The 115,343-nt window shown below is 67.9% G+C and carries 96 protein-coding genes, 1 tRNA gene, 3 pseudogenes and 1 riboswitch (1 of these 101 running past the window's edge); of the genes and pseudogenes, 52 read left to right on the forward strand and 48 right to left on the reverse strand.

The window, feature by feature from the left end; translation table 11 throughout:
* From GOAMR_RS13245 to GOAMR_RS13260, 4 genes are all read right to left on the reverse strand, one after another.
* Window positions 1–819: (2Fe-2S)-binding protein (locus GOAMR_RS13245; protein WP_005188458.1), on the reverse strand; the 819-nt coding region annotated here is incomplete at its 3' end.
* Between the two features lie 186 nt (window positions 820–1,005).
* On the reverse strand, window positions 1,006–1,815 hold the full coding sequence (locus tag GOAMR_RS13250; RefSeq protein WP_005188460.1) for an FAD binding domain-containing protein: 810 nt from the start codon (window positions 1,813–1,815) through the stop codon (window positions 1,006–1,008).
* Complete coding sequence (locus GOAMR_RS13255; protein ID WP_005188465.1) at window positions 1,815–3,191, reverse strand: 8-oxoguanine deaminase; 1,377 nt, start codon at window positions 3,189–3,191, stop codon at window positions 1,815–1,817. Before GOAMR_RS13255 ends, GOAMR_RS13250 begins: the two co-directional genes overlap by 1 nt.
* 256 nt (window positions 3,192–3,447) lie before the next feature.
* Entirely contained in the window at window positions 3,448–4,884 is a 1,437-nt protein-coding gene (locus GOAMR_RS13260; protein ID WP_040515266.1) for a short-chain fatty acyl-CoA regulator family protein, read from the reverse strand.
* A 119-nt stretch (window positions 4,885–5,003) separates the two neighbouring features.
* Between GOAMR_RS13260 and prpD the strand changes: the two genes are divergently transcribed.
* The 5 genes from prpD to GOAMR_RS13285 all read left to right on the forward strand — a co-directional run bounded on the left by prpD (window position 5,004) and on the right by GOAMR_RS13285 (window position 13,521).
* Complete coding sequence (gene prpD / locus GOAMR_RS13265; protein ID WP_005188471.1) at window positions 5,004–6,515, forward strand: 2-methylcitrate dehydratase PrpD; 1,512 nt, start codon at window positions 5,004–5,006, stop codon at window positions 6,513–6,515.
* Entirely contained in the window at window positions 6,515–7,426 is a 912-nt protein-coding gene (gene prpB, locus GOAMR_RS13270; protein ID WP_005188473.1) for a methylisocitrate lyase, read from the forward strand. Before prpD ends, prpB begins: the two co-directional genes overlap by 1 nt.
* A gap of 102 nt (window positions 7,427–7,528) precedes the next feature.
* Window positions 7,529–8,662 carry a bifunctional 2-methylcitrate synthase/citrate synthase gene (locus GOAMR_RS13275; protein ID WP_005188476.1) on the forward strand — a complete coding sequence of 378 codons (1,134 nt, stop codon included), beginning with the start codon at window positions 7,529–7,531 and terminating at the stop codon, window positions 8,660–8,662.
* A 146-nt stretch (window positions 8,663–8,808) separates the two neighbouring features.
* Window positions 8,809–12,198, forward strand: a complete 3,390-nt coding sequence (locus GOAMR_RS13280) for a pyruvate carboxylase (protein ID WP_040515247.1) — start codon at window positions 8,809–8,811, stop codon at window positions 12,196–12,198.
* 357 nt (window positions 12,199–12,555) lie between these two features.
* The gene (locus GOAMR_RS13285; protein WP_040515267.1) at window positions 12,556–13,521 is read left to right on the forward strand and encodes an isopenicillin N synthase family dioxygenase; all 966 of its coding nucleotides are present in this window, start codon (window positions 12,556–12,558) and stop codon (window positions 13,519–13,521) included.
* Between the two features lie 131 nt (window positions 13,522–13,652).
* On the opposite strand, the gene metE is transcribed toward GOAMR_RS13285, so the two are convergent.
* From metE to uraD (GOAMR_RS13305), 4 genes are all read right to left on the reverse strand, one after another.
* Window positions 13,653–15,929, reverse strand: a complete 2,277-nt coding sequence (gene metE / locus GOAMR_RS13290) for a 5-methyltetrahydropteroyltriglutamate--homocysteine S-methyltransferase (protein ID WP_005188484.1) — start codon at window positions 15,927–15,929, stop codon at window positions 13,653–13,655.
* Window positions 15,930–16,091: 162 nt separating this feature from the next.
* A riboswitch (cobalamin riboswitch) is annotated at window positions 16,092–16,294 on the reverse strand.
* A gap of 107 nt (window positions 16,295–16,401) precedes the next feature.
* Window positions 16,402–16,728 (reverse strand): hydroxyisourate hydrolase, encoded by a 327-nt coding sequence (gene uraH / locus GOAMR_RS13295; protein ID WP_005188486.1) that lies wholly within the window; start codon window positions 16,726–16,728, stop codon window positions 16,402–16,404.
* Window positions 16,725–17,258, reverse strand: a complete 534-nt coding sequence (gene uraD, locus GOAMR_RS13300) for a 2-oxo-4-hydroxy-4-carboxy-5-ureidoimidazoline decarboxylase (protein WP_040515248.1) — start codon at window positions 17,256–17,258, stop codon at window positions 16,725–16,727. The genes uraH and uraD (GOAMR_RS13300) overlap by 4 nt, the downstream gene beginning before the upstream one ends.
* Before the next feature lie 120 nt (window positions 17,259–17,378).
* The gene (gene uraD / locus GOAMR_RS13305; protein WP_005188490.1) at window positions 17,379–19,376 is read right to left on the reverse strand and encodes a 2-oxo-4-hydroxy-4-carboxy-5-ureidoimidazoline decarboxylase; all 1,998 of its coding nucleotides are present in this window, start codon (window positions 19,374–19,376) and stop codon (window positions 17,379–17,381) included.
* 235 nt (window positions 19,377–19,611) lie between these two features.
* Here uraD (GOAMR_RS13305) and GOAMR_RS13310 point away from each other — a divergent pair, with 235 nt between their 5' ends.
* Window positions 19,612–20,178 (forward strand): nucleotidyltransferase family protein, encoded by a 567-nt coding sequence (locus GOAMR_RS13310; protein ID WP_005188493.1) that lies wholly within the window; start codon window positions 19,612–19,614, stop codon window positions 20,176–20,178.
* Here the strand turns inward: GOAMR_RS13310 and GOAMR_RS13315 are convergent.
* The 8 genes from GOAMR_RS13315 to GOAMR_RS13350 form a co-directional block, all read right to left on the reverse strand.
* A complete protein-coding gene (locus GOAMR_RS13315) occupies window positions 20,165–20,503 on the reverse strand; it encodes a hypothetical protein (RefSeq protein WP_005188496.1) in 339 nt (112 codons plus the stop codon). The two genes, GOAMR_RS13310 and GOAMR_RS13315, sit on opposite strands and share 14 nt — an antisense overlap.
* A gap of 1 nt (window position 20,504) precedes the next feature.
* Window positions 20,505–22,310 (reverse strand): acetyl-CoA carboxylase biotin carboxylase subunit, encoded by a 1,806-nt coding sequence (locus GOAMR_RS13320; protein ID WP_005188499.1) that lies wholly within the window; start codon window positions 22,308–22,310, stop codon window positions 20,505–20,507.
* A gap of 180 nt (window positions 22,311–22,490) precedes the next feature.
* Window positions 22,491–23,987, reverse strand: coding sequence for a condensation domain-containing protein (locus GOAMR_RS13325; protein WP_005188502.1), 1,497 nt, complete (start codon window positions 23,985–23,987; stop codon window positions 22,491–22,493).
* A 16-nt stretch (window positions 23,988–24,003) separates the two neighbouring features.
* Entirely contained in the window at window positions 24,004–24,423 is a 420-nt protein-coding gene (locus GOAMR_RS13330) for a SufE family protein (protein WP_005188505.1), read from the reverse strand.
* A complete protein-coding gene (locus GOAMR_RS13335; protein WP_005188509.1) occupies window positions 24,420–25,310 on the reverse strand; it encodes a sulfurtransferase in 891 nt (296 codons plus the stop codon). Before GOAMR_RS13335 ends, GOAMR_RS13330 begins: the two co-directional genes overlap by 4 nt.
* Before the next feature lie 172 nt (window positions 25,311–25,482).
* Entirely contained in the window at window positions 25,483–26,124 is a 642-nt protein-coding gene (locus GOAMR_RS13340; RefSeq protein WP_005188512.1) for a Maf family protein, read from the reverse strand.
* Between the two features lie 37 nt (window positions 26,125–26,161).
* Complete coding sequence (locus tag GOAMR_RS13345) at window positions 26,162–26,407, reverse strand: acyl-CoA carboxylase subunit epsilon (RefSeq protein ID WP_005188515.1); 246 nt, start codon at window positions 26,405–26,407, stop codon at window positions 26,162–26,164.
* On the reverse strand, window positions 26,404–28,026 hold the full coding sequence (locus GOAMR_RS13350) for an acyl-CoA carboxylase subunit beta (protein ID WP_005188519.1): 1,623 nt from the start codon (window positions 28,024–28,026) through the stop codon (window positions 26,404–26,406). The genes GOAMR_RS13345 and GOAMR_RS13350 overlap by 4 nt, the downstream gene beginning before the upstream one ends.
* Window positions 28,027–28,157: 131 nt before the next feature.
* Here GOAMR_RS13350 and GOAMR_RS13355 point away from each other — a divergent pair, with 131 nt between their 5' ends.
* From GOAMR_RS13355 to GOAMR_RS13375, 5 genes are all read left to right on the forward strand, one after another.
* On the forward strand, window positions 28,158–28,952 hold the full coding sequence (locus GOAMR_RS13355) for a biotin--[acetyl-CoA-carboxylase] ligase (RefSeq protein WP_005188522.1): 795 nt from the start codon (window positions 28,158–28,160) through the stop codon (window positions 28,950–28,952).
* A 121-nt stretch (window positions 28,953–29,073) separates the two neighbouring features.
* Entirely contained in the window at window positions 29,074–29,346 is a 273-nt protein-coding gene (locus GOAMR_RS13360; protein ID WP_138943723.1) for a hypothetical protein, read from the forward strand.
* A gap of 645 nt (window positions 29,347–29,991) precedes the next feature.
* Entirely contained in the window at window positions 29,992–30,858 is an 867-nt protein-coding gene (locus GOAMR_RS13365; RefSeq protein ID WP_244427408.1) for an ABC transporter permease, read from the forward strand.
* Between the two features lie 32 nt (window positions 30,859–30,890).
* Window positions 30,891–31,946: a taurine ABC transporter substrate-binding protein gene (locus tag GOAMR_RS13370; protein ID WP_244427409.1), complete on the forward strand. Its 1,056-nt coding sequence runs from the start codon at window positions 30,891–30,893 to the stop codon at window positions 31,944–31,946.
* Window positions 31,943–32,740: an ABC transporter ATP-binding protein gene (locus GOAMR_RS13375; RefSeq protein ID WP_005188535.1), complete on the forward strand. Its 798-nt coding sequence runs from the start codon at window positions 31,943–31,945 to the stop codon at window positions 32,738–32,740. Before GOAMR_RS13370 ends, GOAMR_RS13375 begins: the two co-directional genes overlap by 4 nt.
* Before the next feature lie 87 nt (window positions 32,741–32,827).
* On the opposite strand, the pseudogene GOAMR_RS13380 reads toward GOAMR_RS13375, so the two are convergent.
* Window positions 32,828–33,457, reverse strand: a pseudogene (locus tag GOAMR_RS13380) (hypothetical protein); the annotation flags it as partial.
* A gap of 360 nt (window positions 33,458–33,817) precedes the next feature.
* Here GOAMR_RS13380 and GOAMR_RS13385 point away from each other — a divergent pair.
* The 3 genes from GOAMR_RS13385 to GOAMR_RS13395 are packed head-to-tail and all read left to right on the forward strand — an operon-like array spanning window position 33,818 to window position 36,486.
* Window positions 33,818–34,339, forward strand: a complete 522-nt coding sequence (locus GOAMR_RS13385; protein WP_005188541.1) for a PH domain-containing protein — start codon at window positions 33,818–33,820, stop codon at window positions 34,337–34,339.
* Window positions 34,336–35,019 (forward strand): response regulator transcription factor, encoded by a 684-nt coding sequence (locus GOAMR_RS13390; RefSeq protein WP_005188543.1) that lies wholly within the window; start codon window positions 34,336–34,338, stop codon window positions 35,017–35,019. The genes GOAMR_RS13385 and GOAMR_RS13390 overlap by 4 nt, the downstream gene beginning before the upstream one ends.
* A gap of 51 nt (window positions 35,020–35,070) precedes the next feature.
* Window positions 35,071–36,486 (forward strand): sensor histidine kinase, encoded by a 1,416-nt coding sequence (locus GOAMR_RS13395; protein ID WP_005188546.1) that lies wholly within the window; start codon window positions 35,071–35,073, stop codon window positions 36,484–36,486.
* On the opposite strand, the gene GOAMR_RS13400 is transcribed toward GOAMR_RS13395, so the two are convergent.
* The gene (locus GOAMR_RS13400) at window positions 36,458–37,054 is read right to left on the reverse strand and encodes a GtrA family protein (protein WP_005188548.1); all 597 of its coding nucleotides are present in this window, start codon (window positions 37,052–37,054) and stop codon (window positions 36,458–36,460) included. The genes GOAMR_RS13395 and GOAMR_RS13400 overlap by 29 nt on opposite strands.
* Window positions 37,055–37,134: 80 nt before the next feature.
* On the opposite strand from GOAMR_RS13400, the gene GOAMR_RS13405 reads away from it, so the two are divergent.
* Complete coding sequence (locus tag GOAMR_RS13405) at window positions 37,135–38,400, forward strand: 5-(carboxyamino)imidazole ribonucleotide synthase (protein ID WP_050942718.1); 1,266 nt, start codon at window positions 37,135–37,137, stop codon at window positions 38,398–38,400.
* Complete coding sequence (purE, locus tag GOAMR_RS13410) at window positions 38,382–38,975, forward strand: 5-(carboxyamino)imidazole ribonucleotide mutase (RefSeq protein WP_170319158.1); 594 nt, start codon at window positions 38,382–38,384, stop codon at window positions 38,973–38,975. The genes GOAMR_RS13405 and purE overlap by 19 nt, the downstream gene beginning before the upstream one ends.
* Before the next feature lie 27 nt (window positions 38,976–39,002).
* On the opposite strand, the gene GOAMR_RS13415 is transcribed toward purE, so the two are convergent.
* Complete coding sequence (locus GOAMR_RS13415) at window positions 39,003–39,737, reverse strand: TIGR03089 family protein (protein WP_005188566.1); 735 nt, start codon at window positions 39,735–39,737, stop codon at window positions 39,003–39,005.
* Between the two features lie 59 nt (window positions 39,738–39,796).
* Complete coding sequence (locus GOAMR_RS13420) at window positions 39,797–41,998, reverse strand: LCP family protein (RefSeq protein WP_083836952.1); 2,202 nt, start codon at window positions 41,996–41,998, stop codon at window positions 39,797–39,799.
* A 372-nt stretch (window positions 41,999–42,370) separates the two neighbouring features.
* On the opposite strand from GOAMR_RS13420, the gene rfbD reads away from it, so the two are divergent.
* From rfbD to manB, 3 genes are all read left to right on the forward strand, one after another.
* Window positions 42,371–43,291 (forward strand): dTDP-4-dehydrorhamnose reductase, encoded by a 921-nt coding sequence (rfbD, locus tag GOAMR_RS13430; protein WP_005188574.1) that lies wholly within the window; start codon window positions 42,371–42,373, stop codon window positions 43,289–43,291.
* Window positions 43,292–43,365: 74 nt separating this feature from the next.
* Window positions 43,366–44,259 carry a glycosyltransferase family 2 protein gene (locus tag GOAMR_RS13435; RefSeq protein WP_005188576.1) on the forward strand — a complete coding sequence of 298 codons (894 nt, stop codon included), beginning with the start codon at window positions 43,366–43,368 and terminating at the stop codon, window positions 44,257–44,259.
* A complete protein-coding gene (manB, locus tag GOAMR_RS13440; RefSeq protein ID WP_005188578.1) occupies window positions 44,256–45,386 on the forward strand; it encodes a mannose-1-phosphate guanylyltransferase in 1,131 nt (376 codons plus the stop codon). The genes GOAMR_RS13435 and manB overlap by 4 nt, the downstream gene beginning before the upstream one ends.
* Before the next feature lie 64 nt (window positions 45,387–45,450).
* Here manB and GOAMR_RS13445 read toward each other — a convergent pair whose 3' ends face one another.
* The gene (locus tag GOAMR_RS13445) at window positions 45,451–46,119 is read right to left on the reverse strand and encodes an O-methyltransferase (RefSeq protein ID WP_005188580.1); all 669 of its coding nucleotides are present in this window, start codon (window positions 46,117–46,119) and stop codon (window positions 45,451–45,453) included.
* 292 nt (window positions 46,120–46,411) lie between these two features.
* Between GOAMR_RS13445 and sigE the strand changes: the two genes are divergently transcribed.
* From sigE to tatB, 4 genes and pseudogenes are all read left to right on the forward strand, one after another.
* On the forward strand, window positions 46,412–47,041 hold the full coding sequence (sigE, locus tag GOAMR_RS13450; RefSeq protein WP_005188582.1) for an RNA polymerase sigma factor SigE: 630 nt from the start codon (window positions 46,412–46,414) through the stop codon (window positions 47,039–47,041).
* A gap of 241 nt (window positions 47,042–47,282) precedes the next feature.
* Window positions 47,283–47,561: pseudogene (locus GOAMR_RS25605) on the forward strand (hypothetical protein); the annotation flags it as partial.
* A gap of 1 nt (window position 47,562) precedes the next feature.
* Window positions 47,563–48,456, forward strand: a pseudogene (locus GOAMR_RS13455) (S1C family serine protease); the annotation flags it as partial.
* Window positions 48,457–48,536: 80 nt separating this feature from the next.
* On the forward strand, window positions 48,537–48,986 hold the full coding sequence (tatB, locus tag GOAMR_RS24205; protein ID WP_005188589.1) for a Sec-independent protein translocase protein TatB: 450 nt from the start codon (window positions 48,537–48,539) through the stop codon (window positions 48,984–48,986).
* Between the two features lie 52 nt (window positions 48,987–49,038).
* On the opposite strand, the gene GOAMR_RS13465 is transcribed toward tatB, so the two are convergent.
* From GOAMR_RS13465 to GOAMR_RS13480, 4 genes are all read right to left on the reverse strand, one after another.
* The gene (locus GOAMR_RS13465) at window positions 49,039–50,205 is read right to left on the reverse strand and encodes an Mrp/NBP35 family ATP-binding protein (RefSeq protein ID WP_005188591.1); all 1,167 of its coding nucleotides are present in this window, start codon (window positions 50,203–50,205) and stop codon (window positions 49,039–49,041) included.
* Window positions 50,206–50,266: 61 nt separating this feature from the next.
* Window positions 50,267–51,592, reverse strand: a complete 1,326-nt coding sequence (locus GOAMR_RS13470) for a lytic transglycosylase domain-containing protein (RefSeq protein WP_083836954.1) — start codon at window positions 51,590–51,592, stop codon at window positions 50,267–50,269.
* Between the two features lie 410 nt (window positions 51,593–52,002).
* Window positions 52,003–52,545: a DUF1003 domain-containing protein gene (locus tag GOAMR_RS13475; RefSeq protein ID WP_005188595.1), complete on the reverse strand. Its 543-nt coding sequence runs from the start codon at window positions 52,543–52,545 to the stop codon at window positions 52,003–52,005.
* A complete protein-coding gene (locus GOAMR_RS13480; protein WP_005188598.1) occupies window positions 52,542–53,861 on the reverse strand; it encodes a magnesium transporter MgtE N-terminal domain-containing protein in 1,320 nt (439 codons plus the stop codon). Before GOAMR_RS13480 ends, GOAMR_RS13475 begins: the two co-directional genes overlap by 4 nt.
* Before the next feature lie 42 nt (window positions 53,862–53,903).
* Between GOAMR_RS13480 and GOAMR_RS13485 the strand changes: the two genes are divergently transcribed.
* From GOAMR_RS13485 to GOAMR_RS13505, 5 genes are all read left to right on the forward strand, one after another.
* Complete coding sequence (locus GOAMR_RS13485) at window positions 53,904–54,389, forward strand: YflT domain-containing protein (RefSeq protein WP_005188601.1); 486 nt, start codon at window positions 53,904–53,906, stop codon at window positions 54,387–54,389.
* Window positions 54,390–54,631: 242 nt separating this feature from the next.
* Entirely contained in the window at window positions 54,632–56,023 is a 1,392-nt protein-coding gene (locus GOAMR_RS13490) for an ABC transporter substrate-binding protein (protein WP_138943728.1), read from the forward strand.
* Window positions 56,020–57,213 carry a carbohydrate ABC transporter permease gene (locus GOAMR_RS13495; protein WP_005188608.1) on the forward strand — a complete coding sequence of 398 codons (1,194 nt, stop codon included), beginning with the start codon at window positions 56,020–56,022 and terminating at the stop codon, window positions 57,211–57,213. The genes GOAMR_RS13490 and GOAMR_RS13495 overlap by 4 nt, the downstream gene beginning before the upstream one ends.
* A 4-nt stretch (window positions 57,214–57,217) precedes the next feature.
* A complete protein-coding gene (locus GOAMR_RS13500) occupies window positions 57,218–58,048 on the forward strand; it encodes a carbohydrate ABC transporter permease (protein WP_005188610.1) in 831 nt (276 codons plus the stop codon).
* A 4-nt stretch (window positions 58,049–58,052) separates the two neighbouring features.
* Window positions 58,053–59,192, forward strand: coding sequence for an ABC transporter ATP-binding protein (locus GOAMR_RS13505; RefSeq protein ID WP_005188612.1), 1,140 nt, complete (start codon window positions 58,053–58,055; stop codon window positions 59,190–59,192).
* A gap of 27 nt (window positions 59,193–59,219) precedes the next feature.
* Here the strand turns inward: GOAMR_RS13505 and GOAMR_RS13510 are convergent, their stop codons facing one another.
* Both GOAMR_RS13510 and GOAMR_RS13515 read right to left on the reverse strand, forming a co-directional pair.
* Window positions 59,220–60,077 carry a hypothetical protein gene (locus GOAMR_RS13510; RefSeq protein WP_005188616.1) on the reverse strand — a complete coding sequence of 286 codons (858 nt, stop codon included), beginning with the start codon at window positions 60,075–60,077 and terminating at the stop codon, window positions 59,220–59,222.
* A complete protein-coding gene (locus GOAMR_RS13515; RefSeq protein ID WP_040515252.1) occupies window positions 60,067–60,753 on the reverse strand; it encodes a metallophosphoesterase family protein in 687 nt (228 codons plus the stop codon). Before GOAMR_RS13515 ends, GOAMR_RS13510 begins: the two co-directional genes overlap by 11 nt.
* 85 nt (window positions 60,754–60,838) lie before the next feature.
* Here GOAMR_RS13515 and GOAMR_RS13520 point away from each other — a divergent pair, with 85 nt between their 5' ends.
* Window positions 60,839–61,411: a suppressor of fused domain protein gene (locus GOAMR_RS13520; protein ID WP_040515253.1), complete on the forward strand. Its 573-nt coding sequence runs from the start codon at window positions 60,839–60,841 to the stop codon at window positions 61,409–61,411.
* Between the two features lie 163 nt (window positions 61,412–61,574).
* On the opposite strand, the gene GOAMR_RS13525 is transcribed toward GOAMR_RS13520, so the two are convergent.
* Window positions 61,575–62,642, reverse strand: coding sequence for a magnesium and cobalt transport protein CorA (locus tag GOAMR_RS13525; protein WP_005188624.1), 1,068 nt, complete (start codon window positions 62,640–62,642; stop codon window positions 61,575–61,577).
* Between the two features lie 110 nt (window positions 62,643–62,752).
* Here GOAMR_RS13525 and GOAMR_RS13530 point away from each other — a divergent pair, with 110 nt between their 5' ends.
* The gene (locus GOAMR_RS13530; RefSeq protein WP_244427411.1) at window positions 62,753–63,331 is read left to right on the forward strand and encodes a type 2 periplasmic-binding domain-containing protein; all 579 of its coding nucleotides are present in this window, start codon (window positions 62,753–62,755) and stop codon (window positions 63,329–63,331) included.
* 3 nt (window positions 63,332–63,334) lie between these two features.
* Here GOAMR_RS13530 and GOAMR_RS13535 read toward each other — a convergent pair whose 3' ends face one another.
* Entirely contained in the window at window positions 63,335–64,165 is an 831-nt protein-coding gene (locus tag GOAMR_RS13535; protein ID WP_005188634.1) for an SDR family NAD(P)-dependent oxidoreductase, read from the reverse strand.
* 125 nt (window positions 64,166–64,290) lie between these two features.
* Complete coding sequence (locus tag GOAMR_RS13540) at window positions 64,291–65,787, reverse strand: flavin-containing monooxygenase (protein WP_050942719.1); 1,497 nt, start codon at window positions 65,785–65,787, stop codon at window positions 64,291–64,293.
* Between the two features lie 191 nt (window positions 65,788–65,978).
* On the opposite strand from GOAMR_RS13540, the gene GOAMR_RS13545 reads away from it, so the two are divergent.
* Entirely contained in the window at window positions 65,979–66,614 is a 636-nt protein-coding gene (locus tag GOAMR_RS13545; RefSeq protein ID WP_005188640.1) for a TetR/AcrR family transcriptional regulator, read from the forward strand.
* 97 nt (window positions 66,615–66,711) lie between these two features.
* On the opposite strand, the gene GOAMR_RS13550 is transcribed toward GOAMR_RS13545, so the two are convergent.
* Window positions 66,712–67,290, reverse strand: coding sequence for a hypothetical protein (locus GOAMR_RS13550; protein WP_005188644.1), 579 nt, complete (start codon window positions 67,288–67,290; stop codon window positions 66,712–66,714).
* Window positions 67,290–68,450 carry an AAA family ATPase gene (locus GOAMR_RS13555; RefSeq protein WP_005188645.1) on the reverse strand — a complete coding sequence of 387 codons (1,161 nt, stop codon included), beginning with the start codon at window positions 68,448–68,450 and terminating at the stop codon, window positions 67,290–67,292. The genes GOAMR_RS13550 and GOAMR_RS13555 overlap by 1 nt, the downstream gene beginning before the upstream one ends.
* A gap of 287 nt (window positions 68,451–68,737) precedes the next feature.
* Between GOAMR_RS13555 and GOAMR_RS24825 the strand changes: the two genes are divergently transcribed.
* Window positions 68,738–69,016, forward strand: a complete 279-nt coding sequence (locus GOAMR_RS24825) for a hypothetical protein (RefSeq protein ID WP_005188648.1) — start codon at window positions 68,738–68,740, stop codon at window positions 69,014–69,016.
* Entirely contained in the window at window positions 69,013–70,407 is a 1,395-nt protein-coding gene (locus GOAMR_RS13565) for an MFS transporter (protein ID WP_005188651.1), read from the forward strand. The genes GOAMR_RS24825 and GOAMR_RS13565 overlap by 4 nt, the downstream gene beginning before the upstream one ends.
* Here GOAMR_RS13565 and GOAMR_RS13570 read toward each other — a convergent pair.
* Window positions 70,393–71,289 carry a DUF7847 domain-containing protein gene (locus GOAMR_RS13570; RefSeq protein WP_138943725.1) on the reverse strand — a complete coding sequence of 299 codons (897 nt, stop codon included), beginning with the start codon at window positions 71,287–71,289 and terminating at the stop codon, window positions 70,393–70,395. The two genes, GOAMR_RS13565 and GOAMR_RS13570, sit on opposite strands and share 15 nt — an antisense overlap.
* 176 nt (window positions 71,290–71,465) lie before the next feature.
* A complete protein-coding gene (locus tag GOAMR_RS13575) occupies window positions 71,466–72,419 on the reverse strand; it encodes an HNH endonuclease (RefSeq protein WP_005188657.1) in 954 nt (317 codons plus the stop codon).
* 283 nt (window positions 72,420–72,702) lie between these two features.
* Here GOAMR_RS13575 and GOAMR_RS23665 point away from each other — a divergent pair, with 283 nt between their 5' ends.
* Window positions 72,703–73,560, forward strand: a complete 858-nt coding sequence (locus GOAMR_RS23665; RefSeq protein WP_005188662.1) for a DUF1707 SHOCT-like domain-containing protein — start codon at window positions 72,703–72,705, stop codon at window positions 73,558–73,560.
* A gap of 64 nt (window positions 73,561–73,624) precedes the next feature.
* Here GOAMR_RS23665 and GOAMR_RS13585 read toward each other — a convergent pair whose 3' ends face one another.
* Together GOAMR_RS13585 and GOAMR_RS13590 are read right to left on the reverse strand one after the other, a co-directional pair.
* On the reverse strand, window positions 73,625–74,275 hold the full coding sequence (locus tag GOAMR_RS13585; RefSeq protein ID WP_005188666.1) for an NAD(P)-dependent oxidoreductase: 651 nt from the start codon (window positions 74,273–74,275) through the stop codon (window positions 73,625–73,627).
* Window positions 74,276–74,320: 45 nt separating this feature from the next.
* Window positions 74,321–75,442, reverse strand: coding sequence for a CaiB/BaiF CoA transferase family protein (locus tag GOAMR_RS13590; RefSeq protein ID WP_005188673.1), 1,122 nt, complete (start codon window positions 75,440–75,442; stop codon window positions 74,321–74,323).
* A 169-nt stretch (window positions 75,443–75,611) separates the two neighbouring features.
* On the opposite strand from GOAMR_RS13590, the gene GOAMR_RS13595 reads away from it, so the two are divergent.
* Window positions 75,612–77,273, forward strand: coding sequence for a flavin monoamine oxidase family protein (locus GOAMR_RS13595; RefSeq protein ID WP_005188674.1), 1,662 nt, complete (start codon window positions 75,612–75,614; stop codon window positions 77,271–77,273).
* Window positions 77,270–78,121 carry a carbon-nitrogen hydrolase family protein gene (locus GOAMR_RS13600; RefSeq protein ID WP_040515256.1) on the forward strand — a complete coding sequence of 284 codons (852 nt, stop codon included), beginning with the start codon at window positions 77,270–77,272 and terminating at the stop codon, window positions 78,119–78,121. Before GOAMR_RS13595 ends, GOAMR_RS13600 begins: the two co-directional genes overlap by 4 nt.
* A 60-nt stretch (window positions 78,122–78,181) precedes the next feature.
* Here GOAMR_RS13600 and GOAMR_RS13605 read toward each other — a convergent pair whose 3' ends face one another.
* The 7 genes from GOAMR_RS13605 to GOAMR_RS23670 are packed head-to-tail and all read right to left on the reverse strand — an operon-like array spanning window position 78,182 to window position 85,131.
* Complete coding sequence (locus tag GOAMR_RS13605) at window positions 78,182–79,696, reverse strand: serine hydrolase domain-containing protein (RefSeq protein WP_005188677.1); 1,515 nt, start codon at window positions 79,694–79,696, stop codon at window positions 78,182–78,184.
* Window positions 79,693–80,391, reverse strand: coding sequence for a type 1 glutamine amidotransferase (locus GOAMR_RS13610; RefSeq protein ID WP_005188680.1), 699 nt, complete (start codon window positions 80,389–80,391; stop codon window positions 79,693–79,695). Before GOAMR_RS13610 ends, GOAMR_RS13605 begins: the two co-directional genes overlap by 4 nt.
* 2 nt (window positions 80,392–80,393) lie before the next feature.
* A complete protein-coding gene (locus GOAMR_RS13615) occupies window positions 80,394–81,542 on the reverse strand; it encodes a dipeptidase (RefSeq protein WP_005188683.1) in 1,149 nt (382 codons plus the stop codon).
* Window positions 81,543–81,550: 8 nt separating this feature from the next.
* Complete coding sequence (locus GOAMR_RS13620) at window positions 81,551–82,435, reverse strand: aminotransferase class IV (protein ID WP_005188687.1); 885 nt, start codon at window positions 82,433–82,435, stop codon at window positions 81,551–81,553.
* 34 nt (window positions 82,436–82,469) lie between these two features.
* Window positions 82,470–83,597 (reverse strand): o-succinylbenzoate synthase, encoded by a 1,128-nt coding sequence (gene menC / locus GOAMR_RS13625; RefSeq protein WP_005188688.1) that lies wholly within the window; start codon window positions 83,595–83,597, stop codon window positions 82,470–82,472.
* Window positions 83,594–84,322 carry a MurR/RpiR family transcriptional regulator gene (locus GOAMR_RS13630; RefSeq protein ID WP_005188691.1) on the reverse strand — a complete coding sequence of 243 codons (729 nt, stop codon included), beginning with the start codon at window positions 84,320–84,322 and terminating at the stop codon, window positions 83,594–83,596. Before GOAMR_RS13630 ends, menC begins: the two co-directional genes overlap by 4 nt.
* Window positions 84,319–85,131 (reverse strand): hypothetical protein, encoded by an 813-nt coding sequence (locus GOAMR_RS23670; RefSeq protein WP_005188695.1) that lies wholly within the window; start codon window positions 85,129–85,131, stop codon window positions 84,319–84,321. Before GOAMR_RS23670 ends, GOAMR_RS13630 begins: the two co-directional genes overlap by 4 nt.
* A gap of 136 nt (window positions 85,132–85,267) precedes the next feature.
* Between GOAMR_RS23670 and GOAMR_RS13640 the strand changes: the two genes are divergently transcribed.
* The 8 genes from GOAMR_RS13640 to GOAMR_RS13680 all read left to right on the forward strand — a co-directional run bounded on the left by GOAMR_RS13640 (window position 85,268) and on the right by GOAMR_RS13680 (window position 95,919).
* Entirely contained in the window at window positions 85,268–86,404 is a 1,137-nt protein-coding gene (locus tag GOAMR_RS13640; protein WP_005188698.1) for a M20/M25/M40 family metallo-hydrolase, read from the forward strand.
* A 292-nt stretch (window positions 86,405–86,696) separates the two neighbouring features.
* Complete coding sequence (locus GOAMR_RS13645; RefSeq protein WP_005188701.1) at window positions 86,697–88,502, forward strand: ABC transporter substrate-binding protein; 1,806 nt, start codon at window positions 86,697–86,699, stop codon at window positions 88,500–88,502.
* A 19-nt stretch (window positions 88,503–88,521) separates the two neighbouring features.
* A complete protein-coding gene (locus tag GOAMR_RS13650; protein WP_005188704.1) occupies window positions 88,522–89,571 on the forward strand; it encodes an ABC transporter permease in 1,050 nt (349 codons plus the stop codon).
* Window positions 89,571–90,506, forward strand: a complete 936-nt coding sequence (locus GOAMR_RS13655) for an ABC transporter permease (RefSeq protein WP_005188706.1) — start codon at window positions 89,571–89,573, stop codon at window positions 90,504–90,506. Before GOAMR_RS13650 ends, GOAMR_RS13655 begins: the two co-directional genes overlap by 1 nt.
* 4 nt (window positions 90,507–90,510) lie before the next feature.
* Complete coding sequence (locus tag GOAMR_RS13660) at window positions 90,511–92,166, forward strand: ABC transporter ATP-binding protein (RefSeq protein ID WP_005188709.1); 1,656 nt, start codon at window positions 90,511–90,513, stop codon at window positions 92,164–92,166.
* Window positions 92,167–92,192: 26 nt separating this feature from the next.
* Window positions 92,193–94,004: a serine hydrolase gene (locus GOAMR_RS25370; protein WP_211599623.1), complete on the forward strand. Its 1,812-nt coding sequence runs from the start codon at window positions 92,193–92,195 to the stop codon at window positions 94,002–94,004.
* A gap of 17 nt (window positions 94,005–94,021) precedes the next feature.
* Window positions 94,022–95,107, forward strand: coding sequence for a C45 family autoproteolytic acyltransferase/hydrolase (locus GOAMR_RS13675; RefSeq protein ID WP_211599624.1), 1,086 nt, complete (start codon window positions 94,022–94,024; stop codon window positions 95,105–95,107).
* The gene (locus GOAMR_RS13680; protein WP_005188716.1) at window positions 95,104–95,919 is read left to right on the forward strand and encodes a serine hydrolase; all 816 of its coding nucleotides are present in this window, start codon (window positions 95,104–95,106) and stop codon (window positions 95,917–95,919) included. The genes GOAMR_RS13675 and GOAMR_RS13680 overlap by 4 nt, the downstream gene beginning before the upstream one ends.
* Before the next feature lie 246 nt (window positions 95,920–96,165).
* On the opposite strand, the gene GOAMR_RS13685 is transcribed toward GOAMR_RS13680, so the two are convergent.
* The 4 genes from GOAMR_RS13685 to GOAMR_RS13700 form a co-directional block, all read right to left on the reverse strand.
* Complete coding sequence (locus tag GOAMR_RS13685; RefSeq protein WP_005188718.1) at window positions 96,166–99,966, reverse strand: multifunctional oxoglutarate decarboxylase/oxoglutarate dehydrogenase thiamine pyrophosphate-binding subunit/dihydrolipoyllysine-residue succinyltransferase subunit; 3,801 nt, start codon at window positions 99,964–99,966, stop codon at window positions 96,166–96,168.
* 187 nt (window positions 99,967–100,153) lie between these two features.
* Entirely contained in the window at window positions 100,154–103,870 is a 3,717-nt protein-coding gene (locus GOAMR_RS13690) for an ABC transporter ATP-binding protein (RefSeq protein WP_005188721.1), read from the reverse strand.
* Complete coding sequence (locus GOAMR_RS13695) at window positions 103,867–104,679, reverse strand: hypothetical protein (protein ID WP_005188722.1); 813 nt, start codon at window positions 104,677–104,679, stop codon at window positions 103,867–103,869. Before GOAMR_RS13695 ends, GOAMR_RS13690 begins: the two co-directional genes overlap by 4 nt.
* Window positions 104,676–105,740, reverse strand: coding sequence for a glutathione S-transferase family protein (locus GOAMR_RS13700; protein WP_244427413.1), 1,065 nt, complete (start codon window positions 105,738–105,740; stop codon window positions 104,676–104,678). Before GOAMR_RS13700 ends, GOAMR_RS13695 begins: the two co-directional genes overlap by 4 nt.
* Before the next feature lie 283 nt (window positions 105,741–106,023).
* Between GOAMR_RS13700 and GOAMR_RS13705 the strand changes: the two genes are divergently transcribed.
* The 4 genes from GOAMR_RS13705 to GOAMR_RS13720 all read left to right on the forward strand — a co-directional run bounded on the left by GOAMR_RS13705 (window position 106,024) and on the right by GOAMR_RS13720 (window position 111,957).
* Complete coding sequence (locus tag GOAMR_RS13705) at window positions 106,024–107,547, forward strand: MFS transporter (RefSeq protein ID WP_040515259.1); 1,524 nt, start codon at window positions 106,024–106,026, stop codon at window positions 107,545–107,547.
* Between the two features lie 172 nt (window positions 107,548–107,719).
* Window positions 107,720–109,120: a metallophosphoesterase family protein gene (locus GOAMR_RS13710; RefSeq protein WP_005188732.1), complete on the forward strand. Its 1,401-nt coding sequence runs from the start codon at window positions 107,720–107,722 to the stop codon at window positions 109,118–109,120.
* The gene (locus GOAMR_RS13715; protein WP_005188738.1) at window positions 109,117–111,753 is read left to right on the forward strand and encodes an AAA family ATPase; all 2,637 of its coding nucleotides are present in this window, start codon (window positions 109,117–109,119) and stop codon (window positions 111,751–111,753) included. The genes GOAMR_RS13710 and GOAMR_RS13715 overlap by 4 nt, the downstream gene beginning before the upstream one ends.
* 131 nt (window positions 111,754–111,884) lie before the next feature.
* Window positions 111,885–111,957 (forward strand) — tRNA-Arg (locus GOAMR_RS13720).
* 44 nt (window positions 111,958–112,001) lie between these two features.
* Here the strand turns inward: GOAMR_RS13720 and GOAMR_RS13725 are convergent.
* Window positions 112,002–112,370, reverse strand: coding sequence for a VOC family protein (locus GOAMR_RS13725; RefSeq protein ID WP_005188740.1), 369 nt, complete (start codon window positions 112,368–112,370; stop codon window positions 112,002–112,004).
* Window positions 112,371–112,563: 193 nt separating this feature from the next.
* Here GOAMR_RS13725 and GOAMR_RS13730 point away from each other — a divergent pair, with 193 nt between their 5' ends.
* The 4 genes from GOAMR_RS13730 to lysA all read left to right on the forward strand — a co-directional run.
* Entirely contained in the window at window positions 112,564–112,815 is a 252-nt protein-coding gene (locus GOAMR_RS13730) for a helix-turn-helix transcriptional regulator (protein ID WP_005188743.1), read from the forward strand.
* Window positions 112,816–112,884: 69 nt separating this feature from the next.
* Window positions 112,885–113,358, forward strand: coding sequence for a HipA N-terminal domain-containing protein (locus GOAMR_RS13735; protein WP_005188746.1), 474 nt, complete (start codon window positions 112,885–112,887; stop codon window positions 113,356–113,358).
* Window positions 113,359–113,469: 111 nt separating this feature from the next.
* Window positions 113,470–115,122 carry an arginine--tRNA ligase gene (argS, locus tag GOAMR_RS13740; RefSeq protein ID WP_005188749.1) on the forward strand — a complete coding sequence of 551 codons (1,653 nt, stop codon included), beginning with the start codon at window positions 113,470–113,472 and terminating at the stop codon, window positions 115,120–115,122.
* A protein-coding gene (gene lysA, locus GOAMR_RS13745) for a diaminopimelate decarboxylase (RefSeq protein ID WP_005188751.1) crosses the window boundary here: on the forward strand, window positions 115,119–115,343 show its beginning. 1,200 nt of this gene lie beyond the right edge of the window; the window shows 225 of its 1,425 coding nt (coding positions 1–225); it begins with the start codon at window positions 115,119–115,121; its stop codon lies beyond the right edge, outside the window. The genes argS and lysA overlap by 4 nt, the downstream gene beginning before the upstream one ends.

Below are 115,343 nucleotides of genomic sequence, written 5' to 3' on the forward strand. Positions count from 1 at the left end.
GTGGCGTCCGGTGGAAAACCTTCTGGTGGAGACATTCTCGTGGGTGAATACGGCGACGACGCCGTCCATCACCTCGGCGGCGGAGGTGTCGACCGTCAGGATCTTGGCGTGCGCGTGCGGGGAGGTCGCCACCCGGATGACGTGCATCGGTGTGCCGAACGAGTCCGGGTCGACGTCGAAGGTGTACGGCTCGGTACCGGTGACGACGCGGCGCGCGGCGGGCGGGGTGACCGAGGTGCCGACGGTTCCCGGTGCGGGCGCCCAGTTCTGGGGCGGCGCGATCTGTGCGGGTGGGCAGTGCCGGCCGGTGTCGCCGCCGGCCGCGGCATCGCCTGATGTGGGATTGATGACGTGCGGTGCGCACGCGTAGCCGCACGAATCCGCTTGTCCTGTCACCGCATTGCTGATCGCGGTCCGGATCGAGCGGTAACCCGTGCAGCGGCACAGATTGCCCTTCATCTTGCGGGGCAGGTGTTCGATGTCGTCGGGTGCGAGGGTGGAGGCGGTGACGATCATCCCGGCCGTGCAGAAGCCGCACTGGAAACCGAAATGCTCGACGAAGGACTGCTGCACCGGGTGTAGATCGTCGGGGGTACCCAGTCCGGAAACCGTTGTCACCGATAGTCCGTCGATGCGCTGGGCGGGAAAGATGCACGAATGCACCGGGTTTCCGTCCACCAGGACTGAGCAGGCGCCGCAGTCACCGGCGTCGCAGCCTTTCTTGACCTCCATATGCCCGTTGTCGCGCAGGAAGGTCCGCAGGCACTGGCCGGGGGCCGGGTCGGCCTCGATGGGTTGGTCGTTGACGATGAATTTCATGGAAGCCTCCACATCGTGGTGACTGATTCGCCCCTGGCCAATACCGCTGGTTGAGGTGCGAGGAGCGCAAGCGACGAGCCTCGAAACCTCGTGAGATGGCATTGTCGGCTCACGAGGTTTCGAGGCTCATCGCCTAGCGGCTCTTCGCACCTCAACCAGCGTGGGGGAGAGGGAGTGCGCTGTCGATCAGACATCGGCCAACTCGGTTCGGATCTGTTCGGCGAGAACGGCGCTGACGCCACGGCGCCAGTCTGCGGAGCCGAGGGGGTCGGTGTAATAGCCGTCGGCCGATTCGATGTCGCGGAGCAGAGTGCCGGCGTCGGGAATGGCGGGATAGCGCAGGACGGTGGGCCGCAGGGTGGCGGCGGTGATGCCCGTGACGAAACAGCCGTCGGAATCGACGCGGGCGGTGACCACCGCACCCGAGCGGCCGAGTTCGGCCAGCGCGATCTTGCGGAAGCCGGTCCGGGACTGCAGGGCGTGCGCGGGGATGTCCATGGCGCGCAACACCTCCCCGGGGGCGAGGGTGTTGGTGCCGTTGCCGGTGACGAATGTTTCGACCGGCTCGCGGCGGTCGGTGCCGTCGGGACACCAGATGTGCGCCACCGCATCGAGCCCCGCCATCAGTGACACCATCGACGCCGCCGCGAACGACCGGCACACATTGCCGCCGACCGTGGCCACGTGCTGGATCTTGAACGAGGCGAGCAGGGCGTCGGCGCACTGGGCGAACAGCCGTTGCGCGGGCCATTCCGGGCGCAGAGGGAGCGTGGCCAGCGACGAGATGGTGGCGGTGGCCGCCACCCGCAGACCGCCGTCGGGCAGTTCTTCATAAGCGGGCCAGTCGATCCCGGAGATGTCGACAATGCCCGTCGAGGCGACCTGGGGCTCGCTGAAAAACCACGTGCCGCCGGCCACGAAGGACTCGCCGCGGGCGAGAATCAACTCGTCGCGGGTGCGGGCATGCCGGTAGCCGGTGATGGTGTTCAGGTCCATCAGCGGCCCGCCTTCTCCAGGAGCCTGCGGTGTTCGGCTCGCGTCTTCTCCGCCACGGTGGCGGCGTTCACCGTCAGTATCGTCGCATTGTCGACGACGCGCCGCCCGTTGATCCACGACCCGCGGATCGGTGGCTGGGCGCCCAAGACCAGGGCGGCCACCGGATCGTCGATGTCGCTGTGCGCGACCGTGGTCAGGTCCCACAGCACCAGGTCTGCGAGCTTGCCGGGTTCGACGGATCCGATCTCGTCCTGCCGGCCGAGGACCCGGGCACCGCCGAGGGTGGCGAGGTCGATGGCGGTGCGGGTGGTGAGCGCGGTCGGTCCGCCCTTGGCCCGGGCCATGAGCACCGCCTGGTGGGCCTCCTCCAGCAGCCGGCACGACTCGTTGGACGCCGCGCCGTCGACACCGAGGCCGACCGGCACGCCGGCGGTCACCAGGTCGCGGGTGCGGCAGATCCGGTTGCCCAGCCGGGCGTTGGAGGTGGGACAGTGCGCCACACCGGTGGAAGTGGCTGCCAGCCGGTGGATCTCGGGGTCGGAGAACTCGATGCCGTGGGCGAACCAGACGTCGTCGCCCACCCAGCCGACGGACTCCATGTACTCCAGCGGGGTGGCGCCGAAATGCTCAGCGCAGTAAGTGTTCTCGTCCGGGGACTCGGCCAGGTGCGTGTGCATCCGGACGCCGAGTTGACGTGCGAGCGTGGCTGATTCGCGCAGCAGGTCGGTGGTGACGGAGAACGGGGAGCACGGGGCGAGCCCGATGCGCAGCATCGAGTCGGTGGCCGGATCGTGCCAGCGGTCCACCGCATCCGTACTGGCGGTGAGGATTTCGTCGATGGTTTGCACCACGGAATCCGGCGGCAGGCCGCCGTCCTTCTCCGACAGATCCATCGACCCGCGCGTCGGATGAAAACGCACCCCGACGGTCTGCGCGGCCAGGATCTCGGCGGCCAGCAGATCCCCGCCCTCTTTCGGGAAGACGTAGTGATGATCGGTGGTGGTGGTGCACCCCGACAGCATCAGGTGGGTGAGTCCGCCCACCGCCGCGACGTTGACGGCCTGCTCGTCGATGCCCGCCCACACCGGGTACAGGGTGGTCAGCCACTCGAAGAGCGTGTGGTCGGCGGCCAGGCCGCGGGTGATCCACTGGTACAGGTGGTGGTGGGTGTTGATCAGGCCCGGGGTCAGCACACAGCCGGTGCCGTCTACCCGGATGACGTCGTCGCCGAGGCCGGTGATCGCGGGATCGTCGGAGTCGGCGCCGACGGCGGTGATGGTGGTGCCGTCGACCAGTACCCAGCCACTGGGCAGTTCGCGGCGGTGTGCGTCGACGGTGACGATCGCGCACCCGGCGATCAGTGTTCGGGTACTCACCCGCGTGACGCTACGACTGGCGGGTTACAGCCATATTTCGGTTGTTTGTCGACGGTGGTGGTGCGGTCATGCGATTGTCTCGCCGGACCCTTCGAGACGCTCGCTCGTTCCTCGCGTCGCCCTCAGGGATCAAGAAGGGGCCGGCGTGGGGTGGTTGCGGATCCGGTGAGACGACGGTGTCGGTGAACCTTCGCCGGTTGAGGTGCGAGCTTGCGAGCCTCGAAACCCGGTGAGACGACGGTGTCGGTGAGTGGGGTCATGCCGGATCCGGGCGGTAGGGGATGGAGTCGGCGATGGCGGCGTCGACGTGGATGGAGCGGCCGAGCTGGGGGAAGGCGCGTTGGGGGCAGGCGGGGCGGTCGCACACCTTGCAGCCGGCGCCGATGGGGACGGTGGTGCGGGCGTCGGTGAGGTCGACGCCGGTGGAGTAGACGAGCTTGTGGGCGTGGGCGATGTCGCAGCCGAGGCCGATGGCGAAACTCTTGCGCGGGGTGAGGTGGCCGACGCCTTCGTCGGTGGTGCGGGCCAGCCAGAAATAGGAGCGGCCGTCGGGCATCTGCGAGGTCTGGGTGACGATGCGGCCCGGGGTGGTGAAGGCATCATGGACCACCCACAGCGGGCAGTTGCCGCCGACGCGGGAGAAGTGAAAGGCGGTGGCGCTCTGCCGTTTCGAGATGTTCCCGGCCCGGTCGGTGCGGACGAAGATGAACGGGATGCCACGGTTGGACGGGCGCTGCAGCGTCGACAGCCGGTGACACACGGTCTCGAAGCCCACCTGAAAGCCCAGACTCAGTAGCTCGATGTCGTAGGAGTTGGCCTCGGCGGCCCGCAGGAACCGGCCGTACGGCAGCACCAGTGCACCGGCGAAATAGTTGGCCAGGCCGATCCGGGCGACGGGAACCGACTCGGCACTGAGGTTTTCGGCGTCGGCGAGAATGTCGTCGACGGTGCCGGACCGGGTGAGGAAGGCGAGCTGGGTGGCCAGCTGGAAGGCGCGCTGGCCTGCGGTGAGCCTGCCCGCCAGATACACGGTGTTGGTGGCGGTGTCGAAGCGTCGTTTGGGGGTGATGCCCGCGGTGATCGGATCGGGGTCGTGGGTGATCGACACCCCGATGCCGAACTCGTCGGCCAGCACCCGGGCGAGCTGAAGGTCAAGACCGCCGATGGACAGGCCGTGCGAGTCGAAGAACTGCTCGGCGGCCACGTCGAGGACGTCGATGTAGTTCTTGCGGTCGTAGAAGAAGTCGCGCACCTCCTCGAACGGCATCGGGGTGCGCGGTCCGGCGGCTTCGGCCGGGAGGCCGGCGAACTCGGTCCGATAGGACTCGACCTCGGCGGTCAGTGTGGTCAACCTGCGGTGCAGCGCGACGAGCGTCTGGCCCACGGTCGGCATCCGGGACACCAGTTCGGTGATCTCCGAACGGGACACATCGCCGGATTCCGAATGTGCGGTCAGGGCGTCCGACAGATCGGCGACGAGCCGGGCATCGGGGTCGGCGGCGAAGTAGTCGGCGCCCAGATCGAACTCGCGGGTGAGAGTGAGCAGGACCGGGACGGTGATGGGCCGCTGGTCGTTCTCCAGCTGATTGACATAGCTCGTGGACAGCTCGATTTGCCGGGCCAGGGCCGCCTGGGAGAGGCCGCGTTCGTCCCGCAGACGACGAAGACGCGCACCCACGAACAGCTTGGCCATGGGAGTGAGCATAACCATTCCGCTGTCCACAATCTTCGCAAGATGAGGCGTAGGTATCCACAAAAATACGCATTGTCCAGGTCTTTTCTATTTGAGATCCCGGTGCGTACGGTGTGGACATGATCACTCACACCGTCACCTCGCACCGCAGTTCGGACGAGTTTCCCAAGTCGGAACATCTCGCAAGCAAGATCGCGGCCATCGCCGTCGACCCCGTCGAGGTGCCCGCCGACACCGAGGCGATGATCATCAACCGCATCATCGACAACGCCTCGGTGAGCGCGGCGTCGGTGATCCGCCGGCCGGTCACCACCGCCCGCACCCAGGCCGTCGCCCACCCGGCCACCGCGGCCGGTGCCGGCGCGGGGGTGTTCGGTGTCGGTGGCACCTACTCGCCGGAGTGGGCGGCCTACGCCAACGGGGTGGCCGTGCGGGAGCTCGACTTCCACGACACCTTCCTGGCCGCCGAGTACTCGCATCCCGGCGACAACATCCCTGCCCTGGTGGCCGTCGGCCAGCACGTCGGCGCCTCGGGCGCCGACCTGATCCGTGGCCTGGCCACCGCCTACGAGGTGCAGATCGACCTGGTCAAGGGCATCTGCCTACACGAGCACAAGATCGACCACGTCGCCCACCTCGGGCCGTCGGTGGCCGCCGGCCTGGGTACCATGCTGGGCCTCGATCAGGAGACCATCTACCAGGCCATCGGGCAGGCGCTGCACCTGACCACCGCCACCCGGCAGTCACGTAAGGGCCTGATCTCCAGCTGGAAGGCCTACGCCCCGGCGTGGGCGGGCAAGGTGGCCGTCGAGGCCGTCGACCGGGCGATGCGTGGTGAGGGGTCACCGTCGCCGATCTGGGAGGGCGAGGACGGTGTGATCGCGTGGCTGCTCAGCGGCCCCGACGCCCGGTACACGGTGCCGCTGCCCGGCCCCGGCGAGGCCAAGCGCGCCATCCTCGACAGCTACACCAAGGAACACTCGGCCGAATACCAGAGCCAGGCACCCATCGACCTCGCCCGCCGGATGCGGGAGAAGATCTCCGACTTCTCCACAATCGCGTCGATCGTCCTGCACACCAGCCACCACACCCATGTGGTCATCGGCAGCGGTTCGGGCGACCCGCAGAAGTTCGATCCCGACGCCAGCCGCGAAACGCTCGACCACTCGGTGCCCTACATCTTCGCCGTCGCGCTGCAGGACGGCACCTGGGATTCGGAACTTTCCTACGCCCCCGAGCGCGCGCACCGGCCCGACACCGTCGAACTGTGGCACAAGATCTCGACCGTCGAGGATCCGGAGTGGACCCGCCGCTACCACTCGAATGACCCGGCCGAGAAGGCATTCGGCGCCCGCGCCGTCATCACGATGGACGATGGCGAGGTGATCACCGACGAACTGGCCGTCGCCGACGCCCACCCGCTGGGTGCCCGCCCGTTCAGCCGCCCTCAGTACGTGGAGAAATTCACCGAGCTCGCCGACGGCGTCATCGAATCGGCCGAGCAGGACCGTTTCCTGTCGTTCGTCACCGACCTCGCCGCCAAGCCGGCCCGATCGCTCGGTGAGCTGAACATCGTTGTGCCGCAGACGTACCTGGACAAAGCACCCGCCATCGGCAAGGGGATCTTCTGATGTCGCTGTTCTCCTCCGGCGTCTCCGACACCGCCAAACGCACGGCGCTGCGCGCTGGTCTGACCTCGGGTGAACTGCAACGCTGGCCCGGGGCGTTCTCGCCGCTGGCGGCAAAGCTGATCGCCGACATCGGTTTCGACGGCGTGTACGTCTCCGGCGCGGTGCTCGCCGCCGATCTGGGCCTGCCCGACATCGGTCTCACCACGCTCAGTGAGGTCACTACGCGGGCCGGATCCATCGCCCGGGCAACGGATCTGCCGACGCTGGCCGATGCCGACACCGGCTTCGGGGAACCGATGAGCGCGGCCCGGACCGTCGCGGCGCTCGAGGACGCGGGTCTGGCGGGCCTGCACCTGGAGGATCAGGTCAACCCCAAACGCTGCGGCCACCTCGACGGCAAGGACGTGGTGCCCACCGAGGTGATGCTCAAGCGGCTGCGGGCAGCGGTAGCGGCCAGGCGGGACCCGGACTTCGTGATCTGTGCCCGCACCGACGCGCGCGGCATCGAAGGATTCGATGCCGCGGTCGATCGGGCCAAGGCCTACGCCGATGCCGGTGCGGACCTGATCTTCACCGAGGCCCTCACCGACCTCGGTGAATTCGAGAAGTTCCGCAAGGCTGTGGATGTGCCGCTGCTGGCGAACATGACCGAGTTCGGCAAATCCGAACTCATCACCGCCGGCCAGTTGCGGGACGTGGGGTACAACGTCGTGATCTACCCGGTGACCACCCTGCGGATCGCGATGGGGGCGGTCGAGTCGGGGCTGCGGGAAATCCTCACGGAGGGAACGCAGGCCGGCCTGCTCGACGGAATGCAGCACCGCAGTCGGCTGTACGAGCTGCTGCGGTACGCCGAGTACAACGATTTCGATTCCGAACTGTTCAATTTCACGCTCGCCGATGGGGCTTAGTACGTAATACAAGCGGTCCACCGCACCTCACACCTCAACCGACTGGGGTGGGCGACTTCCCCGCTGGAACGGGAAACGACATCACATTTCAAGGAGGTAATCATGAGTGCACCCACCACCGATCAACCGACCATCTACAAGGGGCTCGCGGGGGTGGTCGTCGACAAGACGGCCATCTCCAAGGTTGTGCCCGAGACCAATTCGCTGACCTACCGCGGGTACGCGGTGCAGGAGCTGGCGCAGCACTGCTCGTTCGAGCAGGTGGCCTACCTGCTGTGGAACGGGGAGCTGCCCACCGACGTGCAGCTCGCCGACTTCAGCCGGCGGGAACGCGCCAATCGCCGGCTCGACCGCACGGCGGCGTCGATCCTGGCGAAGGTTCCCGAGACCTGCCACCCGATGGACGTGGTGCGTACCGCGATCTCGTTCCTCGGTGCGGAGGACCCGGCCGCCGAGGACCCGAGCCCGCAGGCCACTCAGGCGAAGGCGTTGCGGATGCTCGCGGTGCTGCCGACCATCGTCGCCGCCGACATGCGGCGGCGGCGCGGGCTCGACCCGATTGCCCCGCATCACGGGCTCGGTTACTCGGAGAACTTCCTCACCATGGTGTTCGGGGAGGTTCCCGATCCGGTGATCGTGAAAGCATTCGAGAAGTCGATGGTGCTGTACGCCGAACACAGCTTCAACGCCTCGACGTTCGCGGCGCGGGTGGTCACCTCGACGCAGTCGGATATGTACAGCGCGGTCACCGCTGCGATCGGTGCCCTCAAGGGCAGTCTGCACGGCGGCGCCAACGAGGCCGTGATGCACGACATGATCGACATCGACCGCCCCGAACGTGCCCGCGACTGGCTGACCGCCAAGCTCGACGCCAAGGAGAAGGTGATGGGCTTCGGGCATCGCGTCTACAAGAACGGCGATTCGCGGGTGCCCACGATGCGCCAGGCATTGCAAGAGGTGTCGGCGCACGTGGGTGAGGACAAGTGGATGACGATCTACGCCGAGCTCGAGGACGAGATGTTCACCCGCACCGGGATCAAGCCGAACCTCGATTTCCCGACCGGCCCGGCGTACTTCCTGATGGGCTTCGACATCCCCGCGTTCACGCCGGTCTTCGTGATGAGCCGCATCACCGGATGGACTGCGCACATCGCCGAACAGGCCGCCTCCAACGCCCTCATCCGGCCCCTCAGCGCATACGACGGTCCTGCTCAACGGCCGATTCTTGTGCGGTAGGTCACGATATACTGACGCGGCCATCGGCGGTGCGTACCGTATTGCGCGCAACGTCAGCCCGGTGAGTTCCCAGGGCCTCACAACTGCATGAAAATGGTTGTGAGGACTTGTTTCTCACGTCTTAATGACAAACAGAGAGTGTGCTCATGTTCGACAAGGTATTGGTGGCCAACCGCGGTGAGATCGCGATCCGCGCATTACGCGCGGGGTACGAGTTGGGGGCCCGGACCGTCGCGGTCTTCCCCTACGAGGACCGCAATTCGCTGCACCGCTTCAAGGCCGACGAGGCCTATCAGATCGGGATACCCGGCCACCCGGTCAGGGCTTACCTGTCGATCGAGGAGATCGTCGGCGCGGCGGTGCGCTGCGGCGCCGACGCAATATACCCCGGCTACGGCTTCCTGTCGGAGAATCCGGGTCTGGCGGCGGCGTGTGCCGAGGCCGGAATCACCTTCATCGGCCCGCCCACCTCCGTGCTGGAGCTGACCGGCAACAAGGCGACGGCCGTCGCCGCGGCCAAGGCCGCAGGGCTGCCGGTGCTGTCGAGTTCGGAGCCCAGCGCCGACGTCGAGGAGTTGCTGGCGGCGGCCGCCGATATGCAGTTTCCGGTGTTCGTCAAGGCCGTTGCCGGCGGTGGCGGGCGTGGCATGCGCCGCGTCGAGACCATCGACGAACTCGCCGACGCGATCGCTGCGGCCTCGCGTGAGGCCGACACCGCGTTCGGTGATCCGACGGTGTTCCTGGAGCAAGCCGTGGTCAACCCACGGCACATCGAGGTGCAGATCCTCGCCGACACCCACGGCAACGTCATCCACCTCTACGAACGCGACTGCAGCATGCAGCGCCGCCACCAGAAGGTGGTCGAGCTAGCGCCGGCGCCCAACCTCGACCCGGAGATCCGGGACCGGATCTGCGCCGACGCCGTCGCGTTCGCCCGCCAGATCGGGTACTCGTGCGCCGGTACCGTCGAGTTCCTCCTCGATGAGCAGGGCCGGCACGTGTTCATCGAGATGAACCCGCGCATCCAGGTGGAGCACACGGTCACCGAGGAGATCACCGACGTCGACCTGGTGGGTGCGCAGGTGCGCATCGCGGCGGGGGAGACCCTGGCAGATCTCGGCCTGTCGCAGGAGTCCATCAAGATCCGCGGCGCCGCGCTGCAGTGCCGCATCACCACCGAGAACCCGGCGGAGGGTTTCCGGCCCGACGTCGGCCGCATCACCGCCTACCGTTCGCCGGGTGGTGCCGGTGTCCGGCTCGACGGCGGCACCAACCTCGGTGCCGAGGTGGCCGGTCACTTCGACTCGATGCTGGTCAAACTCACCTGCCGGGGTCGGGATTTCGAGACCGCCGTGGCCCGGGCCCGGCGCGCGGTCACCGAGTTCCGCATCCGTGGCGTCGCCACCAACATCCCGTTCCTGCAGGCCGTCCTCGACGACCCCGACTTCCGGGCCGGCCGGGTCACCACCTCCTTCATCGACGACCGGCCGTGGCTGCAGATGTCCAAGGGCTCGGCCGACCGCGGCAGCAAGATCCTGTCGTACCTGGCCGACGTCACCGTCAACAAGCCGCATGGTGAGCGGCCCACCAAGGTGTACCCGCGCGACAAGCTGCCCGCCGTCGACCACCATCTGCTGACTTCGCCACCGGACGGTTCGCGGCAGCGCCTGCTGCAGCTGGGGCCGGAGGGCTTCGCGGCCGACCTGCTGGCGAGCAAACGGCTCGGCGTCACCGACACCACCTTCCGCGACGCGCATCAGTCGCTGCTGGCGACCCGCATCCGCACCAGCGGCCTGATCGCGATCGCGCCGTACATCGCCGCACTCACGCCCGAGCTGCTGTCCGTCGAATGCTGGGGTGGCGCGACATACGATGTGGCCCTGCGCTTCTTGAAGGAAGATCCGTGGGATCGGTTGGCGCAGTTGCGAGAAGCCATGCCCAACATCTGTCTGCAGATGCTGCTGCGCGGTGCCAACACCGTCGGCTACACGCCGTACCCCACCAAGGTGACCACCGCGTTCGTCGCGGAGGCCACCGAGGTGGGTATCGACATCTTCCGGATCTTCGACGCGCTCAACAACATCGAGCAGATGCGTCCGGCGATCGACGCGGTCCGCGAGACCGGCACCGCCGTCGCCGAGGTGGCGATGAGCTACACCGGCGACCTGTCCAACCCGAACGAGGAGCTCTACACCCTCGACTACTATCTGCGTCTGGCCGAGCAGATCGTCGACGCGGGTGCGCACATCATCGCGATCAAGGACATGGCCGGTCTGCTGCGCGCACCGGCCGCCACCACGCTGGTGTCGGCGCTGCGCAAGGAATTCGACCTGCCGGTGCACGTGCACACCCACGACACCCCGGGCGGTCAGCTCGCCACTTACCTCGCCGCGTGGCAGGCCGGTGCCAGCGCCGTCGACGGTGCCAGCGCGGCCCTGGCCGGCACGACGAGCCAGCCGGCACTGTCGGCGATCGTCGCGGCGGCCGCCCACACCGACCGCGACACCGGACTCGACCTGGGGGCGGTGTGCGATCTCGAACCGTACTGGGAGGCCGTGCGCAAGGTCTACGCGCCGTTCGAGTCGGGCCTGCCCGCACCCACCGGCCGCGTCTACACCCACGAGATCCCCGGCGGTCAGCTGTCCAACCTGCGGCAGCAGGCCATCGCCCTCGGTCTGGGCAACCGGTTCGAGGCCGTCGAGGAGGCGTACGCGGCCGCCGACCGGATGCTGGGCCGACTCATCAAGGTGACACCGTCGTCGAAGGTCGTCGGTGACCTGGCGCTGGCGCTGGTGGGCCGCGGCATCACCGCGTCCGAGTTCGCCGCCGACCCGTCGTCGTACGACATCCCGGATTCGGTGATCGGGTTCCTGCGCGGCGAACTGGGTGATCCGGCCGGTGGCTGGCCCGAGCCGCTGCGCACCATCGCCCTCGAGGGCCGTGCCGCCGCACCGGCTCCCAAGGACCTGTCCGAGGAGGATTCGGCGGCGCTCGACGAGCCGGGCCGCAAGCGGCAGGAAACGCTGAACCGGTTGCTGTTCCCCGGCCCGACCCGCGAGTTCGAGGACCATCAGGAACAGTTCGGCGACACCTCGACGCTCTCGGCCAACCAGTTCTTCTACGGCCTGCGCTACGGCGAGGAACACCGGGTGGAACTGGAGAAGGGCCACGAACTGATCATCGGACTCGAAGCGGTCAGCGATCCCGACGAGAAGGGCATGCGCACCGTGATGTGCGTGCTCAACGGCCAGTTGCGGCCGGTCGCCGTGCGCGACCGGTCCGTCGACGCCGAGGTGCCGTCCGCGGAGAAAGCCGACCGTGGCAACCCCAACCACATCGCCGCCCCGTTCGCCGGCGTGGTGTCGCTGTCGGTGGGTGTCGGTGACGTGGTGGCCGCCGGTGCGGCGATCGGCACCATCGAGGCGATGAAGATGGAGGCCACCATCACCTCGCCCGTCGAGGGGAAGGTGACCAGAGTCGCCATCGGCGAGGTGGCGCAGGTGGCGCCGGGTGACCTGCTGATCGTGCTCGGCTGACACGCAGAGCCTCCGTAGTCCGGTCATGTAAACAGTCCGGTCAGGTAAACGGGCCGTGGCACTCTCCCGCGAATGCGCCGGGGAATGCCACGGTCCGTTCCATTTTCAGGGCCTTCGCCTCACGGTTTACGCCGGTGTAATGCCGATTAGCAGCCGCGCAATGTGCGGCGGGTCTACTGGTCCCCGCGAATACCGATTGCACGAATCGAGGGTCCGCCCCTTGCGGGGTGCGGCGGGGTTGCGGTGGTGGAGCGCACGGCCGGAGGCGGCCGGGTGTTCACGCTGTCCGAAAAGACGTGTGGTCATCGCGTTGTGGCAGCTCAACCCCGAAAGGACACGACAGTGACCTCCTACGACATGACCGAATTGAACCGCGAATCCCAGATGGGCGCGGTCGGCACCGAGACCACCGACCGCGAGGTGCGCCGCATCTCCATCGCTGACTTCGAGGAGCGCTTCGACGAGATCGCCGACGAACTATGGGCCGCGGCCACCGACATCGGCTTCTTCCAGGTCGTCGACCACGGCATCCCGCAGGACATCGTCGACGGTGTGTTCGCGATGGCCAACAAGTTCTTCCACCTGCCCACCGAGGTCAAGGAGCAGTTTCCGCTCAAGAAGGGCACCAACGCCGGCTGGGAGTTCGCATCCCAGGTGCGCCCGTCCACGGGCACCGCCGACCAGAAGGAGTCCTACCAGTACACCAAGCCGCGCATGGACGGACTGTGGCCCAGCGAGGACGAACTGGCCGGATTCCGGTCCACCGTCGAGGATTTCGAGGCCCGCTGCTGGAAGATCGCGATGGACCTGCTCGGCTGCTTCGCGGTGAAACTCGGGCTGGACCGGGACTTCTTCACCAAGGCCCACGACCCGTCGTCGGACACCTACCAGAGCACCCTGCGGCTGCTGTACTACTACGCCTTCCCCGAGGAGATGCTCGGCGACCACAGCATCTGGCGGGCCGGCGCGCACACCGACTTCGACGCCCTCACCCTGCTGTTCCAGCGCGACGGTCAAGGTGGCCTGCAGGTGCTGCCCGGTGCGGAGATGGCGGGGCAGGAATGGACGCCTGTCACCCCGTCCGACGACGCCATCACCTGCAACATCGGCGACATGCTGATGCGCTGGTCCGACGACAAGCTGCCGTCGAACTTCCACCGGGTGCGTCCGCCGCGCGAAGGGGAGTCGCTCGATGCCCGGCAGTCGATCGCGTTCTTCGCCCAGGCCAACACCGACGTCCTCATCGAGAGCCCGGAGGGCAAGTACCCGCCGCTCACCGCCGCCGAGTACCTGGCGCAGCGGCTCAAGGCCAACAACGTGTAGTCCTCACGCCAATTGAGGTGCGAGGTTGCCCAGCGACCGAGCCTCGAAACCTGGTGAGACGACAATGTCATCTTGCGGGGTTTCGAGGCTCGTCGCTTGCGCTCCTCACACCTCAACCAGCGGGGGTCCTGCTACAGACCGGCGCGGACCTGCTGCGTCGCCTCGACGAGGTTGGTCAGGGATGCCACCACCTCGTCGGCGCCGCGGGTCTTCAGGCCGCAGTCGGGGTTGACCCACAGGCGTTTCGGATCAATGGCTTTGATTGCCGCCGAAAGTGATTCGGCGATCTCCGCGGTGCAGGGAACGCGCGGGGAGTGGATGTCGTAGACACCAGGACCAACACCGTTGGCGAAGCCGGCGGCGTTGAGGTCGTCGAGCACCTCCATCTTCGACCGGGCCGCCTCGATGGAGGTGACGTCGGCGTCCAGAGCCGCGATCGCGCCGATGACCTCACCAAACTCCGAGTAGCACAGATGGGTGTGGATCTGCGTGTCGTCGGCGACACCGGAAGTGGACAGCCGGAACGCCCGCACCGCCCAGTTCAGGTACGCCGGTTTGTCGGCGTCCCGCAGCGGCAGCAGCTCGCGCAGGGCGGGCTCGTCCACCTGGATGATGGCCGCACCGGAGCGCTCCAGATCCACCGTCTCATCGCGGATGGCCAGCGCGATCTGGTTCGCCGAGTCGGCGAGCGACTGGTCGTTGCGGACGAACGACCAGGCCAGAATCGTCACCGGACCGGTGAGCATGCCCTTGACCGGCTTCCCGGTCAGCGACTGTGCGTAGCTGATCCACTCAACCGTCATGGCTTGCGGCCGAACGACATCGCCGTACAGGATCGGCGGCCGCACGCAGCGGGTGCCGTACGACTGCACCCAGCCGTTGGCGGTGGCGACGAAACCGTCGAGTTGCTCGGCGAAGTATTGCACCATGTCGTTGCGTTCGGGTTCGCCGTGCACCAGCACGTCCAGGCCGATTTTCTCCTGCAGCGCGATCACGTCGGCGATCTCGGCGCGCATCTTCTCCACGTAGGCGGCCTCGTCGATCTCGCCCTTGCGTAGCGCGGCCCGCGCGATCCGGATGGCCGAGGTCTGCGGGTAGGAGCCGATCGTGGTGGTCGGCAGCGCGGGCAGGCCCAGCTTCGCCTGCTGGCGGTCCAGCCGGGTGCTCGCCTCGCCGCGGGTCACATCGGCGTCGGTGATCGCGGCCAGCCGGGACCGGACCTCTTCGTTGTGCAAGCGGGGGTCCGTGACCCGGGTCGCCAGGGCGGCACGGCTCGCGTCGAAGGCCGCGGCCCGCGATTCGCGGCCGTCGCGCAGCGCCTTTGCCAGGACCGATACCTCGGTGTACTTCTCGTCGGCGAAGGCCAGCCAGCCGCGCAGATTGTCGTCGAGGCCGGTCTCGGGTTCGAGGCTGTACGGCACGTGCAGCGTCGAGCAGGAGGTGGACACGGCCAGCGAACCGGCGGACCCGAGGAGGGTGGCCAGGGTCCCGAGTGCGTGGTCGAGATCGGTGCGCCAGATATTGCGGCCGTCGACCACGCCCGCCACCACCAGCTTGTTCGCCAGTTCCGGAACCGCGGCGACGGCGGCTACGTCGCCCTCGACCAGGTCGACGGCGATACCTTCGACGCCGGTGCGGGCCAGCGCACCGAGCGCGGAACCGGGATCACCGAAGTAGGTGGCCACCAGCAGCGCCGGGCGGCGGGTGACCGCCGATAGCCGCCCGTAGACGGCCTCGGCCAGCTCGGGGAGGCCGTTGATCGCGTCGGTGACCAGCGACGGCTCATCGAACTGCACCCATTCGACGCCGGCGTCGACGAGGTGGTCGAGCAACTCGAAGTAGGCGGGCAGCACGTCATCGATGCGGGTGATCGGTGCCGCCGCGCCGTCGACGGCCTTGGCGAGGGTCAGGAAGGTGATCGGGCCGACCACGACGGGACGCGCCGGGATGCCGAGCGCGTGCGCCTGTGCGACCTCGGCGAGGATCTTCTCCGGGCGCAACGTGAAGACGGTGTCCGGGCCGATCTCCGGGACCAGGTAGTGGTAGTTGGTGTCGAACCACTTCGTCATCTCCAGCGGAGTGACATCGGCGTTGCCGCGGGCGGCGGCGAAGTAGCGGTCCAGCGGATCGGCGATGGCCGCGACCCGGGCGGGGAGCGCGTCGAGCATGACCGCGGTGTCGAGGACCTGGTCGTAGAACGAGAAGGTGTTGACCGGAATGGAGTCGAATCCGTTGTCTTTCAAGCGGGTCCAGGTGTCGCGACGCAGCCCGGCGGCCGTTTCGGCCAGTTCGGCGGCCGCTACCCGTCCGGCCCAGTAGCCCTCGACGGCGCGCTTGAGTTCGCGGTTCGGCCCGATCCGGGGTGTCCCGAGCACGGTAGTGGTGAACGGCCGGTAGTTGTTCGGCATGAGTAGTGTTCTCCTGCAATGCAAGTGGATGACCACCGCCCTTGCGGAGAGAAGTCTCGGGGCCCCGTCGGCGCCGCCCGGGAAAGGGCACGCCGAAACGCCTGTCGACCACTCGCCCTTATCCACGAGGCGGTGAGTCACCGGACGCGGCGCGCCCGGTACAACAGGCAGGTCTTCGGACTTACCGGCGTGCGCTTGCTGCGCTCCTACTGGCCGTCGCTTCCCGGGCTCTCACCCAGTGCTGATAGACGGCGGTCGTTCCGGCATACCGCTGCGGGACAGTTCCGGATTCACACCGGATTCCCTCTTGTCGTCGCCGATCGGGGCGCAGGGGCTCCATAGTTGCTCCGGTCGGCGAACCAGTTGCGCCGTCCACCATAGCGATGGTGATGCCACCGGCCAACCCTGAGGTGTCCGGACACACAGACGCCCATACGCCACCGGCGCATGGGCATCTAAGGGTGAGGAGCGGTCAGCTGCCGCGATAGGTGGAATAGGCGAACGGGCTCAGCAGCACCGGAACGTGGTAGTGGCGGCCGGGATCATCGACCTCGAAACAGATGTCGACCTCCGGGTAGAAGGCTTTGATGTCGTTCTCGGAGAACCAGCTTCCGGTGTCGAACACCAGATGGTAGATACCGGCCACCAGTGCAGCGGTGTTGATCTGGGAGATACGTCCGTCGGCGTCGGTGGTGCCGGAACTCAGTTCGGTGCCGGAGGCGTCTTGCAGTGACACCGCCACACCTGTTGCGGGAGCGCCGGTTACGGCGTCGAGTACGTGGGTGGACAGTCCGGTCATGATGCGGCTCCCTCTTCGTTGAGACCTCCGGCGGGGGTGAGCATGCGGATCAGCCTGCTGCGGTTGATCTTTGCCAGCTCCGCACGCATCACCCGGCGTTCGGTGGCCGGGTCGTTGCGGATGCGTTCCTTGAGGATCGCCAGCAGTTCGGCGGCCGGCCTGCCGTTGGCGAACACCAGGTAGACGTGGCCGAAGCGGTCCTCGTAGGCGGCGTTGAGTTCTTTGAGTTCGGCCAGTACCGCCGCATCGGCACCGGTGACGCCCGACTGCTCACGCGCCGACGACGGATTGTCGGCGCGGTCGCCGATCCGGGGGTGGCCCGACAGCGCCTCGTCGAGGTCGCCCTCGCTCAGCTCGGCCAGGATCAGGTCGGCATACTCCAGCAGCGCCTCGTCGTCGGAAAAGGGACGCGCCGCCGCCACGCGGATCGCCCAGATCGTCGAGCTGCAGCACGCGTAAAGCGTGCTGATCGCCTGCCTTTCGGTGAGTTCGTTGAAACTGGGCAAACCTCGCCAATCAACCCTTCGCACGGGTCCTACCTTAGGGGGATATCCGGCGCGGGGCGCGCCGGGACTGTGACTTGTTGCTTGTCGCGGGGTCCCGGCTCCCGGTGGCGGTGCGGACCACCACCGGGAGCCGGGACACACCTTCTAGAGTTCGGGTTGCCTGTTGAATCGCGCCGAGGTGATCGGGTTGGCGTCGGCCACCAGGTCGTCGAACCGGTAGTTGGCGATCTTCGCGATCTCGATGAGCGCGAACGACTTCTCACTCGTCTCCGAATTGTCCATGCGGGCCCAGCCGTTGCGCAGCACCCGGTCGTAGCGTTCGGTCTCCCGGGCGCAGATGACCAGCGGAAAGCCGAAATGCTCACGATAGGCGGCCGACAGATTGACCACGTTCTCGTGTTCGTTCTCCTCGAGCTGCGACAGGCCCTTGTGATCGACGGCCACCATCTCGCCGGTCTCCTCGTCCTCGGCCCCGAGGTCGGGGAACGACCGGATGAGCTGCATCTGCTCCTCGTCGCTGCCGGTGAGCATGGCCTCCTGGAAGGCGCTGCGCAGATCGTGCACGTCCTCGAACGGGCGCTGATCGTAGGCGCGGTCGACCACCCAGCCGACGTCCTGGACGACCGTGCCGAAGGTGTCGTGGAAGCGTTCGGGGGTCATCTTGTTGACCTCGTCGAGGGTGATGGCACCGCCACCGGCCACCTTCGGCCCGCGGGCACCGACATGGAAGAACAACAGGTTCAGCAGGATCGCGGTGATCGCACCCATCGTGATGCCCGTCGAGAACGGGATCTGCAGAAGGATGTTGGGCATCGCCTCATCGACGCCGGGAATGGCGCTGATGTCGACGACCTCTCCCGCCTTGTTGATCACCTGCGACGGTGCCGAGGACTGCGACTCCTCCACGTACAGCGCCACGGCCAGCGAGGTGGCGGCGATGATCAGGTTGCGGTGATCGGTGAAGTCGACCTTGGTGAGCGTCTGAATACCGACGATCGCGACCGTGGCGAACATGATGAGGGCCGCACCGCCGAGGATCGGCGCGGGGATCGACTCGACCACCTTGGCCATCTTCGGGAACAGGCCGAGCAGCATCATGATGACGCCGGCGGCGGCCACCACCCAGCGGCTCTTGACGCCGGTCATGCGGACCAGGCCGACGTTCTCCGAGAACGCGGTGTAGGGGAACGAGTTGAACGAACCGCCGATCACGGTGGCCAGGCCGTCGGCGCGGATCGCGGCGGCCACGTCCTCCTTCTTGATGCGTTTGCCGACGATCTCGCCGGTTGCGAAGATCGAGCCGGTCGACTCGACGGCCACCACCAGCAGCACCACGATCATCGACACGATGGCCACGACATCCCAGCGGGGTGCGCCGAACGCGAACGGCGGCGTGAAGCCGAGCCAGTCGGCTTCGCCCACCCGGTCGAACGTCGCATCGCCGAGCAGCCAGGCCACGAACGTTGCCACGACCAGGCCGAGCAGGATCGCGATCGTCGACAGGAAGCCCTTGAGGAAGCGCTGCATCAGCACGATCAGGATGATGGTGCCGAGCGCGTACAGCACCCAGCGCGGGTTGGCCGAGTCGTGCAGGTGCTTGGCCGGATCGCTGACCGCGTCACCTGCGCCGACCGGGATCAGGCACACGCCGATGATGGTGATCAGTGTGCCGGTGACCACCGGCGGCAGGAAGCGGATCAGCTTGGCGAAGTACGGCGCGATCAGGAAGGTGAAGATGCCCGCCGCGATCACCGCACCGTAGACGGTCTGCAGGCCCACGCGGGCGGCGTGCTCGCCCTCACCCGCGTGATCGTTGGCGATCTTGATGACCGGCGCCAGGGTGGCGAAGGTGATGCCCTGCAGCAAGGGCAGCCGCACACCGATCTTCCAGATGCCGACGGCCTGCAGCAGTGAGGCGATGCCGCAGGTGAACAGGTCGGCGGTGATCAGCATCGTCAGGGCTTCGTCGTCGAGACCGATCGCGCGCGCGATGAGCAGGGGGACGAGCACGGCTCCGGCGTAGAACGCCACGACGTGCTGGACGCCGAGGGCGACGAGTTTGCCGGGCGGTGGCACCTGGTCTACTTCGTGGACCCGTTTACGCTTCGGGGCTGCCTTTCCGGCAGCGGAGTCTGTGGCCATCGATGTCGCACCTTCCACTGGTGGAGATTCGCCCGCCTCCCGGCGGGTGGGGTCCGCTATGCCACATTCGGTCCGCTGACGGACAGTGGCAGGTGTAAATAGTGGACCTAAGTCGCACGCGGCGCTGGGCGAGATCGCCGTGTTTCTTCCGGGTAAAACGGTGCGAAACGGGCCATCAGGGAGCGGCGTGTGAATGGCGGCGGGCGGGCTGTGCGGTACCGGGTGAGGAGCGACGATGGGTGATGCGATGGTGCTGGGCGCGGTGCTCGCCGCGGGTGCTGGGACGCGCTATGGATCACCGAAAATCCTTGCACACCAAGGTGACTGGCTGAGGTTTGCGGTCGGCGCACTGCTGGATGGCGGCTGCGACGAGGCGGTGGTCGCGATGGGAGCCGCAGTGGTGGAACCCCCGCCGGGCGCCGGGGTGCTCCTCGTCAGAAAGTGGGCCTCGGGCCTGTCGGCGACGGTGCGCGCGGTGCTCGAACGGGCGCTCGCGACCGCCGATTGCGCCGGAGTGGTTTTACATGTTGTTGACACGCCCGATGTGGGCGGCAGGGCCGTTCGGCGCGTGCTGAGCGAAAGCCGGCGAGCGCCGTCGGCGCTGGTGCGCGCGGTGTACGACGACAGGCCCGGTCATCCGGTCTACCTCGGGCGCGATCACCTCCCCGGGGTGCTGGCCACGGTGCACGGTGATACCGGTGCGGGGGCCTATCTGGCGGCGCGGGGGCGCGACGTGGTGACAGTGGAATGCGGCGACCTGGCCACTGGCCGCGACATCGACACACCGCTCAGCCGATGGTGAGTCCGAGCATGCCTTCGGTGAAGCGTCCCACCGGATCGAGGGCGGCGGCCAGGGCGTCGTCGTAGCCGTCGCGGGCCCAGCCCTCCCGTACGGCGGCGTCGCCGGACGGGGTGACGGTGACCAGGGCGACGAGTTCGCCGGTGGTGGGGATGCATACGGCCCAGGTGAACAGGGTCTCGGTGGTCCAGCCGTCGGCGGCGCGGGTCACGCAGCCGGCCGGGTCATCGACCCCGAGATCGGCCAACGCCGGGACGTCGGAAACCCGTGTGTCCGCACGAAGCGCACGCAGGTACCACGTCCCGGCGTTGATCTCGACTGGTTCCAAACTATTTGATTTCCAGCAGCACGGTGCCCTGGGTGACGGCCGCACCGGCCTCCACCGACAGGCCCGTGACGGTGCCGGCCTTGTGCGCGGTCACCGGGTTTTCCATCTTCATGGCCTCGAGCACCACCACGAGCTCGCCCTCGGCGACCTCCTGGCCCTCCTCGACGGCCACCTTGACGACGGTGCCCTGCATCGGCGCGGTCACCGAGTCGCCCGAAGCCGCGGCGCCGCCGCCCTTCTTCTTGGTGCGGGCCTTCGGCTTCTTGCGGATGACGCCGGCGCCGGCTCCGCCACCGTTGCCGCCCAGGGCCAGATCGCCCGGCAGCGACACCTCGACGCGGCGTCCGCCGATCTCGACGACGACCTTCTGGCGGGGAGCGGCGTCGTCGTCCTCGATGGGCTGGCCGCCGGTGTACGGCTCGATCGGGTTGACCCAGTCGGTCTCGATCCACTTGGTGTAGACGTCGAACTTCTCGCCGTCGCCGATGAAAGCCGGGTTGGAGACGATGTGCCGGTGGAACGGCAGCACCGTGGCCAGGCCCTCCACCTGGAACTCGTCGAGGGCGCGGCGGGCGCGCTCGAGTGCCTGCTCGCGGGTCTCGCCGGTGACGATCAGCTTGGCCAGCATCGAGTCGAACTGGCCGCCGATCACGTCGCCCTGGACCACGCCGGAGTCGACACGCACACCCGGGCCCGAGGGCTCGGAGTAGACGCTGATGGGGCCGGGGGCGGGCAGGAAGCCGCGGCCGGCGTCCTCGCCGTTGATGCGGAACTCGAAGGCGTGGCCGCGCGGGGCCGGGTCCTCGGAGAACTCCAGTTTCTCGCCGTTGGCGATGCGGAACTGCTGGCGGACCAGGTCGATGCCCGCGGTCTCCTCGGTGACCGGGTGCTCGACCTGCAGGCGGGTGTTGACCTCCAGGAAGGAGACCAGACCGTCGTTGCCCACCAGGAACTCGACGGTACCGGCGCCGTAGTAGCCGGCCTCGCGGCAGATGGCCTTGGCGGACTCGTGGATCTTGGTGCGCTGCTCGTCGGTCAGGAACGGCGCGGGGGCCTCCTCGACGAGCTTCTGGAAACGGCGCTGCAGCGAGCAGTCACGGGTGCCGGCGACCACCACGTTGCCGTGCTGGTCGGCGATGACCTGAGCCTCGACGTGGCGGGCCTTGTCGAGGTAGCGCTCGACGAAGCACTCGCCGCGGCCGAAGGCGGCGATGGCCTCACGGGTGGCCGACTCGAACAGGTGCGGGATCTCATCGATGGTGTAGGCGACCTTCATGCCGCGGCCACCACCGCCGAAGGCGGCCTTGATGGCCACCGGAACGCCGTGTTCCTGGGCGAAGGCGACGACCTCGTCGGCATTGGCGACCGGATCCTTGGTCCCCGGCGCCATCGGAGCATTCGCCTTGAGTGCGATGTGGCGGGCGGTGACCTTGTCACCGAGGTCGCGGATCGAGCTGGGCGACGGACCGATCCAGATCAGCCCGGCGTCGATGACGGCCTGGGCGAAGTCGGCGTTCTCCGACAGGAAGCCGTACCCGGGGTGGATGGCGTTGGCGCCGGACTTGGCGGCGGCGTCGAGGATCTTGTCGAAGACGAGATACGACTCGGCGGAGGTCTGGCCGCCGAGGGCGAACGCCTCGTCGGCGAGCTTCACGAAGAGGGCTTCGGCGTCCGGCTCGGCGTACACGGCGACGCTGGGAATACCGGCATCACGGGCCGCACGGATCACGCGTACGGCGATCTCGCCGCGGTTGGCGATGAGGACCTTGCTGATGCCTTGGGATGTGTTCGCAGAGGGAGTGGGCACTGGTTCTCCTGGGCTGCCGCACCGTCTATGGTGAGGCGCTTCTCGTGTTGCTCGGACGGGTGGATCGCGTCGTCCGTCTCATGGATGGCGAAGCGTGACCGACGACACTTCAGTGTAAGTGTCGTCGGTTCCGCGACTTACCCTAGCGCACCGAACGATTGCTCGGTAGCAGGGTCGGCGTTACCCGTCGGTAGCGAAAGTGCTGCGGTCGCCGGTGCTTCGGAGCAGGTCGGCGAACCGGTGGATGAACGTGCCCACCAGGTCGCCCGTCGACGGGTCGGTGGCGTCGGCGGCCGGGTAGCGGGCCGAGACCCGCAGGCCACCGGGAGTCCGGTTGATCCAGATGAACACCTCCTCCGGCGCGTAGCTGTGGCTGCGCAGCACCCGGGCCCGGCCGGCGTCGGCGTCGGCCGCACCAGGCGCGTACCGGGTGTCGATGAACGACAGCGCGAAGCGGGGCTCACCGGCCACCACGTCGGGGTGGGCGCCCCCGATCAGCTCGGCGACCCGCAGATACGGCAGCGTGGACCCGACCCGGCCGTGCTTGAGCTCGGCGGTGGCGCGCACGATCAACTGACCGAACGTCGGCGAGTCGGACATGTCCAGGCAGACCGGGGCCAGGCCCACGAACCAGCCGAGCGAGGTGAGCCACTCGGGACTGTCGCGGGTGTGCCGGGGCATGACGGTCCGGAACTCCGTGTCGCCGGTCATGTCGTGGTAGACGATCGCCATCGCCGCCAGCACCCCGGCGAACAGCGAGCCCCCGGCCTCGGAGCAGACCGCGGTGAAGCGGTTGGTCTGCTCGTCGTCGAGAAGCAGTTCGGTGAGCGACTCCTGCGGCGGTCCGGACTCGGGTTCGGGTTCGGGGGCAGCGGTGGCGTCGGCCGGGTGGGACACCGGGGGCAGGCTGCGTTCGGCGGCGGCGAAGCGTGGCATCTGTCCGTGTCCCGTCCGCAGGAATGTCGTCCACGCCTCGATCGCGGGATGGTCCGGTCCCGTCTCGTCGGCGAGCCTGCGTTCGTGGGCGCTGAAGTCGACGTAGCTGCCCGCGTCGGGAAGGGCTGGGGTGACATGGTCGCGGGCGGCACGGTAGAGGGTCACCAATTCGTTCTGCGCGACGATGAGCGAGTAGCCGTCCAGCAGCGAATGGTCGCCCGCGAACAGCAGCGTGAACGAGTGTTCGCGGGCGACGGTGGAGAACATGTACGCGGGCCAGTGCAGGGGAGCGGTGGCCCGGTCGAAGGAGCCCGCGATCTGATCCATCATCGGCGCCGGATCCGAGTACCAGCCCACCTTGCCCATGCGCAGGTGCACCGTTCCCGGTCCGGTGGTCAGCCGCACCAGACCGGGCGCGCCGTCCTGGGGCCGGATGCCTTTGAGGACCACATGACTGCGCAGCACCTCGTGCCGGTCGATCCAGGTCAGCAGCGCCGAACGCAGCGCCGGGATCGACAACGGCTCGTCGAACTCGATCGCCAGACCCAGCCACGATTCGCGGCCGCCCTCGCGACGCGTGCGCAGCCGGTACGCGAACGCCGACCGCAGATGCTGTTCATGGTTGTGGGAGGTGGGCCGCGAGTCGGTGCTCCACTCGCCGAGCCCACCGGGCACGAACGGGGTCCACTCCACCAGCCCGCCCGGCGCGATGGGCTCCTCGAGAATCTGGACGAACTTCATGCCGGACGTCCGTTCGTCAGATCTGGCGGCGCACAGCCGCTTTGATCCGGCCGAGGATGCCGGCCATGCCGCGCAGGCGCAACGGGCTCACCGACTTGTCCAGGCCCAGATCGTGGTAGAAGTCGCCGGGAACCCCGAGGATCTCCTCGGCCGATGCCCCGTCGAGTCCCTGGAACAGGATCGACGCGAAGCCGCGGGTGGTCGGGGCCTCCGGCGGTGCGCTGAAGTAGAGCCGCACATGCTCGGGTTCGGAGGCGTCCACCGACAGGAACACCGGCGACTGACACTCCGGTACAGGTTCCATCGCCTCGGTGCGCAGCTGGTCGGGCAGGTCGGGAAGCTCCCCGGCGAACTCCAGCAGCAATCGCACCTTGTCGGGATCGGAGAGCGCCGCGAAGTCGTCGACGATCTCGGCGAGCGCCTCCGGGACGCTCACGCCGGTGCCGCGCCGGGTTCGTCACCCATGACGATGGGTGCCCGCACCGTGTTGCCCCACTCGGTCCACGAGCCGTCGTAGTTCTTGACGTCGTCGAAACCGAGCAGGTACGTCAGGACGAACCAGGTGTGGCTCGACCGCTCGCCGATGCGGCAGTAGGCGATGGTGGGGGTGTGCGGATCCAGGCCCGCGTACACGTCATCGAGTTCGGCGCGACTGCGGAACCGGCTGTCGGGGGCGGCGGCCTTGGCCCACGGGATGGACACCGCTGTGGGGATGTGGCCGCCGCGCAGCGCACCCTCCTGCGGGTAGTCGGGCATGTGGGTGCGTTCGCCCGTGTACTCCTGCGGCGAGCGCACGTCCACCAGTGGCACGGTGCCCAGCGCGGCCCGCACGTCGGCGGCGAAGGCGCGGATCTTGCTGTCGTCGCGTTCGATGACCGGATAGTCCGAGCGCGGGAACTCGGGGACGTCGAACGAGGTGTCGCGGTCCTCGGCGAGCCAGGCGTCGCGGCCGCCGTCGAGCAGGCGCACATCGGGATGGCCGAACAGGGTGAACACCCACATCGCGTACGCGGCCCACCAGTTGCTCTTGTCGCCGTAGATGACGACGGTGTCGTCGCGGCTGATGCCCTTGCTGCGCATCAGCTCGGCGAATTGTTCGCCATTGATGTAGTCGCGGGTCACCGGATCGTTCAGGTGCAGGTGCCAGTCGATCTTCTGCGCGGTCGGGATGTGGCCGATGTCGTAGAGCAGCACATCCTCGTCGGATTCGACGATCTTCAGACCCGGGGTGCCGATATGCGCGGACAGCCACTGAGCGGACACGAGCCGCTCGGGGTGGGCATAGCCGGCGAATGCGGGATTCGGGTCGGTTTCGACGCTCACGTGCGGGTTCCCTTTCTGGGGGTGGACATCCGGTCCCGGCCGCGACGCCCGCGGAACCGGGAACGGTGGGACACCGGGTGTGGACACGCCGGGTGGGCTGCCCGGCGCCGGAGAACTGCGTATCCGAGAGTCGAGAGTACCTACTACCCGCTGTCGGCGTGCGGGCAGCGGCCTACGTTGTGGGCCCGGCGTGTCGCCACAACGCGGTGACGTCCACGCCCACCGCCGCGAGGAGCTCGCGGACCGTCGGCAGACCGATACCGACGACCGACGACGGGTCGCCGTCGATGCGGTCGACGAACCAGCCGCCGAGGCTGTCGAGGGTGAACGCACCGGCCACGGACAGGGGTTCGCCGGTGGCGACGTAAGCGTCGATGGTGGCGTCGTCGATCTCGGAGAAATGGATGGTCGTCGACGCGGTCCGGGACGCCTGACCGGCGAGGGCACCGCCGGTGATGCGGGTGACATGATGACCGGTCAGCAACTCGCCGGTGCCGCCGCGCATGCGTCGCCACTGGGCGCGCGCCACGTCGGCGGTGTGCGGCTTGCCGCTGAGTTCACCCTCGAGCAGCAGCATCGAGTCACAGGTCAGTACCACGGTGTCGGTGGTCGACGAGTCGTCGCGGCCGACGATCGTGGCGCAGACCTCGGCGGCCTTGGCCGCGGCCAGGCGTACCACCACCTCGGCGGGTTCGGCACCGGCGAGTTCGGCGAGAATCGCGTCCTCGTCGACGTAGGAGACCACGACCTCGGGGTCGAGGCCGGCATCCCGCAGCACCTTCAGGCGTGCGGGAGAGGCCGACCCCAACACCACATGAGCGCCGTGTCCCGAGAGATTTTCTGCCACCCCGTCAGCGGCGCAGGTGGGTGAAGCTCGTCGGCATCCCCCACGGCCCGCGCAGCCGCTCCTCGTAGTTACCCCAGTCGTTGCGGGCCTCGGGTTCGGGTGTACCGCCGCCGTTACCGGCCGCCGCGGCCAGCACCACGGTCAGCGCCGCGGTCTCCTCGTCGGTCGGGTTACCTTTGACGACCTGCAGGAACGGGCGTTCGGGCTGCTGAGTCCCGTCCTGGGCGTTCTGCTCGTTGTTGTCGCTCACAGGGGAATGTTCCCATGCTTCTTCGGCGGCAGGTTGACCACCTTGCGTTCGAGCAGGCGCAGCGCCGTCGCGATCTGGCCGCGGGTGTGGCTCGGCGGGATCACCGCGTCGACGTACCCGCGCTCGGCGGCCACGTACGGATTGACGAGGGTGTCCTCGTACTCCTGCTGCAGTTCCAGCCGGAGGTCGTCGACGTTCTCGCCGTTCGCGGCGGCCTCCTTGAGGCGGTTGCGGTAGACGAACCCGACCGCGCCGGAGGCGCCCATGACCGCGATCTGGGCGGTCGGCCACGCCAGGTTGACGTCGGCGCCCATGTGCTTGGAGCCCATGACGTCGTACGCGCCGCCGTAGGCCTTGCGGGTGATGACGGTGATCTTGCCGACGGTGGCCTCGCCGTAGGCGTACAGCAGCTTGGCGCCGCGGCGGATGATGCCGTTGTACTCCTGGTCGGTGCCGGGCAGGAAGCCGGGAACGTCGACCAGGGTGATGATCGGGATGTTGAACGCGTCGCAGGTGCGCACGAAGCGGGCGGCCTTCTCTGAGGCGTTGATGTCGAGGCAACCGGCGAACTGGGTGGGCTGGTTGGCGACGATGCCGACGCTGCGCCCGTCGACGCGGCCGAAGCCGACGATGATGTTGGTGGCGTACTCGGCCTGAACCTCGAGGAACTCGTCGTCGTCGAGGATGCGCCGGATGACCTCGTGCATGTCGTACGGCTGGTTCGGCGAGTCGGGGATCAGGGTGTCGAGTTCGAGGTCCTCCTCATTCAGGGAGTCCTCGATGGAGCCGACCGGCTGCGGTGCCGCGGTGCGCGGCGGCTCGCTGCGGTTGTTGCTCGGCAGGTACGACAGCAGTTCACGCACGTAGTCGAGCGCGTCCTCCTCGTCGGAGCCGACGTAGCTGGCGGTGCCCGACTTGGACATGTGCGTGTGCGCACCGCCGAGCTCCTCCATCGTCACCTCCTCGCCGGTGACCGTCTTGATCACGTCGGGGCCGGTGATGAACATCTGGCTGGTCTGGTCGACCATCACCACGAAGTCGGTGAGGGCGGGGGAGTACACGTGACCACCGGCGGCGGCGCCCATGATCAGTGAGATCTGCGGGATGACACCCGAGGCGCGCACGTTGCGGTGGAAGATCTCGCCGTAGAGGCCGAGCGAGACCACGCCCTCCTGGATGCGGGCGCCCGCGCCGTCGTTGATGCCGATCAGCGGCCGGCCTGTCTTGACCGCGAGATCCATGACCTTGACGATCTTCTCGCCGTAGACCTCACCGAGGCTGCCGCCGAGGACAGTGGAGTCCTGGCTGAAGATGCACACCTCGCGGCCGTCGATGGTGCCGTAGCCGGACACCACGCCGTCGCCGACAGGGCGGCGGTCGCCGAGGCCGAAGTTGGTGCTGCGGTGGCGGGCCAGCGCGTCCAGCTCGACGAACGAACCCTCGTCGAGCAGGTGGGTGATGCGCTCACGCGCGGTGAGCTTGCCCCTCTCATGCACCTTGGTGACGGCGCCCTCGCCGACGGGGTGCAGGGTCTCGTCGAGCCGGTTACGCAGATCGGCGAGTTTCCCCGCTGTGGTGTGGATGTCAGGCGTGCCGCCTTGGGATTGCGCAGAGGTCATGAACAACGATGCTAACGACATCGCTGTGACGTACGTCAACTACTCCCAATGTGAGATTTTCCTCATGTTCCCGAGCGCTCGGTCGGGACGGTGATCTGGCTGCCTTTTCGGGCCGGTAGGCTCTGCAGATCATGAGCCCGACACCCGATGCCCAGGACCTCGCCGACAGACTCTCCGACACGCGATGGCACAGCATCGAGGTGGTCGGGTCGACGGCGTCGACCAACGCCGACCTGCTCGCGCGCGCCGCCGCCGAGGGCACTTCGGAGGTCGCCGGTTCGGTGCTGATCACGACGGACCAGACCGGTGGCCGCGGCCGTCACGGACGCACCTGGACCGCACCCTCCGGGTCGTCGGTGGCCATCTCCGCCGCGGTCGCGGTCGGCTCGCACGCGGACCGACTCGGCTGGATGTCGCTGCTCGCGGGTGTCGCGGTGGCGCGGGCCATCGACTCGATGGGGGTCAAGGCCGTGCTGAAATGGCCCAACGACGTCCTCGTCGACGGCGCCAAGGTCTGCGGCATCCTCTCCGAATACGCACCCGCCGCCGACGGTGGGATCGCGATCATCGGTATCGGCATCAACACCGACATGACCCCCGACCAGCTCCCGGTCCCCACGGCCACCTCGCTCGGCATCGCCACCGGTGCCCCCGTCGACGTCCAGACCCTCACCGGTGACGTTCTCGCGCAACTCGACGCGGTGCTCTACGGCTGGCCCGACGACCTCATCGCTCTCGCCGCCGCCTACCGCGACCGCTGCGACACCATCGGCCGCCGCGTCCGCCTCATCGCCCCCGGCGACCAGGACGTCATCGGCACGGCCGTCGACGTCGACTCCGACGGCCGCGTGATCCTGGAGACGGCCGCGGGTGAGCGCATCGGCGCCACCGCAGGCGACGTCACGCACCTGCGCGTCGCCGACTGACCAGCACGAGAGGGCCGGCCGAGGGGTGTGGTTCGTTCGTACGAATCCCGCCCTCGGGGTTGCCCCGGCCGGGGTGCGGTGCGAGCGTCGGTAGAGGACAAATTTCGCTTTGGAGGTTCTCATGACGATTGTCCGAAACTCGATTATCGCCGGTGCCGTCGGCCTCGGTCTCGCGTTATCGCCGGTCATGGCCGATTCCCCCGCATCGGCGGAGCCGGTAGTGAATGGCGGCGAGGGGTGCGTAGCCCCGATATTCACTGATCCGACCGCTGCTTGCTATGAAGATCCGCTCTATTTCTTCGGCTCCATACTCTCCAGCGCGGCGAGCGGCAGTGCGAGCGGGAAGCTACCGGACTTCACGTTTTCTTTCGACAACCTGAAGTTCGAATCCTGACCGGCGTCGCGGTGTGATCTGGCGCGTGGGTCGGCGCTGGGCGTGACCCGAGGCTGTGAGCGGCGCGTCCGCGAACGGCCAGGTTGTCAACGGTCCGGTCGTGGAATCCTGAGATATCGATTCGTCTCCCGAAGTAACGATTCGGGGGTGTCGTGCTGACGTCGGGCGCCGCAGGTGGCAAGGTATGGATGGTCAAGGCCGCTACTGAGTGAGGAATCATGAAGAACGTTCGTCGACTTGTCCGCGGCGCCGCGATCTCGATCGCCATCGCGGTACCGGCAGTGCTGGGCGCTGCTCCCGCGAGTGCGGTGCCGCCGCGGCCGCACCCACCGGTGTATTACCCCGTGACCCCACCCTGTCTGCCGAATACTCCGCCGCCCGTCGGTTCGTCAGTGCATCCGTGCACACCGTACTGGCTGATGTCCATCCTCGACGCGATGTCGATGGGCAGCACCGAAGGGCCCGGTAGCAGCGTCGGTAGCAGCACCGGCAGCTGAGCCTGCCCGCTGTGCTCTGAGCGCCGCGTGGGGATTTCGTGGGCCGTGAGTCCACGGAATCCTCGTTGGCGCACGCCGAGGGCCCCCTTTCATTCAGCCTGATCGGATCACTGTCGTCATCATCCCCGCCCGGGAATGATCGTCGCTCGTGAGTGTGATTGCCGATCAGGCGAGTTGGCCGCAATTTCTGCGGCTACCAAGGAGTTATCCGCCCTTTGTCCGTTCCGTATCGATCCGGCTCGGAGCCCTTGTCGTATTTCTTCTGGTGTGGTGGCTGATCACCGCGGCCAAATGGGTGGATCCGCTGTTCCTGCCCACACCCAGGACGGTCTGGGATGCCTTTTACCGGGCGAACACCTGGCACCAGGTGGCGCCGGGTGTGCCACGTGAGGTGCTCGGCGAACAGAACTACTTTCTCTGGGAACATCTGATCGCGAGCCTGCAGCGCATCGTCGCCGGCGTTGGTCTGGCGATTGTCGTGGGTCCGCCGCTCGGTTTTCTGATGGGCACAGTCCGCCCGATCGCGGTGGCGATCGAGCCGTACCTGAATTTCCTTCGCGCGCTGCCACCGCTCGGCTATATCGGCCTGTTGATCGTCTGGTTCGGCATCGGCGACGCCTCCAAGATCTGGCTGCTGTTTCTCGCAGCGTTCCCGGCGATCACCATCGCCACCCTCAGCGGCGTCCAGGACGTCAAGGAGGCACAGGTCAATGCCGCACGCGCACTGGGTGCTTCGCGAGTGCACGTGGTCTCGCACGTCATTCTTCCGGCGTCCTTACCGGCCGTGATCAACGGTATCCGGCTGGCCGTCGGATTCGCCTGGACCACGGTCGTGGCGGCCGAACTCAACAACGGAATCCCCGGTATCGGCGGCCTCGCCTATTACGCGGGCCAGCAGACCAATACGGCGCTGACGATCGCCTGCATCATCGTCATCGGAATCACCGCGCTGATCCTCGATCTGCTCATCAAATACGTGGGCGCATGGGCGACGCCGTGGCAGGGGAAGGCGTGATGACACACAACCGACGTAACACACTGGGCGCGGTGCTGGTCCTTCTTGTGATCGCCCTGACCACCTCCGGTTGCATTGTGGAATCGGGCCGTTCGGAGCAAAGCCGCGCCATCGGCGAAAAGGTCTCCTGCCCGGTCAAGCCGGATCCGGGAATCCGGACGACGGCCAGGATCGGTTATCAGGAAGTGACCAACGGTGACCTGATCGTCAAGGACACCTCACTGCTGCAGGCGTGCATGCCGAATGCGAAGATCACCTGGAGCAAATTTTCCTCGGGCGGCGATGTTCTGCAGGGCTTCAAAGCCCGCAGTCTTGACATCGCTCTGCTCGGTTCGGCACCCGCCGCCCGGGCACTGTCGGCGCCGCTCGACATCGACATGAAGGTCGTGTGGATTCAGGACGTCATCGGCAAGGCTGAGTCGCTGGTGGTGCACGATCCCGCGATCCGGACAATGGATCAGTTGCGCGGCAAGAAGATTGCCGTCCCGTTCGCCAGCACCTCGCACTTTTCGCTGCTGACCGCGCTGAATCGGGCTGGCATCACCGATCAGGTCACGCTGATGAATACCCAGCCCGACGCGATGCTCGCCGCCTGGGGCAACGGAATCGACGCGGCCTGGGTGTGGGATCCGGTGCTGTCCAAGCTCAAGGCGAACGGACACGTCATCGACGATTCCGGGGTGACCGCCGAACAGGGGGCTCCCACCTTCGATCTCGAAGGTGCCCGTAGCGATTTCGTCGCGCAGAACGGACCGTTCCTCAAGTACTGGACCGTCGCGCAGAACTGGGCGGTCAACCTGCTCAACACCGATAAACAGAAGGCGGCGATCCACATCGCATCGCAACTGAGCATCTCGCCCGACCAGGTGACCCCGCAACTGGCCGGCTACAAGTACCTCACCGCCCGCGATCAGCTCGACGGCAAGTACTTCGGATCGCAGGGAGCCGAGTCCGGACTGAGCACGGCATTGACGAGCACCGCGACATTCCTGCACACGACCCCCGACGGGGGTGTCAGCACGGTGTCGGCGCCGCAGGTGTACCGGGACGGGCTGTTCACCGACGCATTGAAAGAGGTTGCCCAGTGAGCGCACCAACCACCGTCGCCGAGCCGATCGTGCTCGACGGCGTGTCCAAGACGTACCCGTCGTCGGACGGGGAGGTCATCGCACTGTCCCCGACATCGCTGACCATCGAGCCGGGGGAGTTCGTCGCGGTCGTCGGCCCGTCGGGCTGCGGCAAGACCACACTGCTGCAGATCCTCGCGGGCTTCGTCACCCCGACCGCCGGGTCGGCCACCGTGGGCGGCACCCCCGTCGACGGGCCGGACCCCGACCGCGGTGTGGTTTTCCAGGCGCCGACGCTGTACCCGTGGCTCAGCGTGCGCGGCAATGTCGAGTTCGGGCCGCGGGCCCGTGGCGAGAGCCGGGCCGACCGCGGGGAGCGGGCGTTGCAGGCGCTGGATCTGGTGGGGCTCAAGGACTTCGCCGACAAGCGGCCCTACGAGTTGTCCGGCGGCATGCAGCAGCGCGCGCAGATCGCGCGGGTGTTCGTCAACAATCCGGGCATTGTGCTGATGGACGAACCCTACAGCGCGCTCGACCCGTTCACCCGGGAACAACTGCAGGTGCAGTTGCTCGACCTGTGGCACCGCGAGCGCAAGACCATCGTCTTCGTCACCCATTCGGTGGAGGAGGCGCTGTTCCTGGCGACTCGCGTCATCGTGATGAGTGCCCGTCCGGGCCGGGTGATCGCCGACCGGGCGGTGGTGCTGCCCGGCGACGACCAGCCCGGCGTGCGTTCGCTCGACGTGCTCGGCACCCCGGAACTGGCCGCGAAGAAGGCCGAACTCGCCCGGCTCATTCTCGAAGCGCACGGCTGACGGTTCCCGCGCATCCGTTTCCTTCAGCACTGAACGGATCCGATCGGTGCTGAAGGAAACGATTGCGCGGGAAGCTTGGGTCAGCGGTCAGCGGCGGAGGCTTTTTTGGCCCATCGCCGGGATGAGGGCGAGGATCGGCAGGCCGATGATCAGGTGCAGGATCGCGGTGGCGATGCCGACGGAGATCTCGGCAGACAGCAGCAGCGGGATGAGTACCGCGGCCACGATCAGCAGGATCACGATCCAGCGGAAGAACGCATCCGGTGAGGGCGTGACCAGCTGGAGGACGTACCAGAGGGCGCCGGCGGCAAGCGCGCACAGAAACGCCACGACGGCGAACCAGTATTCGTCGCGGGCGAGCGGGTTCCACACCCCGAGCTTGCCGGAGTCGTTGACCTTTTCGACGATGATCCGGGCGACCCATGCGGCCAGCCAGGCGGCCAGACCGGTGACGATGCCGGTCATCACCACACCACCGACGAACAATCCCGGATTGATGTCGGGGCCGACCTGCTTGCGCTCACGCGCGGGAGCCCCGTAGGCGCCGCGCGGCGACCGGTCCCCACGCGGACTCTGCCGCGCGGCAGGCTGGGGTTGCTCGTACGGGTACGGCTGCTCGTACTGGGGCGGTGCGTCGTACGGTTGCCCGTATTGCTGAGGGGCCCCGTATTGCTGGCCGTACGGCCGGGCGGACTGGTAGTCGCGCGGATTGTCGTACTGGTTGGGTGCGTAGTACTCCTGGTCGCGATAGACGGGTCCGCCGTGCGAGCGTTCGTCGTAGTATTGGCCGGGATCGCGGTCGTTGCCGGGATCGCCGTAGGGGCCGGGGTCTGCGGGGCGGGGTGGCTGCGGATACGCCCGCGTCGGGGGAACGGAGTCCGCCGGATTGCGCCGGTTGCGGTCGACCGGGTCGTGATAGCTCATGCGTGTGCCTCCTGACCTGTCATAGGCCCTCCAGTCTACGCAAGCCGCCCTTCGGTTCAGCCGCAGGCGACGGCGTCGGCGTGGCTCACGGATCGACGTCCCGCCGAACGACTCCACGGTGAATTCCGGGTCACGCGCACTAAGCTGGCCCGCATGGGCATTCCGAAGGAGAATCTCGCACAGGGCGAACGCGTGATCCTGGAGCGGCACCCGCATTGGAAGTGCCTTGTGGCACCGTTGCTGATCTTCATCGTCACCACGGGCGTGGCCGGTGTCCTCGGCGGCCTGGTCAACGACCGGCTCGACGGTACCGCGCGCACCTGGATCCTGGGCATCATCCTCGTGATCTGGCTGGCAGTGGCCGGGTGGTACCTGGTGCGGCCGCTGGTGTCGTGGAAGACCACGCACTTCGTCGTCACCAACCGGCGGGTGATCTTCCGCAACGGCATCATCACCCGGTCCGGCAACGACATCCCGCTCCAGCGAATCAACACGGTCGAGTTCGAGCACGGGCTGATCGACCGCCTGCTGAACACCGGCTCGCTGGTCATCGAATCGGCGTCCGACGAACCGCTTACCTTCAACAACATCCCGCAGGTCGAACGCGTCCACGCCCTGCTGTACCAGGAGGTCCTCGACGACGACAACGATCCCGACAGCGAGCCGCGCCGATGACCGACGTACTGCTGGCCGAGGATGACGTGGCGATCGCCGAACCTCTGGCACGGGCGCTGGGCCGTGAGGGTTACGGCTGCCAGGTGGTCACCGACGGAGCCCAGGCACTCGAATACGCGCAGGACAGCAGGTACGAACTACTGATCCTCGATCTCGGACTGCCCGAGATCGACGGCCTGGAGGTGTGCAGGAGAATCCGGACGACGCGGCCGGGTCTGGCCGTGCTGATGCTCACCGCCCGCACCGACGAGGTCGACTTCGTCGTCGGTCTCGACGCCGGCGCCGACGACTACGTGGGCAAACCGTTCCGGCTCGCTGAACTTCTTGCCCGGGTCCGGGCGCTGTTGCGCCGGCGCAACTCGGAGGAGGACTCCGAATCTGTCCTCGACGGCGGCGACATCCGGCTTGATCCGCGCGGACGCCGCGTCCTCGTCGACGGCAAGGACCTGGTGCTGGCGAACCGGGAGTTCGATCTGCTGCGGTTCCTGATGGAGCGGTCGGGGCAGGTGATCGGCCGCGACGAGATCCTCACCGAGGTGTGGGGGTCGGCGGATCTGCGCTCTTCGAAGACACTCGACATGCACATCTCGTGGTTGCGCCGCAAGATCGGCGACGACCGGCGCGACCGTCCCCGGCACATTGTCACCGTGCGCGGGGTCGGTTTCCGGTTCGACCCGTGATCGTGACAGCCCCCGCCGCACCGCCCACCCAGGCCTGAATCGGGTGGTGTAGTGCGCAGACGCATCCTCTACTCGATGGTCGCCATGGTCGTGGCGGTCGGCCTGCTGCTCGGTATCCCGCTCGCGGTCATCGCCTGGTGGTGGGTGGCCGACAACGCCCGCCAGGACCTCGACAGCCGGATCAAGGCGATCGCCGACCAACTCATCCGGCAGGAGGGTGAGGCGGGGTCGATCCGGCCCGGGCAACTCGATGTCGACGCTTTCGGCGTACTGCTCCCGGACGGCGGCAGGCTCACCATCCACTACCCGGTGACCGGTGCCGCCCACGCGACGGACCGCCCCGACAGGGTGGAGACGCGGGTGATCGGTGCGAACATCGACGGACACACCGTGTCGGACTCGATCGCGCTCGGCGCCGCGGGCTCCCTCCTGCTGGAGATCCCCGCCTCGGACGTGCACAACGACCAGTTGTTCGCCATCGGCATCGTAGCGATGGTGATGGCGGCGTCGGTGGCGGCGGGGACGGGCGTGGCCGCGGTGACCGCCGGGCGACTGGCGGACCCGCTCATCGATCTGGCCGACCGGGCCGCGGCGATGGGCCGTGGCGAGTTCGGCGCCCACTGGCGCCGGTACGGGATCAGCGAACTCGACCGCGTCTCGTCGGCGCTGGGCGATGCCAACGCGGAGATCGCGCTGCGTCTCGAACGCGAACGCGAAACAGTGGGCGACGTGTCCCATCAGCTGCGCAGCCGGCTCACCGCCATCCAGTTGCGCCTCGACGAACTCACCCTGCACGAGGATCCCGCCGTCGTCATCGAGGCGGAGGCCGGTCTGGAACAGGTCGACCGGCTCGCCCGTGAGCTCGACGAGTTCGTCGCGCAGTCACGTGAGGAGGCGGCTCCGTCCCAGCCCGTCGACGTCGGCCACACGGTCGCGACGCTGGTCAGCGACTTCGCCCCGGCATTCGCGTCGCGGGGACGAACGCTCGTGACCCGCGGCGGCACCGAGACTATCGCGGCGAGCAGCCGGCCGGGGCGGCTGCGTGAGGCACTCAGCGTGCTGGTCGACAACGCACTCATGCACGGGGCGGGTCAGTGCCGTATCGAGATCGGCGAGTTGTCGAGCGGCCTCGTGCGCATCACGGTCCGTGACGACGGGCCGGGGGTGGCCGATGACCTGGCGGTCATGATTTTCCGGCGCGGCTTCTCCGTCGGCCGCGGCAACGGTGTCGGCCTGTCGCTGGCGCGGGCGCTGATCGAGGCCGACGGCGGACGGCTCGAACTCGGTTCCCGGCGTCCGCCGGTGTTCTCGATCGTCGTGCCGGCCTGGCCCGCGGACGACATGACGGGCGACGACACGACGGGCGGGGGGTCCTCGGCGGGACGATCGCGGGGGCTGGGGTCAGCCGGGCTCGCGGATCCCACGAGGAGTCCCGAGATCACGCGTGGCCGAGTTCCTCACCGTTGAGTTCGTCACCGTTGAGTTCGTCACCGTTGACTTCGTCGCCGGTGCGGGTGTTGTCGCCGGCAGGCTGGTGCTCGCCGAGAATGGCCACGTCGGCCTCCGGGAAGGCGAACTTGCGCAACGCCCAGAACCGGAAGCCCATCTGCAGCAGGTTGCCGATGATGAAACCGAGGACGAAGTCGACGACAGCCAGCTCCAGAGTTCCCAGGTTTTCGCGGAGGCTGAACACGTTGTTCGCGAACCACAGCGGGGCGGCCTGCAATCCGACACCGATCCCGCTGATCCCGAAGAACAGCAGCGCCTCGTGGTGTACCTGGTGCCCGCCACGGTTCTTGAACGCCCATTCGCGGTTCAGGACGTAGCTCAGGATGGTCGCGAGAACACCTGAGATGATCTTGGCGATCACCGGCTTCTGCTCCAGCACCGTCAGGCTCAGCGCGAAGTACACCGCCATGTCAAAGACAAATGTGGTGCCTCCGACGAGTGCGAACTTGATCAGTTCGTGGTGTTGCCTCGCGAGCTCGTGTAGGGGGCCGGGTAACCGGTCGACCAGCTCATCGATAAAGGGCACAAGATCCGAGTGTACGAAACGATCGGCATGTGGTGCCCGTCTCGGCCACGATGTGCGGTTCGTGAGCGGGACGTGCCACCATGTCAACCGTGAGTTCTGAGCCAGCCGCGAGTACCCGGCACGCAGGCCCGATGCCGACGGTGACCATGATCGGAGGGGGCCAGCTGGCCCGCATGACCCATCAGGCCGCGATCGCCCTCGGTCAGTGCCTGCGGGTGCTGGCGGCCTCCCCGGGCGACCCGGCGGCGGTGGTGAGCGCGGACGTCGTGATCGGGTCGCACGAGAACATCGACGACCTGCGCCGCGCCGCACAGGGCGCCACCGCGCTCACCTTCGACCATGAAGGTGTGCCGCTGGAACATCTGCGGACGCTCGAAGCCGAGGGGGTGCAGGTCCGCCCGCCGTCAAAAGCACTGCACTTCGCCCAGGACAAGCTGGCGATGCGGGTGCGGCTGGCCGAGCTGGGGCTGCCGGTTCCCGATTTCGCCGATCTCGGCGGATCCGACCGCGAGGCCGCCCGGACCCGGCTCACGGAGTTCGGCGACACCCACGACTGGTCGGTGGTCCTCAAGGCCGTGCGCGGCGGCTACGACGGCCGCGGAGTCTGGCTCACCGACACCCGCGACGAGGCGCTGGCGGTGTTCGACGAGAACTTCGGCAAGGGTGCTGAGCTGATCGTGGAACAGAAGGTGCCGATGCGGCGCGAACTGTCGGCGCTCGTCGCCCGGTCGCCGTTCGGTCAGGGCGCGGCATGGCCGGTCGTCGAGACGGTGCAGCGCAAGGGACAGTGCGCGGTGGTGCTGGCACCGGCACCCGATCTCGATGAGGCGGTGGCCGAGGAGGCCCAGCAGCTGTCGCTGCGGCTGGCGGCCGAACTCGGCGTGGTCGGGGTGATGGCGATGGAGTTGTTCGAGACCGTGGGCGAGGACGGCGGTCCGGGCCGGCTGGTGGTCAACGAATTGGCGATGCGCCCGCACAACAGCGGCCACTGGACGATGGATGGCGCGGTCACCTCCCAGTTCGAGCAGCACGTGCGTGCCGTCCTGGACTATCCGCTCGGCGACACCTCACCGCGTGCGCCGGTGACCGTGATGGCGAACATCCTCGGCGCCGAGCAGGCCCCGTCGATGTCGATGGACGAGCGGCTGCACCACCTGTTCGCCCGGATGCCCGAGGCCAAGGTCCACCTGTACGGCAAGGGGGAGCGGCCCGACCGCAAGATCGGGCATGTCAATATCGTGGGCGCAGCAGATGACGGCGTCGAGGACGTCCGGGAGCGGGCCGAACGGGCCGCGCACTGGATGTCCCGCGCCGAATGGACCGACGGATGGGACCCGCATTCATGACCGACAGCGACGACGGACAGTCCGGCGGCACCGAGACCGGTGCGCAGGATGTGGCCGCCGGCGGGGCCGCGCCCGCCGGTCCCCGGGTGGGGCTGATCATGGGCAGCGACTCGGACTGGCCGACGATGCAGGCCGCCGCCGAGGCGCTCGCCGAATTCGAGGTGCCCTTCGAGGTGGGCGTGGTGTCGGCGCACCGCACCCCGCAGCGCATGCTGAACTACGCCGCCGGAGCGGCCGGCCGCGGCATCTCGGTGATCATCGCCGGCGCGGGCGGCGCCGCGCACCTGCCGGGGATGGTCGCCTCGGCGACCCCACTGCCCGTGATCGGTGTCCCGGTCCCGCTCAAGTACCTCGACGGTATGGATTCGCTGCTCTCGATCGTGCAGATGCCCGCGGGCGTCCCGGTCGCGACGGTGTCCATCGGTGGGGCCCGCAACGCGGGTCTGCTCGCGGTGCGCATCCTCGCCGCGTCGGACCCGGTGTTGCTGGAGCGGATGGCCGCGTTCCAGCGGGAGCTGGAGTCGATGGTGCTCGACAAGGACGCCGCGCTCCGCGACAAACTGCTCGGCGAGTAGCGCGCCGGCCCGATAGCGTGCCGGATCTCAGGCGAGGATCAGCGTCGCCTTCTCGGTCTGCGCGCGGCGCTCGGTGCCGCCGTCGGCGGGGTGGGCCACCGACACGAGCGACGCGCCCCGCGCCAGCACCGACACCAGATTGCGGGTGAGCGCGTCCGCGTCGTCCCAGCCGCGGACCGACAGCACACGCGCCCCCGGGGTCACGCCGTCCGCGTCGGCCTGCCGCCCGGCGGCCGCCAGCACCTCCGCGGTGGTGGCGCCGTTCAGCGCGGCATCGGCACGCACCCGCGCCGCGTAGTTGTCACCGTGCACCCGGACCGCCGTCGAGAAATCGGTGACGCCGGGCGGCAGGTCGCGCATGGGAAGGGCGAACGGGTCGAGTGAGGTGACGATGACCTCGTCGGCGTCGTCGTAGGCGCTGAGCCCGGCCGGCGAGGTGAACACTGCGACCGCGTCGTCGTACTCCGCGGGGCTGTCGAACCGGACCTGCGCCCCGGCCCACCAGCAGCCGAGCAGGATCGCCGCGGTCTGCCAATGATGCGGCAGGTCGACGACGATCACGTCCCCGGGCCCCGCGCCCAGCTCGTCGACGACGAAGTTGGCGGTCTTGGCGGCCCAGTTGCCCAGCGTCGCCGCCGACAGCTCGGTGCGTTCGCCGGTCGCGTCGTCGTAGAACGTCAGCATCGGGCGGGTCCAGTCGCCGATCGTCCCGAACACGGCAGCGGTGACCGTGGGGGAGCCGGCGGCGGAAGCGGAGGACATGGGAGTGCCTTTCGGTCGTCAGCAGAACCGGGCCCAGCGTATCCGCCGCCCGAACCCGGTCAGTTGACGCACATGGGGCCGTCGGACTCGGCGGTGATCGGCGAACGGTTGCCGCCCGGTGCCGAATTGACGTCCTCACCGTTCTGCTGCGTCTGCGCGATCTCGTTGGTCGGATCGGCCGGGGAGCCCGGTCCGGCATACGAATTGGTGAGGATCACCCGCAGCTGCTTCTCCGGCACGGACTTGTCCTCGCGGACGGTCAGCCCGCCGAGGTCCTTGGCCAGTTTGCGTGCGCCCGCATCGTCCTTGGAGTGTGCCACGATCACCGAATCCAGGTCGTTCGTACCGGCCGTCGCCGTCTTGCCGCGCTGATATCCCTTGCCGGACAAGATATTCGACACGTTCGATGCCAGGCCGTCGACGGTGCCGCCGTTGGTGACATCCACGATGTAGTCGCCGCGCTCGGCGTCCTTGGACTTGTCCTTGTCGCTCTTGAGGAGATTCTCGGTGGCCTTCTTGACCTGGGCCGGATCCACCTGGACGACGCTCTGCCTGCCGTCCTCGCTCCACCCGTGTTCGGTGATCACCGGGATCGTGGAGAACTTGATGTTGCCGCCGCTGAGGTCCTTGAGCTGCTGCACGAATCTCACGATGTCCCAGCCGTCGTCGATCACGATCGACCGCGCCGCGGCGCGCTGCAGCTCCGATACCTTCGACGGGCTCGTCAATGTCTTGGCGGACAACACCTTCTGCGCGAGCGAGGCCATGAACACCTGCTGGCGGGTGATCCGGTCGAGGTCCCCGCGCGGCAGGTCGTGCCGCTGGCGGACGAAGCTCAGCGCCTTCGGGCCCGTCAGGGTCTGCTTGCCGGCCCGGAATCGGGCACCCGAAAGCGGTTCGGACACAGGGTTCTTCAAGCACACATCGACGCCGCCGACGGCGTTGGTGAGCAGCACGAAGCCGAGCAGCCCGACCTCGGCGTAATGATCGACCCGCACCCCGGTCAGGTTGGACACGGTGTCGATCAACGCTTTCCGGCCCGCCTTGGTGCCGTCGTCCTCGGCCTCCTTCTCCGGCTTTCCGGATTCGACGGCCTCGCGGCGCACGTGCTCGCGGGTTGCGCCGTAGGCGGCGTTGATCTTGCTCATCCCGATACCCGGAACGTCGACATACGAGTCGCGGGGAATGGAGATGGCCGTCGCCGACGAGCCGTCGTTCGGGATACGGATCAACAGGATCGTGTCGGTGTTGGTGGCCACATCGTCGGCCGACCGCAGCCACCGCAATTCCTTGGCGTCCAGCGGGTTTCCCTTGGCGTCGGTACGTGAGTCGGTGCCCACGAGCAGAATGTCGGTGGCGCCGTCACCACCGCCGCCGAGGCCGAGTCCCGACAACTGTGTGACGCTCTCGCGGAGATCGGAAATGCTGTGCCAGGCGTAGCCGGTGCACACCAGGACGGTCACGCTCAGCAGTGCCACCAGCATGCGCGAGACATTGTGGCGCTCGCGCATCGCCGTGCGCACCGCGCCCGCGACGCCCGCCGGTGGCGGTGTGGAGGCGGCTGTGGTCTTGCCGGACTCTGCGAGCGTGGCCGCGGGTGCGATATCCGGGGCGCCGCCGGACGTCGTGGCCGTGTCGTCGGCGGTGACGGTGTCCGGCTCGTCCGGTGTGACGACCGACGGCGCGGAAGCCTTCTCTTTGGGTTGAGCCGTGCGCGGGGTGGGCTTCTTCCGTTTCGGTGCTGTCTTGTCGGCAGCCGGGCCCGAAGTCTTGGTCGGGACCTTGCCTGAGGTCTTGTCGGGGGTCGCCGGGTTCGCATCGCCGCCCGGTCGCCGGACGCGACGACGGGGAGCGTCGTCCCGATCCGCCGCCCCGCGCCGCGGTGAGGTGTGGATCTCGCCGGACGAACGGCGAACGTCCAGGTCGTGGCCGTCGCGGGGATCACCGGGCAGCCGCGTGGGCGCCGATCGGCGATCGGTGGCACGGCGGTCGGCGGCGGGCTTGCGACCACGTCGGCGCTCGTCGGAAGCTGCGGGCCGGCGTTGTGGTGTGTCTCGATGGATCTCGCCGCTCGCCCGGTCCGGGGACCGATCCACCCGGCGTGCCGGCGGTTCGGTGCCGCGTCCACGCGGATCCGTCTCGCGTCGTTCACCGGCCCGGGGACGATCACCGGCGCGGGGGCGGTCACCACGTTCGGCGGCCGCACGTACACGCGGCTCGGCGCCGCGACGCACCGGACGTCCATCCTCATCACCACGCACCGGCGGCAGCGTCCGCCTGGGCTCGCCCGAGCGCTCACCCCGCACCCGACGCGGCGGAACGCCCCGGTCCCGGCGTCGTGAATCCTCAGCCCGCTCGCCGCGCTCCCGGCGCTGTGGAATGTCAGCTCGCTCGCCGCGCTCCGACTTATGAGCTCGCTCGCTCCGCTCTGACCTATGAGCTCGCTCGCTCCGCTCCCGGCGGCGCCCGTGCCCGTTGTCTGATCGAGAGTCCACGAGTTAAGCCATTACCTTTCCGGCGAGAAGGGTGGTGCTGGTGTTGAAGGTGCAACGCCAGGCTACTGGTGTGAAGAGGGAATGCAGTAGCGCAACGCCGGGCGAGTCGTGTGATGCGTTCGGTGAGCAGCAGGCACCATGGTCACCATGACGCGACGACTCTTCGTGACCGGTGCGGCCGGACAACTCGGCACCGCTGTGCAGCAGGTGGCGAGCCGCGGTGACGCCCCGCTCACGGTGACGCCATTGACCTCCGCCGACTTCGACATCGCCGACTCCGAATCGGTGCGTTCGGCGTTGTCGGGACTCAGCGCTGACGACATCGTGCTCAACTGCGTCGCCTACACCGACGTCGACGGTGCGGAGGAGGATCACAGCGGTGCGCACGCGGTGAACGTCGACGGACCGGCCCACCTCGTCCGCGTCACCAAGGAGAAGGGGGCCTGGCTCATCCACATCTCCACCGACTACGTGTTCTCCGGCACCCCGCCGCGCGTCGCGGACGTCGAAGGCTACGAGCCGGGTGATGTCGGCCCCGACGACACACCCGCCACCGTCTACGGCCGCACCAAACTGCGCGGGGAGAACGTCGTCCTGCGAGGCGATCCGTCGAGCACGATCGTGCGTACCGCCTGGCTGTACACAGGGGGACCGGACGCCCGCGATTTCGTCGGCACGATGCGCAGACTCGAAGCGCAGCGCGACGCCGTCAACGTCGTCAGCGATCAGACCGGATCACCCACCTACGCCCGCGATCTGGCGACCGGGCTTCTCGAACTCGCCGGCCGCGGCCGCACCGCCGAGACGACCGGCTCAGTCCTGCACGCGACCAACGCCGGCCGGGCCACCTGGTTCGAGTTGGCCGCGCAGGTGTTCGCCGAGATCGGCGCTGATCCCGCCCGCGTCCACCCGTGCACCACCGCCGATTTCCCGCGGCCCGCACCACGGCCCGCCTACTCGGTCCTGTCCGGACGGTCCTGGGCGGCAGCAGGGCTCACGCCGCTGCGGGACTGGCGCGAGGCCCTGCACGAGGCCATCGGGGAACCCGGCCGCGGCTGAATCCGGCACTCCGGACGCATGGGCGCGTCGGCGGCACTCGCGGCGGCCACCGGAGGATTGGTTACCCTGTCCCGGTGACTTCACAGTTGGCCGTCGTGACGGTGACTTACAACTCGGGTGACTATCTGACGACGATGTTGCGCAGCCTCGCCGTGGCCACCACCGAGGAACCGCAGGTCATCATCGCCGACAACGGATCCGTCGACGGCGCCCCCGAGCGCGCCGAACGTGACTTCCCGTTCGCACGGCTGGTGCGTACCGGCGGCAACGTCGGGTACGGCGGGGCGATGAACAGGGGGGTCGCCGAACTCGGGCCCGAGGTCGAGTACGTGGTGATCGTCAACCCCGACGTCGAGTGGTCACCCGGATCGATCGATGAGTTGCTCGCCGCGGCACGGCGCTGGCCCCGCGCGGGATCGCTGGGACCGCTGATCCGCGAACCCGACGGCTCGGTGTATCCGTCCGCGCGCCGGGTTCCCGACCTGATGACCGGCACCGGCCACGCCGTGTTCGCGCACATCTGGAAGTCCAACCCGTGGACCGCCGCCTACCGGGCCGACGACGTCGCGCCGAGTGAGCGTCCCGTCGGCTGGCTGTCGGGGGCATGCCTGCTGCTGCCCAGGGCCGCATTCGACTCGGTCGACGGATTCGACTCGCGGTACTTCATGTACATGGAGGATGTCGATCTCGGCGACCGCCTCGGTAAGGCCGGCTGGCTCAACGTGTACGTTCCGTCCGCGGTCGTCATCCACACCAAGGGACACGCGGCGGGCAAGAACCCGGAACTGATGCTGCCCGCGCACCACCGCAGCGCCTACCGCTTTCAGGCCGACCGCAACCCCGGAATCCTGCGCGCACCGCTGCGGCTGGCGTTGCGTGTCGGTTTGGCGTTGCGTTCGAAAGTGGCCGTGCGCGCGGCCCGCAAAGCTCTGGACAACGAGGGACATGCGACAGGAGATCAACGATGACCGACTCCACAACCCAGGACGCGGGCACCGGAAAACATGAGGCGCCCGACGAGGCCCGGCCCGACGTTCAGGCCGTCGTCCTCGTCGGTGGCAAGGGCACCCGGCTGCGGCCGCTGACCCTGTCGGCGCCCAAGCCGATGCTGCCGACCGCGGGCCTGCCGTTCCTCACCCATCTGCTGTCGCGGATCAAGGCCGCCGGCATCGACGATGTGGTGCTGGGCACCTCGTTCCAGGCGCACGTGTTCTCCGAGTACTACGGTGACGGTTCCAAGCTCGGCATACGGCTGCGGTACGTCACCGAGGAGGAACCGCTGGGCACCGGCGGCGCGATCCGCAACGTACTCGACCAGCTCACCGCCGACACCATCCTCGTCTTCAACGGCGACGTGCTCGGTGGCACCGATGTGCGCCAGGTCCTCGACACCCACCGCACCAGCGGCGCCGACGTGACGATGCACCTGGTGCGGGTGTCCGATCCGCGCGCGTTCGGCTGCGTGCCCACTGACGCGACGGGCCGGGTCACCGACTTCCTGGAGAAGACCCAGGACCCGCCGACCGACCAGATCAACGCCGGCGCGTATGTGTTCCGCCGCGCGATCATCGAGGACTTCCCGGCCGGTCGGCCGGTGTCGGTGGAACGTGAGGTGTTTCCCGCCCTGCTCAGCTCGAACCGGCACATCCAGGGACATGTCGACCACTCGTACTGGCGTGACATGGGAACGCCCGAGGACTTCGTGCGCGGCTCGGCCGACCTGGTGCGCGGAATCGCGCCGTCGCCCGCGCTCGGTGACCGGCGCGGCGAATCGCTCGTCCACGAGGGTGCGGGCGTGGCTCCCGGTGCGCTGCTCATCGGCGGCACCGTCGTCGGCCGGGGCGCCGAGATCGGCCCCGGCGCCAGGCTCGACGGCGCGGTGGTCTTCGACGGCGCGGTCATCGAGGCCGGTGCGGTCGTCGAGCGCAGCATCATCGGTTTCGGGGCGCATCTGGGTCCGCGCGCACTAGTCCGCGACACGGTGATCGGCGACGGCGCCGTCATCGGTGCCCGCTGCGAGCTGTTGCGCGGGGCGCGGGTGTGGCCCGGGGTGACCATCCCCGACAACGGTGTGCGCTTCTCCTCCGACATCTGAACGGATGACTAAAGACGGCCCGGGAATCTCCCGGGCCGTCCGCAATTCTCCGAGCTCTGGGCCGTCAGGCCGCCTTGGCGGCGGCGAGCACGCCCTTACCGAGCGGGATGACGACGGGCAGCAGCCTGTCGTCGTTCGCGACCACCATCGCGGCGGCACGGGCGGCCTCGGTCATGGGGTCGGTGCGTGCGGGATCGCCGATGGCGCCCTCGGCCGTGGCGTCATGCACGACGAGGACCCCACCCGGCCGCAGCAGGCGGATCGCCTCGGTGACGAAGTCGGGCAGTTCGAGCTGCGGGCCGTCGACGAACACCATGTCGTAGGAGCGGTCGGCCAGGCGTGGCAGCACATCGCGGGGGGCGCCGTTGATCAGCCGGGTCCGGCCGGTCGACACGGACGCGCCGGCGAACGAGGCGCGGGCGGCACGGTGGTGCAGCGGTTCGGGGTCGATGGTGGTCAGGACACCGTCGGTGTGCATACCCGCCAGCAGCCACAGCCCGCTGACGCCCGCGCCGGTCCCGATCTCGACCACGTTGGCGGCGTTCGCCGACCGCGCGAGGAACGCCAGCAGCGCCCCGGTGGCCGGGCTCACGGCAGTGGCGCCCAGCTCCTCGGCGCGCGCACGCGCCGCCACCACGGCGTCGTCCTCGACGATCGCGGACTCGGCGTAGGACAGCACGGCGGCCGCCGCATCCGCGGACAAAACGGGCGTAGGTGATTCACTCACGACCACAGCGTAATCGGGTTGTTACCGTCCGCGCAGCAAGGGCGCGCTGGTCAGCCCGAAAAAACGCAGGTGGCGGCCCGTATCCGGACCCCGCCGCGGCTTCCTCAGGGAACACACAGCCATCTCATACGGCGAACACACTCCCATAGGACAGGGTTGAACCCATCGCGGACGATCGCGAGGGGCCACCCGTGGACAGCGCACAATCGGCCCGGTCCGGAATAGTCCGGCCACCGGAATGGTTGTGCAAATACCCCGGCCGCACCACCAGCGTGAACGAAGGGAACGTGCACCAGCAATGTCTGCATCGCCAGGATCAGCGCCTTACGACGAGACCGCCGACCAGATTCCGTCTGGCACCGCGGGCTTCGACGCCACGGGCAGCGCCGGTCTGATGCCGTCGTGGGACGAGCTGGTCCGTGAGCACGCCGACCGCGTCTATCGCCTCGCCTACCGGCTGTCGGGTAATCAGCACGACGCCGAGGACCTGACGCAGGAGACCTTCATCCGGGTGTTCCGGTCGCTGTCGAGCTACAAGCCCGGCACGTTCGAGGGCTGGCTGCACCGCATCACCACCAATCTGTTCCTCGACATGGTGCGCCGCCGCGGCAAGATCCGGATGGAGGCGCTGCCCGAGGACTACGACAGGGTGCCCGCCGACACACCCGACCCACAGCAGATCTACGCCGACGCCAACCTCGACGCCGACCTGCAGAGCGCCCTGGCCTCCCTGGCCCCGGAGTTCCGTGCCGCAGTCGTCCTGTGTGACATCGAAGGTCTGTCGTATGAGGAGATCGCCACCACCCTGGGCGTCAAGCTCGGGACCGTGCGCAGCCGCATCCATCGCGGCCGGCAGGCCATCCGCGATCATCTGGCCGGGAACGGTCACCTCGACAGCCGGTCGGTGGCCATCGGCTCGGCCCGCTAGCGTCCTTTCTTCGCCCGACCGGGAACCTCCGGCTCGCGGGCATCGTTGAGAGCTTCGGATAGGCTGGCGGCAGTGCACGCGCCCGACCCGACGGGCGGGCCGCGTGACGCGAGATCGCGACGGCCGCACAGGCGAGACGGAAGGGCATGGCATGGACACCGGCAGGAGTCGTCAGAGTCCCGAGGGTCCCCAGAATTCCGGGGGCCTGGCGGGTCCGCAGTCACAGCTCGACGCGACCGGCATGCGCCGGCGCCGCCGCTCGTCCTGGAATCCGGCGACATGGACGCCCGGAGCGTCCTCTTTCGTCCCCAATCCCTCCTATCGCGCGCCGGGAACCCCCGGCGGCCGCGACTTCGCGCCCACCGAACACCTGTCGCCGGAGGCCGTCGCGGCGTTCGCCGACGGTGAGCTCGCGATGACCCCACACATGCGCGCCGCCAGCCACCTGGCGCTGTGCGCCGAATGTGCCGCCGCCGTCGAGGCCCAGGTCACCGCGCGCACCCGGCTGCGCACGTCCGGAGGCGGCGGTCGCGAAGGCGGTGGAGAAGTCGGCGGTGTCCATCGACATCCGCACCGCCAGTGCCTACGCCAACGGCTCGGGATTCGTCATCGACGCCAAGGGCTACATCCTCACCAACAACCACGTCGTCTCGATGGCCGCGAATGACCGTTCCGCCAAGCTCGAGGTGGTGTTCTCCGACCGCACGCGGGTCCCGGCCCGCATCGTGGGCCGCGACATCCGCACCGACCTCGCGGTGGTGAAGGTCGACAACGTCGAGAACCTGACGGTCTCCAAGCTCGGCAACAGCGACAAGCTGCAGATCGGCGAGGACGTGGTGGCATTCGGTTCACCGCTGGGCCTCGACCGCACCGTCACCAGCGGCATCGTCAGCGCCATGAACCGCCCCGTCCCGCTCAAGCCGGACGCGGAGTCCGACACCGACGCGGTGATCGACGCGATCCAGACCGACGCGGCCATCAACCCCGGCAACTCCGGCGGACCGCTGGTCAACGGCAAGGCCGAGGTGGTGGGCGTGAATACCGCCGGGCTGGTCCCGGGCGGCGGCTCAATCGGCCTGGGCTTCGCGATCCCCATCAACCAGGCGCTGCCGATCGCCAAGTCGCTGATCGCCGACGGTAAGGTCAACCACCCGCAGATCGGCATCAACGCCAGCTCTGTCCGCAACGAGCGGGTGCTGGGCGCCCAGGTGCGCAATGTGGTCGAGGGCGGTGCTGCGGATCGGGCGGGCGTGCGGGAGAATGACGTCATCATCTCGTTCAACAATCGGACCATCGAGAGTGCGGATGAGCTGACGGTGGCGGTCCGGACGTCCTCGATCGGGGCCAAGGTGCCGTTCACGTACTGGCGTGACGGCCGAACCTTCAAGGCCACCATCACGCCCGGCAGCGACTAGTCCGCACCCGGGGGCACAGGCGGCCCAGCAGGGTCCGGACCTCACCACGCACGGTCACAGAGCACGTTAGGGATGCACGCATGTTCAGCAACATCGGTTGGGGCGAACTGCTGATCATCATGGCCGCGGCACTGATCGTGCTGGGTCCGGAGCGGCTGCCCGGCGCGATGTCGTGGACGCTGCGGGCGGTGCGCCAGGTGCGTGACTACGCCACGGGTGCCACCAGCCAGCTCAAGGACGAACTCGGCCCCGAGTTCGAGGACCTGCGTAAGCCGCTGTCCCAGCTCAACGAGCTACGCGGGATGACACCGCAGTCCCTCGTGACCAAACATCTGCTCAACGGCGACAGTTCGGCGTTCGACGACGTCAAGAAGAGCTTCGACCTGGGGGAGGCACCCGGGTTCGGGCCGTCGAAGAAGCAGCCGCCCCCGTACCTGAACAAGACAGACCTGAACAAGGGTCCGGACCTGAGTAAGGGACCGAAAGCCCCGGGCGGCCCGCACGACGCGAGCCGCTGGGACGCCACATAACGCCGCCGCTGCCGACGGCACCTACAAGCAGGGCGGTCCGCAGCGGGCCGGGCTACAGCAGGTTGCCGGGCTGCTCCGACCGCCGCGTGGTGTCGATACCCAGGCTCATCCCGGCCAGGCCGCGCTTGCGGACAGCCAGTTGCTCGGCGACAGCGCGCAGCGCCGACCCGGACGCGGACTCGGGGTGTGCCAGCACTACCGGCGTGCCCGCGTCGCCGCCCTCACGCAGCAGCGGTTCGAGCGGGATCTGGCCCAAAAGCTTGACGGGGGCGCCGACGGCGCGGGTCAGCCGGTCGGCCACCTTCTGGCCGCCGCCCGATCCGAACGGCTCCATCCGGCTGCCGTCGGGCAACTCCATCCACGACATGTTCTCGACCACGCCGAGGATCTTCTGGCGCGTCTGCAGGGCGATCGCGCCGGCGCGTTCGGCCACCTCGGCCGCCGCCTGCTGCGGGGTGGTGATGACCAGGATCTCGGCGCCCGGGATCAGCTGGGCAATGGAGATGGCCACGTCACCGGTGCCCGGCGGCAGGTCGAGCAGCAGCACGTCCAGGTCGCCCCAGTAGACATCGGCGAGGAACTGCTGCAGTGCCCGGTGCAGCATCGGCCCGCGCCAGGTGACCGGGGTGTTGCCGTCGGTGAACTGACCGATGGAGATGAACTTGACGTCGTGGCTGACCGGCGGCACGATCATCCGTTCCACCTGAGTGGGTTTGGCGTCGCTGCCGAGCATGCGGGGCACCGAATGGCCGTAGATGTCGGCGTCGAGCACGCCTACGGACAGGCCGCGGGCGGCCAGCGCGGTGGCCAGGTTCACGGTGATCGACGACTTGCCGACGCCACCCTTGCCGGAGGCGACCGCGTACACGCGGGTCAGGGATCCGGGCTGCGCGAACGGGATGACCGGTTCGTCCTTGTCGCCGCGCAGCTTCTTGCGCAGGGCGGTGCGCTGCTCGTCGTCCATCACGTCGAGCTCGACACGCACCTGGCCGACGCCGGGTACGTCGGCGACGGCCTTTTCCACGCGGCTGACGATCTCGGTGCGCATCGGGCAGCTGGAGGTGGTCAGGTAGACACCGACGTCGACGCTCGCATCGTCGGCGACCGCGACGGATTTGACCATTCCGATCTCGGTGATGGGCTTACCCAGTTCGGGATCTTTGACCTTGCTGAGAGCCGAACGGACGGACGACTCGGTGGGAACAACTCCGGTACTCATCGTTTATCAGCGTAAAGCATGGCCGTGGGACGCCCGGCGCCCTCGTGCCGGATCGACGACGTCAGCGTGGTGCGAGGGTGATCGTGGTGGTGGGGATCGTGGTGGTGGGGATCCGATTCTTCGCCGGGGTGCTCGCCTTCTTGGGTGCGCCCGCACGCTGGGATGCGACCGTCTTCTCGGGCACGGACTGCTGCCGGACGGCGCTCCGCTTGGGTGAGCCGGTGGTGCCGGGCCGTTCGGGTTGCCGGGCACCCGGCGCCTTGGGTGCCGGGCTGATGGTCGTCGTCGTGACCGACGGCCGGCCCGGGACCGGGGTCTTCTTCTGCTGCTGGCCCGGTATCGGGAGCCCGGGAATGGTGATCCCGGGCGGCAGGCACACGCCACGTACCACACACTGCTGGGTGGGGGTGGTGGACGTGCTCGGCGCGGTTGAGGGCACCGACGGATCGCCCGGCTTGCGGCTCTCCGACGCGGATCTGTCCCGGGAGTGTCCCGGCTTACGCTTCTTGCTCGACGACGTGGAGGATGTCGGGCGTTTGGGCTCGGGGATCGGGTTGGTCGGCATGACCCCGGTGGAGTAGGCGACGGCCCAGCTCAGCACGTTGGCCACATACTCCATCGAATGGTTGTAGCGCAGCACCGCGGCGATCTTGTTGCGTTCGTTCATGATGTCGGTGACACCGGCGCACAGGTAGCGCCCCGCCGAGTAGGTGGCGTCGAAGACGTTGTTGGGGTCGGCCTTGCCGTCGCCGTTGGCGTCACTGCCCCACGACGCCCAGGTGCTGGGGATGAACTGCATCGGGCCCATGGCGCGGTCATGGCCGGCGTCGCCGTCGATCCGGCCACCGTCGGTGTCCCTGATGACCTGGTTGCCGGCGAGTGTCCCGTCGAGGACGGGACCCGCGATCGGATTGATCGTCGTGCCGTACGCGTCCACCGAGCCGTTGCCGGCGTGGTTGGATTCGATGCGGCCGATGCCGGCGAGCAGGAACCAGGGCAGCTTGCACTGCGGCGATTCGGAGCCGACGCGGGTCGCGGCCAGTTTGTAGGCCTTGAGGACGACGCCCGGGATGCCGAGCGGCCCGGAAGGCAGGTCGACGGTGGTGCGGAACTGCGGGGCCACGCCCGTGCCGGTGGTGATGTTGGTCAGTGCGGGCGGGGCGAAGCCGCTCAGCGCGGTGGCCGTTCCGGGGGCGATCTCGAACGCGGGCGCGATCACAGTGGGCTGTTGCTCGGCCACGGGATCGAGCGCGGTGCTGTGCGCGCTGGAGGATGCGGCCCCGAGCACCATCGCCCCGACCAGGACGGAACCGGTTCCCACGGCCAGCGATCGCCGGGATATCCGCCTGCGCGACGGACCGCGGGACTTCCTGAACAGCGGACTCATCGGCGGCTACCCCGATGCTGCCCGATGCCCCGCAAGCGCGCTGTACCCCGATAGAGCCCTGTCTGCTTCACGCCCCACTCCGTACACAACACAGTCGTTTCACCGCTGTCGCCGGCGGTCTTCTGCTCCCCCCGGACCCGCGTGGGCGGGCCTCGTCGCCGGTCGGGGACATCCCCGGCCGATGGTCGTGACCCACGATACATATCGTGCGGGATCTTGAATACACGAACGAGACAATTCTTTGCCTCTGTGCATAGTCCGCGGCGTGCGTGTGGTGCCGATCACCCGACCGCGACCTGGCACATTTCCGGTGATGTGTCGCTTGAACGGATGAAACCGGACCGATCGGGCGAGAATCTCACCTGCCGGGACGCCGGAGCGTGCCGATGGGGCCGGAGTGCGGGTGTCAGTCAGTCGACGGTGGGGTCATGATCGTCGGTCTTCGGCTCGTCGAGGGGATCGGTCTCCTCGGTCCGTTCCCGCAGCCGCTCGGTGAGCTCGTCGATCAGGTCGTCGAGTTCCTTGCGCAGATAGTCGCGGGTGACGGTGTCACCGACGGCCAGCCGCACCGCGGCCAGCTCCCGGGCCAGAAACTCGGTGTCCGACTTGGTCTGTTCGGCCCGGGCCCGGTCTTCCTCCAGCGACACCCGGTCCCGGTTCTCCTGACGATTCTGCGCCAGCAGGATCAGCGGCGCGGCGTACGCGGCCTGCGTCGAGAACGCCAGGTTGAGCAGGATGAAAGGGTACGGGTCCCACCTGATCGCGATCGCGAACAGGTTCAGGCCGATCCACACGATGACAACGACGGTCTGGATCGCCAGGTAACGCCCGGTCCCGAGAAACCGCGCGACCCGCTCGCTGTACACGCCGACGATGTCGGAGTCGAGGTTGAACGTGGGCCGCCAGCGTTCCTGCGGCGTGTCGAGTTTGCGGCCGGGACGTTCCGGGCTCACCGCGCCGCCCGATCGGTGGCTCCGGCGGTCGCGGTCTGTGCGCCCCCGTCGTGGTGCGGCTCGGCCTCGCGCCAGTCCCTCGGCAGCAACTGGTCGAGGAGGTCGTCGACGCTGACGGCGCCGAGCAGGTGATTCTCGTCGTCGACGACGGGACCGCACACCAGGTTGTACGTGGCGAAGTAACGGGTCACGGAGTCCAGTGAGTCCTCCGGGCCGAGCGTGGCCAGATCCGCGTCGAGGATCCCGCCGACCAGCGATGCCGGGGGTTCCCGCAGCAGTGCCTGGAAGTGGACGCAGCCCAGGTATTTTCCGGTGGGTGTCGCGGTGGGCGGGCGCACCACGAACACCAGGCTCGCGGCGGCCGGGTTGATCTCCGGGTTGCGGATCCGGGCCAGCGCCTCGGCCACCGTCGTCGACGCGGTGACGATCACCGGCTCGCTGGTCATCAGGCCGCCCGCGGTGTCGGGGGAGTGGGTGAGCAGGCGGCGCACCGGTTCGGATTCCTCCGGGTCCATGCGGGCCAGGAAGGCCTCGGCCTCCGTGGTGGGCAGTTCGCCGAGCAGGTCGGCGGCGTCGTCGGGATCCATCGCCTCCAGGATGTCGACGGCGCGGTCGATCCCGACATGGTCGAGGATGGCGGTCTGGTCGTCGGGCGGCAGTTCCTGCAGGACGTCGGCCAGGCGCCCGTCGTCGAGGGCCGCGGCGATCCGGTCGCGGCGCCGCGGCGGCAGGTCGCGCAGCGCGTTGGCCACGTCCGCGGGGCGCATGCCCTCGAATTGGGACAGTTCCTGGGCGAGGTTCTGCCCCGGAAGTTGCAGCGCATGCTGGGTCAGGCCCACCACGTGACCCCACTCGACCACGTGAATGTCGCCTCGGCGCAAGCCCTTCCGGTTGGTCCGCACGGCGACACGGGAGATCACCCAGTCGCGGGTGCGGGTGCGTTCGATACCGAGGTCGATGACCGTCATGTCCTGGTCGGCCAGCCCGGCGAGGTCGGGATCGTGTACCCGCACGCGGGTATCGACGATCTGCCCCATGGCCAGCGCCTCGCCCGGACGCAATTGCATCTGGCGCAGGTTCACCTGCCCGGTGGCGAGGGTGACGGCCTGTGGCTCGATCGAGGTGACTCGCAGCATGGGCACGAAAATCCTTCGCCGGGTGGGCAATTCGACGGCCAGGCCGAGTGCGCGGGGACGCTGGCCCGACAGGCGCAGGGCGACCACGACATCACGGATACGCCCTATCGACTCGCCGTCGGGCCCGAGTACCGCGAGCCCGACTAATCTGGCGATGTAGACCTTGCCCAACGATGCCATGCGCTAAGGGTAGAGGCCACTGACAACAGGAGTGGAGAGGCCATGTCCAACCCGATTCAACCGCCCAAGCCGGGTGCCGCGCTGCCCACGCCGCCCAAAGGGTGGCCGATCGGTTCGTACGGCACATACGCGGAGGCGCAGCGTGCCGTCGACTACCTGTCCGATCAGGAGTTCGCGGTGCAGGACGTGACGATCGTCGGTGTCGATCTGATGCAGGTGGAGAAGGTGATCGGCCGGCTCACCTGGGGCAAGGTGATCGGTGGCGGGGTCGTCTCGGGTGCCTGGCTGGGCCTGTTCTTCGGTCTGCTGGTGTCGATCGTCGTCGAGAATCCTTTGGTGCCCATCGTTTTCGGCCTCGTCGGTGGCATCATCTTCGGGGTGATCTCCACGACGATCCCGTACGCGGCCACCCGCGGCCAGCGTGATTTCGCCTCGACGATGCAACTCGTCGCCGGCCGTTACGACGTCCTGTGCGATCCGCGCAGCGCCGAGAAGGCGCGGGATATGCTCGCCCGGCTGACTATCTGAGATCTGTCAACAAATGTCTCATGTTGAGACTGTCTGCCCTACCCGCTGGCACGCGCGAACCAAACGTGCCCTAGCTCACACCGTGCTCTGTTAGGTTGAGAAACCGAACAATGGCGTGAGGAGGACGTGTGACGACAAGGCGCAGGGTAGTCCGACGCAAGGCGGGCCGACGCAGAGCGGACGGGCCTGGACCGGGGGAACGGGGAGGATCGGCCGAAGCGAGAGGTGTCCGACGCAGGGCGCTGGCCGTGGCCGCATCGGTGGCCGTGGGGATTCCGCTGGCGGCCTGCGGCTCCGGTCATGAGACCGGCACGATCAACATCTACACCAACGCCGACGCCGGGGCGATCACCAAGACCGCGAGCGCCGCATGCACCAAGGAATCGGGCGGCAAGTACAAGCTCAAGGTGCATATCCTGCCGAAGGCCGCCGACGACCAGCGCCTGCAGCTCGCCCGCAGACTCGCCGGCAACGACAGTGGCCTGGATCTCATGGGCCTCGACGTGGTGTGGACCGCCGAGTTCGCCAACGCGGGCTGGGTCGAACCGGTGCCGGACGAGCTGGCCGCCAAGGTGCAGCAGACCACCCTCGGCGGCCCGCTCTCCAGCGCGCTCTGGAAGACCGACGACGACTCCGAGAAGCGCCTGTACGCGATCCCGGCGTGGAGCAACACCCAGTTGCTCTGGTACCGGCCCGATTTGATGAAGCAGTACCTCGGCACCACGAAGGCGCCCACCACCTGGGACGAGATGCTGGAGGCCACAGAGAAGATCCGCAAGGCCGGCGGCCCGAGCTGGATCATGGAGCAGGGCGCGCAGTACGAGGGCCTGATGGTCTGGTTCAACTCGGTCCTCATCAGCGCCGGCGGATCGGTCGTCGACCCCGACGACGCGACCAAACAGACGCTCAACGACACCCCCGAGCACCGCGCTGCCACACTCAAGGCGCTGCAGATTCTCAAGTCTGTGGCCACCGCGCCCGGTCACGATCCGTCTATCACCAACGCTGACGAGACAGCGGGCAGGCTCGGAATGGAAAGCGGCAAGGCGGCTTTCCAGATCAACTGGCCGTTCGTGTTCGCCTCGATGCGGTCCAACGCGGCGGCCGGCGACGTGCCGTTCTTCAAGGAAATGACCAAGTACTCCTCGCTGCTGACCAGTGAGCCCGAGGACAGCGCACTCGGCGAGGTGAACGACCTGGTGCGCACCAAGTTCGAGTTCGCCCCGTATCCGGGTGTCTCCGCGGGCACACCGGCCAGGAGCACCATCGGTGGTCTGAACATCGGCGTCGCGAGCACCTCCAAGCAGAAGGCACTGGCCTTCGAGGCGGCCGAATGCCTCACCACCCCGGCATCGCAGAAGATCTACGCGATCGACGGCGGCAACCCGCCGGTGCTCAAGTCTCTCTACGACGACAAGGACTTCAAGGCGGCCTATCCGATGGGCGACATCATCGGTGAGCAGCTCGCTGCCGGACGCGCCGCGACGCGGCCGGCATCGCCTGTCTACCAATCGATTTCCACCCTGGTCACGGCCACGTTGTCGCCGGTGGGCAGCTGGGATCCGGAGTCGATGGTCGACAAACTGGCGGATCAGGTGCAGAAGGCGATCGACGGGAAAGGTCTGATCCCATGACGACTGACGGAAACGGGGGCGGACGCCATTCCCTCGGCGGCGACGAGCCGGCGCCGGGTGGCTGGACCCATCCGGAGGAGCCCAAGCGTCCCGCGGCGGGTCCGGCGGGGCAGTGGGTACCGCCCGAGCGGATGCCCGACGCCGCGCACCGGGCGCCCGACCCGGCGACCGCGCCCACACCGGACCCTGCTGCGGTCCCCGCACCGGTGTCCGGGCCGGCGCAGCCACCGGCACCCGTCCCCGCGGCCGCCGCGGTGGCGACGGCGACCAGGACCGAACCCGCCGCCGACGCGGGCCGCGGGCGCAAGATCAGCGACGGCAAGGCCGCCGAACGCAAGCTCGCGTTCTGGCTGGTCGCTCCTGCGGCCTTGCTGATGGCCCTGGTCACCGGGTATCCGATCATCTACGCGTTCTGGCTCTCGCTGAACAAAGAGAGCCTCTCGTCGCCCGGAGAGCGCAGTTTCGTCTGGTTCAGCAACTACGGCACGGTGCTGTCCGACGGCTACTGGTGGACCTCGTTCGGTGTGACGATGTTCATCACGGTCGTCTCGGTGGTCATCGAGCTGGTGCTGGGCATGGCGATCGCGCTGGTGATGCACCGGACGTTGTTCGGCAAGGGCGTGATCCGCACCGTGGTGCTGATCCCGTACGGCATCGTCACCGTTGCGGCGGCGTTCTCCTGGTACTACGCCTGGACGCCGGGCACCGGTTACCTCGCCAACCTGTTGCCCGACGGTAGCGCGCCGCTCACCTCGCAGTGGCCGTCGCTGTTCATCATCATCCTTGCCGAGGTGTGGAAGACCACCCCATTCATGGCGCTGCTGCTGCTGGCCGGTCTGGCGCTGGTGCCCGACGACCTGCTCAAGGCGGCCCAGGTCGACGGCGCGGGCGCCTGGACAAGGCTGGTGCGCATCATCATTCCGCTGATGAAACCGGCGATCCTGACGGCGCTGCTGTTCCGCACCCTCGACGCGTTCCGGGTGTTCGACAACATCTACGTGCTCACCAAGGGCTCCAACAACACCTATTCGGTGTCGATGCTCGGTTACGACAACCTGTTCAAGGCGTTCAATCTCGGTGTGGGATCGGCGATCAGCATCTTGATCTTCCTCTGCGTCGCGATCATCGCATTCGTCTTCGTCAAGGGCTTCGGCACGGCCGCGCCCGGCTCTGACAGTGAGGGGCGGTAGCGGCATGAATAACACCGGATCGAAAAAGGCGTGGTGGGGCATCGCCAACCTGCTGGTGGTGCTCTACGCCATCATCCCGCTGCTGTGGATCGTCTCGCTCTCGTTCAAACCGCCGGGCACCGTCAAGGACGGCAGCTTCATCCCCAAGGAATGGACGTTCGACAACTACAAGGACATCTTCGACGCGGGCGATTTCACTTCGGCACTGCGAAATTCGATCGGCATCGGCTTGATCACCACGTTCATCGCGGTGCTGCTGGGCACGATGGCCGCCTACGCGGTGGCCCGGCTCGATTTTCCCGGTAAGAAGCTGCTGATCGGGGCGGCGCTGCTGATCGCGATGTTCCCGCAGGTGTCGCTGGTGACACCGATGTTCAACATCGAACGCGCGATCGGGCTGTTCGACACCTGGCCCGGCCTGATCCTGCCGTACATCACGTTCGCGCTGCCGCTGGCGATCTACACGCTGTCCTCGTTCTTCCGGGAGATCCCGTGGGAGCTGGAGAAGGCGGCCAAGATGGACGGCGCCACCCCGATGCAGGCGTTCACCAAGGTCATCGCGCCGCTGGCCGCGCCCGGCGTGGTCACCGCGGCCATCCTGGTGTTCATCTTCGCCTGGAACGATCTGCTCCTGGCACTGTCCCTGACGTCCACCAACCGCGCCATCACCGCGCCGGTGGCCATCGCCAACTTCACCGGTTCGTCGCAGTTCGAGGAACCGACGGGATCGATCGCGGCCGCGGCCGTCATCATCACCATCCCGATCATCATCTTTGTGCTCTTCTTCCAACGTCGTATCGTCGCCGGTCTGACCTCCGGCGCGGTGAAGGGATAGCTCCATGGCCGACATCGTTCTCGACAGCGTGTCCAAGAAGTACCCCGACGGCTCCACGGCCGTGCACGAGGTGAACATCGACATCGCCGACGGCGAGTTCATCATCCTGGTCGGCCCGTCGGGGTGTGGAAAGTCGACCACCCTCAACATGATCGCCGGACTGGAGGACATCACCTCCGGCGAACTGCGCATCGGCGGGGAGCGGGTCAACGAACGCGCCCCCAAGGACCGCGACATCGCCATGGTGTTCCAGAGCTACGCGCTGTACCCGCACATGTCGGTGCGCCAGAACATCGCGTTCCCGCTCACCCTCGCCAAGCTCGACAAGGCGGCGATCAACCAGAAGGTGGAGGAGGCCGCGCGGATCCTCGATCTCACCTCGTACCTGGATCGCAAGCCGGCCAACCTGTCCGGCGGCCAGCGCCAGCGCGTGGCGATGGGCCGGGCGATCGTGCGCTCGCCCAAGGCGTTCCTGATGGATGAGCCGCTGTCGAACCTCGACGCCAAGCTGCGTGTGCAGATGCGTACAGAGATCTCGCAGTTGCAGCGTCGTCTGGGCACCACCACCGTGTACGTGACCCACGATCAGACCGAGGCGATGACCCTCGGCGACCGGGTGGTGGTGCTGCGCGGCGGCTATGTGCAGCAGATCGGTTCGCCGCAGGAGCTGTACAACAATCCGGTCAACCTGTTCGTCGCCGGTTTCATCGGCTCGCCGTCGATGAACTTCATTCCCGGCAGGCTCGGCGGTGATTCCATCGACACCGCGATCGGCAAGGTCACGCTGCCCGACCACAACCAGGTGGTCGCCAAGGCGAACGGCAACGGTGAGGTGCTGATCGGTATCCGTCCGGAGAACCTGGAGGACGCCGCCCTCGTCGACGCGCAGACCCGTTCGGCCGGCGGCACTTTCATCGCCGACATCGGGGTGCTGGAGTCGATGGGTTCGGACAAGTACGCCTACTTCGACCTCGATCACGACGGTGCCTCGCACGCCGACGCGGCGTCGGTGGGCGCCGGGCAGTTCGTGGCCCGGCTGTCACCGGAATCGCAGGCCGCCCGGGGTTCGCGCACCGAACTGTTCTACGACACCCGCAAGGTCTCGGTGTTCGACCAGTCCTCGGGAGCCAATCTCCGTCTCTGACAGCCGCTTCCGCCGCTGCCGACGCACTCAGCGCCGGTAGCGGCGGGCGGCGTCGGACAGTTGCGCGAACACCGCGTCGTCCCAGATGTGCCGACGGAACAACCGGTATCGTTCGCCGGCGAGCCGCAGGTACAGTTCGGCGTCGCTGGTCACCTCCGGCCGGATCCCGGCCCGGCGCGCCATCCGGACCACCGGAAGAAACTCCTCACCGAACCAGCGTCGCGCCACCTCGGGCCGCGGCAGGAACTCGCCGATCTCCTGGGTGAGCCGAAAACCCCACGCCTCCACCGCTTCCGCGAGTTGTGCGTACCGGGGCGGGTCGGTGAGCCGGACCGCGTCGGCCTGCTCGTCGGACAGCGGCACCCGGGACAGGAACAGTCTGCGGTGATCCTTGAGCACCAGGTCCGAGGGCGCGTTGATGCCGTCGGGGGAGATGCGGGTGTGGATCTCGGTGACGTAGGCGTCGATGACGGGCTGATGCCGGGCGATGGCGATGGAGACCCGGTGGTGTCCGTCGATGACGAAATGCATGGAGCCGATGCGGTACAGCTCCACCGGCGGCATCGACTCACCGCGCCGCTGCGCGGTGGCCAGCCGTTCCCAGCGGGTCCGCACATGCGACGACGTGGGCCGGAAGTTTCTGTCGAAATCCTTTGTGCGGTCCACACTTCCGACGATGCTGCGGACCTCCACCTGTTGCAGGCCGAGCCTGGTCTCGCCGGTGCGGCCGAGGGCTGCCACCACCTCGTCGAACGGCAGGATCTCGTTGACGTCGGCGGGCTGGCGGCGCATCCACTGCACGAGCCGCGACAGTTCGGCCTGCCGGCGCATCCGGCTGAAATCGTTCTCGGCGTCGGCGGCGGGGAAGCCCGTGTCACGCACCATAGCGTCTCCTTCCGACCGCCACGGCGCCGGTCGCGGGGTCGATCGTGAACTGGCAGTAGCCCACCACATTCATCGACGTGGTGCGCTCGCCGATCAGGCGGTCGTCGGGGCGGGTGCCGAACGGGTGAACGTGCCCGTGTACCAACAGGACCGGATCTAGGCTCGCCACCAGCGGGTGATAGCACCGGAAGCCCCGGTGGGGCAGGTCGTCGCCGTCGCCGACGCTGCGGGCAGGGCTATGGGTGAGCAGGATGTCGATGTCGCGCCGACGCAGGCGGGAGCCGAGGCGCAGCCTCGCGGCCCGGGTGCGCTGGGCGCGTTCGGTGTACTGGTTGGGGCCGGCGTTGTAGCGCCGGCAGCCGCCGAGCCCGGCGATGGTCAGACCGGCGACCCGCACGGTGCGCCCGTCGGCGTTGATCGCGCCCGCCGGGCCGGGATCATCGGTGGGCAGGCCGCTGCGGGTCCATCCGGTGCGTCCGCGCCGGTACCCGTGCAGGTCGGCGTCGTGGTTGCCGGGCACGAACACGCACGGGGCGTCGCACAGCGTCGACAGGATCTCCAGATACGAGAACGGCAGGTCACCGGCACCGAGGATCAGGTCGGGCTTCTCCTCGATCCCGACGCCGTAGGTGAGGGAATCGACCACCTCGTCGGCCACAGCCAGCACACGCACCACCCGTTCAGCGTAGTGATTGACGACGGTGGCCGGGCTGATAGCGGCACACGCACCACCTGTTCGGAGTGACCGATACGGTGGTCGGGTGACTGAAGTGAGCGGAGCGGTGACCGCGTATCTGACCGAACACCTGGGTATGCAGCCGCAGAAGGCGTCGGTGACATTCCTGGGTGTCGAACCGATCGACGTGCTGCGGTTCCAGACCGACTCCGGGCTCGTGTACGTGACCTCCGGGTGTGCGCGGCATCCGATGAGCGATCCGTCGGACTTCAACCCCGACCCGGTGCGTGGACCTCGCGCCGAGATCGTAGTGCGCATGCAGTCCGGAGTCGCGTTACCGGGCCTGCACAAGCGCCTGGCGACGGTGGCCGCGGCACCGGCGGTGGAGGGCCTGATCCTGGCCGCCGACGCCCTGATCGATCTCGGTGAGCCGCTGTGGGACGGGTCGGCTTGCACCGCCCTGGTCCTGGAACCCGACGACCTCGGTGCGGTGCCGTTGCCGGAGCCGATGGATCCGGTCACCCTGTTGCGGGCCATCCCGATCACCGCCAACGAGGCCGCCTGGGTGCGCCTCAAGGGCGTCGACGCCCTGCGCGAGGCCTGGACGGAAGCGGCCATCGACGTCACCTCACCCACCCGCTCGGCCGCCTCCCTCTGACCCCTGATGCCGAGTCGTGTACCTCTCTTGCCGCTTGGGGCCGGGCCGAGGAAAGCGTCGGTTACCCCTGTTGATCCCTGAGGCCGAAGCGACGAAGGAGCGAGGGTCACGAAGGGTCCGGCGAGGTACCCACATGAGGCAACCACCCTCGCACCGAACCCCGCTACAACCACCGGTGATGCCGGAACAGCACGAACAGCCCCACACAGATCACACTCAACAGCACGAGCAGCGAGAAGAACGCCCACTCGTGGTTGGTCCCGGGTATGTGCTCGAAGTTCATCCCGAAGATGCCGGCGATCATCGTCGGAACGGCACCGATCGCCACCCACGCCGAGATCTTGCGCATGTCGGTGTTCTGCTGGATACCCACCTTGGCTGTGGCGGCGTCGAGCAGCGACGACAGCACCATGTCGTATTCGACGATCTGCTCGATGACCATCGTGAGGTGGTCGGCGACGTCGCCGAGGTAACGCCGGATCTCCGTGGGCACGCCGGGACGGTTGGGTGAGGTGAGCGCGGTCAGCGGCATCGCCAGCGGCGACACCGCCCGCCGCAGTTCGAGCACCTCCCGTTTGAGCATGTAGACGGGCTCGATGTGCACCCGGCGCTGCGACGGCTGGAACACCGCGTTCTCGATGGCCTCGACGTCGGTGTCCATTTTGGTGGCCACCGCGAGGTAGGAGTCGACGACGCGGTCGGCGATGGCGTGCAGCGCGGCCATCGGCCCGAGCGCGAGCAGTTCGGGCCGTTCCTCGAGTTTGTGGCGGACCCCGGACAGGTGGGTGTGGTCGCCGTGGCGGACGGTGATGACGAAGTCGGGGCCGGTGAAGATCATGATCTCGCCGGTTTCCACCACCTCGCTGGCCTGGTCGATCGATTCGTGTTCGACGTACTTGACCGTGCGCAGCACCAGGAACTGGATGTCGTCGTACACCTCGAGCTTGGGCCGCTGGTGGGCGTGGATGGCGTCCTCGATCACCAACTCGTGCAGGCCGAACAGTTCGCCGATGTTCTGCATCTGCATCGCGTCCGGTTCGTGCAGGCCCAGCCACACGAACCCTTCGCCACTGGCGCGCACCTGTGTGAGGGCGTCGGTGTAGGTCATCGTTCCGGCGGCCCGCACACCGTCGACGTACACCGCGCAGTCGACGACGGTCCCAGCGACGGGCACGGGGATCCGTGGCAGCGGCAGGCGCGAGCGGGACAGTCCTGCCCGCAGGTGTGGCATCGAGGGCACGAACCGATGGTAGTGGCGAAAGTCCCCTCGCGCTCCCGACTCGCGGGTAACTCCCTGTGGGGCGGGCGCGGCCCCTGTGGTGGGGCGATACCGTGGGACCGGTGAGCAGGAGTGTGTGGACGCTGATGTGCGTGATCGCGGTACTGGTGCCGACGATGGCGGCCTGCGACGACCCCGGTCAGGCGCCGCACCATCGGCTGGTGGTGGGTGCGGCCGACAATCCGATGATGCGGGTGGTCGCCGACATCTACGCAGGGGCGCTGCGCCGCGGCGGCGCCGACGTGGCCGACGCGGTGGTGATCGGCGATGACCCGCAACTGCTGGAGAAGATGGCGGCCGCCGATGTGGACCTGTTCGGCGCGTTCAGCCGGACTCTGCTGACCGAACTCGCGCCCCAGACGACCCCCGTGCCGGCGGAGGATGTGTTCACCGAGCTGAATCAGTCACTGCCGCAAGGGGTGTCGGTGGGCGATCAGACCCTGGTGGTGGCCGGTGAGCCGGGGCAGGTGCTGGTGCCGGTGTACCGGTCGGCGGCATTGTCGAAGGAACAGATGAAGACGGTCAACAAGGTGGCCGGAGAGCTGACCACCGCCGACCTGGAGGCCCTCGCCGGCAAGGCCGGAAACGGCGATGAGCCACGAGACCTCGCGGTCTCGTGGCTCACCGAACACGGGATGTGAGGGCTACTTGGCCTTGCTGAGCGCGAGCGCGGTCACCCGCGCGCTCACACCCTGATACTTGGAGGCGACCAGCCGCACCGACATGTCCAGGATCTTGGCGTCGGCGCCGATGAGCACCCGCGCCTTGCCCTTGCGGACGCCGTCGAGGATGACCTCGGCCGCCTTGGCCGCGGAGGTGTGGGCCAGGTACTTGTCGAAGAACTCGGCCGTGGCCTTCTGGTCGTGATCGCCGGAGGTGGTGGAGTTGCGGGCGATGGCGGTCTTGATGCCACCGGGGTGTACGCAGGTCACCTTCACCGGATGCTTGGCGACGATCATCTCCTGGTTGAGTGCCTCGGTGAAGCCGCGCACCGCGAACTTGGCGGCGTTGTAGGCGGCCTGTCCCGGTTCGGCGAGCAGACCGAACAGCGACGAGGTGTTGACGATGGCGCCGTCGCCGGAGGCGATCACGTGCGGCAGAAAGGCCTTGGTGCCGTTGACGACTCCCCAGAAGTCGACGTCGATGACGCGCTCGATGTCTTTGAACTCGGTGTGCTCGACCTCGCCGTGGTGGGCGATGCCGGCGTTGTTGAACACCGCGTTGACGCCGCCGAAGTGTGCGGCGACGGTCTCGGCGTAGTCCAGAACGGCTTGGCGCTCAGCCACATTGAGGGTCTGGGTGTGCACCTCGGCCCCGGCCTCGCGGACCAGGCGCTCGGTGGTGGCCAGGCCGGCGGCGTCGACGTCGGAGATGGCCAGCTTGGCACCCTTGCGGGCAAGCTGCACGGCCAGTTCGCGGCCGATGCCCGAACCTGCGCCGGTGACCACGACGACTTTGTTGCGGAAGTCTTTCATGTTGTCCTCCTGAAGTGAGTTTCGCTGGTTGAGGTGCGAAGAGCCGCTAGGCGATGAGCCTCGAAACCCGGTGACCCGACGGCGTCGGCTCCTCGCGCCTCAATCGGCGAGAGGGTTGTTCGGTGTCACGCCGAGGCGGCGGCGGTCGCGCGCTCGACGTCGTAGGCGGCGATGTCGAACTTGCGGGTGATGCGGCGGAAGTTGAAGGTGAAGCCCGGCCACAGGGTGGTGATGTTGCCGTTGGCGTCCTTGTACCAGGAGGCGCAGCCACCGTTCTCCCACACGCTGTTGCGCAGCGCGTGCTGGATGCCCTTGTTGTACTCGTCCTGTGCGGAGGCCTTCACGTCGACGCGGGTCAGGCCCTTCTCGCGCACCTGCTTGAGGTAGTCGACGAGGTAGTTGAGCTGCGATTCGATCATGTACACCATCGAGGTGTGGCCGAGGCCGGTGGACGGCCCGACCATCAGCGCCAGGTTGGGGAAGCCGTGGATGAAGGTGCCCTTGTAACCCTGCATGCCGGTGCCCGCCCACACCTGGGCGAGGCTGCGGCCGTCGGCGCCGACGATGGCCTCGAACACGGGGGAGTCGGTGACGTGGAAGCCGGTGGCCACCACGATCACGTCCACCTCACGCTCGGTGCCGTCGTTGGAGACCACACTGCTGCCGGTGATCTTGCTGATGCCGTCGGTGATCAGGTCGACGTTCGGCCGGGCCAGTGTCGGGTACCAGTTGTTGGAGCGCAGGATGCGCTTGCAGCCCACCGCGAACTTCGGGGTGACCTTGTCCTTGAGCTCAGGATCGGTGATGGCCTTGGAGATGTTGGTGCGGCACGCCAGTTCCACCGGCTTGAGGGCGTTGGGGGCATACGTGAGACCGAGCGCGGTGACCTCGTTGAGGCCGTACACGGCGGCGCGCATCACCTTCTGCACGCCCGGAACGTGCTTGAACGCCCAGTTCTCGGCCGGGCGGTAGGCGCGTTCGGTGCGCGGCACGATCCACGGCGCGGTGCGTTGGTACACGTCGACGTGCGCGGCGACCTTGGCCACCTCGGGGACGAGCTGGATGGCGGACGCGCCGGTGCCGATGACGGCCACCCGTTTGCCGGTGAAGTCGTAGTCGTTGTCCCAGCGGGCCGAGTGCACGATCTTGCCGCCGAAGCTGTCGATGCCGTCGATGTCGGGGAGGTTGGGTTCGCACAGCGGGCCGACGCCGCCGACGAGTATTTGCGCGCGGTACTGCTCGCTCGTGCCGTCGCGGGTCACGTCGATGATCCAGCGGGCCTGGTCCTCGTTCCACTCGGCGTGGGTGACCTCCGAACCCCAGCGGGTCTTGGCGCCGATGCCGTACTTGTCGGCGACATCGTTGATGTACTGGTGGATCTCGGGCTGATGGCCGTAGGAGCGGGTCCAGTTGGGGTTGAGCGCGAAGGAGTACGAGTACAGCTGCGAGGGCACATCGCACGCCGCGCCCGGGTAGGTGTTGTCGCGCCAGGTGCCGCCGAAGTTCTGGCCGCGGTCGAGGAGGACGAAGTCGTCGAAGCCGTTCTGCTTCAGTTTGATGGCCGCACCGAGGCCGGAGAATCCCGCGCCGATGACGGCAACCTGAACATCGTTCGTTGTCATGGAGGACACGATAGGGTGCTATTGACCCAGCGTCAATACCCTATTGAGCATTAATCAATAAGGGTCTAGGGTGAGGGTACCGCCGGTTCGGGGTGAGCGCCCTTCAGCGGGGAAGGTGAGGGGTATCAAGCCCTCGGACCGGCGGCGTACTGGGCATACACGGCCCGCGGCGATCTGGAGGTGCAACTGTCGTGACGAGTACAGCCGAGCGTGCGGCCATTCCACCGCAAAAGCCGCGCCGCACCCGGATGAGCCCGGAGGCCCGTCGCGAGCAACTCATCGAGCTCGGCCTTGCCATGCTGCGCGAATCCCCCATCGAAGATGTCTCCATCGACGCCATCGCCGACGCCGCCGGAGTCTCGCGGGCGCTGCTGTTCCACTACTTCGAGTCCAAGCAGGACTTTCACGTCGCTCTCGCCCAGGCCCAGGCCCGCCAGATGCTCGCCTGCACCCAGCCCGACGCCACGGTCGAGAATCCGCTGGAGATGCTCGAGAAGTCGATGCGGGCCTACATCGACTACGTCAGCGAGAACCGCAATGCCTACATGGCGGTCCTGCGCGGCGCCGCCAGTTACGACCCGGCGATGCGTGCCGTGTTCGACACCACCCGCGCGGCGATGGCCGAGCGGATCTACGCCTACGCCCCGGCCCTCGGCGTCGAGGTCACCCCGATCGTCCGCCTCACCGTCCACGGCTGGATCGCTTTCGTCGAGGAGGCCACCATCAACTGGTTCGCCACCCAGGATGTCACCAAGGGTGAGCTCATCGCCCTGGTCACCACAGCTCTTCCCGCCCTGGCCACAGGCGCCGCCCTCACCAACCTCTGAGCGAGCTACTGTGCCGCAAACTGCCTCCCGCGCAACGGATACCGCGATATCCGATTTGCGGGAGGCAGTTCGTGACGCGGGACGCGGAAGCTATCTCTCAATCCTCTGGGAGGAGTCTGATCGCGGCGATTGCTCGCTGCAGACTTCCGGACCTTGTTGCTGCCGCTGACACGTCCCAGTGATCCTTCGCGAACCGGTTGATTCGTGAGACGTACTCAGGTCCGGTCAGCCCGTCAGACGTGACCACGCCATCTCGAATCGCCCGAGGCGACTTCCTGCAGAGGTCCAGCAGCGTCCGTTTGGCGTGGGGAAGGTTTTCCACATCCACTGGAATCTTGCCGATACGCACGTGAAAGAATTCGGCAAACCCGGTATTGTCGGCCATCAGCCATGCTTCAGTCATATTGTGGGCGATCCGCAAACTAAATCGTTTGCTCTGCGCACTCGTCAGCGTTGAGAGCAACTGTTCACGAAGCTGAACCGGGCAAGTCCCATCCGAATCGCGGAAAACGACCCAGCTTTGTCTTTTCGCGGCGGCATTATACTTCGGTATCTTGGGGTCGAGCCGTGTCTTGCCTCCGGCGACGGCCACTCGGTCGACTGTTCTGCCGGCCGCGATCACCACGGATTTCGCGGCTTCGCGGTCGGATTCCCCCTCCACGGCGATGTTGACCATCAGCGACCGGTGCCGACGTTGATCAGACCGGAAAGATCTTGGGGCGAGATGAAGCCGTCGACGATCTCGGAAACGGGGAGACCTGCTTCGATATCGTCTGTGGCTTTCTCGATTTCAGAGAGGAGCTGAGCAGTTGTTCCATCGCCTGTCACTTGCAGGACGAGGATTTCACGTGGCAGCACGCCCTCATCGTCGAGGAGCTCGGGCGCGTGGGTGGACAAGAGAACCTGGAGGGTCTTATCGCGTTGCGCGGTTGCCAATACGGTGGGTAGTGTCCGTACGATCGCCGAATTCAGCGATAGTTCGGGCTCTTCCAGGAGCAATACGCCGCCATTGGATTTTGAGCTGACCAATGTCCACAGGAGGCCGATGAGGCGCAGCGTTCCGTCGGAGAAATCGGCCTCGGATTGCCGGGACGGTGTGGCGCGCCAGTTTCGGTACCCGGCTTCAAGATGTGGCCGTCCTGCCGGGTCGACTTTCAGTTTCAGTGTTTGAAACTCGGGAACAGCGGCCTGGAGGGCGGTTTGGATGCGTCGCAACCAAGCGTCTCGTGTCCTGGGGGTGAGCGCATTCATTTCGGCGATGAAATCGCTGCCGTAGGGGTCGACGTCTGTCCCGCCGATGAGACGAACGGGTTCCCGGATGACCTGGGGAACCAGGTGGAAGTACCGGACTTTGGCAAAATACTCGGCCAGTTTGCGGAACTGCTGGTTGTACCCGATCTGTTCAAGATGCGTCTGGGTGAGACGCTCGGGATCGGCCTTGTCGGCGGTATCCGGCCGAGTGAGAATCACCTCACCGTTCAGCTCAACGACCTCCGTGTCGACGATGGGCTTGTTCTGACCGCCGGACTGCCCGCGGATGCGTAGCTCGTAGCGCCATCGGTCGTCCCCGTCCTGCAACTGAATATCGAGAACGAGGCGGCCCTTTTGATGATTGCGGGCGAACAGGCTGCGGACTTTCGCCAGACCTCCCCGCTTGTCCAGAGCGGCCGAGAGTCCGCCACCTGGACCTGCGACATCACCCATGAAACGGAACAGGTCGAGAAAGTTGGACTTGCCTGCCGCATTGGGGCCGACGACGAACAGTCGGTTCCCGATTTCGACGTCCAGCGACTTGAAGTTGCGCCAGTTTCCGGCGGTGACATGTGTGACACGCATAGGGTCTCCTCGTCATGGTGGTGAGGCCAGGCACTGCAGTTCGCAGGTTGCGGGCGCTGGGGTGCGTCGTCGCCAGGGTATCGTGTGGAGCCGGTCCGTTGCCGTCGGCGATGTCGTGCTGCGGCGCGCCGTGTCGGACTCGGTTGGTAGCCTCAAAACTCGCAGGTTGGGCAATCGGGAGAGGCGGGTGGGGTGTCGGTAGACGAGCGCTGGGTCGAGGTGTCTCCGTCGGAGTTCGCTCACGAGGCAGATGGTCTGCGGATGCTGCGCGAGATCATCGTTCGGCGTTGCTCACCACGCGGCGCAAGGCGCAGAATCTGGCGTGGCGGCTGAAAGAGGAGGTCCGAAAGGTCGCGCAGGAGCATGGCATACAGGCCGACAAGGTGATGCGGGTGCTGCTGTTCGATCAGGAAGTGGTGTTCTTCCACGGCGACAATTTCCACGCAGAAGACGCGATGACGGTAGCAGCGATCGGCAAGACCGAAAGCGAGAGGGTGACGTCCGGCCGATGCCCGGAGGACGTAGCGCGCAAGCCGGGTCCGGCGCGGGCGACGGCGGGGCCGTGACTCCGACAGCGGGGTTGTCGCAGGGGCGGTTGACGTTCGGGATGTGCGTCGGCGTCACGGCGGTGGCGTTCGAGTCGATCGCGGTGACCACCGCGATGCCGAAGGCGGCCGGCGATCTGGGACATCTGGCCTGGTACGGGTGGGTGTTCTCCACCTTTCAGGTCGGGCTGCTGTTCGCTTCTGTGGTGGCGGGGCGGATGTGCGACCGGCTGGGCCCGGTGCGGCCACTTTCGTTGGGGATGGCGATCTTTGCGGTCGGGCTGATCGTCGCCGGGTCGGCGAGCGACATGGTCATGTTGATCGTGGGCCGGCTGATTCAGGGCGTCGGCGGCGGTGCGCTGAATGTGGCCCTGTATGTGCTGATCGCGCGGGTGATCAGCGAGCCGGATCGGCCGCGGGTGTTCTCCTGGGTGTCCACGGCCTGGGTGTTGCCGTCGCTGGCCGGACCACCGGTCGCGGCCTATCTCACCGACCAATTATCTTGGCGGTGGGTGTTTTTCAGCGTCCTTATTCTCGTTGCGGTGTGGGTGGTGCTGACCGTGCCCAACCTGGTCACCGTGCGCCGCGCCGGGCTCGACGGTGGACACCCGGGCAGTGGTGCGGTGCCGATCTGGGCGGCCGTGCTCGTCGCGGCGGCGGTGCCGGCGATCGGGGTAGCCGGTCAGCGCCTCGATCTGTGGGCGCCGGTGATCGGTGTTCTCGTCGTGATCTTGTTTGTCATCGCATTGCCGCGGGTACTGCCCGCGGGCTTTTTCGGCCGTGGAGTCGATCGCCCGGCGTCGGCGATCCGGGCGGTGGTCGCGACGCGGGGCCTGTTCGCCGGGGCATTCTTCAGCACCGAGGTCTTTCTGCCGCTGTCCCTGGTCGAGGGCCGGGACATGCGCCTGCTGTGGGCGGGCACGTTGCTGACCGTCGGCTCGCTCGGCTGGACCGCCGGGTCCTGGGCGCAGTCGCGGCTCGGCACCCGGATGCGGCGTGACCGGATCATCGTCGCCGGTTCGTGCTCCATAACGTTTGGTGTGGCGGGTGCGGCGATCACCGCCTACCTGCCGGCGACGTGGATCGGTGTGGTCGTCGCGGTGTGGGTGGTCGCCGGATTCGGTATGGGCCTGGCAACGGCCAGCACCTCGGTGGCGATCATGCGGTTGTCCAGCGACGACGCGCAGGGACGCAATGCCTCCTCACTGTCGGTGGCCGAAGCCCTCTGCAATGCCATCCTCGTCGCGATCGCGGGCAGCATCTTCGCGGCACTGCACACGACGGCCGACGCGTCGATCACCTTCGGTGCGGTGATGACGCTCGCCGTCGTCGCCGCGGCCACCGGAATCGCGGCCGCCACCCGCATCGGCCCGGTCTACGACACCGACAGCCAGGATTCACTGGGGCGGTAACCCGGATCGTGCGATCTCCGCGGTACGGCATTCGAGGTAGCCGGCCCAGATCGCCGACGACATCATGGCGACGGACACGGCCGAGGCGACGACGACGGCGCCCGTGAGCAATGCCGGTGCCAGGGTGAGGTCGGAGTCCGACGCGGACCACAGAAGGTCTCCGGCGACGAGGGATGTCGGAAGGACGCAAAGAAGACCCATCGGGACCAGGATGGCGGCGGCGACCACACCGCAGAGCATCAGAACCGCTGCCAGCGACAGGTAGTTGTCGGCGGTGAGCTGCCAGGATCGCCTGACAGCACGAACGGGACCGCAGCGTTCGAGAGCGATGATCGGTCCGACAAGCGCGAACCTGATACTGAGGGCAACTGCGACCAGGATAACCAGTCTCGACACCATGTAACCGAGTAGGGCGACGAGTGAGTTCCCGCTGTCGGCGAGAATCCAGAGGGGCACGATGACCACGGCGACCGGCAGCAGAAGCGCGAGGTGGGCGACCAGACTTGCCGGGAGTGCGGTGGCGGCCGTGCCCAATGACGGACCGGACCCGAGACGTCTGGACAACAGGACGGGAAGGATGGTGCTAAGTGGCCACACGCTCGTCGCGACGACGATCAGACCGGCGACACACAGAATTTCTGTCACTGCGCCGATGCGGTCGAGTTCGTTGTCACCGGGCTGCGGGGTGATCGGCGAGATCAGGGTGTGGACGATCATCCCGATCGTCGCGGTGCACGTGAGAATCAGCAGGGTGATTCCGAGGTGTGTCACCGGGGCGCGGAACAACATGCGAATGCTCTGCCGGAATGCGCGGTCGACGTCGAATCGCGGCGGTGAAGCTGGAAAGTGGGTGAAGGGTGGCCGAACTGGGTCGATGGTCACGGCCCCATCGTAGGGACCGGGATCCTGGCGTGCAGGCACCTGCAGTTGGCTTTCGCGTTGGTGCAGACATCGTCCTTACCGGCCACTGGTTCCTGGCCTCTTGCCACAGGCATCATCCTGGGAATCGGCCACTGCGACAACGGTAAGCTGTATGGAACTCACGGTGGGCGAAGGATTCACGCGGACAGGAACACCTCGTCGTTGTGCCACTCGAGGAATTCTTTCGCCGGGCGGTCTGCGCGTTTGGCGGGTACGTCGATTTTGGTACCGGCGCGCTGGTAGAACCAGTCGCCGTTGCCGAACTGCTCACGTAGGGCGGGGCTGACGCGTAACCGGTGTTGGAAGTCGACGCCGAGGTAACCACGATCGAACAAAGTGTGAACATCCGAACGCAGAAGAAGTCCGTTATCGACGCGATGGATACCACCTGATGCCACCGGCAAGATATGTGCTGCTTCCAGAACTGGGCGAACCTTGTCACCGGTGACAGCACACCGGTGGTTGTAGGTTTCGGCGATCACGGCTTTGAATGCCTGCTGTCCGATTCGCGGAACCGTCAGTGTGGGACTGCCTTGCGTAGCCTCCGAGAGTACCTGTGTCCGAGGGTCCGAACTCGGTGCGAGCAGTTGATACCGAAGCAGGGCTTCGATGACTGAGTGCCCTGAGTTGATCTCTGTGAGGTCGTACTTTCGGCCGCGCACCAGACTTGGTGCAAAATCGGTTGGCGCTGGTAGGGTTTCAGATTCTTGGAAGAAGACGACATTCTGGAGAAAGACGCAGCCGATCAGCGGATCCTCGAATCTTGTGATGGGTCTGCGAGCATAGTGCTCGATTCGCATCCGCAATGATTTGAGAGAATCGACACCATTTGCATGGCCTAATAGCTCCCATGCTTCCTTGATTGTCGACCGAGCGAAACCCGAGAACAGCCCGACGCCGACGAGCCTGTTGCTGATCTCGGGGTGATTTCGCTCCACGTGAGTCTTGAACACAAATGGCTGGCCGGGGCTCAGTGCTTGGAATCCCATATTCGCGCTCGGGAACCAGAAATTGACCTCGTCGTGGTGGGGACCGTCGGCGAGCAGGAGCCGGTACCAGTCGCGATCGGTAACCCCGACATAGGCCCTCATCAGCTCACCCCTATCTGCGTTGGGACGAAGTCTAGCGATAGGGGATTGCCGTGTGTGGGGTTCGGCTGCTTCAGCCGAGTACCTAAAGACCGTCCGTCGGCGACGAGGCCTTCGATGGTGATCAGGTCCGTGAAGCGGATGAAATGCCGTTCGTTGTCGGCGACGATCGTGGTGGCACCATGTGCAGAGCGGGCATAGAAAACGCTAGCACTGGGTGCTAGCACTGGCCGTGTGCTCGCCGCGTGGAGTCTGCCCGTCGGCCTGGTGGCGTACGGTCGAAAGCATGAGTGGCGCCGGCAGCACTCGGGCACGGGACGTCGACCGCGTGGCGGTGATGGCGGTGATCGACGACGCTCACGCGGACGGGCAGCTGACCGGCGAGGAGCACCGCGAGCGCGTCGACCAGGCGCGGCAGGCGGTCTCGCTCGGCGATCTACACGTGCTCACCGCCGACCTGCAGCGGTCGCGCCCGGTGCCGTTGCGGCTGCGGCCCACTAAGGACCGCCGGCTCAGGTGGACGCTGATCGCGCTCGCGGCATCGGTGGTGTCGGGTCTGATGGCCGTCGTGGCCGTGGCGGTGATCCACCGCGATTCCGGCGACGACTCCACGGTTCCGCTGCCGACGCCCGTGGTGGTACCGACTGCCGGTGATGCACCGGGGATCCCGACGACGTCGGCGCCCGCGCCGGTGATGTACACCGCCGACGCGATCCGCGAGGTCATCGAGGCGACCCGGAACAGGTTCGGCACCACCGTCATCGAGGGAATGCACCTGTATCCCGACAGTGCGGAGGTGTACGTGTACGACAAGTCGTCCTCGGTCGGCAGCGTCCGCTATCAGTACTCACTCGGCGGTGAGTTCCACGATCCGCAGACCTACGGCGGTACGTCCGTCGGTTCGGACAACGGTGAGACGGTCGACCTCGCCGACCTCGACGTCGGCAAGATAGCCGACCTGATCGCCCAATCGCCGGAGAAGCTCGGCGTGCAGACCTCCGACGCCGGCTACCGGGTCACGATCGGCGGCGCCGACGGTGGCGAGGTGTGGATCGGGGTCAACGACATCAGCATCGATTCACACTTGGTGGCCAGGCTCGACGGCACGATCAAGGGCGTGCACCGCTGCGGCTGGGGGTGCTGAACAGCGGCCCTGAACGAGAAGAACCCCGCCCGGGTGGGCGGGGTTCTTCTCGCATGGGGTCGGCTCAGTGGCCGGTGGTGAAACGCCGGCGCACATGGTTGCGCTTGTCGATCTCGTCGACGAACGCGAGCGCGTAGTCGGTGCCGGAGATCTCCGAGCTGCCGTCCTCCTTGGTGACCAGCACGTCGCCGCCGGTGCGGTACGCGCCGGTGGTCTCACCGGGGGCGAACGAACCGAACAGCGCGGCAGGGGAGACGTAGAACCAGTCGAGGCTATCAGGGCTGGTGCGCAGGGCCTCGAGCACGTCGGCATGCGAGAGTGCTTCGGGCTTCCATTCGTCGAGGAACTCGGGGGTGTCCACCAGGCGGGGTCCGCCCTCGGCGACGAGCGCGCTGCCGGCACCGCCGACGACGCCGAGGCGCGTGTTGTGGCCGGTCGCGGCGTCGGTGAGCTGCGGAACGTACGCCGACAGCGGTTTGCCGTCGACATCGGCGCCGTGCACCGCCACCACCAGCACGTCCGCGTCGGTCGCGGCCTTGTCGAGGGTTTGCGGATCGGCCAGCGACCCCTTCTCGTAGGTCACGCCGGGCACCGGCTCGGCGGGCGCCCCGTTACGGCTGTACGAGGTGACGGCATAGCCACGCTTGGCCGCCTCGGCGACGATGTTGCCGCCGGCGTAGCCGGTTCCTCCGAAAACTGCGATTGATGTGCTCATGGGTCGTGTAACGACCCCGCGGCGTACCGGTATTCCGGGTGCAGGTCAGTCGGCGGCGTGTCCACCGAGCGGCGGCGGCCCGCAGCGGTAGGTGGGTGGGGTGACCGACAACCCGATCGGGTCGGCGACCTGCCGCGTGGCGCTGCCCGGCACGGCGACCGTCGGTGTCAGACCCAGCGACTCGGCGAACGAGAACGCCTCGGCCATGTCGTTGATCGGGCCGGCGGGCACACCCACGGCGTTGAGTTCGGTGTACCAGTGGTCGGCGCCGTGCCCGGCAAGCGCACCGGAGATGATCTCGCACAAGGCATCCCGGTTGGCCACCCGCAGTGCGTTGGTGGTGAACCGGTCGTCGGCGACCAGCTCCGGCAGCGTGAGCGCACCCGCGAGAGCCCGGAACTGTTTGTCGTTGCCGACGGCGATCGCGATCTGGCGGTCGGCGGTACCGAACGTCTGGTACGGCGCGATGCTCGGATGCCGGTTCTGCTCGATGATGCCCGGCACCACCCCCGCGCCCAGGTAGCCCGACGCCTGATTCACCATGGACGACAGCAGCACCGACAACAGGTCGACGTCGACGCGCTGGCCCTCACCGGTGCGCTCGCGGTGCCGCAGGGCGAGCAGGATCCCGCTGAGGGCATGCATTCCGGTGAGCACATCGATCAGCGCGACACCCGCCTTGGTCGGGCTGCCGGGGCCGGGTCCGGTGACGCTCATCAACCCGCCCACCGCCTGCACCAGCAGGTCATAGCCGGGGAGGGCGGCACCACCGTGATGGCCGAAGCCCGTGATCGAGCAATAGATCAGGCCGGGCCGCAGCGGGGCCAGGTCGTCGTAGCCCAGACCCAGCTTCTCCATCGTGCCGGGCCGGAAGTTCTCGACGACGACGTCCGCACCCGCCACCAGCTCGCGGGCCTGAGCGCGCCCGGCATCGGTCGCCAGGTCGATCGCCACCGACCGCTTGTTACGGTTCACCGAGTTGAAGTAGGTGGCCACGCCGGCGGCGTCGTACGGCGGACCCCAATGCCGGGTGTCGTCACCTGATCCGGGACGCTCGATCTTGATGATGTCGGCGCCGAAGTCGCCGAGCAGCATCGTCGCGTACGGACCGGCCAAGACCCTGCTGAAATCGGCGACGATGATGCCGTCGAGTGCGTGTGCTGTCATGATGCGGTACTCCTGACGGGGACGGTGCCGGCCATCGATGCCGGGCGGGCGGGGAACTTTGAGGACCCTGGTGGACAGTGTCTCTCAGCCGGGGCGCGAACACGGCAACGATGCGTCAAAGGGCCGTCGAGGGCAGCGAAAGCACCTGTGCGCCGGTAGCGTCACAGCCATGGCCGCCGACGCACCCGTGACAATTTTCGGTCCCGACTTCCCGTTCGCCTACGACGACTGGCTGCGCCATCCGGCGGGCCTGGGCACCGTGCCCGACGAGGCGCTCGGTTCGGAGGTCGCGGTGATCGGCGCCGGGATGGCGGGCATGGTCGCCGCCTACGAACTGATGAAACTCGGCCTGAAACCGGTGGTGTACGAGGCCGAGCGGATCGGCGGCCGGCTGCGTTCGGAGCCGTTCGCGCCGGGGGAGCCGGAGATCGCCGAACTCGGCGGCATGCGGTTCCCGATCTCGTCGCGGGCGTTCTTCCACTACGTCGACATGTTCGGGCTCAACGCCCAGCCGTTCCCCAATCCGCTCACCCCGGCGTCGGGGTCGACGGTCATCGACATCGGTGGCGAGACCCTCTACGCCCGCACCCTCGACGACCTGCCGGAGATCTACCGGGAGATCGCGCACGCGTGGGATGCGGCGCTGGAACGGATCGCCGGGTTCACCGAACTGCAGGACGCGATACGGACACGCGATACGGCCGCGCTCAAGGATCGCTGGAACAAGCTCGTTCGCGAGTGGGACGACCGGAGCTTCTACGACTTCCTGGCCACCTCCGACGAATTCGGGTCGTTGTCATACCGGCACCGGGAGTTGTTCGGGCAGGTCGGATTCGGTACCGGCGGCTGGGATTCGGATTTCGCCAATTCGATGCTGGAGATTCTGCGGGTGGTGGTCACCAACTGCGACTCCGACCAGTTTCTGATCGAGGGCGGCTCCGAGCAGGTGCCGCGCGGACTGTGGTCGCACGCGCCGGAGAACATCGCGCACTGGCCGGCCGGAACGAGCCTGGCCTCGCTGCATCGCGGGGTGCCGAGGGCGGGGGTCGCCAGGATCCGGCGCCTGGGTGCCGACCGGATCGAGGTCACCGACCGGTGGGGAGACGCGCACGTGTACCCGGCGGTCGTCGCGACCTGCCAGGCCTGGCTGCTGTCGACGGAGATCGACTGCGACGAATCGCTGTTCAGCCAGGACATGTGGATGGCGCTGGACCGGACCCGCTACATGCAATCGTCCAAGACGTTCGTGATGGTGGACCGGCCGTTCTGGAAGGACGTCGACCCGGATACCGGCCGCGACGTGATGAGCATGACACTGACCGACAGGCTCACCCGCGGCACGTATTTCTTCGACAACGGACCCGACCGGCCCGCGGTGATCTGCCTCACCTACAGCTGGATGTCCGACGCGCTCAAAGTTCTGCCGCACCCGGTGGAACGACGTGTTGAATTGGCTTTGTCAGCATTACGAAAAATCTATCCGAACGTGGATATTGAAAGTCATATCGTGGGGCGGCCTTTGACTGTGTCATGGGAGGACGAGCCGCACTTTCTCGGCGCGTTCAAAGGCGCATTACCCGGGCATTATCGGTACAACACCCGGATGTACGGGCATTTTCACGGCCAGGAAAGGCTTCCCGACGCCGAGCGTGGGATCTTCATCGCCGGCGATGATGTATCGTTCATGCCAGCCTGGGTGGAGGGGGCTGTCCAGACCGGTTTGAATGCCGTGTGGGGTGTTCTTTCGCATTTCGGTGGCCGCACATCACCCGATAACCCGGGGCCGGGCGACGTGTACGCTCGGTTGGGTCCCATCGACATCGGAGAATGAGTGCCGTGCCCGAGACGTTGACCATCGCCCTGTGGCAGTGCGAGCCGCTGCCCCCGGTCGAGTCGTTGCTGGGCGATCACACCGTCGCCGAGAACCTGGAGCGTCTGGACGCCAAGATGGCGGAGGTCGCGGGCACCGTCGAGCTGCTGGTCACCCCCGAGATGTTCGTCGGCGGATACAACGTCGGGGCAGAGGCCGCGCGCCTGCGGGCCGACCCGGCGCTGCGGGACATGACCGTTCCGCCCGTCGACGGTTCTGTCGCGGACGCGGTGTCGCACATGTGCGCCAAGCATGGCGTCGCCGTCGTCTACGGCTGCGCCGAGATCGCCGACGACGGCTCGGTCTACAACACCGCGCGCCTGGTCGACGCCACCGGCACCCATCTGGGCAGCCATCACAAGACGCATTTGTTCGGCGAGCTCGATCGGGAGATGTTCACCGCCGGCGCCGATCGGGCGCCGGTGATCGAATTCGGTGGCTGGCATATCGGTCTGCTGATCTGCTACGAGGTCGAGTTTCCCGAGATGGCTCGCTCGCTGGCGGCACGCGGTGCCGATCTCGTCTGCGTGCCCACCGCCAATATGGCCCAGTACAACGACGTGCAGCGGGTGCTGCTGCCGGCCCGGGCGCTGGAGAACCAGGTGTTCCTCGCCTACGCCAACGGCGTCGGCACCGAAGGTGACATCACGTACGGCGGGCTGAGCACCATCCTCGGACCCACCGGTATGTCGGTGGCCGACAGGGGCGGGGCACCCGACCTCGTCACCGCGACGATCGTCCGCACCGACATCAAACGCGCACGCGGCCAGTTCTGCTACCTCGACGACGTCAACCGCGACGTCCACTGACCCGGCATCGGCTGGCACGCCCCCGTCTCGTCGACGGCGGGGCCTGAGAATATGCCGCCGCTACCCGGCGACCACGCGGTAGTGGTCGGTGACCAACGACGGTTCGCCCTCGGGTTTGCGGCCGCCGGCGTCGGCCACTGACATCGAGAACCGTTGGACCAGTGGGGTATTGAGGCCGATCAAGTCGATATCACAGAGCAGCGCGCCGCGCTGGCACTGGATCGACCACCGCAGGTGCGCCGGATCGGACGCTGACACGATGCGTTCGGTGAAGTCGCGGCCGTCGTCGACGATCGACCCGGTGGCCGACAGCGCCTCGGACAGGCGGCGTTCCCGGACCTCGACGGGTATATCACGCAGGACATTGCGGGTGAACAGCCCCGCCGCAGCCGCGATGGGGCGCCTGCCTCGGACGATGGAGTCCAGTTCTTCGGCCGCGGCAAGGGTTTCCGGCCACGGCCTGATGGTCTCCGCCGGCGCGTCCAGCCGGGTCAGTACGTCGGCGAGGATGTCGGTGGCCACCCGTGCGGCGGGGAAGTCGTCGGAGTTGCCGAACACCACCACCCCGAAACCAGTCGCCGGATGCCAGCGCATGTGTGAGCCGAATCCGGGCAACGAACCCGAATGTGCGCACACCCGGCCGAAACGGTGATCGAGCTCGACGACGAGTCCGTAACCGTAACCGGCGCCGTCGAGTTCGCGGTCTCCCGCGTGCCGGTTGGTGGTGGGGATGACCGTGCGGGGAGTCTGCATCCGGCGCCGCGCCGCCGCCGACAGCACCTCGCCGGTGCCGGACGGGCCGAACGCCGCGCCCAGGAATCCCATCCAGGTGGCGATGTCGCCGACCGTGCTGAACAGGTCGCCGATACAGCCCAGCGCACCCGAGGCCAGAAAGGGTTCGGGCGCGAAAGTCGCACCGCCGTCGAACGTCCGGAAGCCGTATGCCAGGTCGGCATCCGCCGGATACGACGACGCCTCGTTGCGGGTGTCCGCCAGCCCCAGGGGTTCCAGGATGCGTTCGCGCACAACGTCGAACACCGATCGCCCGGTCAGCACCTCGATCGCCCGGCCCACCAGGGCGATACCGAGATTGGAGTAGCGGTATTCGGTGCCGGGGGTGATCGGCAGCCGCAGACCGTCGGTGAGAACGCCGGTCAGCCACTCGCGGGATTCGCCCAGGTGCTCATCGCCCCACGGATTGTCCTCCGCCAGGCCCGCCCGGTTGCACAGCAGGTCGTCGAGTGTCGGGTCGATCTGCTCGGAACCGTAACGGGCGGAGGATAGTTCGGGGACGAGGGTGCGGGCACGGGCATGCAGATCCAGGGTCCCGTCTTCGGCGAGCGACAGTGCCGTCGCCGCGAGGAACGACTTGGACATCGACGCGATCCGGAACACTGTGCGCGCCGTGGTGGCGGCACCGTCGCGGCGCGGTTCGCCGTGCGTGTGCGCGGCCACCACCCGCCCGGCGTAGGTGACGGCGGCGACGGCGGCCGGGGCCACCCGCAGCGCACCGCTGTCCAGCATGGACGTCAAGGCGGTGTCGGCGACCTGCCCGATCATCGTGTCGCCGGTCACCGGCCGAGGACCTCGGCCGCGAAGGCATCCGTCATCCGCCGTGCGGCGACGGTGTTGTCGGCGTCGACGCGGCGTGCGCCGTCGATCAGCTCATCCAGCGAGTAGCCCTCACCGGCGAGTGCCGCATCCTCCCATTCACGCAGGTCCTCGGCGGCGACCTCGGGATGGAACTGGACGCCGCGGACGTGCTCGCCGAGCCGGAAGGCCTGATTCGCAACAGCGTCCGAGGACGCGAGCAGTACCGCATCGGCAGGCAGCCGGGTGATCATGTCCTCGTGGTTCTCGATCATCGGTGCACCGGCACCGAGCGTGGCCAGCACCGGGTCGCCGGTGCCGGCCGTGGTCGGCAGGATCTCGACGGCGCCGCGTTCGACCGGACCGAATGACTTGCGTACCTCGCCGCCCGCGATGTCGGCGAGAAGCTGCCCGCCCAAACAGATTCCGAAGGTGGGCAGGTCGGCGTCGACGGCGCGGGCCGCCAGTTCGCGCTCGGCGCGGAGCCACGGGGCGCGATCGAACTCGTCGGGCATGAATCCGCCGCCCAGCATCACCAGTCCGTCGACACCGGACAGGGAGTCGGGCACCCCGTCCGGTGCGTGGACGGTGACCACGTCGAGCCCGGCGTCGGCGAGCCAGCCCGCCATGCGCCGCGGCGGCGACGTGGCGGCGTTGATGATGACCAGAACGGTACTCACGACTATGTGCCCACCTGTTCTCTCGGGGAAGTGTTCGCCGGACGCATACCGGCGGAGCTTGATTCGGCGGCGTGCCGGCCCGCCACGTCGACGGCGGGGACGAAGGCGGCCTCGCCGGGGAGGTCCGCCGCACCGGCGAGGAACCGGGCGTGGTCGGCGTCGGCGACCTCGAGCACGCGCAGGATGTTGGTGTGGGCGGCGGCAACCAGGTCGGCCTCCGACCAGCCGCGGCCGCGCAGTTCGCCGAGCAGTCGCTGATAGCCGCCGACGTCGCCGAGACCGTCGGGCATGGCGTCGGTGCCGTCGTAGTCGGCGCCCAGACCCACCGCCCCGATACCGGCGACCTCTCGGATGTGGTCGAGATGATCTGCCACATCGGCGATCCCGACCGGTGGCGGGTCGCCGTGCTCGCCCGCGTTCACCCAGTCGCGCCGCGCGTCGGTCAGGAACGACGGCACGAACGCCACCATCGCCACACCGCCCGCCGCGCCGATGCTCGTCAGCACGTCGTCGGGTACGTTCCGGGGGTGATCGCACAACGCCCGCGCACCCGAATGCGAGGTGATGAGCGGGCGTTCGGAGACCTCCAGCGCGTGACGCATCGTGGTGGGTGCGACGTGCGCGATGTCCACGAGCATGCCGATGCGGTTCATCTCCCGCACCACCTGCCTGCCGAAGTCCGACAGCCCGCCGTGCCGCGCCTCGTCGGTGGCCGAGTCCGCCCAGTCGATGGTGCGCGACCAGGTGAGCGTCATATACCGCACACCCGCCCGCGCGTAGGCGCGCAGCACCGCGAGCGAACCGTCGATCTGTGCGCCGCCCTCCACGCCGAGCAGCGACGCGATCCGGCCCGACGCCATCACCCGGCGCACATCGTCGGCGGTGCGGGCCACCGCCAGATGCTTCGGAAAAGCGTCGACGAGCCGGTGCACGAAATCGATCTGTTCCAGCGTTGCCGTCACCTGCTCGGCACCCCGCAACACCGGATCAACCCACACCGACCAGAACTGGCCGCGCACCCCGCCGGCGTGCAGACGCGGAATGTCGGTGTGCAGGTGGGGGACCGGGCCGTCGAGCCCGTCGACATGGTAGGCGCGGGTCTCCCGGCATGCCCACGCCAGATCGTTGTGGCCGTCGATCACCGGAATCATCGGCGCCGTCACCTCTCGCGCGCCCCGAGGGCGTCGTTCATCATCGCGGTCACGTCATGGTCGACGGCAACCGGCGTGCCGTCGAGGCTGCGGACCGGTGCAGCGCCACGGGTCGAGGAGCACAGCCACATCGCGTCGGCGCGGCTCAGGTCGGCGGGAAACAGCTCGCCCACCCGGGTCTGCGCACCGACGAGATCGAGGGCGGCGAACACGTCGCCCTGCGTGGTGCCGGGCAGCACGCCGAGCGAGGTGGGGATGGTGACGTAAGTGCTGTCGATCCGGGCGATCAGCGTCGAGTTGGGGCCTTCGAGGACGTAGCCGTCTGAGCTGACGAAGATGACGTCGTGGGCGCCGCGCCGGGCCGCCTCCCGCAGCGCCGCCTTGTTGATCGCGTAGGCGAGGGTCTTGGCGCCCTGCAGCAGCCACGGTGAGGTCTCGCTGACGTCGTGCCGGTAGCCACGATCGAGCAGTACCACGTCGATCCCGTCGAGCCGGGCCCGGGTGGGGTCGTCGGGGACGAAACCGTACGCGAAACCGGTGGGGATCTCCTCGGTTTCGACCCCGCGCGTCATCACGAACTTGACCGCCGCGAACGGGGCGTGCGGTGCCATCTCGGCGGCGGTGACCTCGACGGCGCGACGCCACAACTCCCGTTCGGGGACGGGCAGATCCATCATGGCCGCCGATCGGGCGAAGCGGTCGAGATGCGGGTCCATCGCCTGCGGCAACCCGTGGTGCACGAGGATCGTCTCGAAGATCCCGTCGCCGCGGGTCACCCCGAGGTCGTCGGTGCGCAGCACGGCGTCGGTGACCTCGCGCCGCGTGATGACGGCGTCGGGGTCGTCGCCGGCGGGCCGGGACAGGTCGAGGACGTACAGGGTGAGTGGCTGCATGCGGTGTTTCTTTCCGGTGTGTCGAGTGCCGGGGTCAGGCGGCGTCGTCGTCGCTGCTGTCGAAGCCGCGCAGGGTGTTCTGCTCCACCCAGTGCATGTCGACCTCGTGGCCGATGCCGGGCCCGGTGGGGACGGTGACGACGCCGTCGTGGGCAATCACCGGCGGTGTGATGACGTCGCGGGCGTAGTACTTGTCCGACCCCGACACGTCCGAGGGCAGGGTGAATCCGGGCAGCGACGAGATGGCGACGTTGGCGGCGCGGCCCACCCCGAACTCGTGCATCCCGCCGCACCACACCGGGATTCCCGCGTCGGTGGCCACGTCGTGGGCCTCCCGCGCCACCGTCAGGCCACCCATCCGGGACACCTTGATGTTGAGCACCCGGCCGGCCTTCATCGCGATCATCGTGTGCAGGTCGTGCACGTCCACCACCGACTCGTCCAGGCAGACGGGGGTGCCGATCCTGCTCTGCAGGCGCGAGTGGGCGACGAAATCCCTTGGTGCGTAAGGTTGCTCGATCATCGTCAACTCGGCGTCGTCGAGGGTGGTGAACACCTTGGCCGACGCGTCGTCGTCGGGGTAGGCGCCGTTGGCGTCGACGTGCAGGTCGAGGCCCGGGTGTGCGGCGCGTACCGCGGCGACGGGTTCGGTGTCCCAGCCCGGTGCGATTTTGAGCTTGACCCGCCGGTAGCCGGCGTCGACTTGGTGCTGCACCTGCACGAGCAGATCGTCGATGGTGGGTTCGATGCCGAGCGACACCCCGGCCACCACCTCGGAGCGGGTGCCGCCGAGCGCCGCCGCCAGCGGGGTTTCGGTGGTGCGGGCGTACAGATCCCATGCGGCACCGGAGAATCCGGCCTTGGCGAATTCGTGCCCACGGATCTTGGCCCAACTCGCCTCCAGCTCGGCGGGTGTCTCCCACTCGGTGTCGAGGGCGCGCGGCACGAGATAGTCGATGGCGATGTCGAAGGCCGTTTCCGTCGTCTCCGAGCAGTAGTACGGGTCGGCGGGGGAGGCGATCTCGCCCCAGCCGGTGCGGCCGTCGGCGTCGGTGGCCGCGACGAGCAGATGGGTGAGGCCGGACTTGCGGTGCGAACTGGTCTGGAAACTGTGCACCAGATGCAGCCGCACCTCGAAGATGCGGAGCCGTTCGAGCCTCATGGATGTGTCCCCTTCTCTGGTGTGTGGGGGGTGGGTGTGTGGGGCTGGTAGAGGTCCAGGGCGGTGGCGAGTTCGTCGCGGATGGTCAGCCGCCGGCGCGCACCCTTGGCGCTCGCGGTGGTCAACGTGCTGAGCAGATGGCAGACGGCGGCCATCGCGGTGGGGGAGTCGGCGTACGAGGCGCTGTCGGTGCGGACCCGGATCGTCGCGTCGGCCAGCGGGGTGAGGGGGGCGTCGTCGCTGTCGGTGACCAGCACCAGTTTGCCGCCCGCGGCGCGAAACAGTTCGCCCAGCTTGGTGGTCTCGCGGCGATAGCGGCGCAGCGAGAACGCGATCAGCAGGTCCTTGTCACGCACATCGGTCAGCACCGTCAGCGGGGTCAGGGCGTGCCCGTCGATGAGGAACACGTTGGACAGCGTCGCCGACAGATCGGCGCTGAGCAGCCCTGCGTACATCGCGGACTTGCCTTCACCGGTGATGTACCGGCGGCGGGCACCCAGGATCACCGCGGCCGCCTGCGGCACCGCGCCGCTGGCCGCGAGGTCCTCGAAAGTCAAAGCCAGGGAACGTGTCTCGGCTTGCATGACCCGGGTCTGCACCTGTTCGGAGGAGGCGTTGGTGCGCAGTCGCTCTCCGAAGCGCTCGCCGGGCGAGGACAACCGGGGGTCCTCGTTGTGGGAAGAGGCGCCGTCGTGGGAAGAGGAGTCGTCGTGGGATGCGGTCATGGCGCCCGGACCGCCAGATAGGCCGCGGTTCCGGTGGCCGTGTTTCGGGCGGGGGCGTTCCCGTCGGTCGTCGGCCGCGTGCGATGACATGACACCAGTATCAGCCCGTCGTCCAGCAGCGCCCGCACCGCCGCCCGGATCCGCGTGTTCACCGTCGAACCGGGGTCGTCACCGGCCCGCTCCGGCAGGGCCAGCCACTGCCCGCCGAAGGCCGCCGGACTGCCGTCGGCCGGAATCGGGTGGCCCCAGTCGGACTCGGTGAGCGCGGGCGGTGGCAGATGCCGGATCGAGGCGAACGGATCACCGTCGGCCGCCCGGGTCAACGACCATTCGACGACGATGCGGTCGGTGCCCTCGCGCCCGTAGTAGTCGGGTGCGTAGGCCACACCCTCGGCGCCAAGGGAACAGAAGTTGAAGTGCGCGTTGCGGGCGAGCAGCGGATCGAAGGTCCAGCGCATCGCGGTCTGCCCCCAGCGCAGGGCGATGTCACGCTGGGCGAGCTTGAGGGTGCGGCCGATCCCGCGGCCCTGACAGGAGTCGTCGATGACCGCGGCCTGCGAGTAGTGGAACGATCGGCCGTGGTGGTCGAGGCCGGCGAAACCGTAGGCGAAGCCGACGAGCTGATCGGACCCGGTGTAGGCGCCGACCGCCGACCCCCCGTTCTGTGCCAGCGCCGACAGCAGGTTGGGGTTGAGCCCGAACTCGGGCCGGCTGTAGCCGAAGACCCGCGTGTACAGCTCGCCGGCCGCCTGGAAGTCCTCGAAACGGCGCAGTGTGCGTACCTGTGGTGCGGCGGCGGGTGTGGACACGGAACGATCTCTCGGGGGCTGGGACATGGGATTCACGGACATATGAATCGTAAAAGTAACGATATCTTGCGAGTATATCCCTCACAAGACCAAGATAGGATACATAAGTGTCCTGACAATCTGTGGAGGCCACCTCATGGACAGCCCTTCCGGCAGTGCCCGGGACCGTGACTTCGAGAATATGACCGATCTCGAACGCCTGCAGGCACTCGTGCGGATCGAGACGCCGTCGCTCGACTCCGGTGCCGCCGCGCGGGTCGTCGCGGTGCTCGCCGGGTGGTGGCGGTCGGTGGGTGCCGAGGTCCGGATCGTCGACAGCGCCTCGGGCCCGCACCTGGTCGCGGAACTGTCCGGCACCGGTGACCCGGTGCTGCTGGTGGGACACTGCGACACGGTGTGGCCGCACGGCACGCTCACCGGGGACGTGCCGTGGGTCGTCGACGGCGACACCGTGCGCGGCCCCGGCGTCTACGACATGAAGAGCGGGCTCGTCGTGATGCTGTCCGCGGCAGAGCGGTTGCGCGGCCGGGACCACCGGGCGGTGCGCGTCGTGGTGGTGTGTGACGAGGAGGTCGGCTCACCCGCGTCGCGGCAGCTGATCGATGAATGCACGCGCGGGGTGTCGGCGGTCATCGGGTTCGAGTCACCCCATCCCGACGGAGCGCTCAAGGTGGGCCGGCGGGGCAGCACGAGGCTGCGGCTCGTCGTCACCGGCAAGGCCTCGCACGCCGCGCTCGACCCCGGCGGCGGCATCTCCGCCATCGACGAACTCGTCGACCAGCTCGGCGCCGTGCGCGAGCTCGTGGCCGATCCGGCGCTGCCCGGGGAGGTGCTGTGCAATGTGGGCACCATCGGCGGCGGCAGCGCGGCCAACGTGGTGCCCGCTCACGCCGAGGCCGAGATCGGGCTCAGGTTCGTCGACCCCGAGACCGAGCGCCTCGTGCTGGAGGGCTTGCGGGCGTTGCGCCCGATCCGGCCCGGTGCCGCGCTCGGCGTCGAGACCCTCAGTCACCGTCCCTCCTGGAGTCCGTCGGCGTCCGATACCCGCTGGCTCGGTGAGATCGCCGCCGCCGCCGCCACCATCGGCCAGAGCCTCGACGGCCGGCCCGCCGCCGGCGCGGGTGACACCAACCTGATCGGCAGCCTCGGGATCGCGACGGTCGACGGATTCGGCCCGGCGGGCGGCGGCGCGCACGCGGTCACCGAACACGCCTCGCTGCGGTCACTGCGTTCGCGGATTGATTTACTCGAACTGCTCCTGCGTTCACCGTGATGGTCGTAGTGTTTCCTCGACAGCCCTGACGGGCCGTTCGCTGGGCGATGATCCGTTACGGATCTTTGCTGCGGTATGTGTGTGCTGGCTGGTGGTGCGGAACCGTGAAGTCCGTTGCGGATAGGCGAATCGGACATATTGACGGCATTTCGGGTGGCTTTACCGGTGTTTCGTGCCGGTTAAGTTCTTCGGGATATGTTGCGCATGTCCGGGCCGGACCACATCATTTCTGGCAGCAGACCTTGCGGGGATGACTGGCCTCGGTCCGGTCCTGAACAGAGGAAGAACGCACATGCAATTCGGTTCCCGGGCATTGCGCTCGGCTGTCGCGATCTCCGCGGTCGCGCTCCTGACGGGATCGGTGGGCGGCGTCGGTGCCGCCCGTGCGGACTCCTCGGGGCCCATCCTGCGCATCGCCACGGCGGGGTTCGTCGACAGCTTCAATCCGTTCACCTCCATCTACCTGCTGCCCACCAACTCGATCCGGTACATGTACGAGTCGCTGGTACAGAACAGTCAGGAGGACGGATCACCCACCAAGGGTCTGGCCGACCACTGGGAGACCAAACAGGGCGGCCGTCAGTGGGTGTTCACGCTGCAGGACGGACTGAAATGGTCCGACGACCAGCCGATCACCTCGGCCGACGTCAAATACACCTACGACCAGATGATGACCGTTCCCGAACTCGGCGAGGCCAACGGCAACCTCATCACCAACTTCGCCTCCGTGGAGACCCCCGACGACAAGACCGTCGTCATCAACATGAAGTCGCCGCAGGCACCCAACCCGGGCGCCGAGATCCCGATCGTTCCCAAGCACGTGTGGGAGAAGATCAAGAACCCCGCCGACTACCCCAACGACAAGAACCTTGTCGGTTCCGGCCCGTTCGTGCTCACCGACTACAAAGCCAGCCAGCGCATCAACCTCACGGCCAACAAGAACTTCTGGCGCGGAGAACCCAAGATCGGCGGGCTGCAGTACATCTACTACACCAACTCCGACGCCCAGGTGCAGGCGTTGCGCGCCGGTGACGTCGACTTTGCCACCCAGCTCAGCACCACCCAGTTCGACGCGCTGCAGAACGCGCAGAACGTGACCACCCATGAGGGCCACAACCGGCGCTACTTCTCCATCAGCATCAACGTCGGGATGGAAACCCGCGACGGCAAGCCCTTCGGCAACGGCAACCCGGCCCTGCAGGACGTCAACGTCCGGCAGGCGATCCGGCAGGGCATCGACTCGAAGTCGTTGATGCAGAACGTGATCGACGGCAAGGGCGAGTTGGCCACCAGCTTCCTGCCCAAGGCCTTCGACAAGTGGCACCTGCCCGACGACTCTTCGGTCCTGATGAAGTACGACCCCGAAGCCGCCAAGCGCAAGCTCGACGCGGCGGGCTGGACGGTCGGTCCGGGCGGGATCCGGCACAAGGACGGCAAACGGCTGAGCCTGCGCCTGCTCATCGACTCCGGCGAGGCCCAGAACACCAAGTCGGCCGAATATCTGCGGCCGTGGATGAAGGCCATCGGTATCGACCTGCAGATCAAGGCCACTGACGCGGACACCGTCAGCGCCGACAGCATCGCAGGCAACTACGACATGTACTTCACCGGCTGGAGCACCAACCCCGATCCCGACTACCAACTCGGCATCAACACCTGCGGTAACCGGGCGCTCACCACCGACGGCAACGGCGGCACCTCGCAGGACGGCTACTGCGATCCCGAGTTCGACAGACTGTTCGCCGCGCAGCGGTCGGCGATGGACGAGAAGCAGCGCATCGACATCGTCCGCCAGATGCAGGAGATGAACTACACCGCCACACCGCAGATCGCCCTGTGGTACCCGGACATGCTGGAGGCCTACCGCTCGGACCGGTTCGACGATTTCGGGCTGCAGCCCAGCGACGGCGGCATCATCGCGAACCAGGCCGGCTACTGGGGCTTCCTGTCCGCGCGGCCCGCGTCGGGCTCCGGCGGTGGTGGCAGCTCAAGCTACAACACCGGGGTCATCCTTGTCGTGGCCGTCTTCGCCGCGGCCATCGGTGGCGGCGCCGTCTACCTGGTCATGCGCCGGCGTGACCTGGACACGACCGAGTGAGAGCGGGAAGGAGCCAGTCGTGACCGCCGACCCCGCCCAGATACTCCCGGTGAGTCCGGGATCCGAACCGGGCAAGGACATCGACGAACCGCCCCGCGGATCATCGATATACCGCTACGCCCTGACCAAGATCGGTGGCGCGCTCATCTCGCTGATCATGGTCATCCTCGTCGGGTTCTTCGCCTTCAAGATCCTGCCCGGCGACCCCGTGGCCAAACAGGCCAAGGAACGGGCGATGAGCCAGGAACAGATCGACGCGCTGCGACATCAGCTCGGTCTGGACAAGTCGCTGATCGCCCAGTTCTGGGACTACCTCGGCGACATCTTCACCTTCAAGTTCGGCACCAGCTACGTGTACCAGCAGTCGGTGTCGAGCCTGATCGGCGAATACTTCTGGAACACCATCCTGCTCACCGGTACCGCCGCCACCCTGGCGATCGTGCTCGGATTGTGGCTCGGTCAGCGGGCCGCGTGGAAGCGTGGATCCTGGTTCGACAAGATCACCTCGGGCACGTCGCTGCTGCTGTGGTCGGTGCCCACCTTCTGGCTCGGCCTGCTGCTGCTGATGGTGTTCGGCGGATCGCTGCACTGGTTCCCGACCGGCGGCATGCACAGCCCGTCGCCGCCGGACGGGGCGTGGCAGACCTTCCTCGACGTCGTCTCGCACATGACCCTGCCGGTGGTCACCATGGTCGCGGTGGTGTACGCCCAGTACGTCATCGTGATGCGGACCTCGCTGATCGAGGAGATGAGCGCGGACTACCTGAACACCGCGCGCGCCAAGGGGCTGCGCGAGGATCTGGTGCGCAGCCGGCACGCCGTACCCAACGCGCTGCTGCCGACGGTGACCCTGGTGTTCATGCACATCGGCGGCCTCATCGCCGGTGCGGTGACCGTCGAGACCGTGTTCTCGTGGCCGGGACTGGGCAAGCTCACCTACGAGGCGATCTCCGGTCCCGACCTGCCGCTGCTGCAAGGCACCTTCGTGGTGTTCTCGGCGATCATCATCCTGATGAATCTCGCCGCGGACTTCGTCTACCGAGTCCTCGACCCGAGAGTGAGACGCTGATGACCGCATCGAGTTCCGCCGCTCCGGACGGCCCGAAAGCGGGCCGGTCGCCGCGGGCGATGATCTGGTCGCGCCGGCTCGCCGGGATGCGGGAGTTCTGGAACGAGTTCCGCAAGAGTAAATCCGGCATGGCCGGGCTGATCTTCCTGCTCATCGTGATCGTGCTGGCCTTCCTGGCCCCGGTCATCGCACCCGATCACCTGCTGGATGTGACCACCCTCGGACATCAGCCCAAGTTCGGGCCACCGTCCTGGGATCACCCGCTCGGTACCGACGGCCTGCGCCGCGACATCGGAGTCCGGCTGGTGTGGGGTGCGCGCATCTCGCTGCTCGTGGGCTTCGCGGCCACCGCGATGTCGATGATCATCGGCACCATCGTCGGTATCGCCGTCGGCTACTTCACCGGGTGGTTCGGCGCGATCCTGATGCGGATCGTCGACTTCTTCCTGGTCATTCCGTCGCTGATCCTGGCGATCGTGCTGGCCGCGGTCCTCGACCGGGGCGTGTTCACCATCGTCATCGCGATCGGCCTCACCTCGTGGGCGGGCACCGCCCGGGTGGTGCGGGCGCAGACGCTCACCGTATCGGCGCGCGACTACGTCGACCGCTCCCGGGTCCTGGGTGCCGGCCACTGGCACGTCATCGTCAAGCACCTGTTGCCGGGGGTGCTGCCGCTGGTGCTGGCCAACACGACCCTGACCGTCGGCTCGGCCATCATCTCCGAATCGACGCTGTCGTTCCTCGGCCTGGGCGATGCGACCAAGCAGTCGTGGGGCACCGTGCTGCAGAACGCACTCAGCGATTCGGCGGCGACCAGTGGGTACTGGTGGTACATCATGGCGCCCGGTCTGGCGATCGTCGCGGTGGTGATGGCGTTCACCATGATCGGCCGGACCGTGGAGGTCATCCTCAACCCGACCCTCAGAAGCAGGTAGCGCAATGCCCGATCTCGTTTTCGACGACGTCTCGATCATGTACCGCACCTCGGGACGCAACGACCGCGGCGAGGTGTACGCGGTCAAGAACATCAGCCTCACCCTGCCCGCCGGCGGCACTCTCGGGATCGCCGGCGAATCCGGGTCCGGCAAGTCGACGCTGATCTCCAGCGTGCTGCGGCTGCTGCCGAAGTCGTCGGTGCTCACCGGCACGGTGACCATCGGAGACACCGACGTCAACGACCTGACGTGGGGGCAGCTGCGGGCGGTGCGGTGGGCCCAGGCATCGATCGTGTTCCAGGGCGCGATGCACTCGCTCAACCCGGTGCGCACCATCGGCCAGCAGATCACCGAGGCACTCGAACTGCACGTCACCGACAAGTGGCGCACCGAGCAGGGCCGCAAGGACCGGGTGGCCGAACTGCTCAGGGTCGTCGATCTCACTCCGGCCAAGGCGAGGGCCTACCCGCACGAGCTGTCGGGCGGACAGAAGCAGCGCGCGATGATCGCCATGGCGCTGGCGTGCGAACCGGACATCATCATCGCCGACGAACCGACCACCGCGCTCGACGTGATCGTCCAGAAGCAGATCCTGGACATGATCAACCGGCTGGTCACCGAACGCGGCATCTCGCTGCTGATGATCAGTCACGACCTGTCGGTGCTGGCCACCGCGTGCGAGCGGATCGCCGTGATGAAGGGTGGCGAACTCGTCGAGGTCGGCGATGCGTACACCATCTGCACCAGCCCCGCCGAGCCGTACACCCAGCAACTGGCGGCGGCGTTCCCGACGATCGGCGACCCGGAGTCCCGGATGAAGCCGGTGACCCGGCGCGGGCGCCCCGACCGGCCACCGGTGGGCGAGCGTATCGAGATGTCCGAGGAGATCCTGCTCGAGGCGCGCGGGGTGAACGTCACCTTCGGCAGCGGGTCGGCGGCGCTGCACGTGCTGCACGATGTCGACATGGTGGTCCGCAAGGGCGAGATCGTGGCCTTGGTGGGCCAATCCGGTTCGGGCAAAACCACGTTGGCGAGGGCCATGATGGGTTTGCAGCCGGTGGACTCCGGTTCGGTGGTGCAATTCCGCGGTGAGGACCTGCCCACCAGGGGCAAAGACGTGCGTGCCTTCCGCAAGAAGGTGCAGATGGTATTCCAGGACCCGTCCGCGGCATTGAACCCGAAGCTCAGCGTGTACGAGTCGGTCGCCGAGGGCTTGCGGGTGCAGAAGTACCCGGGCGACGAACGCGCCCGCGTCATCGAAGCGCTCGAAGAGGCCGAACTGTTGCCCGCAGAGAACTATCTCGGGGCGATCCCGCAGGAGATGTCGGGTGGGCAGCGCCAGCGCGTGGTGATCGCCGGTGCGCTGGTGACCGGGCCGGAGATCCTCGTGGCCGACGAGCCGGTGGCCTCGCTGGACGCATCGGTGCGCGGGGAGATCCTGTCGCTGATGCTCTCGCTGCGGGACCGGCTCGGGGTGAGCGCGCTGATCATCACCCACGATCTGGGTCTGGCCTGGAACATCGCCGACACCGTCGCGGTGATCAACGAGGGCCGCATCATCGAGCACGGACCCACCGAGCAGGTGCTGCTGGAACCGAAACACCCGTATACCCGCACCCTGCTCGACTCGGTACCCAAGATCGCCCCCGCGGAATCTTGACGGGCGGCGCGGGTACGGTCGCAGGGGTGTACCGGCTCGCCTATCTCGACACCGCGCCGATCGTCGCGGGTGATCACGTGCGGATCATCGCCCCGGCCGGGCCGGTGACCGCCGAACAACTCGATCGGGCCGTGCGGTACTGCCGCGGCTGGGGGTGCGAGGTGAGCGTCGGCGAGCACGTGCTCGCCGGGCATCCGTCGGTGGCGTACCTCTCGGCGTCCGACGGGCCGCGCCGCGCCGACCTGGTGGCGGCGTGGACCGACCCGGACGTCGACGTGGTGCTGTGCGCGCGCGGCGGATTCGGTTCGATGCGTCTGCTCGACGCTCTCGACTGGGCGCTACTGCGGGACGGCACCGCCCGGCGCGACGGCAGGCCGACGCTGCTGGCCGGATCGAGCGACATCACCGCGCTGCACGAGGCATTCGCCCTGCACCTGGACGTACCGACGCTGTTCTGCCCGATGCCCGCCACCGACGACTTCGACACATCGCCGACGATCCGCGCCGACGTGCGGCGGTGGCTGTTCGAGCCGTGGCGCGGACGCGACCTGATCGGCCCCGCCACCGAGACGATGGTCGCCGGCCGTGCCGCGGGTCGGCTCGGCGGGGGCACACTGTCATTGCTCGCCGCGGGCGTCGGCAGCCCGGAGGCCGCCGCCCGGTCCGGTGAGCTGCTGTTGCTCGAGGACGTCGATGAGGAGCCGTACCGGCTCGACAATCTGCTCGTGCAGCTCGACAGGTCGGGACGGCTCGCCGCCGCCGGGGCCGTCGTGCTCGGGTCCTGGCGCGACTGCGGTGACCCGGCCGCCGTGCGTGAGGTGATGGACCGATACCTGTCCGGACTCGGGGTGCCGGTGCTGTGGCAGCAGGGCTTCGGGCACGACCCGGACGCGCTGAGCGTGCCGCTGAACGTCGGCGCGATTCTCGACGCCACCGGCGACGGCCGGCCCACGCTCACCGTCGGCGCTCTGCCCGACGCCCCCACGGCCCCGTTCCTGTTGCCCCCGTTGGATACCCGTGCGCGGTGGTCGGTGCGGATCGTCAACGCCGCCGACGGCGCCGTGCTCGCCGAACACACCCCGGACGTGCTGTGCAAGACCGCGAGCATCGGCAAGATCTTCCTGCTCATCGAGGTCGCCCGGCGGCTGGAGAGCGGCGAACTGTCGCCGGAGCAGCGCATCACGGTGCCACCGGAGCTGCACGTGCGCGACTCGGGGCTGCTGCACATGATGGCCTGGCATGACGTCGCGATCGCCGACGCCGCCCTGCTGGTGGGGGCGGTCAGCGACAACCTCGCCACGAACGCCCTGATCCACCTGTGCGGTCTCGACGCGGTGCGCGCCGTCGCGCCCGCGCTCGGCTACCGCGATACCACCCTCGTCGACTACATCCGGTCCGAACGGTTGCCGGGCATGCCGTGGACCGCCTCCTGCGGTACCGGTGCCGAACTGGCCGACCTGATGCGCCGTCTGGGTGAGGGGGACACAGAGGAGAGTTGCGAGGCAACGATCCTGACGCCGGGGGTGCGGGCGCGGGTGCTGGAGTGGCTGGCCGCCGGCGCGGACACGTCGATGGTCGCGGGCGGTATGCGCCTGGACCCGCTCGCCCATGTCGATCCCGTCGAGGACGGGGTCGTGCTGCGGCACAAGACCGGTACCATCGACACCGCCCGGATCGACGTCGGACATGTGGCCGGGCCCACCGGGCGCGTCGCCTACGCGGTGGCCGCGAACTGGGACGACGACGTCGCCTCCGGACACGACATGAGGTCGTCGGTGCTCGGTGCGATGGACACCATCGGCGAACGGATCCGGGCGCGGGTCACCGGGCGCGGGTGAGAACAGGAGCGGTGGGAGTGAGTGTGACCGTTGAGCGTCCGGGCGCGGTGTCCGGGCTCGACTGGACCGTGTTCCGGGGTGAACGGATCGACGTGATGCGGGCGCTCGGCGACGAGCACTCCGACGCCATTATGGCGTGGCGGGCCCTCGTCGGCGGATCGTGGTCGGGTCTCATCGAATACGCCGACGGTTTCGCCGCGCAGCGGTTCGACGCGATCGTCGCCTCAAGCAAGCGGCTGCTGCCCACCGAATCGGCCGAACTCGCCGCGCTCGCCGACGGCGCCGGCATCCCCGAACGGGACCTGTGGGTGCTCAACCTGCGCGGTGACCTCGGCCGCGACGGCACCGGCTGCTCGGACCTGGCGGGCCTGGCTGCCGACGGGGGAGTCCTGTTGGGGCACAACGAGGACGGCGACGCCGAGGTGCGGGAGCTGATCCGGCTGATCACCCTCGACATCGACGGCGACCCCTGCGTCACGGTGCTGTGGTATCCCGGCATGTTGCCGGCCAACTCGTTCGTCACCACCTCGGCGGGACTCAGCTTCGGGATGGACCACCTGCCCACCGCCGTGCCGAATCTCGGCGGTGCGGGCCGCCATCTGGTCGCCCGGCACGCTCAGCGGCAGACCGACGGCGCCGCCGCCCGTGCCGCGCTCACTGACGTGCCGTGCGCGGGTGCGTTCGCGTTCAACATGATTGACGAACCCGGCGGGCGGGCCGATGTCATCGAGAACGTGTCCGGGCGGGTGGCCGCAGCCCGAGCCGAGACCGCTGCGATCCCACTGCGGCACGTCAACCATCCGTGCCTGGTGCCCGACGGCACCCGCGGCATCCCCGACGACGACCGCTGGCTGGCCGAAAGCCGTGGCCGCGGAGCACTGTTGGAGGCCGGATCGGTGCGGGCGGCGACGGCCGCCGACGTGATGAGCGCACTGCGGGCGCCGGGGGTGCTGAACACCGAGGAGCACCTGTACACCTACGCCACCACCGTCGTCGACACCGCACGGGGCAGGGTGCTGGTGCGCGGGCACGGCGACGAATGGGAGGGCGACCTGGCCGCGTTCGCCCGCGGACGCCGGGCGGCTCCGGTGGTGACCGCATGACCTCGCTCGCCGACCGGTTGTGTTCGGTCGTCGGGGTGCGCTGGTCGGCACTGGCCGTCGACATCGACAGTGGCCGTGAACTGTTCGAACTCGACGCCGACCGGGTGTGCGACACCGCCAGTATCGGGAAGGTCTTCCTCCTGCACCGGCTGCTCACCGAAGTCGACGCGGGCACACGGTCATTGGAGGACACCGTCACCCGCAGGCCCGTCGAGTGGATGGACAACTCCGGTCTCTGGTATCTGCTGCACGCCGACACCCTGACGCTCTACGACGTGGCCGCGCTGATCGGGGCCGTCAGCGACAACGCCGCCACCAACACGCTGGCGCGGGTCGTCGGCCTCGACGCCGTCCAGGAGCACACCCGCGACCTGGGTTACCACGACTCCGGACTGAATGATGTTGTCCGCTGGCCTATTCCGCCGGGCGCACCCGGCATGCTGTCGCACGGCACCGCCCGCGAACTGGTCCGGTTCTGTGCCCGGCTGGCCACCGGGGCCGATCTGTCCCACGCGTCGGCCGAAACCCTGCGGCGCTGGCTCGGTGCCGGCATGGACCTGTCGATGGTCGCCTCCGCGTTCGGCCTCGACCCGCTCGCGCACTACTACTTCGACCGCGGAATCTGGTTGTGGAACAAGACCGGAACCATCTCCACGGTGCGCGCCGACATCGGCGTGGTCATGTCACAGACGCGGCGCATCGCCTATGCGGTACTGGCCAACTGGGATTCGGGCGCCGATGTGCGTGACGATGTCCTCGCCGCCATGCGCGCGGCCGGGGACGTACTCCGCGCCGAACTCGGTTTCGCCTGACCCTTCGTTCGGCATCCTCCTGCGCTGGTTGAGGTGCGACGAGCCGCTAGGCGAGGTGCCTCGAAACCCGGTGAGAGAACGTTGTCGTCTCACCGGGTTTCGAGGCTCGTCGCTAGCGCTCCTCACACCTCAACCGGCGGTGGGCACCCAACCGGTGGAGGTTCGAGGAGTGAGTGTCAGTCGGCGAATGCCGTGTCGATCAACCGGCGGAGGGCACCCAACCGGCGGAGGTGCGAGGAGTAAGTGTCAGTCGGCGAAGGCGGTATCGATGATCTCCTTCTGCTCCACCGCGTGGACCTTGCTCGAACCCGACGACGGTGCCGACATCGCCCGGCGCGAAGCCCGGCGCAGACCCCTGAGGAGGTCCGGCAGCACGTCGGGCAGCCACAGACCCAGGAACGGCCACGGACCCTGGTTGGCCGGCTCCTCCTGCACCCACACGAAGTCGTTCGCGTTCGGGTACTGCTCGATCGTCTTGCGCAGCCTGCGGTGCGGAACCGGGTACAGCTGCTCGATGCGCACGATCGCGATGTCGTCACGGCCGTCCTTCTCACGACGCTCATCGAGCTCGTAGAACAGCTTGCCGCTCACCAACAGGATCCGCTTGACCTTGCTGTGGTCACCACCGCCGGTGGCGAACTTCGGGTCGTCGAGCACCGAACGGAACTTGTCGTCGGTGAAGTCGCTGATCTGGCTGACGGCGTGCTTGTTGCGCAGCATCGACTTGGGCGTGAACACGATCAGCGGGCGGCGGATGCCGTCGTGGACGTGCCGGCGCAGCAGGTGGAAGTAGCTGGCCGGGGTCGACGGCAGCGCGACCGTCATCGAACCCTCGGCGCACAACTGCAGGAACCGCTCGATACGGCCCGAGGTGTGGTCGGGACCCTGACCCTCGTGGCCGTGCGGCAGCAGCAGCACCACATCGGAGAGCTGACCCCACTTGGCCTCACCGGAGGAGATGAACTCGTCGATGATCGACTGGGCGCCGTTGACGAAGTCACCGAACTGCCCCTCCCACAGCACGAGTGCGTCGGGATTGCCCACCGAGTAGCCGTACTCGAAACCGAGCACCGCGAACTCCGACAGCGGCGAGTCGTAGACGTTGAAACGGCCAGGCTGCTCGGGGGACAGGTGGTTGAGCGGGGTGTACTCCGAACCGTTGGTGCGGTCGATGAGCACCGAATGGCGCTGCGTGAACGTGCCGCGGCGCGAGTCCTGACCGGACAGGCGCACATCGGTGCCTTCGAGGACCAGCGAACCGAACGCCAGCAACTCGGCGAATGCCCAGTCGACGTGACCCTCGCGCGACATCTCGTGACGGCGCTTGAGTACCGGCTTGACCCGCTGATGCGCCGTGAAGCCCTCGGGCACGTTGAAGAACGCGTCGCCGATCTGCTCCAGCACCGACTTGTCGACGGCGGTCTCCACCTTGAGCGCCAGGGTCTGGTCGGCCTCGACCGACGGGCTGGGCTCGGGGACGTAGCGCTCGAGTTCCTTGACCTCGTTGAAGACCCGCTCGAGCTGACCCTGGTAGTCGCGAAGGGCGTCCTCGGCCTCCTTGGTGGAGATGTCACCACGGCCGATGAGGGCTTCGGTGTAGGACTTGCGCACACCGCGCTTGGTGTCGATCACGTCGTACATCGCCGGCTGCGTCATCGAGGGGTCGTCGCCCTCGTTGTGGCCGCGGCGGCGGAAGCACACGAGGTCGATGACGACGTCCTTGTGGAAGGCCTCGCGGTAGTCGACGGCGAGCTTGGCCGCCCACACGCATGCCTCCGGGTCGTCGCCGTTGACGTGGAAGATCGGCGCGCCGATCACCTTGGCGATATCGGTGCAGTACTCGGTGGACCGCGAATGCTCGGGTGCGGTGGTGAAGCCGACCTGATTGTTGACCACGATGTGGACGGTGCCGCCGGTGCGGTAGCCGGGCAGCAGCGACAGGTTGAGGGTTTCGGGCACCACGCCCTGACCGGCGAACGCGGCGTCGCCGTGCAGCATCAGCGGCAGGATGGAGAACTGCTCGGACTCCTCGAGCTGATCCTGCTTGGACCGGACCAGACCCTCCAGCACCGGGTCGACGGCCTCGAGGTGGCTCGGGTTGGCGGTGAGGGAGACGGCGATCTCGTTGTCCCCGAACATCTGGTAGTACTTGCCCTCGGCGCCGAGGTGGTATTTCACGTCGCCCGAGCCGTGCGCCTGCGCCGGGTTCAGGTTGCCCTCGAACTCGCCGAAGATCTTCGAGTACGGCTTGCCCACGATGTTGGCGAGCACGTTGAGGCGGCCGCGGTGCGGCATGCCGATGATCACCTCGCGCAGGTTGTGGTCGGCGCAGCGGTCGATGACCGCATCCATCGTCGGGATGGTGGCCTCCGCACCTTCCAACGAGAAGCGCTTCTGCCCAACGTATTTGGTTTGCAAGAAGGTCTCGAAGGCCTCGGCCGCGTTGAGCTTTGACAGGATGTATTTCTGCTCGGCCACCGGCGGCTTGACGTGCTTGATCTCCACGCGCTCCTCGAGCCAGCGCTGCTGCTCGGGTTCGAGGATGTGCGTGTACTCGATGCCGACGTGGCGGCAGTACGCGTCGCGCAGCACCGCCAGCACGTCGCGCAGCTTCATCCGCTCCTCGCCGTGGAAACCGCCGACCTTGAACTCGCGGTCGAGATCCCACAGCGTCAGGCCGTAGGTGTGCACGTTGAGGTCGGGGTGCGAGGTCTTGGCATCGCTGTTCATCATCAGCGGATCGGTGTCCGCCATGAGATGACCACGGCTGCGGTAGGCGGCGATCATCTCGAGCACGCGGGTGCTCTTGTCCACCAGGCCGGCCGGGATGTCCCGGCGCCAGCGGATCGGCTCGTAGGGGATCTTGAACGCGGTGAAGATCTCGTCGAAGAAGCCGTCGTCGAGGAGCAGCGCGTGCACGCGGCGCAGGAAGTCGCCGGACTCGGCGCCCTGGATGATCCGGTGATCGTAGGTGGAGGTGAGCGTGATCAGCTTGCCCACACCCAGATCGGCGATCTGCTCGTCGCTGGCGCCCTGGAACTCCGCCGGGTACTCCATCGCACCGGCACCGATGATGGCGCCCTGACCCTTCATCAGGCGCGGCACCGAATGCACGGTACCGATGGTGCCCGGGTTGGTGAGCGAGATGGTGACACCCGCGAAATCCTCGGCGGTCAGCTTGCCCTCACGGGCCCGGCGCACGACGTCCTCGTAGGCCGCGTGGAACTCGCCGAAGCTCATCGTCTCGCAGCCCTTGATGGCCGCGACGACGAGCGTGCGGTTGCCGTCCTTGCCGACGAGGTCGATCGCCAGGCCCAGGTTGGTATGGGCGGGGGTGATCACATTCGGCTTCCCGTCGACCTCGGCGAAGTGCCGGTTCATGTTCGGGAAGTCCTTGATCGCCTGGACGAGCGCGTAACCGAGGATGTGGGTGAAGCTGATCTTGCCGCCGCGGGTGCGGGCGAGGTGGTTGTTGATGACGATCCGGTTATCGATCATCAGCTTGGCCGGGATGGCGCGAACGCTGGTCGCGGTGGGGATCGCCAGCGACAGGTTCATGTTCTTGACGATCGCCGCGGCCGGGCCGCGCAGCACCTTGTTCTCGTCGGCGGCCGGTGCGGGAGCGGGGGTCTTGGCGCCGCCGGCGGTGGTCGAGGCGGCCGAACCGTCCCGGCTGGCGGTGCCGCGTCCGGCCGCGGCCTTGGTGGCCGGGGCCTCCTTGGCGGGCGCCGGTTTGCGGGTGGTCGTCGGCCGGGCCGGCACGGTGTCGAGGGTGATCTGGTTGTTGGCCTTCGGCGGGGCCGCTGCGGCGGGCTTCGCCGGAGTCGCGGGTTGTGCCGGGGCCGCGGGTTGTGCGGGTGCCTTGGGCTGGGCCGGCGCGCTGCCGTTGCTCGACGCGGTGGCACCGGCGTCCGCCGCTTCGGGCTTGTAGTTCTTCAGTACGTCGTGCCAACTCGGGTCGACAGAAGACGGGTCTTTGATGAATTGCTGGTACATCTCTTCGACCAGCCATGTGTTCTGTCCGAAATCCGAAACCGAACTGCTCACTGCGCTCTCTCGCCTCAATTCCCTCTGGTATCGGGTCGCTGATCACGTCCTAGGTCTCTTGTGAAGACTCTCGTCGTGGATCAACCCCTGATGGTACGCGGTCCGGGACTGTATGCGGTGCTGGGACCTCACAGCACTCGGGATGCATTAAATGAAGCACAATCACGGCGATATTGTGGCCGGATTCTCACACCAGTTTCGCCTCACCGGACTCCCACAATTGCAGGTACAGACCGCCCTGCGCGAGGAGTTCGGCGTGGGTCCCCGACTCCACCACCCGGCCGCCGTCGATGACCGCGATCCGGTCGGCCCGCGCGGCCGTGGCGAGCCGGTGCGCGACGATCACCGAGGTGCGGCGAGCGGTCACCGCGGCCCCGGCCGCCAGCACCAGTGCCTCGGTCTCCTGGTCGAGGGTCGCGGTCGCCTCATCGAGCAGCAGCAGGTCGGGTTCGACCAGTTCGGCGCGGGCCAGCGCGACCAGTTGCCGCTGTCCCGACGACAGCTCCCGGCCGCGTTCGCCGACCTGCTGATTCATTCCGTGCGGTAGACGGGCGATCACCCCGAGCGCGCCGACCGCACGGGCAGCGGCGGTGATGGCGGCACGGTCCGCGCCGGGCCGCCCGTACGCGATGCTCTCGGCGACGGTGCCGGCGAACAGGTGTGATTCCTGCGGCACCACGCCGAGCCGGTGCCGGTAGCCGGTGAGCGTGAAGTCGCGGATGTCGGTGCCGTCCATGCGCACCACGCCCGTCGTCGGGTCGTAGAAGCGGGCCAGCAGTTTGACGATGGTCGACTTTCCGGCACCCGTGCGCCCGACCAGCGCCAGTGAGGTGCCGCCCGGGATCGTCAGGCCGACATCGTCGAGGGCGAACCGTCCGGTCCGCCCGTACCGGAAGCCGACGCCGTCGAAGGTGACATCACCGTCGAGGGCGCCCGGTGGCCGTGCCCGGGGGTTGTCCGGCAGCGACGACTCGGTGCCCAGTAGCTCGGCGATCCGGCGCAGTCCGACGGCTGCCTGCTGGTAGCCGTCGAACACCTGCGAGAGCTGCTGGACCGGACCGAACAGCATCGACAGGTACAGCACGAACGCCACCAGCGTGCCCGCCGACAGATCACCGGAGGTGATCTGGTGCGCGCCGATCGCCACCGCGGCGGCCGCCGCCACATCGGCGGTGAACGTGATGAACGGGAAGTACACCGAGATCGCCCGCTGCGAGGTCATGCGGGCCTCGACCCACGCGTACGTGCGGCCCGCGAACCGGGCGCGGGCCGCCGGAACGCCCCGATAGGTCTGGGTGGTCTTGATGCCGGTGATGTTCTCCTGGAAGTCGGCGTTCACGGCGCTCACCAGTTCCCGCGACCGCGTGTACGCGCGGGAGGCGATGCGCCGGAAGAACACCGTCGCGGCGATCAGCAGCGGGAACAGCGGCAGCATCGCCGCGCCGAGCGCCGGATCGGTGATCACCAGCGCGGCGCCCACCCCGCCGAGCGTCAGCACCGCCACCACCGCCGACGGCAGCCCGGTCTGCAGGAACGTCGACAGGGCGTCGATGTCGGTGGTCATCCGGGTCATGATGCGCCCGGACAGTTCCCGCTCGTAGTAGTCGAGGCCGAGCCGCTGGATGTGGGCGTAGCTGCGGATCCGCAGCCCGTACAGGATGCGTTCGCCCGCCCGCGTGGAGGCGATGACGGTCACCCGGGCGGCCGCCCACGCCAGGGCCACGGCCACCACACCGATCGCCGACACCCGCCACACGGTGGCCTCGTCGCCGGCGGCGTCGAGAACGGTGCGGGCCAGCGACGGGAACACCAGACCGACGAGGGTGTCCACGCCGATCCCGACCATCGTCAGGGCGATCAGCGGCCGGACCGGGCTGAGCAGTCCGCGCAGCGAGAACGGTTGTGCCTCCGACCGGGCCGCGGCGACGTCGACACGCGGGTCCTCCGTCGCCGGTGGCAACGCCGCCACGGCCGCGGCGAGTCGGGGGGTGGCGGGCATCGACCCGAGCGCACCCGATCGGCCGCGCCCGGAAGCCGGAGCCGGAGTGACGGACGGTGCCCAGGCACTGCCGGTGGGAGCGGACCCGGCGTCGGGAACCTCGGGCCACAGTTCATCGGTGGACGGTTCCGGGGCGGCGGCGATCGCTTCACCGGCGGTGTCGGGGCCGATGCTCATCAGCGCCCGGAACCGTGCGCTCCGGGCATCGAGTTCGGCGACCGTCCCGATGTCGGTGATCCGGCCGTCGTCGAGGACCACGACGCGGTCGGCGATCGCCAGCGTCGACCGGCGGTGCGCCAGCACCAGCATCGTCGTCGCCGACTCCGGTGACCGCAACCTGCTCAGGATGGTCTGTTCCGTGGCGGCGTCCACGGCCGAGGTCGCGTCGTCGAGCACCATGATCCGGGGCCGGGCGAACATCGCCCGCGCCAGGGCGACGCGCTGGCGCTGTCCGCCCGAGAGGGTCAGTCCGCGTTCGCCGACCACGGTGTCGAAGCCGTCGGGCAGCGCGTCGACGAACTCGGTGGCGCAGGCCTGGTCGGCGGCCTCCCGGATGCGCGACCCGGCCGCACCGGGCACCCCGAGCGCGATGTTGGCGCCGATCGTGTCGGAGAACAGGAACGGCTCGTCGAAGACGACCGACACCGCCGAGTGCAGCGAGTCGGCGCTCAGTTCGGCCACGTCGATGTGGTGATCACCCGCGCCCACCGACACCGTCCCGGACACCGGCCGGTAGTAGCGGCACACGAGGTCGGCGATGGTCGACTTCCCCGACCCGGGCGGTCCCACCACGGCGACGCATTCACCGGGTGCGATGTCGAGGGAGACATCGTCGAGTACCGAGCGACCGCTGAGTTCGGCACTCACCGACGACAGCCGCAGTCCCAGTGGGCCGTCGGGTGCCGCGGTGGTGCCGGCGAGAGTGGGATCGGGCCGATGGTCGGCCACCTCGTAGACGCGTTCGACGGCCGAGCGCGCCAGCTGCGCTGTCACCAGCAGGCCGGTCACCATGCGGGACAGCGAGGTCATCGACGCCACATAGGTGGCGAACGCGAGGAAGGTGCCTGCGGTGATCGTGCCGCGGATGGTCAGGTAGCCGCCGACCGCGATCACCAGCACCATGCCCAGCTGCGGTACCGCCGACAGGGTGGGCCCGAGCATCGCGTTGATGCGGGCGGCCCGCAGCCGCAGCCGGTACAGCCGGGCGCCGAGACCGACGAGCGTGTCGACGGCCCGTTCCTCCTGTCCGAAGCCTTTCACCACCCGGACCCCGGTGACGGTCTCCTCCACGTGCCCGGCGACATCGGCGGCGGCCTGCTGCGCCGACCACGTCGCGGCGAACAGCCGGCGGCGCACCCGCACCACCACGACGGCGACGACCGGGACCGTGACCAGCGCGACGCACGTCAACACCGGCGACAGATACGCCATGATCGCGACGGCCACCACCAGTTGCACCCCGGAGCCGAGCGCCAGCGGCACCTGGGCGAGCAGACCCTGGATGATCTGCAGGTCGGAGATCGACCGGGACACGATCTGCCCGGTGCGGATCTGGTCCTGAGCCGCACCGTCGAGCCGCAGCAGCGTGTCGAACAGCCGCAACCGCAACGTGTTCTGCACGACGATCGACAGCCGGCCGGCCGTCATCCGGCGGCCGAACTGACACGCGAACCGGATCACCGCGGCGACGACCAGCGCCGTCACAATCAGCAGCAGTCCGGGACCGGTGTCGGTGACACCGGTCGCGTCATCGATGGCGGCCTTCGCCAGGAGTGGGGAGGCCAGGTCCACGGCCACCGCGATCAGCGTCGCGGCGACGGTGAGCACCACCAGCCGCCGGTGCTCCAGGCACTGGGCGGTGAGCCGCCGGATCCAGCCGGGTTCGGGCTCCGTACTACCGCTCACACCCGGCCGACCGGGCGGTCACTCCCGTCGGTCGGCAGCGAACGCACGGACGGGATCGCGCCGGGCTCCTCGCCGGTGACGACGGATCCGTCGATCACCTGCCAGTGCACGGGTGCGGGACCGAATGCTTCGCGGGCGTTCTCGACGATCTTCTTGCCGATCGCCCGGTTACCGATACCGCCGATGAGCGCGCCGACACCCGCCGGCAGCAACTTGCCGAAGATCAGCGGCGCACGCTTGATGGCGTAGCGGCGGACGAACTTGCCGGCGAGTTTGCGGTTGAGCTGCCCGATCCGGCTGTCGGGGGTGGTGCTCTGGTTGAGCCGGCGCAGGGTGCCGCTGCGTGAACCCACCACCTTGCCGACGGCCAGGATGCCCTCCTCGCCGAGGGCGACGGCCAGCACCAGCGCGGTGCGCCGCTCGTTGTCGTGCATCGGGATGCCGTGCACTTCGGCGATCGCCAGGGCGAGCAGTGCCGAGGTCTCGAGGAACAGTGCGGTTTCGCCGGTGGCGGCGCCCATCGCCGTGATGGTGCCGACGCCCGGTACCGCGGCCGCCGCGCCCACCGCGCTGCCCGTTCCGGTGACGGTGCGCAGGTAGTGCTTCTCCAGTCGCTCGATGATTTGTTGCGGCGATTCGTCGGGGTGCCGGCGGCGAATGCTGTCGACGTACTTCTTGACCTGTGGGGCCTGCAGACGCTGGGCCTTGTCCAGCAGCTTGCTCACTGCCGTCAGAGTCAGCTTCGAGGGCTGCTTCTCCTGTACCTGCGCGGTCGTGGACTGCTCGACACGCTTGATGATGTTGCTCATTCGGTGGGTACCCAATTCTCTGCGGGGACTGCTTCTGCGGGCTTCGGGGGTGGCGGCGGGGTGCCGTCGCCGAACGGCCGGCCGCCGAGTTGTTCACGATGGTGGGGGGTCAGCCAGTGTGACAGATCCGGCCCCTTGGGCACGATGCCGGTGGGGTTGATGTCGCGGTGAACGATGTAATAGTGCTGCTTGATCTGTGTGAAGTCGACGGTGTCGCCGAATCCGGGGGTCTGGAACAGGTCGCGGGCATAGGCCCACAGCACCGGCAGGGCGCTCAGCGTCGACCGGTTGCACTTGAAGTGCCCGTGGTAGACGGGATCGAACCGGGTCAGGGTGGTGAACAGCCGCACGTCGGCCTCGGTGATGGTCTTGCCCACCAGGTAGCGCTGCCGTGACAACCGCTCCGACAGTTCGTCGAGTTTGGTGAACAACCGGTCGTAGGCGGCCTCGTACGAGGCCTGGTCACCGGCGAAACCGCAGCGGTAGACCCCGTTGTTGACCTCGGTGTACACGCCCTGGTTGACCTCGTCGATCTCCGCGCGCAGCGCGTCCGGATACAGCTCGGGGGCACCGTCGCGGTGGAAGGCCGTCCATTCCAGCGAGAAGTCGATGGTGATCTGCGGGAAGTCGTTGGTCACCACCGCACCCGACGGCACATCGACGATGGCCGGGACGGTGATGCCCTTGGGGTAGTCGGGGAACCGCCGCTCATAGGCGTCCTTGATGCGGGGGATGCCGAGCACCGGATCGAGGCCGCCCGGGTCGAGGTCGAATGTCCACGAATCGGCGTCGTGGGTGGGTCCGCACAGGCCGAGGGAGATCGCGTCCTCCAGACCGAGGAGCCTGCGGACGATGAGGGTCCGGTTGGCCCACGGGCAGGCGCGTGCGGCCACCAGGCGGTAGCGGCCGGCCTCCACCGGGTAGCCGTCACGGCCGTCGGCGGTGATCCGGGTCTCGATGTACTTGGTGTCGCGGACGAACCCCTGCCCCTCGGTCACGTACCTGCCGGGGTTGGCGGCGTCCGGTCCGGTTCCGGCGGCGGGCGTATCGGCCGGTGGCATGTTCGTCGACATGGTCTCCACAGTAGTGACCGGCCTGCCCGGATGGCGGTGATCCGGCCCGGGTGCGGGATGATCCGGGCCGGGTTCAGGGTTGATCGGGAAGGTTCGGGCGTCCGGACGCGGTTGAGCATCGAGCCCGTCCGGTATGCCGGGAACCTCCCGGTTGACGCGTTATACCGATTGGTCGGGGCGATCGTGGACCGTTAGCGTCGAGAGAAAGCGGGGCTCCCCGCGGTTCTTCCTGCTACAAACCCTTTCCTTCTACCGGAAGTACCTGAGTCATATGACAACCGAATCGCCCGGCGCGCAGCGTACCGTCACCACCCGGCCGTGGGTCGCGCTGATGGCGTTGTGCGTGGGCTTCTTCATGATCCTGGTGGACATGACGATCGTGGCCGTCGCGCAGCCTCAGATCATGGAATCCCTGGGCACCGACGTCAACGGTGTGGTGTGGGTGACCAGCGCCTACCTGCTCACCTACGCGGTGCCACTGCTCGTCACCGGCCGCCTCGGCGACAAGTTCGGCCCGAAGCGGGTGTATCAGGCGGGTCTGCTGGTGTTCACACTCGCCAGCCTGTGGTGCGGACTGTCCGGGTCGATCGGCGAGCTGATCGCGGCTCGAGCGCTCCAGGGTCTGGGCGCCTCGCTCATCACCCCGCAGACGATGGCACTGATCACCCGCATCTTCCCACCGGAGAAGCGGGGCACGGCGATGGGCGTGTGGGGCACCGTCGCGGGCGTCGCGACGCTCGTCGGCCCGCTGCTCGGCGGTGTGCTCACCGACGGCCTCGGCTGGGAATGGATCTTCTTCGTCAACCTGCCGGTAGGCGCGATCGGTCTCGTTCTGGCGGCAACCCTCGTCCCGACAGTCGACACCCACGACCACCGGTTCGACCTCCTCGGGGTGGTGCTGTCGGCGGTCGGCATGTTCGCGCTCATCTTCGGCATCCAGGAGGGTGAGAAGAACGACTGGGCGTGGTGGATCTGGACGCTGATCGCCGGCGGCATCGTGGTGCTCGGGGTGTTCGTCTACTGGCAGTCGAGGATCCGCACCGAACCGCTGTTGCCGCTAGGACTGTTCCGGGACCGCAACTTCACCCTGTCCAACCTGGGCATCGCGTCGATGGGCTTCGCGGTGTCGGGCCTGATGATCCCGATCATGTTCTTCCTGCAGTTGGTCGGCGGAATGTCACCCACCCAGTCGGCGGGGATGATGGTGCCGCAGGCGGTCATCACCGGAGTCCTCGCCCCGGTGGTGGGCCGGATCCTGGACCGGGTCGATCCGCGCGTCATCATCTGCACGGGACTGGCGCTGGCCGCCATCTCGATGGGCTGGCTGGGTCTGGCGGTCAGGCCGGCCACGCCGGTCTGGGTAATCCTGATCCCGATGGCGCTCATGGGTGTCGCCTCGGCCGGTATCTGGGCGCCGCTGGCCGCCACCGCGACCCGCAACCTCCCGTGGCATCAGGCAGGTGCCGGTGCGGGCGTGTACAACACCACCCGGCTCATCGGCTCCGTGCTCGGTTCGGCGATGGTGGGCGCACTCATCCAGACCCGGCTCGCGGCCGAACTGCCCACCGGCGTCGGCACCGAGAGCGCACAGGGCACGGTCGAGCGGTTGCCGGAGTTCCTGCGCGACGGCTTCTCGACCGCGATGGGGCAGTCGATCTATCTGCCCGCGGCGGTGCTGGTGCTCGGAGTGGTCGTCACCTCATTCCTGCAGCGGCCAGCCTCGGCGTATCGCGACGGCGCGTCGGCCGTGGCTCCCGAAGGCGCCCCCGAACCCGCGGGTGAGAAGAGTCGCTGACCGTTCCGCGACGGCCGCCCCCGGGCTTTCGTAATCCGGGGGCCGCGCCGTATGCGGGGATTGTCGTACGCGGCTCGTAGGATCGGGGATCAGTGACCGGTGACCATCCTGGTTGCCGTCACCAGCCAGTACGCCCGTAGGGGAACCACCGCGAGCCAGAGAAGGAGCGTCGATGACGGCGTCGTTGTTCGACCTGCCCGAGTTCGAGCCGCTTCCCGGCATGGAGTCCCTCGCCCCCACACGGCGGTCCAAGGCGCCCCGGCTGGTCACCGAGCCGGCTCAGGAGGTCGCCTCCGCCGCACCCGAACCCTCTGCGCCCGGACCCTCTGCGCCGGAACCCTCTGCGCCGGAACCCTCTGCGCCGGAACCCACTGTGCCGGAACCTTCAGCGCCCGAACCGCCCGTCGCCCCACCGGCGACGGCACATACAGTCACATTCGTCCACACCGCCGACTGGCAGATCGGCATGACCCGGCACTACCTCGACGCCGACGCCGCCCACGCGTACGCAGCCGCCCGGCGAGACGCGATTGCCCGCATCGGTGCCGTCGCCCGCGAGGCCGGCGCCGAGTTCATCGTCGTCAGCGGCGACGTCTTCGAGGATCACCGGGTGTCGGACAAGACGATCCGGCAGACGATGGACGTCCTCGCCGGCTGTGGCATGCCGGTGTACCTGCTGCCCGGCAACCACGACACCGCCGACCCGGCCGGCGTGTACCGCTCGCGCGCATTCCTCGACGCCGGGCCCGCCAACGTCACCGTGCTGTCGGCCGACGGGACCGTCCGGGTGCGCGAGGGCATCGAGCTCGTGCCCGCGCCGTGGGCGCACAAACATCCGCTCACCGACCTGGTCAACACCCAGATCGAACGCGCCGGAACCAACGACGGCAACGTGATCCGCATCGTCGTCGGGCACGGCGGCGTCGACACGATCGTGCCCGGCGACGATCCGGCACTGATCTCGGTCGACGCGCTGGAACGGGCCGTCGGGTCGGGGCTGGTCGACTACGTGGCCCTGGGCGACAGACATTCGGTCACCGATATCGGTGCGAGCGGGCGCATCTGGTACTCGGGAGCGCACGAGGTCACCAACTTCGACCACATCGAGGCCGACCCCGGCAATGTTCTGGTGGTCACCCTGCGCCGCGAGGGCGCAGACCGCGACATCGAGGTCACCCCACACCGGGTGGGCGAGTGGAGTTTCCGCAGCATCACCCGCGACATCACCGGCGCCGACGACATCGACGCGTTGCGCGGTCAACTCGAAGCCATCACGGACAAGACCCGTGTCGTGGTGCAGCTGGGTCTGGTCGGGTCGGTCACCATCGCCGAGCAAGCGCTCCTGGAGGAGATGCTCGAGGCGTTCCGGGACCGATTCGCCGCGCTGGTGCCGTGGGTCAAGAACGACGACCTCACCGTCGTCGGCGCCGAATCCGACGTCGACTCACTGGGTTTGTCCGGATATGCCACCGAGGCCGCGCATGAGCTGCTCGATGTCGCGGACTCCGCCGACGATGTGGCGCCCACCGCCCGTGACGCGCTCGCCCTGCTGCGCAGACTGGCCTCGCGATGAGACTGCACCGGCTGGCGCTGCGCGACTTCCGGGGTATCGGCGAGCGGGAGGTGCGGTTCGCCGACGAGGGTGTGACGGTGGTCGAGGGCCGCAACGAGGCCGGCAAGTCGTCGATGATCGAGGCGCTCGATATGCTCCTGAAGTACCGGGACAGCAGCAAATCCGCCGCGGTGCGCTCGATCATGCCCTCCGGGCGCGACGTCGGATCCGAGGTTGAGGCCGAGATCAGCTGCGGTAAATGGCATTTCACCTACTTCAAACGCTTCAATAAACAGCCGGCGACAACGCTGACCGTGCTCGAACCCACTCCGGAGCAACTCACCGGCCGCGACGCGCACGATCGGGTCGACGAGATCCTCGACTCGACCGTCGACAGGGCGCTGTTCGACGCGCTCAAGCTGTTGCAGTCGGGCACCGATCCGGCGCTCACCGATCTGTCGGCCGCGGCGGCGTTGTCACGAGCACTCGACCGGGTCGCCTCCGGCGGCGGTGACCCGGCCGGTTCCAGCGATGCGTCCGATGCCGTCGACACTGAAGACGACACCGTACTCCTGGATGCGGTCACCGAGGAATACGGGCGGTACCACACCCTCAAACAGGGCAAGCCGACCGGCGAACTGGCCACGGCCACCGCCCGGTCCACCGCGGCCGGCGAACGGTACGAGCGGCTGCGCCGGGCGCGCGAGGTGCTCGACGACGACATCGAACGACTGCGGGAGGCGGTCTCGCGCCGCGGCGAACTACAGCGCGCGGCCGAACTCCTGCGTGCCGATCAGGAGCAGGTCGACACCGTGTGGCAGGCAGCCCAGGCCGTGCTCTCGAAGGTGGCCGACGCCGCGCAGAACGTCGGTCACCGCCGGACGGCGCTGACGCTTGCCGAGCGGGTGCTGGACGAGCGCACCGATATCCGGCGGCAGCGGGCCGCCGCGGCCGCGGAGGCTGCCGACCTCGACGAGCAACTCGCCGGGATCGTCGCCGACGCCGCGCGGGCGCTGTCGGAGGCGACCGCCCTGGAAAGTGAATTATACTCGGCCAGAAAGGTTCTCGATAGCCTTCGGGAGCAGTTGAGTGCGGCCCGGCATGCGCAGAAGCGGGAGCGGCTGACCGCCGAGGTCGCCGAACTCACCGACAAACTCGACAAACTCGCCGGTCTCGGAGCCGAACTCGACGCCGTCGACGGCGAGTTGGCAACGCACACCGTGGATGCCGAGGTCGCGGCGGCGGCGCAGGCGCTGGCCGGCCGCATCGATGTGGCGCGCGGGCGGTTGGAGGCGGCATCGGCGACGCTGCGGGTCGAGATGCTGGGTGACCTGCCCGTGACGGTCGACGGTGCCGCCGTCGGCAACGGTGACGCCGCCGAGTTCGTGGCCGTCGCGGACCGGGTCATCGAGGCGGACGGCGTGGTGCGGGTGACGGTGCGGCGCAGCGTCGACACCCGATCGCTTGCCGAGGAACTCGACCGGTTGCAGTGGTCGGCCCAGAACCTGTGTGACACACACGGTCTGACCGATCTGTCGCAGGCCACGGCGAAGGCTGCCGCGCGCACCGATCTCGCCCACAAGCGGGCGCTGATCTGTGAACGCCGCGACGGGCTGCTCAAGTGGAAGACCGTCGCCGAGATCCGGGACTGGCGCGATGTGGTGCGCGCCGAACTGGACGGGCTCCCCGAAGCCGAGGCGTCGCAACAGGAATCGGTCGACGACCTCGTCGAGGCCGAGCGCGCGCAGGCCGATCTTGTGGGCCGGGCGCATGCGGCCGCGGTGCGGCGCCGGTCGGAGGCATCGGCGCTGGGGGAGCGGCAGGAGTCGCTGTCCGCCCGGCGTGACCGGGCCGGTAAGCAGGTCGACGACCTGGATGCCCGGCTGGCGGAACTGGTGTTCGCGTTGCCCGACGACGAGGCCACCGAGGCGGCCCGACGTGCCCGCGACGACCTCAAGGCCGCACTCGAGGCGCAGACGCGGCTCGCGGCCCAGGCCGCCGAACTCGATGCCGCCGGAATCGAGTTGCGGCGTGAGCAGATCGCCCGCGACATCGCCCACGGCGACGCTGAACTCGACGCCGTCGGGCATCTGATCACCGAACTGAGCACCAAACTCGAGGTGTACCGCAGTGAGTCCCGCCTCGACGAGTTCGATGAGGCGCAGGCCGAATGGGAGGAGGCCTGCGCGGTACTGCGCCGCGTCACCCGCCGCGCCGAGGCCGCAAAGCTGTTGTACGAGACGCTGACCCGGGCACGTCTGGCATCACGGGCCAAATATGCCGATCCGTTCACCCGCCGCCTCGACCAGCTCGGCGCCATAGTTTTCGGCGACTCGGTCCGCTTCGACGTCGACGACGACCTCAACGTGGTCTCCCGCACCGTCGACGGAGTCACCGTGCCCCGTGACGACCTGTCCGGCGGCGCCAAGGAGCAACTCGGCCTGCTGTCCCGCCTCGCCTGCGCCTCCCTGGTTGATCGTGCCGACGGCGTGCCGGTGATCATCGACGACGCCCTCGGCTACAGCGACCCCGACCGCATCGCGGCCATGGCCTCGGTGCTCACCGAGGCCGGCCGCGACGCCCAGGTGATCGTCCTGACCTGCAGCCCGCAGCGTTACGCCGACGTCCGCGACGCCCACGTCGTCACCGTCTGACCCTTCCACCCATAACCGCAACCTCCTCCGCACACGAAGGGTGGATCTTCCGGTACCGGGTGGAAATACCCGATGACCATAGGGTTTGGGGAGTTCGGTATCGGTACGCTACTCTGACTCTCGCCCAATGAGCCCCCCTAGCTCAGGGGATAGAGCGTCTGCCTCCGGAGCAGAAGGTCGCAGGTTCGAATCCTGCGGGGGGCACAGAATTTCTTTCGCGAGTTTTCTTCGCATCCGAGTTGCCTCATCTACAGGTACGGCTCGGTCAGCATCTCCAGGTAGTGGCCGGACGGGTCCTTGAAGTAGACCCGGCGGCCTTCGTCGGTGCTGATCTCCCCGGGACGCCGCATCTGCGGGTCGGCCCAGTGCTCCACCTCGTGATCCACCAGATACCGGTAGCCGCGGTCGAATTCGGCGTCGTCCATGAGGAACGCCATGTGGATGGCGTCGTTGACCGGGGCCGGGGCGAACTGCAGCAGGGTGTGGTCATCGAGTAGGAGATTGATGAACGGCCCCCAGTTGGGTGCCTCCCGGGCGCCGAGGACTGCTCTGTAAAACTCCGCTGACTCCGCGGGATTGTGCGCACCGATGATTGTGTGATTGAAACTTACTGCCACGAAACCACTTTCGTGTTCGGCGCCTCCATGCCTGACGCGGTCCGCCACCGGCACGCGACGCTGCCACTGATCCTACGTCCGGCCCGTATATGCGGCAATCATCTGTAATGTAAAGAAATCCCAACATCGGTTCCATTGCCGCTCGATGTTGGGATTTCTTGTCATCGGTCACTCGGATGTCTAATGTCGGGATATGTCAACATCGGACGACTTCGAGGTCACGGCAGAGTCCGCCGCGGGCCTGGGCCGCGCGATTCGTGCGGCGCGTCTCGAACATGGTCTGACACAGGCGGAACTCGCCGAACGGGCTCTCACCAATCGCTTCTCCATCACCCAGATCGAGAAGGGGGAGACCACCAAGGCGGTGGAGAAACTGTTCGACGCCCTCGCCGCGCTCGATCTCGAGTTGGTGGTGCGGCCGCGGCAGGGCTGGCGGACATCGTGATGGCGCTGGACATCTGGCTGAACGGACGGCTGACGGCGCACATAGTTTCCCAAGGCCCGCGGCGGCAAGATGTCGATCGAGTACACGGACTCCGGACGCGACGGATACCGGGACGGCGCGCCGATCCTGTCGTGGTCGCTGCCATCGGTTGCGGCGCCGCAACCGCCGGCGGTGTCCCGGGTGTACCTCGAAGGACTGCTGCCGGAAGGTAGGGCGCTGGCCGCCGCCGCCCGGCTGCGAGGCGTCGGCCTCGACCTGACGGGCGCACCGGCCACACCGGGTGACGTGGTGGCCCTGCTCGCTGAGTACGGCCGCGAATGCGCCGGGGCTGTCACGGTGATGCCCGCCGACGAAGGGCCGCCGGGGCCTGGGCACCACGGAAAGAACTACCGCACCGTCGGCGGGCCCGCGGAAACAGTGATCGACACGATCCGGACACGGGTGCGCCGGCTGGAGTCCGGGGAGCGATTGGGCGGTCCACGCCGAACACCCCGCCGTGCCTCCGGCACTCTCGATCAGATCTCGGCGGACAGGCGCCGGTAGCCGTTGAGAATGTCTTATCTACCCGGTTCGGAGGGTCGCTCGCGAGTGGCCGCCTGCCCCGGGTGGAGTCGATTGTCCCGGCAAGGGACCCGGAACATAGGATGAATACCCGTGACTCCTGCCGCCCTCGCTGCGCTTCTCCGCGAGATAACGCTGACCGTCGTGACCGATCGGGGACTCGATATCTCGCTGGTGCCCGAGACCGTCGTCGTCGAGCGTCCCCGCAACGCCGACCACGGTGACTACGCCACCAATATCGCCCTGCAACTGGGCAAACGCCTCGGCGTGGTGCCGCGTGAGTTCGCCGGCTGGCTCGCCGACGCGTTCGCCGCCGCCGACGGCATCGACAAGGCCGAGGTCGCCGGCCCCGGCTTCGTCAACGTGTGGCTCGCCGCCGCCGCGCAGAACACCGTCGTCGACTCCGTCCTGGCCAAGGGCGGCGAGTACGGGCGCGGCTCCGAACTGTCCGGCACCTCGATCAACCTGGAGTTCGTCTCCGCCAACCCCACCGGCCCCATCCACCTCGGCGGTACCCGCTGGGCAGCCGTCGGTGACGCGCTGGGCCGGGTGTTCGCCGCCCGCGGCGCCGCGGTGACGCGCGAGTACTACTTCAACGACCACGGCGGCCAGATCGACAGGTTCGCCCGGTCGCTGGAGGCCTCCGCGCTGGGTGAGCCCACCCCCGAGGACGGTTACGCGGGCGACTACATCGCCGAGATCGCCGGCCAGGTGGTCGCCGCGGTGCCCGGCGTGCTCGAGCAGCAGGGCGACGAGCGCCGCGAAACGTTCCGCGCCCAGGGAGTGGAGCTGATGTTCGACCAGATCAAGCGGAGCCTGCACGAGTTCGGCACCGACTTCGATGTGTACACCCACGAGAACTCGATGTTCGAGTCCGGTCTCGTCGACACCTGCATCGAACAGCTCAAGGCCAACGGCAACCTGTACGAGAAGGACGGCGCGTGGTGGCTGCGCACCACCGACTTCGGCGACGACAAGGACCGGGTGGTCATCAAGAGCGACGGTGAGGCCGCCTACATCGCCGGTGACATCGCCTACTTCCGGGACAAGCGCAACCGCGGCTTCGACCTGTGCGTCTACATGCTCGGCGCCGACCACCACGGCTACATCAAGCGGCTCAAAGCCGCCGCGGCGGCACTGGGCGATGACCCGGCCACCGTCGAGGTCCTGATCGGGCAGATGGTGAACCTGGTCAAGGATGGCAAGCCGGTGCGGATGAGCAAGCGCGCAGGCAACGTGATCACCATGGACGACCTCGTCGGTGCTGTCGGTGTCGACGGCGCGCGATACTCGCTGATCCGCTCGTCCGTGGACGTCAATATCGACATCGACCTCGACCTGCTGGTCAAGCAGTCCAACGACAACCCCGTGTACTACGTCCAGTACGCACACGCCCGGCTCTCGGCTTTGGCCCGCAACGCCGCCGAACTGGGCCTCGGGCGCAGCGCCGACAACCTCGGTCTGCTCGACGATCCGGCCGAAGGCGACCTGATCCGCACCATCGGCGACTTCGACGAGGTGGTCGCGACCGCGGCCGAACTGCGCGAACCGCATCGCGTGTGCCGGTACCTGGAGTCGCTGGCCGGCGCTTACCACCGCTTCTACGCCCGCTGCCGCGTCCTGCCGCAGGGCGACGAGGAGGCAGGTGACATCCACCGCGCCCGGCTGGCCCTGTGCGAGGCGACCCGGCAGGTGCTGGCCAACGGCCTGGACCTGGTCGGCGTGAGCGCACCGGAGCGGATGTGAGTCCCGCGCATCCGGCCGGGCCCCGGCACGCGGACATCCCGGCGGCGCCCCACCTGGCCGAGCGTCCCAACGATCCGGCGGTTCTCGCGGAGATTCCCGCGAATGTGTGGCCGCGCAACGCTGTTCGCGACGGCTCCGGTGAGCTGACGCTAGCCGGTGTGCCGGTGGGCGATCTGGCCCGCGAGTACGGAACACCGCTGTTCGTGGTGGACGAGAAGGAC

The sequence above is a fragment of the Gordonia amarae NBRC 15530 genome, assembly GCF_000241345.1.
GTDB lineage: Bacteria > Actinomycetota > Actinomycetes > Mycobacteriales > Mycobacteriaceae > Gordonia > Gordonia amarae.

Coding starts and splice junctions, on each gene's coding strand:
- GOAMR_RS13250 (WP_005188460.1), bottom strand. CDS start 1,815: ATGGACCTGAACACCATCACCGGCTACCGGCATGCCCGCACCCGCGAC.
- GOAMR_RS13260 (WP_040515266.1), bottom strand. CDS start 4,884: ATGGCCAAGCTGTTCGTGGGTGCGCGTCTTCGTCGTCTGCGGGACGAA.
- prpD (WP_005188471.1), top strand. CDS start 5,004: ATGATCACTCACACCGTCACCTCGCACCGCAGTTCGGACGAGTTTCCC.
- prpB (WP_005188473.1), top strand. CDS start 6,515: ATGTCGCTGTTCTCCTCCGGCGTCTCCGACACCGCCAAACGCACGGCG.
- GOAMR_RS13275 (WP_005188476.1), top strand. CDS start 7,529: ATGAGTGCACCCACCACCGATCAACCGACCATCTACAAGGGGCTCGCG.
- GOAMR_RS13280 (WP_040515247.1), top strand. CDS start 8,809: ATGTTCGACAAGGTATTGGTGGCCAACCGCGGTGAGATCGCGATCCGC.
- GOAMR_RS13285 (WP_040515267.1), top strand. CDS start 12,556: ATGACCGAATTGAACCGCGAATCCCAGATGGGCGCGGTCGGCACCGAG.
- metE (WP_005188484.1), bottom strand. CDS start 15,929: ATGCCGAACAACTACCGGCCGTTCACCACTACCGTGCTCGGGACACCC.
- uraH (WP_005188486.1), bottom strand. CDS start 16,728: ATGACCGGACTGTCCACCCACGTACTCGACGCCGTAACCGGCGCTCCC.
- uraD (WP_005188490.1), bottom strand. CDS start 19,376: ATGGCCACAGACTCCGCTGCCGGAAAGGCAGCCCCGAAGCGTAAACGG.
- GOAMR_RS13310 (WP_005188493.1), top strand. CDS start 19,612: ATGGGTGATGCGATGGTGCTGGGCGCGGTGCTCGCCGCGGGTGCTGGG.
- GOAMR_RS13325 (WP_005188502.1), bottom strand. CDS start 23,987: ATGAAGTTCGTCCAGATTCTCGAGGAGCCCATCGCGCCGGGCGGGCTG.
- GOAMR_RS13350 (WP_005188519.1), bottom strand. CDS start 28,026: ATGACCTCTGCGCAATCCCAAGGCGGCACGCCTGACATCCACACCACA.
- GOAMR_RS13355 (WP_005188522.1), top strand. CDS start 28,158: ATGAGCCCGACACCCGATGCCCAGGACCTCGCCGACAGACTCTCCGAC.
- GOAMR_RS13360 (WP_138943723.1), top strand. CDS start 29,074: ATGACGATTGTCCGAAACTCGATTATCGCCGGTGCCGTCGGCCTCGGT.
- GOAMR_RS13385 (WP_005188541.1), top strand. CDS start 33,818: ATGGGCATTCCGAAGGAGAATCTCGCACAGGGCGAACGCGTGATCCTG.
- GOAMR_RS13390 (WP_005188543.1), top strand. CDS start 34,336: ATGACCGACGTACTGCTGGCCGAGGATGACGTGGCGATCGCCGAACCT.
- GOAMR_RS13405 (WP_050942718.1), top strand. CDS start 37,135: ATGTCAACCGTGAGTTCTGAGCCAGCCGCGAGTACCCGGCACGCAGGC.
- purE (WP_170319158.1), top strand. CDS start 38,382: ATGGGACCCGCATTCATGACCGACAGCGACGACGGACAGTCCGGCGGC.
- GOAMR_RS13415 (WP_005188566.1), bottom strand. CDS start 39,737: ATGTCCTCCGCTTCCGCCGCCGGCTCCCCCACGGTCACCGCTGCCGTG.
- rfbD (WP_005188574.1), top strand. CDS start 42,371: ATGGTCACCATGACGCGACGACTCTTCGTGACCGGTGCGGCCGGACAA.
- manB (WP_005188578.1), top strand. CDS start 44,256: ATGACCGACTCCACAACCCAGGACGCGGGCACCGGAAAACATGAGGCG.
- sigE (WP_005188582.1), top strand. CDS start 46,412: ATGTCTGCATCGCCAGGATCAGCGCCTTACGACGAGACCGCCGACCAG.
- tatB (WP_005188589.1), top strand. CDS start 48,537: ATGTTCAGCAACATCGGTTGGGGCGAACTGCTGATCATCATGGCCGCG.
- GOAMR_RS13465 (WP_005188591.1), bottom strand. CDS start 50,205: ATGAGTACCGGAGTTGTTCCCACCGAGTCGTCCGTCCGTTCGGCTCTC.
- GOAMR_RS13470 (WP_083836954.1), bottom strand. CDS start 51,592: ATGAGTCCGCTGTTCAGGAAGTCCCGCGGTCCGTCGCGCAGGCGGATA.
- GOAMR_RS13480 (WP_005188598.1), bottom strand. CDS start 53,861: ATGGCATCGTTGGGCAAGGTCTACATCGCCAGATTAGTCGGGCTCGCG.
- GOAMR_RS13485 (WP_005188601.1), top strand. CDS start 53,904: ATGTCCAACCCGATTCAACCGCCCAAGCCGGGTGCCGCGCTGCCCACG.
- GOAMR_RS13495 (WP_005188608.1), top strand. CDS start 56,020: ATGACGACTGACGGAAACGGGGGCGGACGCCATTCCCTCGGCGGCGAC.
- GOAMR_RS13500 (WP_005188610.1), top strand. CDS start 57,218: ATGAATAACACCGGATCGAAAAAGGCGTGGTGGGGCATCGCCAACCTG.
- GOAMR_RS13505 (WP_005188612.1), top strand. CDS start 58,053: ATGGCCGACATCGTTCTCGACAGCGTGTCCAAGAAGTACCCCGACGGC.
- GOAMR_RS13510 (WP_005188616.1), bottom strand. CDS start 60,077: ATGGTGCGTGACACGGGCTTCCCCGCCGCCGACGCCGAGAACGATTTC.
- GOAMR_RS13525 (WP_005188624.1), bottom strand. CDS start 62,642: ATGCCACACCTGCGGGCAGGACTGTCCCGCTCGCGCCTGCCGCTGCCA.
- GOAMR_RS13535 (WP_005188634.1), bottom strand. CDS start 64,165: ATGAAAGACTTCCGCAACAAAGTCGTCGTGGTCACCGGCGCAGGTTCG.
- GOAMR_RS13540 (WP_050942719.1), bottom strand. CDS start 65,787: ATGACAACGAACGATGTTCAGGTTGCCGTCATCGGCGCGGGATTCTCC.
- GOAMR_RS13550 (WP_005188644.1), bottom strand. CDS start 67,290: ATGGTCAACATCGCCGTGGAGGGGGAATCCGACCGCGAAGCCGCGAAA.
- GOAMR_RS13555 (WP_005188645.1), bottom strand. CDS start 68,450: ATGCGTGTCACACATGTCACCGCCGGAAACTGGCGCAACTTCAAGTCG.
- GOAMR_RS13575 (WP_005188657.1), bottom strand. CDS start 72,419: ATGAGGGCCTATGTCGGGGTTACCGATCGCGACTGGTACCGGCTCCTG.
- GOAMR_RS23665 (WP_005188662.1), top strand. CDS start 72,703: ATGAGTGGCGCCGGCAGCACTCGGGCACGGGACGTCGACCGCGTGGCG.
- GOAMR_RS13585 (WP_005188666.1), bottom strand. CDS start 74,275: ATGAGCACATCAATCGCAGTTTTCGGAGGAACCGGCTACGCCGGCGGC.
- GOAMR_RS13590 (WP_005188673.1), bottom strand. CDS start 75,442: ATGACAGCACACGCACTCGACGGCATCATCGTCGCCGATTTCAGCAGG.
- GOAMR_RS13595 (WP_005188674.1), top strand. CDS start 75,612: ATGGCCGCCGACGCACCCGTGACAATTTTCGGTCCCGACTTCCCGTTC.
- GOAMR_RS13600 (WP_040515256.1), top strand. CDS start 77,270: ATGAGTGCCGTGCCCGAGACGTTGACCATCGCCCTGTGGCAGTGCGAG.
- GOAMR_RS13615 (WP_005188683.1), bottom strand. CDS start 81,542: ATGATTCCGGTGATCGACGGCCACAACGATCTGGCGTGGGCATGCCGG.
- GOAMR_RS13620 (WP_005188687.1), bottom strand. CDS start 82,435: ATGCAGCCACTCACCCTGTACGTCCTCGACCTGTCCCGGCCCGCCGGC.
- menC (WP_005188688.1), bottom strand. CDS start 83,597: ATGAGGCTCGAACGGCTCCGCATCTTCGAGGTGCGGCTGCATCTGGTG.
- GOAMR_RS13630 (WP_005188691.1), bottom strand. CDS start 84,322: ATGACCGCATCCCACGACGACTCCTCTTCCCACGACGGCGCCTCTTCC.
- GOAMR_RS13640 (WP_005188698.1), top strand. CDS start 85,268: ATGGACAGCCCTTCCGGCAGTGCCCGGGACCGTGACTTCGAGAATATG.
- GOAMR_RS13645 (WP_005188701.1), top strand. CDS start 86,697: ATGCAATTCGGTTCCCGGGCATTGCGCTCGGCTGTCGCGATCTCCGCG.
- GOAMR_RS13655 (WP_005188706.1), top strand. CDS start 89,571: ATGACCGCATCGAGTTCCGCCGCTCCGGACGGCCCGAAAGCGGGCCGG.
- GOAMR_RS13660 (WP_005188709.1), top strand. CDS start 90,511: ATGCCCGATCTCGTTTTCGACGACGTCTCGATCATGTACCGCACCTCG.
- GOAMR_RS13680 (WP_005188716.1), top strand. CDS start 95,104: ATGACCTCGCTCGCCGACCGGTTGTGTTCGGTCGTCGGGGTGCGCTGG.
- GOAMR_RS13695 (WP_005188722.1), bottom strand. CDS start 104,679: ATGAGCAACATCATCAAGCGTGTCGAGCAGTCCACGACCGCGCAGGTA.
- GOAMR_RS13700 (WP_244427413.1), bottom strand. CDS start 105,740: ATGCCACCGGCCGATACGCCCGCCGCCGGAACCGGACCGGACGCCGCC.
- GOAMR_RS13705 (WP_040515259.1), top strand. CDS start 106,024: ATGACAACCGAATCGCCCGGCGCGCAGCGTACCGTCACCACCCGGCCG.
- GOAMR_RS13710 (WP_005188732.1), top strand. CDS start 107,720: ATGACGGCGTCGTTGTTCGACCTGCCCGAGTTCGAGCCGCTTCCCGGC.
- GOAMR_RS13715 (WP_005188738.1), top strand. CDS start 109,117: ATGAGACTGCACCGGCTGGCGCTGCGCGACTTCCGGGGTATCGGCGAG.
- GOAMR_RS13730 (WP_005188743.1), top strand. CDS start 112,564: ATGTCAACATCGGACGACTTCGAGGTCACGGCAGAGTCCGCCGCGGGC.
- GOAMR_RS13735 (WP_005188746.1), top strand. CDS start 112,885: ATGTCGATCGAGTACACGGACTCCGGACGCGACGGATACCGGGACGGC.